The sequence below is a fragment of the Pseudoalteromonas sp. T1lg48 genome, assembly GCF_002964785.1.
In the GTDB taxonomy this organism is placed as follows: domain Bacteria; phylum Pseudomonadota; class Gammaproteobacteria; order Enterobacterales; family Alteromonadaceae; genus Pseudoalteromonas.
Genome location: NZ_PQCC01000002.1, coordinates 355846 through 471188 on the forward strand (window position 1 = coordinate 355846; position 115343 = coordinate 471188).

Sequence of the window (115343 nt, forward strand, 5' to 3'; positions counted from 1 at the left end):
GCAAAACATTTATTTACTTCTGAGTCAGTATCTGAGGGGCACCCGGATAAAATCGCTGACCAAATTTCAGATGCGGTATTAGATGCTATTTTGGAGCAAGACCCGCACGCCCGTGTCGCTTGTGAAACCTATGTAAAGACCGGCATGGTTATGGTTGGCGGTGAAATCACTACCAGCGCATGGGTTGACATCGAAGAGCTTACTCGTAAAACAGTACGTGAGATTGGCTACACCCACTCAGACATGGGTTTTGATGCGGATTCATGTGCGATCCTTAACACCATTGGTAAACAGTCTCCTGACATCAACCAGGGTGTTGACCGTGCACGCCCTGAAGATCAAGGCGCCGGTGACCAGGGTCTGATGTTCGGTTACGCCTGTAACGAAACAGACGTATTGATGCCTGCTCCTATCACCTATTCACACCGTCTGGTACAGCGTCAAGCGCACGTTCGTAAAAACGGTGAGCTACCTTGGCTTCGCCCTGATGCAAAGTCTCAGGTAACCTTTGCTTATGAAAATGGTAAAGCGGTTGGTATCGACGCGGTTGTTCTTTCGACACAGCACTGTGACACCATTTCGCAAGACGCCCTGGTTGAAGCCGTGATGGAAACCATCATCAAGCCGACACTTCCGGCCGAGCTAATCACTTCAGCCACTAAGTTCTTTATCAACCCAACCGGCCGTTTTGTTATCGGTGGCCCTATGGGTGACTGTGGTCTGACTGGTCGTAAAATCATCGTTGATACTTACGGTGGTATGGCCCGTCACGGTGGTGGTGCCTTCTCTGGTAAGGATCCATCAAAAGTTGACCGTTCAGCAGCCTACGCAGCCCGTTATGTAGCTAAGAACATCGTTGCCGCCGGTCTTGCAGATCGTTGTGAAATTCAAGTGTCTTACGCTATCGGTGTTGCCGAGCCAACATCTATCAGCGTAGAAACCTTCGGCACCGGCAAGCTAGACGAAGAGCACCTAATTGCACTTATCCGCAAGCACTTCGACCTACGTCCTTATGGCCTGATCCAGATGCTTGACCTTGAGCGTCCTATTTATCAACCTACCGCTGCCTACGGTCACTTCGGTCGCGATGAGTTCCCATGGGAAGCGACGGACAAAGTAGAAGCATTAAAAGCAGACGCGGGCTTCTAAGGCAACCGCATAGAAAAAAAGCGCTCAATGAGCGCTTTTTTTATTTCTGCTTAAAGCCGGAGCAATCACCTTCTTGCAAAGGCAGGGGTGACATGACCTGGGTCTTGGGCAGCACCCGGCGTAAATTCATCAGCGTCTTGTAGACACTGTTTAGCGACACCCTGTTACTCAGCCAGGTGGGAATGGTACCGCCCGGGTCGGCCACAACCTCATATTCCAACACCAAACCATCCGTTCGCGGCGTCAGCGTCCACAGCGCTTCTAACTCTTTGATGCGTACTCGCCCTTTCCCCACCTCTTGGTCGGGATCCAGACTCTGGATTAACAAGCGTGAGCTTTGCCCCTCCAGGGCTTGGTAACAGGATTCGGTATAGAGCTCCCGGTCGGCCACCGGCCAGGGCGAATTAAGGTGGGTAAAGACCAGGGTTTGATTGGCACTGGGGCTGTCGAGCAAGGTGACTCGCTTTACACCCTCTAGCCAATCAGGTGCATGCTCGGTATCGTGCAACAGGCTAATAAACTGCGCCTTGGTGGCCTTGGCAATAAACAACTTTGCCTTTATGGCATAGTGTCCTTCCGCGGTTTTGTAATAGTGCACCTGGTATTGCTGCGAGTGCTTCCAGGTGCGCCAATTTGCTTGCTCCGCAAAGGCGTAGCTTTGCGCGCTCAGTAGACTAATCGCGCCAATAAGGCTGAATATTACGCGTTGCTTCACGACTTTGCTCCATGGCGCCAAGTAGACTTTCCGTTTTCTGTGTTAGCCAGGCCTGAATTTTGGCCAGCTCTTCACTGTCTTTGCCTTGGCATAGCTGGCCAAGATAATTCAGAGTAAACAGCTCAAAGGTGCCGTGGATAATATCCAGCCACGGGGCTCGGAAATTCATCCGCGCATTTTCATCGAACAAGGCCCCCAGGCAGCAGCCACTCAATAAATTGCGCTCAAGACGCTGCTTTAAGCTCAAGTATTCACTGCTTGAAAGCGACTCATCATTGTCGACCAGGGCACGCATTTCATGCCAATCAAACTCCAGCAGATGAGCTGCGATATCATGGATATTTTTCTCCGCCGCCTGAAATTGTGACTGCCCCCAGGACTGTCGCCAACCCCGCTCGGTTAGCCAAATGGTGAGATCTAACAGCAGCAAGTTATAGCGCTTACTGGTAAAGACTTTTTGTACCTCTTCAATGCTCGGCTGGATGGCCTTTAAATCGTCGATCACCTGGGCCAACTCGGGGGCGGCATTGATCTTTTTATAGTAGGCGTGTTTTTTTGAGGTAAAGGTTTTCAGTTGGATGGCGGTTTCCACCCAGCTTAATTCACTTAACAGCCATTTCAGCTCTGAGCGTAAGCGCTCGGTGTCCTGCTTTTCAACGATGTCGCTAAACAACCACAGGCTATGGCGAATAAGGCTGACTCCGTCGGTAATGCGTTTCAGGGTTTTTAAAGTAGGCTTTTGGAAATAGCATTCCTCATGTTTTTGCACAAAGGTGATGCCATGGTTTAAACACTTCTCCAGTGCCCGCTCCTGCGAGTCGGCATTGCTCAGCGCTACCATGTCGATTTCCTTACTCGCCACCAACGGCTGATCGTCGGCCAAACGATAGCCACGCGCCGCCTTGGAGTAGAGGCCCATACGCAGCGGCAGGTTTTCAATTAACTTTTCAGCCAAAGAAAAGAGCTCGCTGCGCTCGCCTTTAATCAGTTCGATTTCCAGCTCACAGATAGCTTCAACATTGGCATTGGCGGCCACCTCGCCCTTGTCCAACACCACTTCAATCAAGGTGCCGGCCTGGGTTTCTATTAACCAGGTACGGCGAATAAAGTTGGTGCTAAAGAGCGGATATAAGTTTTCGGCGATGGCCTCAACCTGCACCCCGTGCGGCCAAATGCCGGCATCAAACTTGCTCAGCTCTGGACGGTTGCCTTCAATGGGCAAATTAAACTCTGGACGCTGGTGCAACCCCCCGACATTATCGCCGGCTAGCTTAATGGTTTGTTCGCATTGACCATCGCAGCAGCGTGTACGCAGACCTATATCCAGGGCCCGCAGTTCACGACTGGGAGTATCAAAGTAGGCGTTTTGCAGATTACGTGAAGGCTTATTGGTTACGGTTTTTGCAAACTGTGTGATAAGTGCTGGAATTGACGGAATGACCGCCTCAGAAACTAAAAATTTCAGCTCTATTTCAGTGTCCATGCGCTATAGAAGACCAATGAAATTGACAAGAAGACAACATAAACAAAGCCGCTAATGAATGCAAACTTTTTGCTTTCATTTCCCAGTAATTTAGGCCCTTAGCTGCTGGGTTGGGTTACAAAATCGGTCTTGCCATTCGCCACGCCAGCCAATACTATGCCTCAATCAACATCTTATTTACGTAAACAAGGTTTAGTTGCATGCTAAAACACCTGTGTGTTGCGCTACTTTTTATTTCCAGCGCACTAATCACCAAGGCGGCCAACGCCGCTCCAAGTACCGCTTATATCAGTGATGATCTCTACATTTTTATGCACTCTGGTGCGGGTAAAAACTACCGAATTATCGGCTCTGTTAACGCCGGTACCGAAATCAAGCTGGTTACCGGCACGGAAACTAACGGCTTTTTCGAAATTGTCGATGATAAAGAGCGCCAAGGCTGGGTAGAGAGCAAGTATATTAATCAAGAGCAAAGCCTTAAGGTCAAACACCAAAACCTTGCCGAAGAGTTGGCCAGCACCCAGCAAAAGTTACGTGATGTGCAGGCACAGGTACCGCAATTGCAAAGCTTGAACAGTGATTTAACCACCCAAACCGAACAGCTACAGGCACAACTCGAGCAAGCCATTGCCGAGCGTGATGCCATTCAAACCAAGCAGCAGAATTTGCGTTCTAAAGAAAAACGCCAATTACTGACCTATGGCGGCGCCATTGCCTTTATCGGTTTATTCTTAGGGATTATCTTGACCATCTTCCTATCGCGCAGAAAGCGCTACGATGGTTGGGCGTAAACACCCCTTTACATGAATTATTATAAAAAAGAGCGCCCTGGCGCTCTTTTTTATAACTCGATACGCAAGCCGGTATCTTCTTTGACCTTTTCAATCACCATATAGGTATGGTGCGTGCCCACCCCTGGAATATCCACTAGATCGCCCAGCACCTGACGATACTCATTCATATCGCTCACCCGCACTTTCAGCAAATAATCATACCCACCGGCGACCATGTCACACTCTACGACCTGCGGGGTATTCATTATGTGCTCCTTAAAGGTTTTAAACACAGAAGTATTTGAGGTTACCAAGGATACCTGCACATGGGCGAGCAAACTTTGATTGAGCTTCTGCTCACTCAACTTGGCAAAATAACCTTCGTAAAACCTTCCGCCTCGAGACGCTTGACCCGATCCAGGCAAGGGCTCGGACTTAGGTTTACCTGTTTAGCCAGGTTTACATTAGAGATACGACCATTCTTTTGCAGTGCATCAAGGATGGCTAAATCGATTCTATCTAGGACTCGAGACTTGGCTATAAAGGACATAACAGAATTTTATACGGGCAAGGTACAAATATACCCTGTAAATTATCGTAAATGCCAAAATTAAACCAGCATATTCTGCGGTATTTTCTTTAGAATGCCCGCGAATGTGTATTCATAAGAGCGCAATCTTAACCGCACACACTGAATATCCACGTAGGTAAAAAACTACACTCTCGCAGTTAGAACCTACAATGTAGTAATTGTCGTAACCGAGGCCCCACCATCTCACCTTGTGGTGTAGGGTACAGTTGCTATGTTTAGACTCCGTTATTTTGAGGGTTGCTTATGTTATTTGAAGGCAATTTGATTACTGAATGCCCTATTCGCCAAAAGATCCGTGATTTTTATCGCATTGATGAGAATGAAGTCATTGATCACATTCTTCCTTTGGCTGAAGTAGGCGTTACGGCACGAAGCCGCGCTTGGGAGCGCGCACGTCAAATGGTATTGAACATCCGTAAAGACCAAGACGGTCAAAGTGGTGTTGATGCCCTATTGAACGAGTTCTCCCTGTCTAGTGAAGAAGGCGTGGTGTTAATGTGTTTGGCAGAGGCGCTGCTGCGCGTGCCAGATAAAGCAACACAAGAGCAATTAATTCGCGATAAGCTTGCCAAGGGTGACTGGAGTTCACACCTTGGAAGCAGTGACTCACTGTTTGTAAATGCATCATCTTGGGGCTTACTCGTAACCGGTAAAATGGTTAACTACAGTGACAAAAACAAAGAAGATCAATTTGGCCTACTTAAGCGAACAGTAGGTCGCCTCGGTGAACCAGTAATTCGTAAGTCAGTAAACTTTGCCATGAAAATCATGGGTAAGCAGTTCGTTATGGGTCAAACCATTGATGAAGCAATCGAACGCGCTGCTGAAACTGAAAGCAAAGGCTACGTATACTCATACGACATGCTGGGCGAAGGCGCACGTACCATGCGTGATGCTGAGCGTTACTACAAAAGCTACGAAATGGCGATTCACGCCATCGGTAAGGCAGCAAATGGCCGTGGCCCGGTAAAGAGCCCGGGTATCTCGGTTAAGCTATCGGCTATCCACCCTCGTTATGAGTTCACTCACCGTGAACGCGTGATGGAAGAGATAGTTCCAAAACTAAAAGAGCTTGCGCTACTTGCTAAGCAATACGATATCGGCCTGACAGTTGATGCCGAAGAGGCGGATCGCCTTGATATTTCGTTAGACATCATCGAAGCAGTATTTAGCGACGCCGAGCTTGGCGACTGGCAAGGCTTTGGTCTTGCCGTTCAGGCATACCAAAAACGCGCTATTTTCGTTATTGAATGGCTAACTAACCTTGCCCGCCGCGTTGGCCGCAAGCTAATGGTGCGTTTGGTTAAAGGTGCCTACTGGGATACCGAGATTAAAACCACACAACAAGATGGTTTAGATCACTTCCCGGTATTTACTCGTAAAGCGACTACCGACGTATCTTACAAAGCCTGTGCTATTAAATTGATGGAAGCGCGTGATGCAATTTATCCGCAATTCGCAACGCACAACGCGTACACCGCTGCAACCATCCTTGAAGTTGCCAAAGGTGACAACGAAGGCTTTGAATTCCAACGCCTGCACGGCATGGGTGAATCACTCTTCGACCAAGTAGTAACGCAAGAAAAAATTCAATGTCGTGTGTATGCACCAGTTGGTCAGCACGAAGACCTACTTGCTTATCTGGTACGTCGTCTACTTGAAAATGGTGCGAACTCATCGTTCGTAAACGCCATTGTAGATACCACTAAACCGGTTGAAGAGCTACTGCCAGATCCGGTAGAGACACTGCAAGGTTTACGTAACAAGTACAACAAACAAATCAAGCTGCCAATTGAGCTCTACGGTGATGAACGTCCTAACTCAAAAGGCATGGACCTAACCGACATCAATGCCATTACGCCGCTAAAAGCAAACCTGGATGCCTGGTTTAAAGAGCACCTAATTAGCGAAGATCAGGTTGCAGAGGGTAATCTTGCGGTTCGCAACCCAGCGAACCATAAGGAAATCATTGGTCAGCATCGCCTGCACAGCGGCGATGAGATGCAGTCCTTGCTTGAAAACGCCGAGAAAGAGTTTATTTCTTGGTCTGCCACGCCAGTTACAGAGCGCGCCAACCTATTGCGCCGCATTGGTGACATTCTAGAGCGTCACCACGATGAGCTAGTTGCGCTATGTATCAAAGAGGCCGGTAAAGTTACCCAGGATGGCATCGATGAAGTACGTGAAGCCGTTGACTTCTGCCGTTACTACGCCGCTCGCGCCGAAGAGCTGGCAGAAGATGAACGCTTTGAAGCCCGTGGTGTGGTGTTATGTATCAGCCCATGGAACTTCCCATTGGCCATCTTCCTCGGTCAGGTTGTGGCAGCAATCGTAACCGGTAACACGGTTATCGCGAAACCAGCAGAACAAACCAGCCTAATCGCGCTACGCGCCATTGAACTAATGCAATCTGTGGGTCTCCCTGAGCACGTAGTTCAGCCGGTTATCGCCCGCGGCAGCGAAGTAGGCAAGTACATTGTTCCTGATGAGCGTATTCAAGCAGTGATGTTCACCGGTTCAACCGAAACCGGAACACTGATCTCGCAAACTCTGGCAGCCCGTAATGACATCCAGGTACCGCTTATCGCCGAAACCGGTGGCCAAAACTGTATGATCGTTGACTCTACCGCTCTCCCTGAGCAGGTAGTAGACGATGTGATTAGCTCTGGCTTCCAAAGTGCCGGTCAACGTTGTTCTGCGTTACGCGTATTGTTCTTACAAGACGATGTAGCCGATGGCATTATCGAAATGCTTAAAGGTGCGATGGCCGAACTGCATGTTGGCGATCCTGCTTACCTGTCTACGGATATCGGTCCGGTAATTGATGAAAAAGCACTGAAAGCGCTAACGGCTCACGTAGAATACCTAAAAGGCAATGCAACACTGCACTATCAGTGTGAGATCCCTGATAACACCGAAAACGGTGCCTACTTCTTCGCTCCTCGCTTGTACGAAATCAAGGACTTGTCGGTTCTTAAGCGCGAAGTATTCGGCCCTGTCGTACACATTATACGCTTTAAAGCCAACGAACTTGATAACGTGATTGATCAAATCAATGGGACGGGTTACGGCCTGACCATGGGTGTTCACTCGCGTATCGAAGAGCGCTGTGAATATGTAGCCCGTCAATCTCGTGCCGGTAACGTCTACGTTAACCGCAATATGATCGGTGCTATCGTAGGTGTGCAGCCATTTGGTGGCCGCGGCCTTTCTGGTACCGGTCCTAAAGCCGGTGGTCCTAACTACCTGCTACGCCTGGTTAAAGAGAAGGCATCTCCAGAGAACGTGCAGATGACGGATCTACCAGCGGATGAAGCGGATCTGCACCATTACTCTGGCGCCAATGAAAAAGTAGAGGCGCTTATGGCTACCTCTATGCGCGACGAGAAAATCTGGCGTGCAACGGCGTTAAACGACCGAGTATCGGCGTTGCGTCAGCTGTTGGCAAAAGTTGCAACGGTAGAGATCATCGATGAGCTAGCCGATGACCTGGCAAAAACCCTGAGCGATGCTCGTGCGCAGCTTAACCGCATTGAAAAGCGCATGAAGCGTCCTAAGGTATTGCCTGGACCAACGGGTGAATCGAATATTCTTTATCTAGAGCCGCGTGGCTGCGTGGTGTGCTACGCAGATAAGAGTACCTCGTTCAACTTCTGGGCGATTTCGATTATCACTGCGCTGGCCGCAGGTAACACGGTTATCACCGTTGCTTCTGAGCTGTTCTATGACGAAGCCATGGCGTTCCGCGATAAGTTCATCGCTACCGGTGTAGCCGAGGGCGTACTGCAAGTGGCCAAACCGAACCAGCTACAAGCCATTTTGGCTCACCCTCACCTAGCCGGTGCGGTTGTAGCGGCACGTTCATCGCGTTTGGGCTACTTCGCACAGCAGCTGGCTAACCGTAAGGGTGCTATCCTGCCGGTGATCAGCGCTGAGTACTACGATACCCTGATCAACCGTCTATTGACGGAAAAGACCATCAGTATCGATACCACGGCATCCGGTGGTAACACCTCGCTGATGACCCTAGTAGAAGACGAAGAATAAGTCGTAAGCTACTGAAAAAGGCGCCAATTGGCGCCTTTTTTATTGTTCTCTCGACGCCTGAACGCCGATAAGCCGGTGCCTTTATTAAGGCCAATCCTGCATCGCTTCGAGCGAGAACTCATAGTTATCAATACTCAAAATTGTCTGCTCCGGGGTGATCTCCACAACCCGAATGCGGCCTACATTGTCACCCTCATACAACTCATAGCCATTGAGTTTAATCCAACGCCTGTCCTGATCGGTGGCATAAATATGGGCTTGGTAGACCAAAGATGGAATACGGCTCTGAATCGCCTCCGGCAACAATTCGATGGGCTCTACCATGGCACTGCTGCGCGATGCAGTAGTGACGGTATCATCATTCTGCATGCCTTCAGTGGCAGCAACGGCGTCGGCAAACTTACGCTTTAGCTCATTTGACACCCCTTGTAGCTCGGCATCGTTATAGCTCGGTGTCGAAGAGTAGCTTTGCTGGGGTTGCTGATAGGCATTGTCGCCCTGCTCCAGCGGCTTACCTACCACCTTATATTGACTGGTATCGACCGGTTGCGCCGCAGGGTTAAATGTCTGCGGATATTGCCCGGCATTGGCCATCATTGGATTGCCGTAAGCTGGAACCCATTGCATATAGGTGCCGGGACCATAGGCCTGTGGCATTTGTCCCATCACATAGACGGGTACCATTTGCTGATAAGGCTGAGCAAATTGCACCGGTACCTGCAAGGCATTCACGTTAACCTGGCCCTGCGGATGCCCCTGTGAATGCACTTGCGGTTGTCCTTGCATCTGTGCAACCGATTGGTTATTCGCTTGGTTAACCGGCTGGAACTGAGCCGCAGCCAACTCGGCATTAACCTGCTCTGGTGAGGCCGTTTGCGCCGCACCTGCATTCGCGTCCAATGTCTGCTGCACCTGCGCTTTTGTCTGCACCATTAACTCGGTGCTATGCTCCTGCCACCACTTGCCAGCGAAATAGCCAACCACAAGAACAAGGGCGACCACCACAAGGCCGACTAATCCCCAACTTAAACGCCGATAAAAGTCTAACGCTTCTTGTTGCGATGAATCAGCCTCTTGCTCTAGGGCACTCGATTGATTTTGTGATTGTTTTAATGCGTCTAATAACAGCGACATAGTACAGCCCTAAATAAAGTAAGATAAGCCGATTCCCACGGCGAACAGCATCATAACCCCACCCAGGGTAAAAACAAAACGTTTGCCGCGGCGCTCGGTCCCGTTATTTTTCTGGCTTGGTAAGGTCTCCGGCAAGGCTTCCTGGGCCGCTTGAGTAACTAGTTTTTTGCTGACCTGATTAACCTGGGCCGAATAGGCACCGAGCAAGGCGCGTTCGCATAGCAGGTTGATTAACCGCGGAATGCCACCGGTCAGTTGGTGAATTTGTTTCACCGCAGCACGATCGAAAAGGATCTGCCTGCCACCGGCAATTTTTAAGCGGTGTTTCACATAGGCGTCAACCTGAGCTAAAGTCAGTGGCAACAGGTGATAACGGGCGGTAATACGCTGAGCAAGCTGACGCAACTCATTGCGTCGCAACAGGGTCTGTAATTCCGGCTGGCCAACCAGAATAATCTGCAGCAGCTTTTTATGGTTGGTTTCTAAGTTGGTAAGTAGGCGCAGTTGCTCTAACACCTGCGGCGCCAAATGCTGTGCCTCGTCGATGATCAGCATGGTATGACGACCATTAACATGGTTACTCAGCAAACGACCCTTAATGCGATCCGTCAACGTCTTCAAGGTGGCATTTTGGTGATCATACTCGATTTCGAGTTCATCACAGATACTCGCCAGCAATTCCAGTTCAGACAAGGTGGGATTAAGAATAAAGGCCACCTGGGTCGAGTCTGGCACCTGCTCGAGCATGCATCGAGTTACCGTGGTTTTGCCAGTGCCCACCTCGCCGGTTAGCAACACAAAGCCGCCGGACTCACCCAGACCATGTGTCAGATGCGCCAGCGCCTCATTATGACGCTCGCTAAGATAGAGGTACTCGGGGTTCGGGGCGATGGAAAAGGGTTTTTCGGTTAAGCCAAAGTAATCTAGATACACAAATAGGTCCTTAGTTTTTGCCACAGGCCATACCCGGAAAACCTCCATGGTAGGCACTAAGCGCTGCGGTTTAATTAAATTATCACTCGCACTTCTTATAATGGCAAAAAAACCGCCATGATAAAACTCTGTTACAATCATCTTTTTAGCCGCTCGGGAAAACGGATGCAAACATATTTAGTCGGTGGTGCGGTACGCGACCAATTATTAGGGCGAGTCGTCAAAGAGCGCGACTATGTGGTTGTCGGCGCCACCATAGAACAAATGAAACGCCTGGGTTTCACTCAAGTCGGGAAGGATTTCCCGGTATTTTTGCACCCACAAAGCAAAGAAGAGTACGCCCTAGCGCGCACCGAGCGTAAACAAGGCCAAGGCTATACCGGCTTTATTTGCGACTTTAACCCGGATATTACCTTAGAGCAGGATTTAGAGCGCCGCGATCTGACCGTCAATGCCATCGCCGAGGATGAGAAGGGCGAACTAGTCGACCCCTTCGGTGGCCAGGCCGATATTGAAAAACGCCTGCTTCGCCATGTCAGCCCAGCTTTTAGCGAAGACCCGTTACGGGTATTGCGAGTGGCTCGTTTTCGTGCGCGCTATCACTACCTGGGGTTTAATATTGCCGAGGAAACCATGGCCTTGATGCGCCACATCGCCCACAGCGGTGAACTCCAAGCCCTGACCCCTGAGCGCGTCTGGATGGAATGGCAAAAAGCCCTGGACGACGGTTATATCCATGTTTTTATCGACACCCTGGCCGAATGTGAAGCCCTGCATGTACTGTGTCCTGAATTAGCCACCCGCTGGCTCACAGAGCAACAGCGCCTGCAAGCGCGAATCGACTATGGCCGCACTCACAACTGCGCTCCCCCCTGTCAGTTTGCACAAATCATGCTGCCTCTGGATGTAAAGGCACGCCAGGCGTTTTATGACCATTATCGGGTGCCAAAACAATATAGTGAGCTTGCCGAAGCGCTGGCGAGTCATGGTGCCCTGCTCGGCCAACCAAATTGGAGCGCGAAAGAGTTAGCTACACTGTTTAATCAGCTGGATATTTGGCGTCGCCCACAACGCCTAGACGCTCTGGTTCAGGCCTATTGCTGCGCCCGGCTTGGTGATTTTAGCCGCCAATCACTGCTCCTTGAGGCCGCCGCGGCAGCGCAACAGGTGAATGCGCAGACCTATATTCGCCAAGGCATAGAAGGTGCAGCCATAAAAACGGCGCTCGTCCAGGGTCGAATTGAAGCAATTGAAAACATTTTGGCCCCATAAACAGGGGCCAAGTGTTATTCCTTGCTATCCAAGGAGGTAAAAGAAAAGCCGAGGCTATTGATAAAGCAAAAACGCCAGTAAACCAAAGCCTAGGAGCAAGCGGTAGACCACAAAGGGAAACATACCCATACGTTCGATAAACTTAAGGAACAAGAATATGCAGGTATAGGCGGCCATAAAGGACAAGCCGGCGCCAAGCGTAAGGGCTTGCCAGTCTACGGCCTGCTCACCGGTGGCCAATTGAATGGTTTTAATTAACCCCATCCCGCCTATCACAGGCACCGACAGTAAAAACGAAAATCGCGCCGCACTTTCCTTGGTTAAACCTAAAAATAAACCCGCGGTCATGGTGATACCCGAACGTGAGGTGCCGGGAATAAGTGCAACAGCCTGGGCACAGCCAATAAGCAACGCCGATTTCCAATTTAGTTGATAAATATTCTTTGTTTGCTTGGCCTTAATATCCGCCAGCCAAAGCACCAAACCAAAAAAGATGGTGGTAATGGCGATCACTATGGCCGCGCGCAGGTGCTGTTCAATCAAATCCTCAAAGAATTTCCCGGCCAATCCTGCGGGAATGGTGGCCAATAAAATATACCAGCCCAGCTTGCTATCGTCGGTGGTCCCTTGGGCGCCAAACGATTTAAACCAGGCAACCAGAATGTCGCCTATCTCTTTGCGGAAATAAATCATCACCGCCATCAAGGAGCCAACATGCACGGCCACGTCAAAGGCCAGTCCCTGGTCCTGCCAGCCCAACAGTTGCGAAGGTAAAATAAGGTGTGCGGAGCTCGAAATGGGGAGAAATTCTGTCAGTCCTTGAATCACAGCCAGTACAACAATAGCTAGAATACTCATTCGATAGTGACCTTCCATAGGTTTTGTTTTGATTTATCATAATCTTGCCAAAGTTTGGCAATGGTAGTTTGAGTAACGGGATGCACCAGTTCCGGGGCGATCTCAAACAAGGGCCAGAGCACAAAGGCATTCTTGGTGATCTCATCACGAGGCAACTGCGCTGGGGAGTCACAGATCATCTCGTCATAAAACAACAGATCTAAATCCAGGGTACGCGGGCTAAACTTTTTATCGTCAGGGGTGCGACCGTTATCACGCTCAATCTGCTTGAGCAGGCTACATACCTGATCCAGACTCAGATCGGTGTCGGCTGCGGCCACCGAGTTATAAAAGTTACTGCCGTTAAAGCCCACCGCTTCGCTTTCATAAACATTGGAGTGTTGTAAAACTCCAAAGTGTTGGCGCAATGCGCTTAAGCCATTAAGGAGGTTTTCGCGCTTATTGATATTTGAGCCGAGGCTAATATAAATACGGGCCATAACTAACTTTTACTACGTACTATTTTAACCCCGACGGTTTGCGCCGCCGGCACCGCTGCGGGTTTACTTACGGTAATAGCCACCCGAGGGGTATTGAATTCATTGAGGATAAGGTCTGCCAACTGCTCCACCAGGGTCTCCAACAATTCCACCGGTTTAGCCAAACAATGCTCGGTAACGCGCTGGCTGACCTGGGCATAGTCTATGGTAAACGAGAGATCGTCACTTTGGGCAGCCTGGCGTAAGTCGCAGTCCATTTCGATATCGAAATAAAGGCTTTGTTTACTTTCTTTCTCAAAGTCGTACACTCCTATAATGGTGTCCACTTTAAGTTGTGAGATATAGACTTTATCCATATGTGCAACTCCAATGCCAGCTGGTCGGATACCCAAAAAGGATTAGAATCAGTACCCTGACCTTGCGTAACCGCGTTTACCTGGATGCGCTCGGCATGAAATAGCTCGGCGCACACTCATAATGAGCGGCGATAATAGCTCAAAACGTACAATTAAAAAATAAGGATGACAGTGTTAGCGGCGTTAATGTGCATTTTTGCCTACCTTCTTGGTTCGGTCTCTTCTGCAGTCCTGATCTGCCACCTTTTTGCGCTGCCCGATCCTCGCCAAGCCGGTTCGAAAAACCCCGGTGCCACCAACGTCTTGCGTATTGGCGGCAAACTCCCCGCAGTCTTGGTATTAGTCTTCGATATTCTCAAAGGAACCATCCCGGTCTGGAGTGCCTATTTTATGGGGATCGATCCCATTCACTTAGGGCTCGTTGCCGTGGCCGCCTGTCTGGGGCATATCTACCCACTATTTTTCGGTTTTAAGGGCGGCAAGGCCGTGGCCACCGCCTTTGGCGCCTTGTTACCCATAGGTTTATCGCTCGGGGGTTTGCTGATCCTTACCTGGGCCTGCGTAGTCGCCCTGACCCGCTATTCATCCCTGGCCGCCTTGGTAACCGTATCTTTGGCTCCCTTGTATACCTGGTGGATTAAACCCTTGTACACAGAGCCAGTGCTGTTCTTAACCGTGCTGATAATCTTTCGTCATCGCACTAATATAGTGCGTTTGCTTAAGGGCAAAGAGTCCAAGGTAGGAAAAAAGAAAGAGAGTGTGGCGCCAGAGAAATAATCACTGGCGCTTAGGCTGCTGCTAGCGAATGCTAGGAAGCGTGTCTATCGGCCAACGTGGCTGAACCCGGGTATCCAAGGTGGCAGTTTGCCCCGCCTTAAGACGCTGCATGCCCGCATAGGCGATCATCGCGCCATTATCCGTACAAAAAGCCGGACGCGGATAAAAGACTTCCCCTTGCATCCCCAGCATCACCTGCTCCAATTGCTCACGCAAATAGGTATTGGCACTTACACCACCGGCAATGACCAGACGCTTGATGCCGGTTTCCTTGAGCGCGCGCTTACACTTTGATCGCCAGGGTATCAATAACCGCGGTTTGGAACGCATGGGCAATATCCGCTTTGGTTTGCTGATCGTCGCCTTCGCTACGAATGGTATTGGCGGCAAAGGTTTTCAAACCACTGAAGCTAAAATCCAGACCCGGTCTGTCGGTCATCGGACGTGGAAACTTAAAACGATCCGGGGTGCCCTGCTCGGCCAATTTCGCCAACAAGGGGCCGCCTGGGTAATCTAAGCCCAGCAACTTAGCGGTTTTATCAAAGGCCTCACCAGCAGCGTCATCCACCGATTCGCCTAATACTTCATATTCACCAATGGCACTGACCTTCACCAGCAGGGTGTGACCACCGGATACCAACAAGGCAACAAATGGAAACTCGGGAACCTTTTCCTCCAACATGGGCGCAAGCAGGTGACCTTCCATATGATGCACAGCCACAGTAGGTAACTTCCAACCGTAGGCCAGCGATCGCGCGATCGACGATCCTACCAGTAGTGCACCAACCAGGCCAGGCCCCGCGGTGTAGGCCACGCCATCGAGATCCTCTGGGCCACAGTTCGCCTCGGCAAAGGCTGCTTCAATCAAGGGCAGAGTCTTGCGCACATGATCTCGCGACGCCAGCTCAGGCACGACACCACCGTAGTCGGCGTGCATTTTTACTTGGCTATAGAGTTGGTGGGCCAACAAACCTTGTTCGTCATCATAGATGGCGATCCCGGTCTCGTCACAGGATGATTCAATCCCCAAAATGCGCAATGTCTGTCTCCTCGCAGGGCGATGTGGCTGATAAGGCCGCATATTCTACTCCCTTGCTGCAATTTTACCAGTATTGTGATATTTATTCTTTACACACCGGGGTAACTCGGATTACAATGCCGCACCATTTTTGAACCACATGATCATTATTTGATCGAATGAGTGCAGCTCATTAAGTTAGGTAGGTGAAATTTTAATGCCAGTAATTAAAGTAAGAGAAAACGAGCCGTTTGACGTAGCCCTACGCCGCTTCAAGCGTTCATGTGAAAAAGCAGGTATCCTTTCAGAAGTTCGTCGTCGCGAGCACTATGAAAAGCCAACCGCTGCGCGTAAGCGTAAGAAAGCGGCTGCTGTTAAGCGTCACATGAAAAAGCTTTCTCGCGAAAACGCACGTCGCGTTAAATTATACTAATCACTGTCCGGTCTTGTTGTCATGAGTCTACTAGATTCGTTAAAAGATGCACAAAAAGACGCGATGCGTGCCAAGGACAAAATGCGCCTTGGTGCTATTCGTTCAGTACTCGCTGCAGTTAAACAGCGTGAGATCGACGAGCAAATCACCTTAGACGAAGCCGCCATCACGTCGGTTGTCGTTAAATTAGTGAAGCAACGCCGCGATTCTTATACCCAGTATAAGGATGCCGGTCGTGACGATCTTGCCGATGTTGAAGCGGCTGAAATGAGTGTTTTGGAAGAGTTTCTACCAAAGCAGCTGAGCGAAGATGAAATCAATCAATTGATTGATAAAGCCATCGCCGATACCGGTGCACAAGGCATGCAGGACATGGGTAAAGTGATGGGCGTGATCAAGAGTCAAGCTGAAGGCCGTGCCGACATGGGCAAATTATCAGGTCTTATTAAACAGCGTCTTAGCGCCTAATTCGCGAAAGCAAATTCAAGCAAACCGAGCCTAGTGCTCGGTTTCTTCGTTTCTAGGGTCTTTGAACTTTGTCGTTTGTTTCTGCAGCAGTTTGTGGCGAATTTCTATAAGGCGGCACATGTGTGGTGTAGTTATCCTACATCAACATGTAACAACACCGTAGAAATAAACAGACCCTAGGCCAGTCAAAATCTAGGCGTAAATTTATAGCCCCTTTTCTTATCGCCCTTGATATACTAGTGTGATTCTCTCTTCTTCTTAGGTGTTGCTAATGGCAGGTAAGATCCCCCGACAGTTTATCGACGATCTTTTAGCGCGTACCGACATAGTCGAGTTGATCGACTCGCGCGTAAACCTGAAAAAAGCAGGCAAGGATTACCAGGCTTGCTGTCCATTTCACAACGAAAAGAGTCCATCCTTTACCGTTTCTCAGGATAAACAGTTTTATCACTGCTTCGGTTGCGGTGCCAACGGCAACGCCATCAGCTTTGTCATGGAGTATGACAAACTCGATTTTGTTGATGCCATTGAAGAGCTGGCCAGCCTGTTGCACCTGGAAGTGCCCAGGGAGCAAGGCAATACCCATCAAAGCGATCGGCCACCTGTCAGTCAGGAGCAAAAACGCTCCGACTATGACTTAATGGAGCAAACCGCACGCTACTATCAGCAGCAATTACGTCATCATGCCAATGCTCAGCTCGTTATCGATTATCTCAAAGGGCGTGGCTTAAGCGGGCAAACAGTGAAGGATTACGGCATAGGCTATGCCCCCAGTGAGTGGGAAGCGTTGTGCCAAACATTAGGTAAAAATCCCAAGCAGAAGCAGCAGCTGATCGAATTAAAGTTGGCGACACAAAAAGACAATGGTCGCACTTTTGATTTCTTTCGCGATCGGCTCATGTTTCCTATTCGCGATCGTCGCGGTCGCGTTATTGCCTTTGGCGGGCGCATCATGGGCCAGGAGGATAATGGTCCCAAATACCTGAACTCGCCAGAAACCCGTATTTTTCATAAGGGCTTTGAATTATACGGTTTTTATGAGGCCAAACAGGCCCATAAAAAGCTTGAACAGTTACTTATTGTTGAAGGCTATATGGACGTAGTGGCGCTGGCCGAACACGATATTAAATATGCGGTGGCGGCCCTGGGTACCGCAACCACCAACGAGCATATGCAAATGCTGCTGCGGGCAACCGATAAAGTCGTATGTTGCTACGATGGCGACCGCGCCGGTCGCGATGCCGCTTGGCGAGCCTTAGAAAATGCCCTGCCCCATTTAAAAGACGGCAAGGCACTCAAATTCGTATTCCTGCCCGATGGTGAAGATCCCGACTCCTTGGTACAACAAGAAGGCAAGGTCGCGTTTGAACAACGCCTGGTCGATGCAAAAGATTTTAGCGAGGTGTTTTTCAGCCGTTTAAGCGACGAGATAGACCTGACTCAGGACGCCGGCAAAGCCAAACTGTTAAGCCTGGCTCTGCCCTTGATTGAGAAAATCCCCAGCGACTTCTATCAGGAAAACCTGTTGGAGCGCCTGGCCCGCTTTATCGGCCGCACCCGGGAGCAGCTTAATGCCAAGCTAAAAACCCCGCGTCAGCAACACCGGGTGGAGAGCCAATTTAAAATGACGCCGATGCGTACCGCCATTGCCTTGATGCTGCAGCATCCGCAACTGGCGGCCAAGGTCGACTACATGCCGGAGCTGGCCAGCCTAGGCCTGCCCGGGCTGGAATTGTTTATCACCATACAAAAGCAATGTCTCGATAACCCCAATGCGCACACCGCGCAACTGTTAGAACACTACCGTGAACGCCCCGAGTATGGTGCTTTAACCAAGCTCGCTGCCTGGCCTCACCAAATAAACGATGAGGTATTGGAACCTCATTTCCAACAAACGGTCAAATTCATTGAAGATCAGTGTTTAAATCACCGTTTAGAGTCCTTATTAATAAAGGACAAGACTCAAGGTTTAAGCGTGGCGGAAAGGCGTGAATACGCCCTGCTGACTCAAGCACTTAAAGGCAGTGAAGTGCTCGAAAGCTAGCCAGAAATTTCTCGGTCTGTTATACTACGCTATTCACTGCGTCAAACCGGCTTGGGGCACCCAGCTTAGGTTCTTAAGCTGACGCCTGTTGTATTAATTTATCAGGGTGGAAGAGCAAATCTCTATGGATCCAACTCCTCAGTCACAACTAAAACTTCTGATTCAGAAAGGTAAAGAGCAAGGTTATCTGACATTCGCTGAAGTGAATGATCACCTTCCACAAGACATCATAGATTCGGATCAGGTCGAAGATATCATCAGTATGATCAATGACATGGGTATCAAGGTTTGCGAAAGCGCGCCCGATGCCGATGAATTGATGATGGCGGAGACCACCACCGATGAGGATGCGGCAGAAGCTGCCGCTGCAGCGCTTGCCACCGTAGAAAAAGAAATCGGCCGTACCACGGATCCGGTACGCATGTATATGCGCGAAATGGGCACCGTGGAGCTATTGACTCGTGAAGGCGAGATCGATATTGCCAAGCGTATCGAAGAAGGCATTAACCAGGTCCAAATTTCCGTTGCCGAATACCCGGAAGCCATTTCTCACCTGCTAGAGCAGTGGGATATGTTCGAAGCGGAAGAAATCCGCCTCAGCGATATTATTACCGGCTTTTTCGATCCTAACGAAGATGAGACGCAAATCTCGGCCACCCATATCGGTTCGGAACTAAGTGACGAAGACTTAGATGACGAAGACGATGATGGCGATGACAGCGACGACGATAGCGCGGAAGAAGAAACGGATAATGGTCCAGATCCGGAAGAAGCGCGCGAGCACTTCGAAAACCTGCGCACCTTGTACAGCAATGCCCGTGTAATTTTTGAGGAAAAGGGTCGTTCACACCCTGACGCAAAAGCCGCGATCATTGAGATCGGTGAGCTATTCCGTACCTTTAAGCTAGTACCAAAGCAATTCGACCGCATGGTTAATAACATGCGTGACATGATGGACAAAGTGCGCGTACAAGAGCGCATCATCATGAAGCAAGCGGTACAAGTGGCCAAGCTGCCTAAGAAAACCTTCGTTAAGCACTTTGCAAACAACGAAACCGATAGCGCCTGGCTGGATCTGGAAATTGCCGCAGGTGAAAGCCACTCGGCGAAATTAGCCGAACTTAAGCCTGAAATTGAGCGTTGTATCAACAAGCTTAAAGTGATCGAGCAAAGTACCGGCTTAACAATTGAACGTATTAAAGATATCAACCGTCGTATGAGCATTGGTGAAGCAAAAGCTCGCCGTGCGAAAAAGGAAATGGTTGAAGCGAACTTGCGTCTTGTTATCTCAATCGCGAAGAAATACACCAACCGTGGCTTACAATTCCTGGATCTGATCCAAGAAGGTAACATTGGTCTGATGAAAGCGGTTGATAAGTTTGAATACCGTCGTGGTTATAAGTTCTCAACTTATGCAACATGGTGGATCCGTCAGGCTATCACCCGTTCAATCGCCGACCAAGCGCGTACTATTCGTATTCCGGTGCACATGATTGAGACCATCAACAAGCTCAACCGCATCTCACGTCAAATGCTGCAAGAGATGGGTCGTGAACCGAACCCAGAAGAACTGGCAGAGCGTATGATGATGCCGGAAGATAAGATCCGCAAGGTACTTAAAATCGCTAAAGAGCCAATCTCAATGGAGACACCAATCGGTGATGACGAAGATTCGCATCTTGGTGATTTTATTGAGGATACCACCATTGAGTCACCGATAGATTCGGCGACCATGGAAAGCCTCAAAGGCGCTACTCACGAAGTACTTGCCGGCCTTACAGCACGTGAAGCCAAGGTATTACGCATGCGTTTCGGTATCGACATGAACACCGACCACACTCTAGAAGAGGTAGGTAAACAGTTCGATGTAACCCGTGAGCGTATCCGTCAGATTGAAGCGAAAGCATTGCGTAAACTACGCCACCCTTCACGCTCAGATCTGCTGAAAAGCTTCTTAGATGCCAATAAATAATTAGCGTCTAATTAAATAATTACAAAGGCCGCTTATTTAGCGGCCTTTGCGTATCATCTATCTTATTTCACTCATCCAACATGGGGATTATCATGGCCTGGATTCAAATCCGCATTCGTGCCACAGAAGCAACGGCAGATGCAATTAGTGACCACCTTATGGATGTAGGTTGTCCGTCAGTCACCTTTGTGGACACCAAAGACACACCCATCTTTGAACCACAACCTGGTGAAGTTAAATATTGGGCTGAAACCACTGTGATTGGCCTGTTTGAAGCCACGCACGATATGCAGGCGGTGGTCGATTACCTCAAAGTTCAACCTGAACTACAAGAGCAATTCCATTACAAAATCGAACAGTTAGAAGACAAGGACTGGGAACGGGAATGGATGAAAAACTTCCAACCGATACAGTTTGGTGAGCGCCTGTGGATTTGCCCGAGCTGGTTAGATGTTCCGGATCCATCAGCGGTTAACGTGATGCTCGACCCGGGTCTGGCCTTCGGTACCGGCACCCATGCCACCACCGCATTATGTTTGCGTTGGCTTGAGAGCCTGGATTTAGCTGGCAAAACCGTGGTCGACTTTGGCTGTGGTTCCGGCATCTTGGGCATTGCCGCCATTAAACTTGGTGCCGAGCGAGTCATAGGTATCGATATCGACCAGCAGGCACTCGATGCCAGCATTGATAATGCCGAGCGCAATGGGGTGGCCGATAAGCTAGAGGTTTACCTGCCAGAGAATCAGCCAAGCTTCGAAGCCGACGTGGTGGTGGCGAATATTCTCGCCCAGCCACTGCGCGAACTAAATGAAGTGATTCTTGGCCTGCTGAAGTCAGGAGGCGAACTGGCCCTCTCAGGGGTCCTTGAGGAACAAGCGGAATCGGTAGCCAGCTTCTACGAGCATAAAGTGACCCTAGATCCAATTGCCATTGAAGGTGAATGGGTGCGGATCAGTGGGATTAAAAAGTAACCGCTTTTGATCTTCACCTGCGCAGCGGACAAAAGTCCCTGCGCAGGCCCTTTCCCACTCTTTTTACACTGTTTACGCCCCATCAACACCCCGCCACATCAGCCCTGTCAAGCCAGTGTTCATAAAACAGGCAAAAAAATCCTTCCTCTCCTTCGTTATAAAATGTCAATACAAAAAGTTTAAAAAAAAAGCACTTTTGTTCAATTTATAGCCTTTGATTTTGCCGCAAAAAACCGTAAACTTAGCGCCCCTTGAAACGAGGTAAATTGTAACGCTGTGCAAATTGGTCCTTACCAGTTAGAAAACAATTTGATGGTTGCACCGATGGCGGGGATCACCGATCGCCCCTTTCGGCAATTGTGTCGTCGCTTAGGCGCCGGACTGGCGGTATCAGAAATGTTGTCTTCCAATCCCAAGGTGTGGCAAACCGCCAAATCTTTGGGCCGTATGGATCATAGCGGCGAATCGGGTATTCGCTCCGTGCAAATTGCGGGGGCTGACCCAGAGCTAATGGCGCAAGCGGCACAATTTAACGTTTCCAATGGCGCGCAGATCATAGATATCAATATGGGCTGCCCTGCCAAAAAAGTGAATAAGAAGTTAGCAGGCTCTGCCCTGTTGCAGTACCCCGACTTGGTCGAGGCCATTGTTAAAGCAGTGGTAGAAGCGGTAGATGTGCCCGTCACATTAAAAATCCGTACCGGCTGGGATGTGGACAACCGCAACGGCGTCGAGATTGCAGCAATTGCTGAACACAATGGTATTCAGTCATTGGCCGTACATGGGCGCACCCGCGCCTGTATGTATAAAGGCTATGCCGAGTACGACACGATCAAAGCGATCAAGAGTTCAGTGTCAATTCCTGTGGTTGCGAACGGTGATATCACCTCACCGCAAAAAGCGAAACAGGTATTAGAATATACGGGCGCAGATGCCATCATGATTGGACGAGCCGCTCAAGGTCGCCCCTGGATTTTCCGGGAAATTGACCATTATTTAAAAACCGGAGAAATACTCCCGCCCCCGGCCATTGCCGAGGTGCGCAGTATTCTGATGGAGCACCTAGTGAACCTCCATCAATTCTACGGTGAGGCCATGGGGCCGCGGATTGCTCGAAAGCATGTTGGATGGTATTTGCAAGTCCACGACGAAGACCGTCAGTTTAGGCGAGTATTTAATGCGCTAGAAACACCTGAAGATCAGGTGGATGCACTCAATGAATACTTTGAAACTTATTGCTAATCCAGAAAGAAAGAGACAATACAACGATGTTTGAACAAAATGTGACTTCTCCTTTTATTACTAACGCTCACGTTCAGTCACAAGAGAAACCACAGCCTCTTCGCGACGCTGTTAAAAAAGCTGTTCACCACTATCTAAAACAGCTTAACGGCCAGGACGTACAAGACGTTTATGAACTTGTTCTTTCTGAGCTAGAAGCGCCACTTCTAGAAGAAGTAATGACCTATACACGCGGTAACCAAACCCGTGCCGCCATCTTACTAGGTATCAACCGTGGTACTTTACGTAAGAAGCTGAAAAAATACGGCATGAACTAATTTATTCGCAGCCTTGAGCTGCACTGAAAAGCACCCTAGGGTGCTTTTTTATTTTCGCCCATACGCGAAAAACGACCACAGCTACAACTCGGTCGTGGTGTTATACAAAAACATCATCATTGTTTAAAATAGGGTTCTAAATAACCCCTTGCCTAACCCCAAGGCGAAAGCCTTTGGCAAGATTATCTACTCAACTGAGGTAACAAAAACTACCATGGATACACATCGTCCAATTCGTCGCGCGCTCCTGAGCGTATCTGATAAAACGGGTATCGTTGACTTCGCTCGTGAGCTAGCCGCTCAAGGCGTCGAAATTCTTTCTACCGGTGGCACCTGCAAGCTACTTGCAGACAACGGCATCAAGGTAACTGAAGTATCTGATCACACCGGTCACCCTGAGATCATGGATGGCCGCGTTAAAACATTGCATCCAAAAATCCACGGCGGCATCTTAGCCCGTCGCGGCCAAGACGAAGGCGTCATGGCTGAGAACAACATTGATGCAATCGACATGGTAGTTGTAAACCTATACCCATTCGCGCAAACGGTCGCAAAAGAAGACTGCTCGCTAGAAGATGCGATTGAGAACATCGATATCGGTGGCCCAACCATGGTCCGTGCCGCAGCGAAGAACCACAAAGACGTGACCATTATCGTTAATGCCGCCGACTACGGCCGCGTTATCGAAGAAATGAAGGCCAATGAAGGTTCAACCTCGCATGCAACGCGTTTTGACCTAGCCATTGCCGCATTTGAGCACACGGCTCAATACGACGGCATGATCGCCAACTACTTTGGTAAAATGGTGCCTGACTACACAGAAGAAGCTGCGGCAGAGACAAAGTTCCCACGTACCATCAATATGCAGTTCACCAAGAAGCAAGACATGCGCTACGGTGAAAACTCGCACCAGGATGCGGCCTTCTATGTTGAAAACGACATTGAAGAAGCTTCAGTAGCCACGGCTAAGCAAATCCAAGGTAAGGCGCTTTCTTACAACAATATCGCCGACACCGACGCGGCGCTTGAGTGCGTAAAAGAGTTCGATGCCCCAGCCTGTGTTATCGTTAAGCACGCTAACCCATGTGGTGTGTCTGTGGGTGAAAACATCCTTGAAGCCTACGACCGTGCCTTTAAAACCGACCCAACGTCGGCATTCGGTGGCATTATCGCCTTCAACCGCGAGCTGGATGCGGATACGGCCGAAGCCATCATCGCCCGTCAGTTCGTGGAAGTGATCATCGCTCCAAGCATCAGCGAAGAAGCGGCGCAAATCGTTTCTGCGAAACAAAACGTGCGCCTACTTGAATGTGGTCAATGGCAAGCGAAAACCACCGGCGTTGATATCAAGCGCGTAAACGGCGGTATCCTGGTACAAGACCGTGACCAGGGTATGGTCACCATGGGCGACCTTAAGGTAGTGTCTAAGCGTCAGCCGACCGAGCAAGAACTGAAAGATCTGATGTTCTGCTGGAAAGTAGCCAAGTTTGTTAAATCAAACGCCATCGTATACGCAAAAGATGGCATGACAATCGGTGTGGGCGCCGGCCAAATGAGCCGCGTATATTCGGCGAAAATCGCCGGTATTAAAGCCGCCGACGAGAACCTTGAAGTTAAAGGTTCGGTCATGGCCTCCGATGCATTCTTCCCATTCCGTGATGGTATCGATGCAGCGGCCGAAGCTGGTATTACTGCGGTAATCCAGCCGGGTGGTTCAATGCGTGATGAAGAAGTTATTGCCGCGGCCGATGAAGCCGGCATGGCAATGGTCTTCACTGGCATGCGTCACTTCCGCCATTAAGAACTAAGCCGCCAGAGCCTAGGCTCTGGCGCGTTTTCGTAGACTATTCAAATCAATCTGCTATTTTGTGTTAACGCATAAAAAATCATACAAGGATTCGATTATGAAATTTGGCTTAAAAACGACCCTCGCAGCGGCCGTCGCGCTCTCGCTAAGCGCCTGTGTAAGCACCACCACCAGTGAACAACTGAGTGAGGCCACCCAAGGTGAACTGAGAAGTGCACAAGCACAAGCCAGAGATCAATATCGTCACCCCATAGAAACTCTGACCTTTTTCGGTATTGAACCGGATATGACAGTGGTTGAAGTCTCTCCTGGCGGTGGTTGGTACACGGATATTCTTGCCCCTTTACTTAAAGACAAAGGCACCTTGTATGCCGCTCACTTCCCTGCCGATTCGGACGTGAAGTATTACCAGCGCTCTTTAGCTGGCTTTAAGGAAAAAATGGCCAACACCCGTGCCTATTCCGAAATCCGACTCACCGAGTTTTACCCCGGCACGCACCACAATATCGCCCCGGAAGGCAGTGCCGATATGGTGCTGACATTCCGCAACCTGCATAACTGGTATATGAATGCCGACGAGCAAGGGGTCAAGGAAGCCATGCGTGCCTTCCACACTGCCCTTAAACCAGGTGGCGTGCTAGGTATAGTGGATCATCGCCTGCCGGAAACACGCGATAGCGGTAAGGCAAAGCGCTCGGGTTATGTAAAAGAAAGCTGGGTAATTGCGCTGGCACAAGAAGCCGGATTTGAACTGGTTGCGAAAAGTGAAATCAATGCCAATCCGAAAGACTTCGCCAACCACCCCAAAGGCGTGTGGACCCTTCCACCGAGCCTCAGTCTGGGTGAGGAAGATCGCGCCAAATATGAAGCGATCGGCGAAAGCGACCGGATGACGCTGAAATTCATCAAACCCCAATAGGATTTAAAAGCCCATGAATGTATTAGTCATTGGCAGTGGCGGCCGCGAACACGCACTTGCGTTTAAGGCCGCGCAATCAAGCAAAGTAGAAAAAGTATTTGTAGCCCCGGGCAACGCCGGCACCGCACTTGAGCCAAAGTTGGAAAACGTGGCCATTGGTGTTGAAGACATTGATGCACTTATCAAGTTCGCGAAAGAAAACAAGGTTGAACTCACCATTGTTGGCCCCGAAGCGCCATTAGTAATTGGTGTGGTTGATGCCTTCCGCGAGCAAGGCCTTGCTATCTTCGGGCCAACACAAGGTGCAGCCCAGCTTGAAGGCTCGAAATCGTTCACTAAGGACTTTTTAGCACGCCACAATATTCCAACCGCCTTCTATAAAACCTTTGAACAAATCGAGCCTGCGCTTGAGTACATCAAAGAGCAAGGCGCTCCTATCGTGGTTAAGGCCGATGGCCTAGCGGCGGGTAAAGGCGTTATCGTCGCCATGACCGAAGCGGAAGCGGAAGAAGCGGTACGCGATATGCTAGCGGGTAACGCCTTTGGCGAAGCCGGTAGCCGCGTGGTTATCGAAGAGTTCCTAGAGGGCGAAGAAGCCTCTTTCATCGTTATGGTAGACGGTAAGAATGTATTGCCATTTGCGACCAGTCAGGACCACAAGCGCGCGTACAATGGCGACCAGGGTCCAAATACCGGTGGCATGGGTGCCTACTCTCCGGCGCCTGTGGTGACCGCGGAAATTCATGAGCGCATCATGAATGAAGTGATCAACCCGACCGTTGCCGGCATGGCCGCCGAAGGTCACCCGTACACGGGTTTCCTGTATGCAGGCCTTATGATTGCCGCCGACGGCACGCCTAAGGTAATCGAGTACAACTGCCGCTTTGGCGACCCTGAAACTCAGCCGATTATGTTGCGTTTACAGTCGGATCTGGTTGAGCTTATCGAAGCCGCAAACCGTGAAGAGCTGGATAAAACAGACATCCAGTTCGACCCGCGCGCTGCGGTAGGTGTGGTACTGGCAGCCAAAGGTTACCCAGGTTCATACCCTAAAGGCGACGCCATCTCGGGTCTACTTGTTGAATACCCGGAAGGTGAGAAAGTCTTCCACGCCGGTACCAAACAAGAGGGCGACAAGGTAGTGACCGCCGGTGGCCGTGTACTCTGTGCAACCGCCTTAGGTGAAACCGTGACCGCGGCACAACAGCGTGCCTACGAGCTGGTCAAAGCCATCGATTGGGACGGCGTTGAATACCGTACCGATATCGCTTATCGCGCCATTGCTCGCGAAAGCTAATCTGGCGCTAAAGATCTCTTGAAAAAGCGAAGCCCCGGCTTCGCTTTTTTATTGCTTAAGGCTTCACCATTTACCCTCTCAATCGAGCCCCGGGCACAGACAGTTCAGAACCAGTTTGTTACCATAAGCCCATACTTTTGCCATTGGGGCGTAACATGCAAGGCACTTTAAAGAAAATGAAAACCCAGCTGGGCGATGAGCAGAACCCGGCGGTGCAATACCAACTTCCAGTTGGCGACGAACTATTACCACTGAATGAGCTGATAGGTAAAACCCTGACCTTAACCTATAGCGGTAATATTTTCTGTTCCAGCTGCGGTAAAAAAACCAAAAAGAGCTACTCTCAGGGGCATTGTTTTGTGTGTATGCGCAAGCTTGCCAGCTGCGATATGTGCATTATGAAGCCTGAAACCTGTCACTACGACCAAGGTACCTGCCGCGAGCCGCAATGGGGCGAAGAAAACTGCATGATCCCCCACTATGTGTATCTGGCGAATACCTCGGGACTCAAGGTGGGTATTACCCGTCATACCCAGATCCCTACCCGCTGGATAGATCAGGGCGCAACCGCGGCCTTGCCTATTATCAGGGTGCAAACACGTTTGCAATCCGGTTTAGTGGAAGTTGCCCTGGCAGAGTTTATCGCCGATAAAACCAATTGGCGTAATATGCTCAAAGGCACCCAGGTTGAGGTTGACCTACTCGCCGCGCGGGACGAACTCTTACCACAGATCCAAGCTAAATTGGATGAATTGGCCGAGTTGTTCGGTGCCACCGCCGTGGAAGTGTTGGATGAAGAAGTGGTTAACATCACCTACCCAGTGGAAACCTACCCAAGCAAAATCAGCTCCTTTAATTTCGATAAAGAGCCTCAGGTAAGTGGTGTTCTACTGGGGATTAAGGGTCAATACCTTATCTTTGATACCGGCGTCATCAACATTCGCAAATTTGGGGCGTATGAGGTTGAAGTAGACTATAGCGCCTAGCAAATTCCTCGCTACTGCAAGGCTTACCCAGTAAAAAGCCTTGCAGATAGTCGCAATGCAACTGCTGTAAAAATTGATGCTGGCAGGGCTTTTCCACCCCTTCGGCTACCAGGGTTAAATTCAAGTTTTTCGCCATAGCCACTATGGCACTGACAATCTCACTATTGCCATATTCATCGGGCACCTTGGCGACAAAGCTGGCGTCTATTTTCAGTTTATCTATGGGTAACTTGGTTAAATAACTGAGCGCCGAATAGCCGGTACCAAAATCATCTAAAGCAATCTTCACCCCCAATAATTTCAGCTCCAACAACACCTGTTTGGCTCGCGTAAAAGACTGAATAAAGCTGCTTTCGGTGATCTCCAACTCCAACTGCGTGGCATCGATTTGATAACGGGCAATGGCTTCGCGCAGAGCTTTTACCAGGCCATCCTGACAAAAGTGCGCCGCCGAGATATTAATGGCCAGGCGCCCCTGCCAGCCTTTATCTTGCTGCCACTGCGCCAGTAAGGCACAGCTCTGATTTATCACCCAACGGTCAATATGAGTGATAAGACCCAGCTCTTCGGCCAGGGGGATAAATTGACTCGGGGGGATCATACCCAGTTGCGGGTCCTGCCAGCGTATCAACGCTTCTGCACCGGCCAAGACACCATCTTCTGCGCGAAGTATCGGCTGTAAGTGCAAGGCAAATTCATTCTTCTCCAATGCCTGCTTAATACGACTGGTCATGGTAAGACGCTCTAATGAGCGGGCATTCATGGTGGCCTTATAGAGCTGGTAGGAGTTACGCCCAAGATCCTTACTGCGGTACATGGCCACATCTGCATGCTTGAGCAGGGTTTCCATTGAGCCGCCATCATCCGGGTAGAGGGAAATGCCGATGGAGGTGGTGATTGTAATGCTCTTTTGCGCCAATGAGAAACTGGCATTAAATTGCGCCAACACCGCCTCGGCGCAGCGGATCACCTCGTCGACGCTGTCCACCTCATTAAGCAACAGGGTAAATTCATCGCCGCCCAAACGCGCCAGGGTATCGCCGCTGCGCACACAGTGTTGCAGACGTTGCGCCACCTGTTTTAACAGCTCATCGCCTATGCTGTGCCCGAGGCTGTCGTTGACCCCTTTAAAATGATCCAGGTCGATAAACATCACCGCTAAGCGCTGTTGCTGTCGCTGGCTATGCGCCAGAGCCACGCTAAGGCGGTCCTTAAAGAGTCGGCGATTGGGCAGCCCGGTTAAATCATCAAAATAGGCCAACTTGGCAATCTTTCGCTCCGCCGCCTTGCGCTCGGTGATATCGGTAAAAATACCCGCATAAACCAGGTTTTCATCGTCCTGCTCTTGAATGGCGATAATGGTCAGCCATTCCACATAGGTATCGCCGTCCTTACGACGATTATGTATCTCTCCCTGCCAGACACCATCACGAGCCAGGGTCTGCCACATGGCGTGGTAAAAGGATTCACCATGGTGGCCCGAACTCAAGAGTTTGGGGGTCTTGCCCACCACTTCCTCGGCACTATACCCGGTCAAGCGGCTAAAGGCCGGGTTGACCTGCAAAATAACGCCGCAGTGATCGGTGATCATGATGCCATCCAAGGAAGCGGCAATGATTTTGTTGGCCAGATAGAGGTCCTTTTTTGACGCCTGCAGCGCCGAGTCGCGTTCGGCCAACACCGCCCTCAGCTCGGTTAAATACGTCGATTCAATTTCCGTGTTGATATGTTTTAGCGTCAGTACTCCCAGTTCGCAGCGGCTTTGATTGTCGACCACCACCAGATGGCGAATACGGTGCTGATGCAGTTTATGATAAGCACACAGCAAGGTGTCTTTGGGGGTCACCGTCACCAGCTCGGTACTGGCATATTGCCAGCAAGGCTGCTGCTTATCGCTGCACAGCAGCATATCGAGCACATCGGCGGCGGTGATAATGCCTAGCTCCCCCTGGTGCTTAACCAACACCGCATGGGTGTTGGATTTAGCCATTTGCTGGGCCACCCGGGTCAGGGTACTGTCCCCCTGCACACAAGGCACATGGCGGTCAAAATGCGTGCCGATGATTTTCAAATGAAGGTAATGCTCAAGGCCCTGGCTGTCGACGATATTCCCCAGGGACAACAAGCCACTCGGCTGCCCATTTGGGTCGACTACCAGCAGATGACGAATGCCAAGGTTGGCGCACTTTAGCGCCGCATCACTGAGTTTATCTTCGCTGTCGATGCAATGGACCGGTGTAGACATCAGCTCACTGATCGGCTGGCAGATATCCCCCTGGTTTTGGGACTGCATACGCACACAATCAGACTCGGTCCAAATGCCCACCACCTTATCGTGCTCACGCACGGCTATGGCGCTGACATTGTATTGACGCATCAAGGCAACTACGGTTAATACATCCTGTGTTGGCGCACAAAAATAAAGCGGTGAGGTTCGTGCGTCCTTGACCCTGTAATCCCTTGTACTCAGTTGCATTGTTTATCCTGCTGATTGTAACATCACGATACTAATGAATACTGTTCTTACAGAGCTTGACCTAGGACAAAAAATGCCCAGTTTAGATTTCCCGGTGCTGGCCGTTGAATCAGACTTTATTACCCTGTGCCAGAATGCCGAGGAGCTTAAGGCCGCGGATAACGGCCACCTGCTCTTTGTCCTCGATAGCCGTCATCACTACTTTGATGCAAAGGGCCAGCCCATCGACCGCCAATGGCCTCGGCTGTGTATGGCCGTACAGGATTATTTAAGCGCCGAGGGACATTGCTGCGTGGCTAAGTTACAGCTTCAGGATGAGAGTCAGATCTGGCCTTTGCTCGACGACTAAATGGGTAGCGGGCTGTTAAAGCCCTTCATAGGCCGCCAGTTGCCCACGCAGATAATGCTCCACACCGCGGGCCAGGGCCGATAAATGGTAACCCCCTTCCAAGAATGACACTATGCCCAGCACGCCATGAGCCTTGGCAAACTCGCCGATACGCTGACTGAACCAGGCGTAATCCTGCTCGACAAATTTGAGTGCCGCCATATCGTCTTCAAGGTGACCGTCAAAGCCGGCGGAGACAAAGATCAGTTGCGGGGCAAAATGAGTTAAGGCCGGTAGCCACTGACTTTCGACCAGGCGGCGCAAGTCATCACCGTCGCTGGCCGGCGGCAGGGGCGATTGGATCAGGTTGGCTCTCTCGACCGGCTCGGGATTAGGATAGAGAGGGTTTTGGAACAAGGAGCACAGCAATACATTGCGCTCATCTGCAAAGATGCTTTGGGTGCCATCACCATGATGCACGTCTATGTCCAAGATAGCGATGCGTTGTATTCCCTGTTGCTGCGCGTAACGCACGGCGATAGCCAGGTTGTTGTAAACGCAAAAACCGGCGCTGTGCTCTCGGCTGGCATGATGGCCGGGCGGACGAACCGCACAAAAGCCGGCATCGATATTCCCCGCCAAAACCTCATCAACCGCCGTTAAGCCAGCCCCAACGGCCCGCTCTATGGCCTGCATGGACTCGGGACACAAGCGCGTATCGCCATCGAGGTCGGCATAACCAATATCCGGTATGCGTTGCTCCACCAAGGACACTAACTGCTCGGAGTGAACACTGAGAAAGTCCTGACGCTCGGCCTTACGCGCCTGTAATTGCGCTATTTCCAAGTCCAGGCCACTGGCGAGTAGGCGGTCTTGAATAACATCAAGGCGAGCGGGTGAGTCGGGATGATCGCTGCCCATTTGGTGGCGACGACAGGCAGGATGAGTGATAACGGCGATACGGGACATAGGCTGGCTACATTAAACACTTTTATCAACAGCTTAACAAAGTCGCAGGGCCATGACCCTGCGACTTTGGTGTTAGCTCGCTAGTAGCTTGCGAGTAGCTCGCTATTAGCAGCGTTCCATAACTATCGAGGCTACTTTTTCGGGCGTAAATCCAGGTTGCGAAAATCAAAGCTGAAATCGGTGATCTCGGTAGACACCGCGTGCATCTTCGCGCTGCTGACCTTATTCTGCTCATCCAGGGTAAAGTGGATAAAGGCATCGGCCTCAAGCAATGGCTCATCCCACTTGACGACAAAAGTATTGCCGCTGTGATGCTGCAATTCACCCTTTAAGCGCTTAGTGTGGGTAAAGTCAATGCGCAGCTTACCATCGAGTTGCTCGATCACCACATCGCCATACCAGGCATCCTGTAGGGTACCGGTATAGTAGATAGGCGGTAAAGCGCTTTGATAGTCCTCGACTAATGCTGGCTTAGCACTGCCATAGGCCTGCTCCTTGCCTTTGAAGTGACGCTCGGCAAAACGCTCCACATAGTCTTTATCTTCAAGCTCCAGGGCTTGTTCAAAGATCTCTTCGGTCACCGCCGAGAGCGCCGCAAAGGCCTGCTGATTTGACAGCACCACGACACCTAGCTTTTTCTCTGGCAACAGCGAAACCTGCGATACCATACCAAGAATGCCGCCGCCGTGACCGACGCGTTTATAACCATGGTAATCGACGATCGACCAACCTAAGCCATAGCCACTAAACTGTTGTCGCGAGGCCGCAAAAGCCGCCTTACTAACGGGACGATTAATATGCGGCAGCCACATTTGCTGTTGTTGTTTGGCGCTAAACAGGCTTTCACCATTGGCCATGACCCCAGCGTTAAGCTGAGTATTTAACCACAGGCTCATTTCTTTCACGTTAGAGGCGATGGCGCCGGCACCGCGAAAATCTTCCAAATAATTAACGAAGAAGGGATGGAGCTTGCCGTTTAAAGGAATATGGCCGGTGGCATAGTTGTCATTATCTTCATCGATACGGGAAAAGCCGGCGCGCGACTGCTTCATACCCAGCGGTGTTAGCATCTTTTGCTCGATAAAGTCCTGCCAGCTCATGCCGCTGACCCGCGCCACCACCTCCCCGGCGGTCACAAACATCAGGTTGTTGTAGGCATAGGCGCTACGAAAACTGGATTGCGGTTTAAGGTACTGCAGACCTGCAATGATATCGTCCACCGATTTATCCGTGTCTGGCCAAATCATCAGATCGCCCTGCCCCAATCCCAGGCCACTGCGATGACTGAGCAAATCACGAATGGTCATCTCACGGGTGGCATAGGCGTCATAAAGACGAAACTCGGGAAGATGGTCGATGACCTTGTCATCCCAGCTTAACTTGCCTTGATCCACCAGCATGGCCAAGGCCGCACTGGTAAAAGCCTTGGTATTTGAAGCTATGCCAAACAGGGTGTCGGCAGTCACCGGCTCTTTACTATCAAGGTGTCGTACACCAAAACCCCTGGCATAGACGAGTTCACCCTCTGCCACCACGGCCACGGCCATGCCTGGCACATCGAAGCGGGCCATGGATTGCTCAATGGCGGCGGTAATTTTTTGTTCTTCGAGCTTGGCTTGCGCCGGATTATTAAACCCCAGCAGCACTGCACTACATAGCAGCAGAGTTTTAAATTTCATTATTATTCCTTGTTGAGTTACTTCTAAATCCCGATATGGCGGCGGCTACTTAACGCCCTAATTGTTGCCCTTATCCGCCTGGTCGGCGTGGATCTGCATCTCCCGCAGGTGCCGCTCGCGATTAAGATCTTCAATACTGGCTTGGCGGGCGATTTCAGCAATATAGTGCTGTGGCAAACTCGCCTCTTGGGCACCCCGATACACATGCTGAACATACCAATCAAAAGGCAAGGCCACCCGATCCAGGGTGTTGGCGATATAACAATAGGCCCTGATTTGTTGCTGCTGCTCGACTAGGGTCACCTCAATGTACTCTACGTCATAGCGCGGCCCTTCAATGCGATGCAACGACTCCTGCTGCTCAGCGTCGAGCAGCCAAAGTACACCATAAACGCTGGCTCCGCTTTCGCGGTGAATGGTACATTTTCCCGAGCCATCAAGACTCAGCATATCGAAACCTAGGCGATAATCGCGCAAGTGCGCCACCCCGACGCGCTCTGCTTCTGGCAAACGCTCGCCAAGACGTTGTGCCGACATATTGGAACCGAATGCAAAATAATATTGTGTCATAACAACACCACCTGAATCGCTAACACTATCAATACCACACCAATGGCGCGGTCAAACCAAAACCCCTTGGCATTAAAAAATCCCCGAACCTGTTGCTTCGAGAGCAACAGAGAGAGCAAAGAAAACCAGGCCCAGGTTGCCAAGGCCATATACAGACCATAGCCCAATTGCACCATTTTTGGTGTTTGTACCGATACCACCAGGGTGAAGAGCGAGAGAAAAAACAAAGTCGCCTTGGGATTAAGGGCATTGGTTAAAAAGCCACGTCGAAAGGCCACCAGCAAGTTCTGGTGCAATAACGGTTGCGGTTGAGTCTGCTCAGAATCGGTCTTCGCCGGCTTGCTACGCAGCGCCTGGATGCCTAAGTAACCAAGATACATGGCGGCCAGGTACTTCAACACCATAAACAAGGTCGGCGCCTGAGAGATCAGTAAGGCAACGCCGAGCAAGCAGTAAAGGATATGAACCAGAATACCGGCGCCCACCCCGGCACTGGTTGCCAGGCCATTGGCGCGACCATAACTGACGCTGTGTTTTAGCACCACAGCAAAGTCAGGGCCCGGGCTGGCAACGGCAAAAAAATGAGCAATGGCTATGGCTGCAAACTCGGGCCAATAACTCATGCCTGATCCTTGGTGAGCAGAGATAGTAACAAGGGATCGGGGCTGTTTTGCGCCAACGCACGCAAGGTTTTCGTCGCCTTTTTAAAGTAGCTGCGCAGGTGCCCTTTTAGATGCGCCGCCCCTTTATCGATGCCCTTAATATGACAAAACAGCGCCAATAAAAACACCTGCTGTTGCTCGGACAGCTCACTGGAGCGATTGGCATAGGGGTTGTAACACTTACCGCAACCACCGCGAAATTGATATACGGTGTTGCTCAACATAACGCCAAAGCCAAAGAAGCTGGCGACCACCTCGGTGGCCGCATCCACATATTGTTCGCCGCCCGGAGGTAACTGTCCGCCCTGATAAATCATGACCCGCGCCATGCCTTGCGCAAAGCTGGCAATCAGGTCCTGAGGCTGGTTGATTTGTTGCGGGTTGTAAGACACCTGCACCTGTCCATCGCTACTGACTAAATGGGCCTGAGGGCCGCGTAAACAGTTGGCAAACTCCATACGTGGGAAGCGTTGCGGCTGACTTAGCTCGGGGGCGACCAACACCAGGGGCCATTTTTCGAGACCAGCGTACTGCTTTACCTGGGTAAAAACCTGTTCCGCCATTTGTGCCACACTATGGCTCTGACCAGAAAAAAATTCGTTGGTAGGTAGGACCAACTGCGTATGCTGGCGAAAATACTCACCATCAAAATGCTCAAAGGCCCACAAAAAGGTATCCAAGAGCCATTGCTGCTCTTGCTCTGCCAATAAAGGCGAGGGTTTTAACCAGCTCAACATAATCATTTTTATTGCAACTTAAGTTCTTACCTGCAAGCATACCAACTAAGTTTAAAAATAACAGCCGGGTGCGACAACACACGCTCGGTAAAACGGCGCTAACGCTTGGCAAGTCGAGTCAATGCGGGCTTTACTGGGAGAAACTGGCATTTTATTAAAAATGTGCTAAACCAGTTTAGTACTCACTGGCGCTACCTATGTAATGTTAACGAGTTTTACCATGCCCCATATCATCATAGAACACTCCGAAGATCTGCCGGTGCTACCACAAGTATTAGTGGACAAGATACATCAAGCCACCTATGCCAGCGGCCTTTTCGAACTCGCCACTATTAAGACTCGTGCCATTGCCTACCAGCATTATGAATTGGGTGAGGGTAAGGACGGCTTTATCCATATATGTGCCTACATTATGGCTGGGCGCACTCGCGAGCAAAAGCAGCAACTCAGTAGTCAATTATTAGAATGTTTGCGCACCTACTGCCGCCGTTCAGATTGTTTAAGCGTGGATGTACGTGATTTAGATCCAGAGATCTACATGAAGTGCTAGACGCCGGGGTGTTGCACCTCGGTGGTATAGAGACGGTGCGCATTGCTGTACGCCAGGGCACTGAAATAAGGTAAATCCATGTCCCGGTAGTCCTGCCAAAGCCGTTGATAGCTGCGACTGAATAAACACAGAGGAAAATTGCTGGCGAGCATAATGCGCCGCTCCCCCAATTGCGATATGGCCGTACGGATCACCTTTTGCTGCCAATTTATATCACCATCCGGGTAAGTAATTTCCCAGCCGCAACATTTAAGATGGATGTTGTTGCATGTGGCACACAGGCTTAGGCCTTCCAACCAGGCATCCCAGGTGTCTGGCGTCACCAAACCGGCATGATTGATCACTATCTCCAATTCAGGGTTGGCCTTAGCATGGGCCACCACAGCCGCCGCTAAGTCGGCTTCGTGAAGGCTAAACTGGGCCTCAAAAAGTAAGCCCAGTGTGGCAAGATGAACAAGGTTGCGGCCGACAGAGGGGCTTAACAGCCGTTTGCCCTCGGACTCTTCGGTAATGTCACGAATGCCACGCAATAAGGGCGATTTCAGCCGCGCCAGGGCTAGGTAAAATTCCTCAGGTGCTTGGTCTATGGCCGCATAACTGATTGCCGGCCCCTGGAAGTCTTGCTCTTGCAACCAGCTTAACTCCCTGTCGGGATGCTGGTTATCGAAACCAGCTTCGATATGGGCAACGCCTTTTAACTCCAGGCCGTGCCCGAGTATCAGGTCGGCCATGGAAAAGTCACGTTGAATGCACCGCTTTTGTGGCCAAAACGGCGGGCCCTGTTGTTTAAGCCAATGATAATCCCCACGGCCATAAGCAAAAAAATGCACATGGGGATCAAAGACGGGCGTTGCCAAGGGCTGTGCCGAAAGCGCTGCCAGAGAGGCCGTCATAGACTCGTTACTGCGCCGTATAACCACCGTCGATCACTTGCAATGAGCCGGTGATAAAGCTGGCGTCCTCACTGACTAAAAACGCCACCAGATTGGCCACATCTTCCGGCTGTCCTAAACGACCCAAAGGTTGTAAGGCCGATTCCTCAGCTACCACTTCATCCTTATTGGCACCGGTATTGGCACAGTAGTTATCAATGGCACTGTGGAATAATGGCGTTTCTATGGTACCTGGACACACGGCATTGGCACGAATGCCAAATTCGGCGTAATCCAGCGCCGTGGTTTTCGCCATCGAAGCGAGCGCCGCTTTCGACAGGTTATATGCGAAGGAGTTACGTTTACCCACCAAGGCCTATCGGAAGAAATATACACAATCGCCCCGCGCTTGGCGTCACGCATCAAAGGCAACACGGATTGGGTCGCGGCAAAGGCGCCTTTAATATTCAGAGCAATCACCTCATCAAGCATGGCTTCAGACGTTTGCTCTATGTTGGCACTGCGGTGAATACCGGCGTTGCAGACCAAGACATCTACTCGCTCTTCGCGCTCACAGATATCGGCAATGACGCGCTGTACACTGGCCACATCGCGAACATCACAGTGACGATACTCGCCGAGATCGGAAGTGACAATGTCGAGGTTATAAACACGATACCCTTGATTTACCAGCTTTTCTACAATGGCCAGACCAATTCCCTTGCTGCCACCCGTTACAATAGCGACTTCACTCATATTCATTTACGCCTTGATGTACATATCAGCTAATACTAGCATCAGCGCTAAATAAAAATATAGGATTAAAAATAATGACTTTTCGTCTCGATATGAAAGTGCGTGACTACGAATGCGATTTGCAAGGGATAGTTAATAACAGCGTGTACTTCAACTACTTAGAACACGCCCGCCATGAGTACCTGCTAGCACAAGATGTTGATTTTGTGGCTCTGGCCAAAGAAGGCATTAATTTGGTGGTGGTGCGCAGCGAAATGGATTACAAGGCTTCCTTGGTGCCGGGCGATAAGTTCTATGTCAGCGTCGAAATGGTGCGCGAAAGCCGCCTCAAGTTTGCTTTTATCCAGCATGTGTATCGCGCCAGCGATGACAAACTGGCGTTAAAAGCCAAGGTTATCGGCACTTCGGTCAATGCCGAGGGACGCCCCTTCTTACCCGAGCAATTAGAGCGTTTATTTGCGGCTTAGAGCCTACTGATTAGGCGCAGCGCCCAGGGTAAAGGTAAGGGTATGAGCCCCTGTTAAGATCAGGGTCTCATTCTCCACCTGCAGTAAGGGCGATGACTTTAAAGTGCTGAGTAAAGCACGCTCGTTACGCTGAGCCTCTCCCTCACAGACCCGATAGGTCATTCCCAAACCACTCACCTGCAATCTTTGCTCTTCCACCCTGGTGCTGGCGAAAAAGTTATTACAACCGGTGTGGCCATTTAACTGCAGCGCATCAATAAAGCCAACATAGGTGTTGTTGGTAGCGACCACTTGACCATCTACGCTGGTTAAATACCAATGTTGAAATTTCAATGCATCGGCCGTGCGTTGATCGTTTGCGGCACACGCCGTCAATCCGGTTAGTAACGCTGCCGCCAATATTAATTTTTTTCTCACCTTTGCGACCTTAGACTCGCAGCTGCTTATGGGCTCCAATGCTAAAGGAAAGGCCGTCAATTTGCACCGATAAGACCGCAAGAAAGTGCTAGAAATCACAACTTTTAACTTCCTTTTTACACCCACATACGCTTTAGTATAGAGTTAGTAACAGAGCACCTAAAAAATGGATTTCACTATGACGACCCAGCTTATTAAACCTTTACTTATTAGCGCCTTGAGCGCCTCACTGCTCGCCTGCGGTGGCGACGGTAGTTTTGACGGCGGCGACGGCGGCACTTCTTCCGGTTGGACTCAAGGCGTTTTTGCCCCGTCGAGTCAGTTTAAAGGACAATGTAACGCCCTCGACGAAAAAAACTGGTTGCGCTCTTGGAGCAATGAAACCTATTTGTGGTATGACGAAATTACCGATCGCGATCCCGCTTCCATTGTTGGTGTTATCGATTACTTTAATACCTTAAAGACCAATGCCACTACCGCCTCCGGAGCGGCTAAGGATAACTTCCACTTTAGCTTGCCCACCGACGAATACCAGAAAATGCAGGAAAGCGGTGCCGTGATGGGCTATGGCTTTAACTTCAAGCTGCTCCGCAGTGCTCCACCGCGCGAAGTGGTGGTTAGTTACACCGAGCCTGATACCCCGGCAAGTGCAGCAGGAGTTAGACGCGGCTGGGAAATCGTTGCCGTTAATGGTGTCGATATGATCAACAGCAATGATGTTGATGCCCTGAACAGCGCCCTGTTCCCAAGCACTAAAGGCGTACAAACCGACTTCACCTTTAAATTGGTCGGTTCAAATGAGGAGCGCAATATCACCCTGACAACCGGCGAATTTATCCAAGATCCGGTGATGAATGTGAGCACCATAGCCACCAACACTGGTAACGTCGGTTATGTCCAGTTTAACGACCACAATGCCCCGGCGGAACGCCAGCTGTATGATGCCTTTAATCAATTGGCAGGTAGCAACATCAGCGACCTGGTAATCGACATGCGTTACAACGGCGGAGGCTATTTGGCCATGGCGGCACAGCTGGGTTATATGGTTGCGGGCGCAGAAAACACCAGTGGCCTTATTTTTGAAAAAACCATTTTCAACGACAAATACCCAACCACCAACCCGGTGACCGGCAGCCCGCTGACGCCCTATCCCTTTATTGATGAGTATATTGCTTTCGATCCGGACTCGGGGATCAGCGAGGGCACCAAGTTGCCAAGCTTAAACCTTGAACGTGTCTTTGTGCTTTCTTCGAGCAACACCTGTTCGGCCAGTGAAGCGCTGATCAATGGCTTGCGCGGCATCCCTGCAGCGCGTGGTTTTGAAGTTATCCTCATCGGCGGTAATACCTGTGGTAAGCCTTACGGTTTCTATCCCACAGATAACTGCGACACCACCTTCTTCACCATTCAGTTTACCGGCGTAAACCATGCTGGCTTTGGTGAATACTCCGATGGTTTTGCACCACAAAACACGCCGAATGCCGAGCTAGCCCCCGTCTATGTACAAGGGTGTGCGGTAGCCGATGACTTCACCCACCTGCTGGGAGACAAAAACGAAGCCATGCTGGCGGCGGCGCTGAGCTATCGAACCTCTGGCGTCTGCCCGGCCCCCACCACGGCGGCGGGCTTAAAAGGCTATGCGGTGCAAAGCTCAGCCTCTGAGATGGGTGTCAGCCTCAGTGACAACCGCTGGCAGACCCAGTTGAAAAATAATCGCGTAGTGACTCCCCTACCTAAGGAGCTAAACTAATGCGTAAGTTTTGGCCTCACAGCCTGCTGGCGGCGCTCACACTGGCCACCAGCAGTGGCTGTAACAGCACAGTCAATCAAGACGAGTTGCGCCCGGCATTACTGACCGAGCCCAGCCAGCAAGAGGTTGCAGCCCTGGTCGCGAAGGCCTTGAACACCGAGGAAGTGAATGTCGGTGAAGAGGTGTTTATGCAAAAAAGCTCCTTGGTACTCGATTCGCCGCCCTTTACCGATGCGCAGGGTAACCCCCTGATGGGTAAGCAACTTGAGATGCCACAGCGCTTTATGCTGCTCACCGATGGCGAGCTATGTTATTTGCAGCACCTTAATAGTGAGCAACTCCTGCCCGCACCGACTCTTTCTTGTCGTTAATAAAAAAAGCGCCGGCTAAGACCGGCGCTTTTTTCTTACCCATTTTTGAATATCTATTTTATCTCTACCCGAGCCGAGCGCATCACCACCTCATCGTTAAGCTCGATACCAATACCCGGCTCCTCGCTTACCTTAAACTTACCCTTAACCGGTTGTGGGTCTTGAATACACAACTCACGGTTCCATTTTTTAATGGCGTAGGTGTGGTGTTCATGGATTAAGAAGTTAGGGATCGCCGTCTCCAAGTGCAGTGACGCCGCGGTCGCCACCGGCCCACCACAAACATGAGCCTGAATACGTACATCGAAAATATCGGCGTAGTCGCACACCTTTTTGGTTTCGGTAAAACCACCACACAGACCGATATCCGGCTGTAACACGTCGATGCTCTGATCTTCCAGATAAGGGCGTACCCCCCAACGGTTATACAAACGCTCACCACCGGCAATAGGCACGGCCACCTTATCGGCCACCTTGGCATGCAAGGAATGATTCAGGTAATTTACCGGCTCCTCGTAGTACATACAGTCAAATTCCTCGGCGATTTCACCAATTTGAATCGCCGATGTGGCGCCGGGCAGGCTGTGGCATTCAAAGATAATATCCACTTCATCACCCACCGCTTCACGGATAGCTTGCATACGGGCGCGATAAAGCTTCATCTCCGCACGGGAAATAATCTTGGTGCGATCATAATAGGTGTTGCCGTGCTTGTCGTATTGAATGGGATCGACCTTCACGGCATCATAACCCTCGGCCACGGCTTTGAGTGCCGCCTCGGCATATTCCTGCGGCTGCACCAGGGCTTTAAACTCGCTGTCCCAGTCAAATTGCAGCTGTGACGCATAGGTGCGCAACTCCTCGTTAACCTTGCCGCCGAGCAATTGATACACAGGCAGGCCTAGCGCCTTGCCCTTGATATCCCAAAGTGCCGTATCTATCGCGCTCATGGCGGCATAAACTACGGGACCACCGCCCAATCCCCAGAAGCTTTCACGCAACATGCGCGACCACAGCAGCTCGGTTTGAAACGGGTCATGGCCGATCAAAAAGGCCTCGGCCATTTCCTTGATCATCGCCGCCGCGGCACTGTGGCCGAGATCATAAGCCAACCCTGCCTCGCCAACACCGCTAATGCCCTCATCGGTGTGAATACGAACAAACACGGGCGTCCACGCCGGGCGGTCTGGGCAGTGAATGTCGAAAACTTCAACGCGATTAACTTTCATATTCTTTCCTTCTTATTCGGCAAAGCCAGGGTCCAGGCGATAGGCCTTACGCAGCATGGCCGGCCAGGCCTTTTGCCCACCGGTGCTGCCACTGTGTACCACGTTGGCCTGATGATAAATATTGTCGATAATGGCTTGAGGAACCCTTACCGGGTTCTGCTTCATGCTTTGTATGGCCACCTGAATCTCACAAGCGCGTTGCAAATCATAAAAGCGCATAAAGGCATCGCCCACGGTCGGCCCCACTGTTAATCCCCCATGATTTACCAGCAGCATATGATTGGTATTACCTAGGTCGCGTTGCAAACGGGCTTTTTCATCCTCGTTAACCGCTAACCCCTCATACTCGTGATACGACAAGGATGGCAGGGAAAACATCGAGTGCTGTGAATAGGGTTGTAGTCCGCCTTCGACGCTGGCCACGGCGATGGTTTCCTTGGTGTGCAGGTGGATCACGCAGTGGGCATCGTCACGTACTTCATGAATGGCGCTGTGGATGGTAAAACCGGCGGGATTAATCTCATGTGGCGTCTCATCTAAAACCTCCCCTTTGAGATTTACCTTCACCAGATTCGAGGCCGTCACTTCGTCAAAGCTTAGACCAAAGGCATTGACCAGATACTCATCGGTACCGGGGATGCGTGCCGACATATGGGTGTAAATTAAATCGCCCCAACGCATATGCTCGACCAGCCTGTAACAAGCGGCCAGATCAACGCGCAAGCGCCACTCTTGTTCACTGACCTTATCTTTGAGGTTTAATTTGGGTAACTGGGGGATCAGGGTCATGCACCACTCCACACGTTTAATAGATGTATAGAAGTCTAAACACTTATAGACCGCCATTCAACAAAAAACCACCGCAGAGTAAACTCATACGGTGGTTTTTTTGATACGGATAGCGAGCGTTATTTAACGCTGGCTAGGTACTCGGCAATAGCTGCAAATTCTTCGTCAGAAACATTGGCTACCATGGCTTTCATCGCCATTGACATACCATTTGAGCGAGCACCAGACTTGATGTCTTTCATTTGCGCCACTAGGTATTCTTTGTTTTGGCCAGCAAGCTTAGGATAAAGCGGCATAATTGGCGCATTGCCATCGGCACCGTGACAGGTGTGGCAGTTTTTCTCTGTGTATAACGCCTTGCCGTCTGCTGCTTGTGCATTCATCGCCATCGCAGACATTGCAATCGCACCGGCTCCCATAAGTACTTTAGTGATCTTTTTCATAATATTTACTCTTATAATTGACGGTAAAACAAGAGGGGATCCCCCCTCATTAGCAATGAGTGTAGACCCTTGTTCTTTACTGTAGCAACTAAGAATTAACAGACACTGAGCATCCGGCAATCAAAAATGGCGTCTTACCACATCAGATCATCAGGAACTTCATAGCCTGCGTAAGGATCGTCCTCATCGACATCTTTATCATCGTTTTCTACATGGAAAACAATATACTTTTCATCTACTTCTGCAATCTTACGCGCGGGCTCATCCTGCAATACGTAAAATTTCCCTTCAAGCACACAAATAGCTAAGCGGCCATTGGCCAGGGCTTTTTGCGTTTGCGCATTGACCTCAATCTCCTTCACCTTATTTTCATAAGTGAAGTTAAAGGTAAGTGGGCCGCGAATTTCGTCCTGGTTGTGATGCTCTAAAATCTGCTTCACACGGGCAACCTGTTCACGCTCTTTAATCTCTTCCTGGCGCTGTTCATTAAGCTGCGCCGCCTTTTCCTGCTGCGCCTTTTTGGTTTGCTCGATATGCTTTTGCAAATCACTTTGCTCTCTCGTTGCACCTTTTTTCTTCTTTTTCTTTTGTGCTTTGCGTTTTTCTGTTTTTGCCACCTTTGCCTTATGCTCGGTGGTTAAGCCTGCTTTAAGCAGCTGATCTTGTAAAGAACCCATAATTGTCACTTATTACCAACAAACCGAATTAAGGTTATTCTATACCAATTACATGAATATTTTGACCACCGGGGAAGAATATTGCGCTATGTTGTGGCCGAGTGACGGTATCATGGCCTAATCGCGCAAGCTTTGATTAATCGCAAGCTTTTCCCTCTGCCCTTGGCGCTATGATACACTCCTTCGTGCCTAGTCTTTGACGTCTCCTATTATGTCTTATTGGTTATTGCTGTGCTGCTCAGTGGTGATATTTTTTGTGCTTTATGCCGTGCAGCCCCTGCTCGCGCTCTTTGCCCAGCAATACCAGGTCAGTCCGGCCAGCGCTGGCTCACTGATGACCTTGACCATGCTGCCTTTGGCCATAGCCCCCTTGTTTTATGGGGTGTTGCTCAATCGTCGTAACCTCTATCGAGTGCTGCAACTGGTTATGCTGGTATTAGCCTTTAGCAATGCCCTCGTCCCCCTATGCACCGAATTTTGGCAGTTACAGTCGCTGCGTTTATTGCAAGGCCTGGCGCTGCCTGCTGCACTCACAGCCATGACCGCCAGCATCGTCCTGCGCTTTCAGGGGGAAGACATCAACGCCAAAATGAGCGGCTACATTGGCAGCACCATTGCCGGTGGTTTTTTAGGTCGGGCTCTGGCGGCAGGGTTTGCCGAATATCTCAACTGGCAGAGTTTCTTCTGGTTAAACTCCTTGCTCTTACTGTTATTAGCACTGCTTATTCGCGCCAAGGCCGACCCTGTCTATCAGGCTCACACGCCGTGGCGTGGAAATGTAAAGGCATTGGCCTCAATGCGTATTATCAGTCTTTATGGGGCGGTGTTTTGCATGTTCTTTTGCTTTGCGGCACTGCTGAACTACCTGCCCTTTATTTTACGCAGCACCTATGCCATGAGCAGCACGAAAAACATTGGCTTGGTGTATAGCGGCTATTTGCTCGGTGCCTTAGCGACCCTGGTCACACCCTATCTACAAAAGCGATGTCGCAATGTCTTTGCCTTACTCGGCGGCGTGTTTTTATTTTATTGCGCTACCATAGCGCTGATGTTTTACCAGCATTTACCCGTGTTTTTAATCGCCTTTACCTGTTTCTGCGCCGCCATGTTTATTATTCACGCCACTGCCGCGCCCCTGGTAAATCGTCTCAGCAATGCCAGCGCCAGCCTCACCAATGGTGGATATGTGTCGTTTTACTACAGCGGCGGAGCCCTCGGCTCCTTTCTACCCGGGTTGCTTTACCAGGAATATGGCGAATATGCGTTTCTAACTTGTCTCTTATTGGTGTGTTTGGCGGGCTATGGCTTGATTGTGCTGCCGCAACGTTTGGCCACAGGTAACACCAAGGGCTGACGTTGCCAGTGCCCAAACAGGGTGTTTAGTCCGGTTTTAGGTAACAGCCAGGTCTGTTCGTTATCGAAAGGGTGACAATGGTAGAGGGTGTCGTCTTGGGTATCGGCCCAAATAGCCTCATCCAGCCACAACTCCACCTGCTGCTGCGGATCGTTCATCAGCGCCAGCATGGACACGCAGCCGGGGCGCACTCCCAGGTAGCGCAACAAGCGCTCGTCGGAGGCAAAACCCAAACGGGAAACCCGCTGCGCCTTTGACAATGCTTTAAGATCCACCTGCGCATTATGCGCGGTGATCAGTAAAAAATGGCGACGACCGTAATTGTCACGTAAAAACAGGTTCTTCAAACGCATACCGGGTCTGTGCAGGGCGATTTCATCGGCGGCGCTGGCGGTGGCCAGCGGCGGATGGGTGACCTTTTCACAATCGATATTCAGCTGAGACAGCAGCGCTGCGAGCGCTTCTATGCTGGCGGCCATTACAAGCAGATCCCACGTAGTTGCACGCTAAAGTCGCGCCATAACACTTCATTGATTTCGTAGGCATCGGGGCAATACTTGCGCTCTTTGAGCTCTTTTTTCAGTGCCGCCGCCGCGTCATCCTCAAGTTGTAATTTAAGCACCCTGGACTCATCGAAATGTTCACGCTCGATATACCGCTTTAATTGCTGGCGACTAATGGGCTTGCTGGGATCCAACGCGGCGCGCCTGTTTGCTTTAACGGTCATCACATAGGCAAATATTTTTCGCCCTTGGTCGTCGGTTTTAGCGTAAAAATCCTGGCTATGTATTTCATATTGACGCTCATCCACAGCGGAAGAGCACCCTAGTAGCAAGGCTGTGAATAATAAAAGGGACAGAGCGCTTTTCATAACTTCGACTGTTTTTCTTATACTTACCCGCTACTGTAACAAAGCACGCATATTTTTGGTCAATTTATCACGATTTTTTCTGGCCCACGCTTGACCGGGACCCAATAATTTATAAAATAATCTCTATTCCTTCGGGAACTCACCTAAGAAGTGGGGCTATAGCTCAGCTGGGAGAGCGCCTGCCTTGCACGCAGGAGGTCAGCAGTTCGATCCTGCTTAGCTCCACCACTTTCTTTCTAAATAGACTTTTGTGTTAACCTGGCATCCAAGCCCATCCCCCGGCTCGATATCCTTATCTCGCGTTCAAAACTAAAAAAGCAGTGCTTTTTTCGGGCGTTTTTTACCCTGCTTAGCTCCACCACTTTCTTTCTAAATAGACTTTTGTGTTAACCTGGCATCCAAGCCCATCCCAATCACATTCACTCTGTAGATTAGCCCTTGGTCGCATTTACACGAAAATGCCTGGCTTCTTAATATCTCTGCCTTAAATGCCATGATATGCTTAAAAAAAAGCTAGCCGTGCCGTTATGAATCCGCATAAACAAAGCCTTATTTATCTGCATATTGCCGTGCTCTTATTTGGCGGCACCGCCCTGTTTGCCAAACTGATCAATCTCTCGGCCTTAGATATTACCGTTTATCGCACTGCGGTGGCTGCCGCGGCACTCGCCTTACTGCTTGGCTTTCAGGGTCAGCGCTTGCGTTTAAATAGTCGTAAAGATTATGCCATTGCCCTGGCCCTTGGCATGATTGTCGGCATACATTGGGTTACCTACTTTGCCGGTATGCAGCTGGCGGGGATCACCATAGGTATTATCGCGTTTTTTAGTTACCCGGTGCTCACCGTCTTGATTGAGCCTCTGATTCATCGCCAGCTCCCCAAAGCTAAGGACATACTCGGCGCTCTGGTGGTCAGTCTGGGGATCTATCTTTTGGTGCCGGAAGCAAATTTAGGCAATGATGTGACCCTGGGGATTGTTACCGGGGTATTTTCGGCCTTATGTTTTGCGCTGCGTAATATTTTTCAAAAGCGCTATTTCACCCATTACAGCGGCCCACAGACCATGTTCTACCAAACTTTGGTCGCGGCGCTTATGCTATGCGCCTTTGTAGAGGTTCCCGTGGCGGATATACCCGAGCGCGACATTGCTCTGTTGTTATTAGTGGCGGTGGTTTTTACCGCCGCTCCCCATGCCCTTTTTGCGGCCTCGTTAAGAGGCCTTAGCGCCACTACAGCCGGGCTTATCTCTTGCTTACAACCCTTGTATGCAACGATTTTGGCGTTTATGCTGCTGCAGGAGCGTCCCGACACGGCAACGCTATTAGGTGGCGTATTGGTGGTCTGTGCCGCCCTCTTTGAAACATGGTCAGTATCGAGGCAATCGAAATGAAAGTTTTTGCACACCGCGGGGCCAGCGGCAACTACCCGGAAAACACCCAGCTCGCCATTAGCTCGGCGTTAGATGTTGGCGTTGATGGTATTGAGGTAGACTTACAAAGTTGTTTGGATGATTACGTTATTATTCACGACTCCTGGTTGGATAGAACCACCTCTGGGCAGGGCAAGGTCAATGCCATCCCCTTTGCCGATATTCAAAAAGTGGATGCCGGGCTAGGACAAAAGGTGCCGGGCCTGCAAGACGTGATCAACTGGGTGGGCAATAAAACCGTCTTGAACTTAGAATTAAAGCATACCTTTTCGCTCGATAAGCTGGTCAGCACCTTGGAGCACAATGTCGCTCAGGGCCGGCTCAACCGCGACCAACTTATTGTCTCTTCTTTTGATCACCATCAACTGCAATGGTTGAAGCAGAATCTGCCCTGGGTCAAAATTGGCGCATTAACATCGTCCATTCCTTTGGGTTACGCCGAATTTGCACAGCGCCTCAATGCCTATAGTCTGCACCTGGATAAAAACTTTGTTAATCATCAGTTTGTCGCCGATGCCAAGGCGCGGGGGTTGGAAGTCTATGCCTACACGGTAGATAAGGATGAAGACATCTTAACCATGCAGGCACTAGGGATAGATGGTGTCTTTACCAACTTCCCTTTTAATACCAAGCAGTTATTGGCACAGCATAGGGATGCTTCAAAAGGCGTCGCTTAGGAATAACTTTACACCACTGCGCCCTATAGTTTTTCTGGCCGTGGCCGATAAGGTTTTAAGCGATTGTTTTCGCCAATCATGGCTGAAAATACCCGCTCTACTGGCAGATGGAGCAAGCATTTAATGAGTCGGTTTATGCGCATTTACAACTATATTGAACAAACGTTTTTTTACACGCTGACGCGCAAGATTGTTGGTAACCTCAGCTTTTTGCTGCTGTTGCAACTGCTCAGTCTATTTTGGCTTTATAAGGAGCTGGCGGCGAGCGGCCAAGGATTAGGGCTGTTCTTCGTGCTCACCACTGTGATTCTCGGCGGCTTTATCTTCACCATATTCTATATGCGCCATCTGATGGTGCGCCCGGTGCAGGCAATGCGCGACACCCTGATCCAAATAAACAGCCAGGATGCCACCCTCAATGCCCGGCTGCCGCAATTTACCTTTGATGAGTTCCACGAGCTCAGTGAACAATATAACCAGTTTGTACATCACCTCGGCGAGTTATTGACGAGCACTTATCATGGTGCAGCCCAGGCCGCCAACAGTAACCAACAGGTTAACTTGTCGATGCAAAATACCGCCGAGCTCGGTGCGCAACAGCTGCAATTTAGCAATGAGATTGCCGCAGGGACCGCACAGGTTACGCAAAGCCTGGAGCAAATTGTCGCCAGCACAGATGCGGTTTTTAACGCTAACAGCGATAACCTGATCTTTGTGCAGGGTTCCTCCCAAGAGCTTGCTCAACTGGTGGCGAAAATCCAGCAAATCACCCAGCTATTGGCGCGCTTTTCCGATACCGTTAGCGGGTTAAAAGAAAACTCGGAAAACATTCGCAATATTTTGAAAATGGTCGAAGGGTTTGCCGATCAAACCAATTTACTGGCCCTCAATGCCGCCATTGAGGCCGCTCGGGCCGGAGAAGCCGGTCGCGGCTTTGCCGTGGTCGCCGACGAGGTCAGAAGCCTGTCGCTTAAAGTCAGCAATGCGACCGGACAGATCAGTGATTTTATCAATCAAATGAACAGCCTGGTGGCCGACACCAGCGAAGAGTCACTCTTGTTGATAGACCATTCGTCGGAGGCGGAGCAAGCCATCAATAGCACCGCCAATGGTTTTAGCCAGTTGGTCAGCGACTTCGAGCAAAACCAGCGCCAGCTTCAGGAAATCGTCGCCGCGGTGCATGAGCTGGAGCAAAGCCAGGCGCATACGCATAAATCGGTGGAGCACATCAGTTTGCTGGGACAAGATGCCAAAACACAAATAGATCAGGCGGCCCAGCAATGCGCCCACTCCGAGCATTTAACCCGCAGTACACAAAGCGATTTGCAGCGCTTTGTCAGTTAAGTAACTACCCGCATAAAAAAAGCCGCTTGATAGCGGCTTTTTTATTACTGATCCTGCTTAATCGCGCACCTGACCGATGCCATTCACCAGGTATTTTTCCGTGGTGAGTGATTCCAGCCCCATGGGACCGTAGGCATGCAGCTTGGTAGTGGCAATGCCAATTTCGGCGCCTAACCCCAACTGCGAACCATCGGAGAAGCGTGATGACGCGTTCACCATGACTACGGAAGCATCGACACTGCGCTGGAACAGCGCCGCCGTTTGCTCGTTTTGGGTGCAGATCACCTCGGTATGAAAACTACCGAAACGATCTATATGCGCCACGGCGGCGTTAAAGTCTTCTACCATGCGCACGGCGATTTCTAAATCCAGGTATTCTTCACCGAATTCGTCTTCATTGATGACCTTGGCACCGTCAAAATACTGTGCGGCCTGGCTATCGGCGTTAATACGAACACCTTTTTCGGCCAACGCCTTGGCGGCCATAGGCAAGAATTTCGGGGCAATATCCTGATGCACCACCAGCCCTTCCAAGGCATTACATACACCGGTACGTTGCGTTTTACCGTTTAACAGCAGATTTAACGCGATATCCAGGTCGGCGTCTTTATCCACATACAGGTGGCACACGCCTTTAAAGTGCTGGATCACCGGAATAGTGCTGTTTTCGGTGACAAAATTAATCAGACCTTCGCCGCCGCGAGGGATGATAAGGTCGATTGTCTCGCGCTGGCGCATCAGCTCCATCAGCAGGCCACGGTCCGGATCCGGGATCACCGAGATCAACGCCGTTGGCAAATTATGCTGCTGCAGAACCTGATGCAGTACCTCGGCAATGGCCATGCTTGAGGCCAGTGCCTCTTTACCACCGCGTAAAATAACCGCATTACCGGATTTAAAACACAGGGCACCGGCATCGGCGGTGACATTAGGGCGCGCTTCGTAAATCATGCAGATCACCCCAAGCGGCACGCGCATTTTATTAATTTTAATGCCATTGGGGCGCTCGCCCAACGAACGTAACTGGCCGACCGGGTCGTCCAATTCGGCAATGGTTTCTATGCCGACGGCCATATCTTCGATGCGCTCATCGGTCAGGGTTAGGCGGTCTACCATGGCTGGGGCCAGGTTATTGTCCCGGGCCTGGGCAAGATCTTGCTCGTTACGTGTTTTGATCTGCTCTTTATTGTCACGCAGTGCCTTGGCCATATTTCGTAATACGGCGTTTTTACTTTCGGTATCAAGCAATGCCAATACCTTGGCGGCCTTGGCTGCTTGGGTAGAAATATCCTTAACTAAACTCATGATCTCTCCAATACTGCGATGTCTTCATCTGAAATAATCGGGCCGATTGAATCTTGCACCTCATCGCTGAATTCTGTGCTTTCGTTCTCGGCTATAAAGTTCAACAAACAACTACTGTAGTTGGCCTTGGCCTTGGCGAGCCTAGTCCCATCATTACTACGGACTAATATGGTGTCGCCTACCGCAAACTCGCCCCGCACCTCGACTATCTCATGGGGATTAAGCTGCTCGCAATTTGTATCCAAAGGCTCAGAAAAACTCCCTTCAATCACCACCTCACCCTGCTCGCTAGCGGTATGGGTACGCCAGTGAATTGCTTCCTGCATCGGCTTTTCATAGGGTTTAAAGATAGTGCCCGGGTTTTCCCCCTCAAGTAAACGATTAAAAGTTTGTTCCTTAAAACCATTTAGAATAAAGGTGGTGATCCCGTGCGACGTTGCCTTCTCTGCCGCTTCGATTTTGGTTTTCATGCCACCTGTCCCAACGGCACTGGTGGCACATCCGGCCATGGCATAAATCGACTCGTCGATCTTGCTTATCTCGGGCAGCAACACCGCATCGCTGTGCAAATTCGGGTTTTTATCGAATAAGCCATCAACATCGGAGCAAATCATCAAGGCATCGGCATCTGCAGCACCCGCCACCATGGCGGAAAGGTTGTCATTATCGCCAACCTTGAGATCATCGGTAGTCACCGTATCGTTCTCATTAATAATAGGCAGCACACCGTGATCAAGCAGAGTAAAGATGGTTTCACGAATACTTTTATAACGCTCACGGTCACGCAAGTCACCATGGGTTAGTAATATTTGCGCCGAGGGAAAGTCAAAAAACCTGTCCCAAGTGGCCATCATCTCGGTTTGTCCGGCCGCAGCCATGGCTTTTTTCATGGCCACCGAACGGGCTTTTTCGGCTGGAAAAAGGTGCGAGCCAGCAGCCACCGAACCAGATGAGACTAAGATCACCTCAATACCTTGCGCACGACAACGAACAATAAACTGCGCGATGCTAAGCAGGTAGCGCGAGCTACAACCATTTTGCTCTGGCGCAATCAAGGCGCTGCCTACTTTGAGTACGATACGTTGCCATTTAAAGTTTTGCATGTGCTTTATATTCCTTACCGAATGGGTTACTCAGGTTATAAGCCAGCTCATTGCATCGGCTATCGCCAGTGCGATAACGCGTGTTGATAAGGGCCTAATTTACATAATAAAAAAGCCGCCATAGAGCGAGCCGAGATTAACCAAGGCATGCCTGTGCTACCGCATTAACACTTTAGACCAGGCGAATACCCAAGGGAGTTAAGAAAAAGCACTAACAGTTATGGTTTGTCAGCTCAAAATGAGTCAAAACCACAATTAATTAGCACTCTAATGTTTTGTCTACGAACGTTATTATGCGGGTTTGAAATTAATTATCAAGCAATAACGGGCTATAGAGAACATAAAAACCATTTATAATAGGGTATTTCGCCGCATAAAGAATGGGGGGAATAAGTTTAAAAACGAACAAAAAGATTAGAGGTGATATTAATCATCCCACCTAAAACGAGGACACCCATATAGAAAAAGACAACACAGTGATTTTACCGGACCGACATTGTCATCGGCGCTCACTTACCTCATACTTAAGTTTCATGGATAGACTAAAAGGGTCTTTATGTCAGCAATTTATATTGCAGGAATTGCGCTTTGCAGTGTGATTGCGCAGTGGCTCGCCTGGGCCTTTCGCGTTCCCGCTATTTTATTTCTCCTCTTGATTGGCCTCCTACTCGGGCCTGCCACTTCCCTACTCAAACCAGATGAACTGTTAGGCGAACTGCTTTTTCCCGTGGTCTCCCTATCGGTGGCAGTGATCCTGTTCGAAGGCGCTTTAACACTGCACTTTCGAGAGCTTAAAGGCATAGGCAAGGTGGTGCGAAATCTGTGCTCGGTGGGTATGCTGCTGACCTTTTCGGTGATCGGTGTCAGTGCCTACTGGATACTCGAGCTGGACTGGCGGGTTGCTGCGGTACTGGGTGCTGTTTTAGTGGTGACCGGGCCCACGGTGATAGCCCCTCTGCTCAATGCCATGCGGCCGAATCAAGACATTGACCGGGTGCTGCGCTGGGAGGGCATAGTGATCGATCCTATCGGCGCCTTATTTGCGGTGTTAGTGTTTGAAGCCGTGATGCTGGTTGGCCAAAGCGATGTATTTAGCCACACCCTGGGCGCCTTGGTGACCACCTTAAGTGTCGGCTTTTCCCTCGGCGCCGCCGCGGGCTGGATCACTACCCTGCTTATTCGTCGTGAGTGGCTGCCTTATGAGTTGCATAAATTCTTCACTCTGGCTCTGGTGCTGCTCAGCTTTACCGTCTCCAATCATTTAAGTCATGAGTCGGGCCTGTTAGCCGTGACCGTATTTGGTATCTGGTTAGCAAATCAGGATGATTTGGAAATCGACTCGGTGCTGGAGTTTAAAGAAGACTTGTCGATGATCCTGATCTCCACCTTATTTATCCTCTTGGCCGCTCGCCTGCAATTGTCGGATTTAATGGCCTTGGATGCCCAGGTCTTTATCTTTCTCGCCATCGTGTTGTTTGTGGCCCGCCCCTTGAATATCCTGCTCTCCACCTATGGCAGCGATCTGCCGTTTAAGTCGCGCTTAGTACTGGCCTGGATAGCACCGCGAGGCATAGTCGCAGCGGCGGTGGGGTCGGTATTCGCACTCAGTATGGCCGAGGCCGGAATCCTCGATGCCAATAAAATGGTGCCGCTGATCTTTACCGTAATTATCGTCACCGTAATCCTTAACAGCCTCAGTGCCGTGCCCTTAGCTAAACTGTTGGGAGTACGTCAACCGGCACCCTCTACCCTGCTAATCATTGGTGCCAACCACGTTTCTCGCGCCATTGCTCGCGGCTTAAAGGATCAGGAGATCGACGTCCACCTATCCGATCCAGCCTGGGAAAACTGCAAAATGGCACGCATGGATGGCCTTCCCTGCTACTACGGGAACCCACAATCCGAGCATGCCGAACGTTACCTCCCGTTGACCAGCCTTAGCAAGGTATTAGCCCTCTCACCAAACCGTCATCACAATGCTCTGGGTATTCAGTACTTCAGTCATTTGTTGGGAGAGAATAAGGTGTTTTCTTTAAAGTCGTCGCAAAGTCATGCCAAGGCCAACAAGGACAGCGCCACCTTTTTGTCGCGACAGATCCTCTTTGGCGAAAACGGCTCCTACGCCAAACTCAGTAGCCTGATAGCCAAGGGCGGTAAGGTAAGCGCTACGCGCTTAAGTGAAGAGTTTGACTGGCAGCAATACCAGGAAGTAAACGCCGAGGCCATTCCACTGTTTATTATCGATGCAGATAAATCAGTGCGCATCATCACCGAGCAGATGGAGCGACCTCCGGAGGAAGGAGAGAAAATCGTGGCACTGCAGCCGCCGAAAATGTCGATGCTCAAAGGAAGCCAACAAAACGCGCCAACGAAGAACCCGCAGTTACAGGCGACGAAAAACCCGGGTTAATGCCCGGGTTTTCTGTTCGCCAAATATCGACTTACGCGTGTAATCGCTTCTTCAGGCAACAAAAAACCCGACATTAAGTCGGGTTTTTTAGCATATGCTGTTAAAGCTTAGAATCAAATTACTTGATTTTCGCTTCTTTGAAGATCACGTGTTTACGAGCCTTAGGGTCGTATTTTTTGATCTCCATTTTTTCAGGCATGTTACGCTTGTTTTTGTCGGTAGTGTAGAAGTAACCAGTACCGGCAGTTGAAACTAGACGAATCTTATCGCGCATGACTTAGGTTCCTTAAACTTTTTCGCCGCGACCACGGATTTCTGCTAGAACCGCGTCGATGCCTTTCTTGTCGATAATACGCATACCTTTAGTAGTAGTACGTAGTGATACAAAGCGTTTTTCGCTTTCAACCCAAAAACGGTGAGTTTGTAGGTTAGGTAGGAAACGACGCTTAGTCGCGTTGCGCGCGTGTGAGCGGTGGTTACCTACCACTGGGCGCTTACCTGTAACTTGACAGACTTTAGACATGTCTATTTATCTCCAATAACTTCGCTCGAGCTTAATTTTCCCTTATGGCCTTTTTGTATATTGCCCCGGGATAAATCGAAGGGCGCTCTTTATACAGCATAGACAGGCAAAGATCAAGAAACCTGATCTCAGAATCAGCTCATGTATGAATTTTGATAGCGGCCAATTATAGAGATCTAGGCGGCAAAGGGAAAGCAAAAACTGCATTTAAATTGCACTAAAGCCGTTTATTTTTGCGCTTTGCTCTGCGTGTCATCTAAACGCTTTCTGCTCGCAGTGTGAACTAAGGAACGAACAACAAATAACGGGAAGCATTTAGAGCAGCCCCTGCTCGGCAAAAGACACACATTGGCTGCCCCCTACGACCAGATGATCCAACACCCGAATATCCACCAGCGCCAAGCCCTGAGTCAGTTTATGGGTGATCAACTTATCCGCCTGGCTGGGCTCTGCCACGCCGCTGGGGTGGTTGTGAGCGAGGATCACCGCAGCGGCATTGTGCTTAAGCGCCGCCTTTACCACCTCGCGCGGGTAGACAGATGCCGCATCTATGGTGCCCTGAAACAAGACTTCCCTGGAGATTAAACGGTGTTGCGCATCTAAAAACAGCACCAAAAACTGCTCCCGCTGCTGAGTTTTGAGCTCAAGCAGTAAAAAGTCACGCACCGCTTGCGGTGAATCAAACAGGGTGTCGCGCTCTAAGGCGCTGAGCAAATGCCGTCGTGCCAGCTCGATGGCCGCCTGTAATTGCACATACTTGGCGGTGCCCATACCGCGCCAGCTGCAAAACTCATCATGACCGGCGCTCAACAAGGGCGTAAGCCCCTGGCTATGGCCCAGCACCTGTTGTGCCAGCTCCACGGCATTGGCGCCGGGTACGCCGGTGCGAAAGAAAATGGCCAGTAATTCGGCATCGGATAGACTGGCGGCGCCTTGTGCAAGCAGCTTCTCGCGCGGCCTTTGAGCATGGGGGATATCGGTGATACGCATAAGCACTCCTTGCTTCGCTAATTGCTAAACTATAGTGCAAGGGCCCGACATCTGGTATCTTTTACCCCAGTTTAGGGCGTTAACCCTTTTAAATATCAACTGAATTATTGTTCGCTATGCAAAACAAAAAAGTGGTCCTTGGGATCAGCGGCGGCATCGCCGCCTACAAATGTGCCGAGTTAACACGACGCCTCAAAGAGCGCGGTTGCGAGGTTAAAGTGGTGATGACCGACAGTGCCAAACACTTTATCACCCCACTGACCATGCAGGCAGTATCCGGTGAAATGGTGTCGGACTCCCTGCTAGACCCTCAGGCCGAAGCAGCCATGGGCCATATCGAATTCGCCAAATGGGCGGATCTGATTTTAGTCGCCCCGGCAACGGCGAACATTATTGCCAAAATGGCCGCCGGCATTGCCGATGATCTCCTCACCACCTTGTTGCTGGCCACCGATGCCGAGGTCGCCATCGCCCCGGCGATGAATCAACAAATGTATGCCCATCCGGCAACCAAAGCGAATTTAGCCACCCTGGCCCAACGCGGCGTCGCCATTTGGGGCCCGGGCAGCGGTGAGCAAGCCTGTGGCGATGTGGGTGCAGGACGTATGCTTGAGCCGATGGAATTGGTTGAGCTGATCTGTGCTCCTATACACGAGCCGGTGTTGGCGGGCAAAACCGTCACCATCACAGCTGGGCCGACCCGCGAGCCGCTCGATCCGGTACGTTATATTTCCAATCACAGCTCGGGGAAGATGGGTTATGCCCTGGCCGAAGCGGCACTGGCCCTGGGTGCTAAGGTGAATTTGATCTCCGGTCCTGTAAGTCTGACTCCACCGGCGCAATGCCAGGTGTATAGCGTGCAAAGTGCCTTAGAGATGCACCAGCAAGCGCTGGCCTTGGCGCCGCAATCCGATATTTTTATTGGTTGTGCCGCGGTGGCGGATTATCGCGCCGCCGATATCGCCGCGCAAAAAATGAAGAAGCAAGGGGATGAGCTTACCCTGACGCTGGTAAAAAACCCGGACATCATTGCCGACGTAGCCGCCTTAACAAAACAGCGCCCATTTACCGTTGGCTTTGCCGCTGAAACTCAGGACGTGGCCAACTATGCCAAGGGCAAATTGCGCAATAAAAACCTGGATATGATCTGCGCCAACGACGTGGCAAAACAGGGACAAGGGTTTAATAGCGACAGCAATGCCCTGACCTTGTTTAGCGCCGACAGCGAACTAAGCCTGCCATTAACCGACAAGCGTAAGTTAGCGCTCACTGTCATGGAAAATATTGCAGCAAAGTTGATTTAAAGCATGCAAAAGACTGGAAAGGGATTTCAGAAAGCATTAATATGGCGTTCATAATAAAGGTCGAAGACCACTAAAGAGCTTTAAAAAGGAACGCCATGGCTGCCACACGCCGTACCAATCGCAAAGAGCAAATTCTCCAATCACTTGCGCAAATGTTAGAGACCAGCCCGGGTCAACGTATTACCACCGCCAAACTGGCAGCTGAGGTGGGCGTATCGGAAGCGGCGCTGTATCGTCACTTTCCGAGCAAGGCACGCATGTTCGAGGGCTTGATCGAGTTTATCGAAGACACCTTGCTATCGCGCATCAACATCATCCTGGAAAACGAAAAAGAAACGCAAAGCCGCGTGTATAACATGCTGATACTGGTGTTGGCCTTTGCCGAGAAAAATCCGGGTATTACCCGCATCCTTACCGGCGACGCCCTGCAAGGTGAAAACGAGCGTCTGCGCGAACGCATTCAAAGCCTGTTTGAAAAGCTGGAAACCCAGTTTAAACAGGTGCTGCGCGAACGTAAGCTTCGTGAAGGAAAGGCTTTTGCCAGCGATGAAGGCACGCTAGCCAACCTGTTTCTCGCCTATGTAGAAGGTAAGATGAACCAGTTTGTGCGCTCTAACTTCACCGCCAAGCCCAGCGCCCAATTTGAGAAGCAGTGGCAAGAACTGCAAAAAATCTGGCTTTAACTCGTTTTTCCAGCGCTGACCGTGGTCAAAGGCCAGCGCTGCATTTCGATTAAGCGCGACTGGGTACGCGCAAATTCAAACGCTAAGCGCTCGCCCTGGTATAAGCTAGTCAGCTCTCCTTGAGCGGCAATGACAATCAACTTACCCGTGTCGTAGAACTCATCCACCAGCGCGATAAACCTTCTTGCCTCATCATCAAGTCGAGCCAGGCTAACCCGTTCGCGCTCGCGTATGTATCCTTCTTCTATCCCTTGGGCGGTTAAGTGCTGCAGTTTTTCTAATCCCATCATGGGCACATTATCCACATAGAGCACATCAAAACGCTGAGCTAATACCATATAATCGGCACTCGAACGCCCAAGCCCACACAGTTCAAAGAAGTCGATACAAGCGGCGTACTCACCTATGGCTTGAAAACGAACGGCACGATTGTGGATCAATAAAGACTGGCTTTGGGCTGGCTGATTTTGCTCTGTGCTAAAGCGGTTTAAAAGGCGCTCCGGCTGATACTCAATAAAATGCCGAAAACCTTTAAACCCGTGCAAGCGATAATCTTGCTCGCCGCTGACATCACACAGCTGGCAGTGTGATTCAAGCAGCGCTATGGTAGGCTCAAAGCGCGCGCGCTGCAGACCATTTCGATACAACTGCTGTGGATGACAATTACTGGTTGCCACCAGGACCACCCCCTCAGCAAACAAGGCTTCAAAGAGGCGCGCCATGATCATGGCATCGCCAATATCGCTGACAAAGAATTCATCAAAGCAGAGTAAACGCGTGTTTTTCGCGTAGTCCTTCGCCAGTTGTCGCATTGGATTTTTAGTCCCTTGCAGTGCCCGCAAACGCTCATGCACCCAGGCCATAAAGTGATGAAAATGCAGACGTTGTTTATTTACTATCGCTACATGCTTATAAAATAAATCCATCAGCATAGACTTGCCGCGCCCCACCGGGCCATACAAGTACAGGCCATGGACTGAGCGCTTTTTCTGCCAAAAAAAGCGATGTCTTGCCTTCTCGCTCTCCAACTCAGCAGCCAACTTAGCCAGCGCCTCGATAGCACGTAACTGCACAGGATCGGCAAGGATCTGTTTATTGCCAATAAGCTGGTTGTATTGGTCGAGGATTTTACTCAAGGTGGCTGTTTTCACCGTGTTGCATGGGCTATACTCGCGCCATTGTAACCAAGTTTAAGCCCGTCCCCAATGAAGTTTCCCTGCCGATTAGACAAGTTTATTAGCAACCTAGCGGAAATCCCGCGCACTCACGCCAAAGCCGCCATTAAGAAAAAGCGTGTCACCGTCAACGGAGAAGTCACAAGGCAGCTTGATCAATCAGTGACTGAACAAGATGAAATTATGCTCGATGGTGAGATTCTCACCTATCAAGGGATACGCTACTTTATGCTCAATAAGCCGGAAGGTTATGTGTGCGCCAACAGCGATGAGCTCCATGCCACCGTGTTTGAGCTGCTTGATGAGCCCAACCTGAATGAATTGCATATCGCCGGACGCTTAGACATAGATACCACGGGTCTGGTTTTGATCAGCAATGATGGCCAGTGGAGCCACCAGATCACCAGCCCGAAAAAGCAAAAATTCAAAACCTATCTGGTTGAGCTGGCCGAGCCACTTTCAGAGCAAGCGGTTAGTGAACTTGAGCAAGGAGTGCAGCTTCATGGTGAGCGCGACCTTACCCTACCCGCCAAGGTGGAAGTGCTGGCGCCGTACCAAATTCGCCTGCATATAGTTGAAGGCAAATACCATCAGGTTAAACGCATGCTGGCCGCGGTTGGTAACAAGGTGGTGACCTTGCACCGCGAAGCCATTGCCGGCATTGAGCTTGACCCGGCTCTCGCCCCGGGTGAGTATCGTCCCCTGAGCGAAGAGGAAATCGCGCTCTAGCGCCTATTCTCCGGTAGATAAGTCCATTGCACTGGTGTGCGGTTCACCTATAGTAAGAGGTATGTACCGATTAAGCCTATGAGTAGCAATGGAAATCATTCACCACGGAGCGGTCAATGGCGTTACCGGCTCTTGTCACCAGCTTAAGATAAGCGAGAGCGAGTCCTTATTGATCGACTGCGGCCTGTTTCAAGGACTTGAAGCACGCCAGGATCTTGGCATTGAGTTTGATATCAGCGCGGTACGGGCTCTGTTGGTAACCCACTGCCATATAGACCATGTGGGTCGCATTCCCTATTTGCTTGCCGCTGGATTCACCGGGCCTATTTACGCCTCCGAAGCCACCGCCGCCCTGCTCCCTTTGGTCATCGAAGATGCCCTAAAACTAGGCGTTACCGAGGACGAGCAGCTGGTTGCTACCTGCTTACGATTAATTCGCCAGCAATTGGTGCCTCTGCCCTTTAAGCATTGGCAAACGCTGGATAAATTTAGCACGGCAGTACGTTTTCGCCTGCAACGGGCCGGGCATATTCTTGGCTCCGCCTATATCGAAATCGATGTAGGCCAAGGAAAGCAGGCGCAACGTGTGGTTTTTTCGGGAGACTTGGGCGCACCCTATACGCCCTTACTTCCGGCGCCTAAACCGCCCTATAAGGCCGATACTCTGGTGATTGAATCCACCTACGGCGATACCCTTCATCAAGGGCGTAAAACCCGCAGTAAACGACTTAAGGAAGTAATTGAAAAGGCGGTGCGCGATAACGGCGTAGTGCTTATTCCCGCCTTTAGCATAGGCCGTACTCAGGAGCTACTCTACGAGCTGGAGCAGATCATCCACAGTGCTCCTAAAAGGTCGTTTTGGCAGGACATTGAGGTGATCATCGACTCCCCCATGGCCGCTAATTTCACCAGCGAATACCGACGCTTTAAATCGCTGTGGGATCAAGAAGCCAAGGCGCGTGGCTAAGGGTCGTCACCCCCTGAACTTTGACCACCTGTATACCCTGGATAGCCACCAGGAACACGTACAAACCATTAACTACCTGAAGCAGAGGCAAAAACCGGCAATTGTGATTGCCGCCAGTGGCATGTGCAGCGGCGGGCGCATAGTAAATTATCTAGAAGCTTTTTTAGGGGATCCCCGCACCGACGTGATCTTTGTCGGCTATCAGGGCCTGGGAACGCCCGGACGAGATATTCAAAACTACGGTCCTCGGGGTGGTTATGTGGTGTTAAATAAGCAAAAGATTGATATTAAGGCGCAGATACACACCATTAGCGGTTACAGTGCCCATGCGGATCAGGCCAATTTAGTGCGCTTTGTCACTGGCATGACGAAGAAGCCAAGACATATCAAAATAGTGCATGGCGATACAGAGGCAAAGCAAGCGCTTGCGGATAAACTTAAAGAAAGCCTCAAAGGCGAAGTGAAGATAGAAATCGCGACCTAAGGCGTTGTAGGTCGGCCTTTAGGCCGACAAATATGCACATAGTTAGCTTTGTCGGCGCAGAGCACCGACCTACAAAGGGGGCGCAAATGCACGTTGTAGGTCGGCCTTCAGGCCGATAAATATGCACATAGTTAGCTTTGTCGGCGCAGAGCACCGACCTACAAAGGGGGCGCAAATGCACGTTGTACGTCGGCCCTCAGGCCGACAAATATGCACATAGTTAGCTTTGTCGGCGCAGAGCACCGACCTACAGGTTATTACTCATAACCATTGGGGTTTTGGCTTTGCCAGCGCCAGGCGTCTTGCATCATTTGCATTAAGCCTCGCTCTGCCTGCCATCCCAGCTCATTCAAAGCTTTTTGCGCACTGGCATAACAGGTGGCGATATCGCCATCGCGACGAGGGGCAATATAATAGGGCACGGGTTGATCCGCCGCCTGTTCAAAAGCCTGCACCATTTCCAATACCGAGTAGCCGTTACCGGTACCCAGGTTATAGATATGCACACCGCTGTGATCAAGAAGCCAGTCCAGGGCTTTAAGGTGACCCAAGGCCAGGTCGACAACATGAATGTAATCGCGCACTCCGGTGCCGTCTTTGGTAGGGTAATCATCCCCAAATACCGCCAGTTTCTCCAGCTTACCTACGGCTACCTGAGAGATATAAGGCAAGAGGTTATTGGGAATGCCGTTAGGGTCTTCACCTATTTGCCCACTGTGGTGGGCGCCAACCGGGTTAAAGTAGCGCAAGATAGCAAAACGCCAACGAGGGTCGGACTTGGCTACATCTTCTAAAATCTGCTCCACCATCAATTTAGAGGTGCCATAAGGGTTGGTAGTGCCGCCTACCGGAGCGTTTTCATCTATGGGTAAGGTTTGCGGGTCGCCATAAACCGTAGCGGATGAGCTAAATACCAAAGAGAACACTTCGGCTTCGCGCATCGCTTCAATCAGGGTAAGCGACCCTTGGACATTATTTTGATAGTACATCACCGGCTTGCTCACCGACTCGCCCACAGCCTTAAGGCCTGCAAAATGGACCACGGCGGTGATATGATGATCGCTAAACACCTTATCCAAGGCCGATTTATCGCGAATATCACCCTGAATAAAGGTCACCGCCTTACCAGTAAGTGCCTCGACGCGACGCAGCGACTCCTGCGAGCTGTTGCTCAGATTATCAAAGACCAGCACTTCGCTGCCCTGTTCGAGCAATTCAAGCACCGTGTGCGAACCAATATAACCGGCTCCGCCGGTCACTAAAATTGTCATAATCTATCCCTGTCAAAAATTAGGCGTAAAAGCCTTTGTACCATTTAACCAACTGCTTCACACCGGAGGTAACATCAACCTGAGGACGATAGCCGGTTGCAGCAAAAAGGTCTTCGGTATCGGCATAGGTTTTATACACATCGCCTGGCTGCATTTCGCGGAAGTTTTTCACCGCTTCAATACCCAGCTCATCTTCAATGGCCTTAATAAAGTCCATTAAGTTAATCGGGCTGCCGTGGCCGATATTGTAAACCTTGTAAGGAGCCGAGCTAGTGGCCGGCGAGCCAGACTCAAGCTTCCAATCCGGGTTCGGCTCGGGCACCACATCGGCAATACGCACCACGCCTTCGACAATATCGTCGATATAGGTAAAATCGCGCCACATGTCACCATGGTTATTCACGTCTATGGTTTCGCCGTTAAGGATTTTCTTGGTGAAAATGTAGGGAGCCATATCCGGGCGACCCCAGGGGCCATACACGGTAAAGAGACGCAGCCCGGTAGTTGGCAACGCATATAAATGAGAATAGCTATGAGCCATTACTTCGTTGGACTTCTTGGTCGCCGCATAGAGGGAAACAGGATGATCAACCGAGTCTCTGGTAGAGAAAGGCGTGGTTTCATTTAAGCCATATACCGAGCTGGATGACGCATATACTAAGTGCCCAATCCGGTTATGACGACAGGCTTCCAAGATATTGAGATGACCAACCAGGTTACTCTCGGCATAAGCGTGCGGATTATCAATGGAATAACGCACACCGGCCTGGGCCGCTAAGTGAATAACGCGGTCAAACTTTTCCTGCTCGAAAAGGTGTACCAGCGCTTGTTGCTGAACAAGATCCAACTCAACAAAGTTAAAACGTTCATGCTTTATGTGTTCAAGGCGCGCCGTTTTTAGGGCAACATCATAATAATCATTGAGGTTATCTATACCAACAACCTCATGGCCCTGTGCCAATAGCTTGCCACTTACTGCGGCACCGATAAAACCCGCGGCGCCCGTTACTAAATATTTCATAGAAAACCTTTAGTCACTGCCAAACAAGTCGCGAGTATACACCCTGTCCGCGACATCGCTCAATTCATCTGTCATACGATTGGAGATTATGACATCAGAGCACTGCTTGAGTTCCTCTAGCGAGGTGGTGACCTTATGACCTGTCCCCCAAAATTAACACCATGACTTTGTGGAGATTTCCAATAAACTGGAGACAATGGAGATCTCAAAATGAAAAAACGTTACGCAGAAGAACAAATTATCGAGCAATCAAACATCGTGAAGCTGGCGCTAAAGTTGATGATATTTGCCGAGAGATGGATATATCGGCAGGCACTTTTTATAACTTGCGCAGTAAATATGAGGGCCTGGAAGTAAATGAAGCGAAGCGCTTAAAATAGCTTGAATCAGAGAACAATAAGCTCAAACGCTTGTGGGCTGAGAAGATGCTTGAAGTTGAAGCTATGAAGGATGTGCTCTCAAAAAAGTGGTGAAGCCTTCGGATAAGAAACGGATCGCTCGCCACCTCATCGAGCTATTTAACCTCAGTGAACGAGCAGCATGCCAACTATCAGGGGTTAGCCGAACCGCATTTCGATATAGCCCAAGAGCGATGGCTGATAACACACTAAGAGAGCAACTAAAGCGCTTAGCTACTGAATACCCTTGTTATGGTTATTTGATGCTTCACGGCCTGTTAAAAGCAAAAGGCTTAATGAGGAATAAAAAGCAGACATATCGAATTTATACTGAAGAAGGACTTCAAGTTCGCACCAAAAAGCGAAAGAAAATACAGCGGCCAAGACTACCTTTGGAAGTACCATCAAAGCCGAATCAACGCTATTCTATAGATTTTTTGTTTCAGATCAGCTAGCCAATGGTCGACGCTTAAGAACGCTTAATGTGGTTGGTGATTATTCACGAGAAATGATCGGGCAACTCGTGTGTGTGTCAATTGGTGGCAGACAGGTCGCTCGATTTTTATCTGAGATGATAGTGTAACCCCCCCTAATTAGTTGCATCCGTAATTAGAGTTTTCAACCAGTTCATTCTTCGCTAAAAAGCACACTTGAACAAGCTGCATAGCTAAAACCTGCCGACCATTTCGTTTTTTCAATGGGTTATAGCTATTTGTAGTAAACCGAGTCGGTATAAAGAAAATTTGAACAACCGTGTTAACTCCACTTAAGAGCAATCTACACGCATCCCGCTCTTTGTTACTTGCCACATAACATAGAATAACTATGCTGCACATCTCATATCAAGAACAGAATGCATGTGGATTGAATATATAGCAAACGGCAACGTAGAAATTTTAACGTTGTGCACTATCTGCAAGATCTGCTTTTAAAGAGCCTCTATACGATGTTCGTTCTTTCGATAAAACACCAAAGTGTCGACCTGCTTCTCTTGCACCGCTTTCAAGATAGGCACTGCCCCCTCTTCTACACTCATAATATTTGGGTTTTGAATGAGTAAGCCATTACGAATTTTGGTCTCAATGGCTCCAGGGCACATTACAGTTACGGAATAACCGTCTTTGTGCATGCCCCTTGAAAGCGTCACCACGCCAGCCTTTGCTGCACAATACGAGGTCCAGTCTTTGTAACTATTAAATGCCGCTGTAGACGCCACATTGACCAAGTGAACGTCTTTGTTAGCGCGCACAGCTTCACGACTCACCAAATAAGTGCCAATGAGGTTGGCTTCAATATCACGAATCCACAAAATAGGATCCGATTCAGCAACCACACTTGAGTACAAGGTCCCAGCGTTGTTGATCACCGCATCATATCGTTTGCCTGTAAAGAAAGTATTGACTTGCTGGATTGAGGCAACATCAAGTTCTTGACGCGTTGGCGCATCCACCAAATGCCCTAGCTCACGCAGCTTCACCGCTACATATTTAGCTAAGTCACCACCGCCCCCTGTGATTAAAATATTCATGACTTGGGCTCTGGGATAGGGTGATCGTCGCTTGGCTTAATCAACTTCTTATACTGGTTGTAAATTTTCTTCTTAAGGTTTGTTGAGCTAACACCTTTACCATAAGGGAAATAGAAAACCTTTACACCTTGATCTTTTAAATAATCATACTTACCTTTCCAATCATCACCGATAACGAACACATCAATGTTTAAGTTTTTAACGGTTTCTTTATGGTCAAGTGTATGTTGGGGAATTACAACATCAGGTGCACGCAAACCTTCAATAATAGCAATGCGCTCCTCAAACGGAACTGCTGGCGGGTTTTTGTATGAGCACACTAGTTCATCGGTACTCACACCAACGATCAGAGTGTCACCTAAGCCTAGACCGTATTCAATCATTTTTAAATGGTTACTATGGAACAAATCAAATGTTCCTGATACATAAACTACTGTATTACTCATTACAATATCCTTTTATATTACACAGCCCTGCATGCTGCCATCAAAAGATCGAAGTACTCTGTACCCAAGGACAAAAAGCAAGAACCGATTATCACAGCTGGAAACTAACGTTTAGTGAAAGTTACTAAGCCACACGGCGCCATTACTTTGGCAGGGTGTAAAGCACGGATAATACACCAAACAGTTTGACTCGCCCACCGCGAATAAAGCTAACGATGGCAAATATCAAGCTGGTAAAGAATCGAATTTGCCCATTTGAAATTTCAACGACTATAATTATCAAGGCGAGGAACTTTCAAAATATTGAAGTGCCCAACCCGGTTACTTGCGGCGTAAGCATTAAGTTCTCTATGGAATATCGGACGCCCACTTGCTCCGCCAGATGAATAACGCGGTCAAACTTTTCCTGCTCGAATAGTTGCGCCAGCGCCTGCTGCTGAGCAAGATCCAACTCAATAAAGGTAAACGTTCGTGCTTTATGTTCTCAAGGCGCGCCGTTTTTAGAGCCACATCATAATAATCATTGAGGTTATCTAAACCAACAACCTCATGGCCCTGTGCCAATAGCTTGCCACTTACTGCGGCACCGATAAAACCCGCAGCGCCCGTTACTAAATATTTCATAGAAAACCTTTAGTCGCTGCCAAACAAGTCGCGAGTATACACCCTGTCCGCGACATCGCTCAATTCATCTGTCATACGATTGGAGATTATGACATCAGAGCACTGTTTGAGTTCCTCAAGCGAGGTAGTGACCTTAGAATGGAAAAAGGTATCCGACTCGAGCGTAGGCTCATATATTAGCACTTCGATACCCTTGGCCTTAATACGCTTCATTACGCCCTGAATCGCCGACGCCCTAAAATTATCCGAGCCGGCCTTCATCACTAGGCGATACACACCTACAACCTTAGGTGCACGCTTAATGATTGAGTCGGCAATAAAATCCTTACGGGTAGTGTTGGCATCAACTATGGCGCGGATCATATTGTTAGGCACATCCTTATAGTTGGCCAACAACTGCTTGGTATCTTTTGGCAGGCAGTAACCACCGTAACCAAATGAAGGGTTATTGTAATGACTGCCGATACGCGGGTCTAAACCCACCCCTTCAATTACCTGACGGGCATCCAAACCGTGCGACTCGGCATAGCTGTCCAGCTCATTAAAATAGGCCACACGCATAGCAAGGTAAGTGTTGGAGAACAGCTTAATGGCTTCGGCTTCGGTGGAATTAGTCAACAACACATCCACATCGGGTTTTTCAGCACCTTGCTGTAACAAGGCCGCAAACTTAGCTGCGCGCTCACTTTGCTCACCAACAATAATACGCGATGGATATAGGTTATCGTGAAGCGCCTTGCCCTCACGCAGAAACTCAGGCGAGAAGAGGATATTATCAACGCCAAACCTTTCCTTGATGCTTTTGGTGTAACCCACGGGCACAGTTGATTTGATAACAATCAGCGCCGCTGGGTTGATATGTAGCACATCCTCAATCACCTTTTCCACGGTTTGAGTGTTAAAGTAATTGGTCTCTGGGTCATAGTCGGTGGGGGTTGCTATCACCACATACTCAGCTCCCTGCAGCGCCATTTCTTTATCCGTTGTGGCGACCAGGTTAAGCGGTTTTTTTTGCAAGAAATGACTGATTTCAGTGTCGACTATGGGCGATTCTTGATTATTCAGTAAAGCAACCTTGTTACTGTCTATATCCAGAGCTACCACTTCGTTGTGCTGCGCTAAAAGCACCGCATTAGACAGACCGACGTAGCCGGTACCAACAATAGTAATTTTCATAAAACCTATAAATCCTTCTCAAGGGCTGTCAACAAGAGGAACTGACAGCAACCTTGTTTACTTTAAAAACAAGAGACTTGTGTATTCTGGCTTAAAACTAAACAAAAACACCCAGCGCGGCAAAAAGCGCCAGAACAGGATGTAAGTCGTACCTACAGCCCATACCTTAAAGGCTTTTTAGATGCGCCGTAAACGCCTCACCCAATTCCGGGTGTTGTTGGGCATAACGCACAAACGCCTTGAGATAGCCCAGCTTATCGCCACAATCGTGTGACTCGCCGCTCATACGAAACGCCTCTACAGGCTCTTGCTCAATCAGCATATCGATGGCGTCGGTGAGTTGAATCTCTCCACCCGCACCTATGGGCGTTCTTTTCAGTAAAGGCCAGATATTATGAGAAAGCACATAGCGGCCTACCACGGCCAGGTTTGAAGGCGCATCTTCCACCTTGGGTTTTTCCACCATGTGTTTGATAACAGAGCTTTCGCCTGGTTCAATTTGCGCGCCATTAATATCAGCAATACCGTACTTACTCACATCCTGCTTAGCTACCGCTTCAAGCATAATTTGACTGATTTGAGTCTCTTTAAAGCGCTTGATCATCGCGGCTAGGTTTTCACTGCTTTGATCGGCGCTGAATTCATCGAGGATTACATCCGGTAAAATCACCACGAAGGGGTTGTCCCCAACGATTGGTCTGGCACACATAATGGCATGACCCAATCCTTTTGCTTCGCCTTGGCGCACATGCATCACGGTTACATCTTCCGGGCAAATGGAACGCACCTCATCAAGCAACTGACGCTTAACCCGCTTTTCTAACGTTGCCTCTAATTCAAAACTGGTATCGAAATGGTTTTCAATGGCATTTTTTGAGGAATGCGTTACTAGCACTATCTCTTTAATGCCAGCTCGAACGCATTCATTAACGATATATTGAATAAGGGGCTTATCTACCAAAGGGAGCATTTCTTTAGGAATGGCTTTAGTTGCCGGCAACATACGAGTACCAAGCCCTGCTACTGGAATTACTGCTTTCATGGTCAATCCTTGAAGCTAAAAGTTGAATGGCCAGCATACGCTGGCCATTGAGATGACTAATAATAAATACAATGCACTTGTTTAATCTAGTCTGTACCAAAAATATCTCGGGTATAAACCTTATCTTTTACGTCTGTAAGAGAGTCAAACATACGATTGGCGACAATTACATCGACTTCGGCTTTAAACTTAGCTTCATCGGAGTACACCTCGGAATTAAAAAAGCTATCACCCTCGAAGGTAGGTTCATAGATGACAACACGAATGCCCTTTGCCTTGAGGCGCTTCATAACACCTTGGATCGCTGAAGCTCTAAAGTTATCTGAACCAGATTTCATAATTAAGCGATAGATTCCCACCACTTCAGGCTTTTTTGCTAAAATTGCATCGGCAATAAAGTCCTTACGAGTTCGATTGGCATCAACGATTGCTGAGATAATGTTATTGGGCACATCTTGGTAATTTGCCAACAATTGTTTAGTGTCTTTAGGCAAACAGTAACCACCGTAACCAAAAGATGGATTATTGTAGTGCTTTCCAATACGTGGGTCTAAGCCTACACCTTCTATAATTTGCTTAGTATCTAAGTTATGAGACTCAGCATAACTATCCAGCTCATTAAAATAGGCGACGCGCATAGCAAGGTAAGTATTAGAAAAAAGCTTAATAGCCTCGGCTTCAGTGGAGTCGGTAAAAAGTACCGGTATATCTTCCTTAATGGCGCCTTGCGCTAACAAACCAGCGAACTGCCGCGCTCTCGCTGAGCGCTCACCTGCTATAATCCGCGATGGGTGAAGATTGTCGTAAAGCGCTCTACCCTCTCTTAGAAATTCAGGAGAGAAAATAACATTTTCGGTACAGAATTGCTTTTTTACCATCTCAGTGAAACCAACAGGTACTGTAGACTTAATCACCATTACTGCGGTGGGATTATACTTTAAAACATCTTGAATTACGCATTCAACAGAAGAAGTATCGAAAAAGTTTGTTTCTGAATCATAGTCTGTCGGTGTTGCGATAACGACAAAATCAGCATTTTTATACGCTTCCTCTTTTGAAGTTGTAGCACGTAAATTCAAAGATTCATTTGCTAAAAAATGCTCAACTTCTGCGTCTGAAATAGGCGATTGTTTATCATTAATAAGTGATACTTTTTCTTCTATTATGTCTAACGCTACCACTTCATTGTGCTGCGCTAATAATACTGAGTTTGACAGGCCAACATAGCCCGTCCCAACAACTGTTATTTTCATACTCAGTTCATTCTTTCGCTTAGAGCTCACTTTCAAAGTCTTTCAATTTTTTTCCTTTGATTCGTACTGAATCAACAAAATAATATTGACATTGGATAGCCTGTTCAAAATAGTTTTCAAACTCTTGATTAACGCCTTAATTAGTGATGAGTCTTCCAGCGCTTCAATAGACACCTCTAACAAACCTTCTTTTTTTTGCACACATCTATAAGAAAGCTTTAAACCATGCCCTAACGCCATATTTTTAAAAACATAGTATAAAGTTAGAGAAGGAAATAACTCTCCATTTTTACCTACAATATTTTTACCAACTCGCCCCGCTACTTCTTCAAGTACTCGATGGGCTCTACCACAAGCACATGGCTTATCAGATATTTTAATATAATCGCCTAAATCATAACGGATAGTTGGAAAAGAATAAGCAACCAAATTTGTTATAACAGCTCGGCCTTCTATTTCTTCTACAATACATGTTTCTTCATTCAAATGCATTTGGCCATGTGGGCATTCAAATGCAATTATGCCAGACTCAGCAGAACCATACTCACTTATAATTTTTTGACCAAAAGCTTTTTTTGTTTCTTCGTGGTAATGGTCGTAAATTTTCTCTGATGTCCCTTTCACAAGCTTAATATTATCTAGCTTTATTCCAAGCTGATTTGCTTTTTTTGCTACCTCGTAGATCATGGAACTATAACCCTCAAGGTAACAAGCAGATTTAGACTTATGTAAAAAATTTTCTATTTCATCATTTGTGTACGAAAATAAACGAAACCTATTCACCAGTAGATCCATTACCTTCACTTTTAGAGCTCTTAATCCCTGATTACTGAACCCCCAAAAGTAGCCGTTCTTATTCCAAGGTTTAACACCAAACCAAGATAATCCCCGGTTTATAGAAGCCCTATTGTATGAGTCCCACAATTCATCTTTGTGGAAAGTTAACGCTTCACCTGTTGAGCCAGATGTTTCAGAGAAAAAGGTTTTCTTGAATGTATAATTAGCATGAATATCAGAGTTGAATTTTATTAAATCCCCCTTACTCAGTAGTGGAATCTGACTCAAAATACCTTTGTCATACACGTCACTTTCTGGATTAAAACTAATTTCATTGAACTTTTTTCTATAGTAAGGTGAATACCGATAGCAAAAGCAAAGCAAACATCTCAGCTTATCTTCCTGAATTTTTTTCAGGGTATCACTATCAGCAAACTCCGTCTCTTTAAGCTCGCGATAAACTTTATTTAAACTTGGGTTACGAAATCTAGAACCCAAAATGTATAATAAATAATAAAACATATTTTTACGTGTAAGAAAATTTTAGGAATTTCAAAAATGCTTTACTTCTAATTAAAGCGGGAGCTTTCTTAATTACAAAGGCAATAAACATTAATTCTCCAACATGACCATAAACTCTACGCATAATTTTTCGCTTTGCTCGTATCTTTTCGGGTGTCGAGAAGAAATCATCCCCTGATGCGATATCAGGGTGATGTGACAAGCAAACCTTTACTTTATTTACTTTACTTTTTTCCTTGAGCAAGTCTGACGTGAAAATAAATTCTTCACCGGAAGGAAGTTTTGTTCCTAAACCAAAATTTTCATCAAAAAGCACCTTATTCTTTACCGTTTCTGCTTTCAAGCACATATCGATTGATGAAACCCCCGCCGCAGAAAGCCTTGTTATATCTTTAACTAACGTGCGTTCAAACTTAGTTCTATCTATTTTTTTATGTGAAAAAACTAATAAATCTGAATTACATGATTCAAATGCCGTGCAAATAGCTTCATAAGCTGTAGGTAAGATATGCACATCATCATCCATAATCCATAAAATATCCCCGATAGAGTGCTTTATAGCAAAGTTCCTACTTTTGCTAAGTCCCGGCTCTTTCATTTGTATGTAACGTACGTTCGCCGCAGACAAATTCGCCATGAAGTAAGATTTGTACTCATCAAACTTATGGTCCGTTACCTGATGAATTATTAAGTAGGAGAAGCGACTTTCACTTATCTTGATATTCTCCAACCCATTATTCAAAGTTGAGATTAGGACTTCAACATTCATTCCTACCCCTTATATAAAGTGAGAAAGTAACAACTAGAAAAAAAAGAAATATGGAGTTTATATAAAGAGACAAAGTCCCGGCCATAAGACCAAGCGAGACAACGGAAAAAATCAAGAATGGATATACCTTTCTCAATTTAAAAGCCATAATAGTCATGAAAAGTAAAAGACTCAAAAAGAAAGCCAACCCCACAACCCCAACTTCCACCAACAACTCCATATAAGTATTATGAGCATACTTATGACTAGAAAAGTACTGCATATTTAAGTCTCTGAAGTTAAATATCCCATGACCTAAAATTGGCTTTTCTAAAAACAAAGTATAAGCATTCGCTATCAATTCAAATCTACCAGCCCCACTAGAGGCTCCCTCCACCCGCTTTTCAATTAAGTTAGAAACATCTACAGCAAAAAAAAGTTCTAAGGAAACATAAACGAACATTGAAAACAAAATGAAAGATAAGAAAATACGAAAAACCTGAATAGGTTTAATAACAAAAAAAGAAACAAAAAAGAAAGATAAAAAAAGCGACAACAACCCTGAACGAGATAACGTCGCCAAAAGAAGAATTATTGATAGAATCGAAAAAACTTTCCGGTAGGATACTTTTGAAAAGTGGAAATAGTAGAAACATACGATAAATGTTAACGATGCAAAATTTGGATCTATAGTTAATCCTACCAACCTAGGCAATGATTTCTCAACAAATAGGCCGTAAAAATATTGATGCTCCTGCAGTGGGGAAAAAACCATCAAACCAGCCAGATAGTATAAAAGCGTCAAAACTAAGTATACCTTTAAAGAAACCCCTAGCAATAAGTAAATATCTTTATTTGCACTAACAAGATAAGATGAAAAAGAAAAAAAGAAAAAAAGAAACGCCAGAGCACCAAAAAAAAACCTAAATGAAGAATCGAAATTGTAACTATAAAATGATGATAAGAAAAAGCAAAAATAAACGAAAAACACAAAAACAAAAGATAAAAATAAAAACTTACTCAATCTCATTCCATTTAAAAAAATAAAAAAAATAACTATTGGCAAAACAAAATATGCTAATGTAACAGAAAAACCAACATCATAATAAATACCATTGGAAAGCATTGACATAAAAAGGACGACAATCAAAAAACTAGATGTTTTTCCATTAATATTAATAACCATTTTTTCTTCTTATATAAATCAAAATCATTAAGCAAATTATTTTTGACCATCTCAGATTATAAAAAACAAACTGAACTTTACTTATGTTTTTCTTCAGTTTCCAAGATTTAGATATTAACTCACTAAATTCATTGTAATAGTCATTTAAAAGCATAGAGATTGATATCTGAAGATACTCATTAGCTAATGCATACTTTCTAAACCTGCTATCCATTTCAATCGCATTCAATGAAAAATTATGTCTTTCAACTTCAACAAGTAAATCATTTAGATTTTTCTTTTTCCTATGACTACTCCAAGATCCAACCGCCTGAACTCGATAACTAGCAGTAACTTCTGGTAAATATATAGCCCCATTTTTCGAGCCAAGAATTTGTAAATAATAATCACCAACAGGTGCCTGTTCAAACCAATCAGGTAGACAATCGATGACTCTTTTCTTAACCATGATGGTAGCGGTGGGCATAAAACCACCACCACTTTTGATCACATCTTCATAACTAAATATTTTTTGAGAGTCACCATAATCAGCGATATCACCTATCTTCTTCTCATCAGATACTCTATGTGCAGTTGTGAAACACAACTCATAGTCACTACCTTTAAGGGCAGTTAATTGTTTCTGAATCTTACAAGTATCTACCCAATAGTCATCACCATCACATATAGCAATAAACTCACCTTGCGCAGCCTTTAATACTCGAGTGAAATTAGCTTGCGCTCCCACATTATTCTGTGAAGTGACAATTTTTACCACATTGGGGTGCTGACGTTGATACTCCTCAACTATTTTCGCCGTGCTATCAGGGCTACAATCTTCACCTATAATAATTTCTAGTCGCCCTTCAAACTCCTGAGACAAGATGCTCTCTATTGTTTGAGCTATATACATTTCTTGGTTATATGTAACTACACACACTGAAACCAAAGGTGAATATTCATTAGTCATATTATTTTATCTATGTGTCTACGTGGGCTAAGATTTCACTCTCAGGAGACATTCGACCATATCTACTGAAAACGTTGGAATACCTAGCTTACTTCTGACATCAGCCCGCTCACTGAAAGCATCATCAATAAAAATAGCCCCAGAGGCGTCAATGTAATCTGACTTTGGGCTCTTATCTTGTATGTGAATTATTTCATCAAAAATACCGGATAAGCGATATTCACACAGTGTTTGCTCTATATCGCGCTCATGACGAGTAATCAAACTCACTTTGCCCCCGTTATTTATGCATTCATAAATTAACTTAAGCAGTGATGTATTGACTTTATCATTCACGATCAAGCAGTCATCAAAATCTGTATAAAGGTGAGTAAAATTCAGATCACTGTGAAATTGGTAAGATAGATTTCGGTACAACTTTACCTTCTGGTTATTAGGCAGTGCCTTTACCGATACACCTTCAGCCACTAACAATGACAACTCTGTAAAATTAATGCCATTGAAACGATTCGTAATCATAGAGCCAGCAATACGCGTGGCAACCTCTAACAGACACAACTCGCCATTTTCATCTTCTTTAACCTGAAAAAACCAGGCTCCACGGAGCTCTAAGCGCTGAGAAATCTTTAATGCAATATCGTAAAAGCGATCGTCGTTAGTTACTAGTTCAGTTTCAACGGCGATGCCATTTCGCATTGAGCAGCGACGGCGAGGCCCTGCATACAATAGCTCGCCACCAGCATCACTTACACAATCCACTGTATATTCTGAGCCAGGCAAAAGCTCACAAAGTAAATCGTTGTCATTTAAGGCTTCTAAATCTGCACGGCTGTCAATTCGCTTGGTTCCAACGCTCCCTTGGCCGACATCGGGCTTAGCAAAAAGAGGAAACGTTAAATTTTCGTCCCAGTGATTAAATAGAGTAGGAACGCGCACCACGTCTTCTAGACAAGCATAGGTTTTTTTCTTTGAGCGGCAAATATCGTTTGTCTCAAAGCTTGAGGAGACTACCTTTGCCTCTAATTGCTTTGCGTACTCAGTTAACTTAAGTGCGGCAGAGTCGTGCGCAGGAAACACGTGAGTAATTCCATGTTTTCCTATAAGCGCATTTAAAGAATCAACAAAATCAGCTTCATGTATAAAAGGAATGCCCACAAATACATTTGCGTTTGAAATTTCAGTGTAGCAGTTTACGCTGTTAGCCCCGAAGACCTCGACACCTTTGACACCATACAATGAACGTACAATTTCATGCGCTATTTCTGTACCACATGGAACAACTAAAACTTTCATCATCGCCAATAAACATCCTCATAGTGAACCGCTTGCTGTATTTCTTCTTTAGTCGGGATTTTTTCCCAATCACCATATCTTTTAACCAAAAAATCTTCCGGATTATTTGGGATTTTAAAATTAAAACCGTCGAAGTTACACGTCTTTAAATCATCAAAAAGTTGCTTCCCATAGTATATTTCCCCGGCATTTGTGTAGTAACTTCCTTGAAAATTCACAGCTCTCAATCTCTCTAAATTACACGCTATACTTTTTATAAATTTAGATTTCAAAACAAAAGAAAGCTTATGAAGGTAAGCGGAAGACTTGGTGAAAAAAGAATGCAAAAGCCTAGCCAACCTGTTCTGTGGTCTAATATAAAAAGGGTATATATCAATACACAACCCCAAGTCATTATTAATCATAGTATGGTTATACAACTCCCATTCAGTTTCCTTAGCATCAACCTTTGTTTTTTGATCAGAAACCCTCATAACCCAATCATAATAGTTATGATTTTTTTGCGAATAGAAATTGCAACCAGATAATGAAGTAAATATTTTATTTAACTTATATTGATACCTTGCAGGAATGGCGATATCAAAGTCATCATCCCATGGAATAAAACCTTTGTGTCGAACAGCACCAAGCAATGTGCCATAAACAAGAATATATGGAATGTCATTCTCATCCAACAAATCAGTTATTAAAACAGCCATATCCAATAGCTTTTTTCTTGTCTCTTCTTTTGTTAATTTAATAGCCACTCTTAATCACCGTAATTTACTTTCTTTTGTACCTATCTTATTCTTGATAAATATCTTTAAATCCCATCTAAATCAAATTTTTCAAGTCATAAAAAAGAGATTCACTCTCAGCTTCGAAGATAGACTCCATTTTAGGTGAATAGACTACTTCAAAAATTTTTTCAAATCATCCTTCTCAATCACCAGCAATAGCGAAAAAATCTATATTATGCTTGTTAAACGTATCCCTACATACTTCCATAACCACACGCTAATTTTACAACCTCAACAACTTTCTCTACTTCCTCTTTAGCTAAACAGGTGTGAATAGGTAAACAAATAACGCTGTCAGAAATCTGTTTAGCAGAATTGAAGATTTCATTGTTGTTTTTATAAGCATCAAAATCAGTGATTAATGGGTAAAAGTATTTCCTTGCCAAAATATTATTACCTTTTAAATATTCAAAAAGCTCATCACGAGAACAACCAAACTCAGATTCATCTACTAATATTGGAAAATACGAATAATTTGGCTGTACATTATCAGCTGGTGTGAACAATTTAAGGCCTTTCACCGACCCCAAATGTTTGTGATAATAGTCAGATACTTCTTTGCGTTTCAAAATGGCTTGATCGATATGGTTCAAGGTAACAAGACCAAACGCTGCCTGTACCTCATTTAACTTGGCATTCATACCGCATTGAGAAATAGCTGTTTCAGATTCGAATCCAAAGTTTTTCAATTGATCGAGCTTTTCTTTCATCTCTAAGCTATGACAAACAACAGCACCGCCTTCGATGGTTGAGTAGGTTTTCGTTGCGTGAAAGCTCAATATTGCCACATCACCATAATTTAAAATGGAAATATTATTTTCTTTAACCCCGAAGGCATGTGCCGCATCATAAACAATTTTTAAGTCATGCTTATCGGCAATTTTTTCAAGCGCCTGATGATCGCATGGATTACCATAAACATGGACAGGTAAGATAGCACTGGTTTTATCAGTAATGGCCTGTTCTACTTTTTCAGGATCAAGGTTAAAAGTTTTAGGATCAACATCGACAAAAACAGGTGTTAGTTTATTCCAGATAAGCGCATGGCTGGTTGCAATAAAAGTATAGGGTGTGGTTATTACCTCACCTTCTAAATCCAAAGCTTGTAGGGCCGTGATCAATGCCAAGGTGCCATTAGAGAACAAGCTAATATATGGCACATCCAAATAGTCACACAGGGCTTGCTCTAACTTTTGATGATACTGACCACTGTTAGTTAACCATTTGCTGTCCCAAATATCTTTCAGTAAGGGGGTCAGCTCTTCCAAAGGAGGTAAGAGCGGTGATGTTACGGTAATTTTATTCATAACTTGTTATGCCTTGATCGGCTTAAGAAGCCGGGTAAACTGTTTTATAAGATCTCGCTCAAACAATACGAGCATAAAGAAATACAATGAAATAGCGACAATAATAGTACCCAGCAACTGCTGTGAATAACTTTGTGTTATTTTGTTTATAGACCAATAAGCAAGAGCATTTGAAAGTAATGCAAAGCACCATATAGGAAAGATGTTTATCAATTGTTTTATTGGCGATAGAGTCGTTAATTTTCCGGTGTAGTATGTATTAATTAACAATGCGATATAGGACTGAACAACTATACCTATACAGATAGCTTTAACACCCAAGGGAACCGCGATAATCAACATCACTGTAGTGACACTTTTTTTAATGATTTCAAGCTTCAAGAATAAATCAGAGCGCCCTTTCACCTGCAAAATATTTAAATTAATTGCATGAATAGGCATTAGCATAAAGCCAGTACAAAGCAGCATAACAAATGGAATAGAGTCTACCCATTGCTCTCCTAACACTAGATGAATAAAGGGAGTTGCAATAGCTCCTATCCCCACAATAAGCGGGAAAATAACAAGCGCGGCTAAACGTAGTGTCAGTAAATAGGCTTGATCCAATCGCTTAGTATCGTGTTGAATATGACTTAACAGTGGGTAAGTAACACGCTGAATAACAGTTGTGAGCGTTGCTGCTGGGACCATAGTGATTTGATTCGCTTGAGTAAAATAACCTACATCTTTTGCACTAAAAACCTTACCAATAATCAGCTGGTAAATATTTTTATAAAGGCTATCAATTACCCCCGAAAGTAAAAGCTTAGAACCAAAACCAAACATATAATTAAACGATTTTTTTGAAAAACTTTCATTTGGCCACCAGGGATGTAAAAACATCAAAAAAAGGCTATTACAAGCGCTCATAATCAGCATTTGCGCAATCAAAGCCCATACACCAAAACCATTATATGCCATGGTAATAGCCGCTGAACTACTTAAAAGCACACTTAGCAGAGATGCTTTCGCCTGTGTTTTGAAGTCCATTTTTATGGTTAATTTCGCACGCTGCACAACCGAAAAAGCACCAAAAACAACATTTAAGCCTAATACGCGTAGTAACCCAGTCAGTTCCTCAAGCTGATAAAAACCTGCAATTAAAGGGGCTGTTAGATACAAAAAAACGTAACAAGTAACAGCAACCAATACATTAAAATAAAATGCAGTGGCAAAGTCAGCTTCTGTGCAATCAACTTTGCGAATCAATGCCGCACTAAAGCCGGCATCAACAAAAACTTGTGAGAGGGCAATAAAAACAGCAAGCATGCCCACTAAACCAAAAGCTTTTGGCCCTATCATATTGGCTAAGGCCAACATCACAATCAGTTGCATGGCTTGAGTGGTTAAACGTTCTATAGCACTCCATTTTAAGCCACTTGTCGCTTTAGCCTTTAAGTCCATTTACTTTAATAGTCCAGCCAAATACTCGCCGTAATTATTCTTACGTAATAGCTGGGCTTGCCCTTGTAGCTGCTCAGCAGTCAACCAGCCGTTATGAAAGGCTATTTCTTCTAAGCAAGCAATTTTAAAGCCTTGGCGCTTTTCTACCGTTTCTACAAACTGTGCGGCTTCCAATAAACTTTCATGCGTGCCTGTATCTAGCCAGGCAAAACCACGTCCTAGCATTTCAACGTTTAACTTGTCTTGTTGTAAATACATTTCGTTTAAGCAGGTAATTTCCAACTCACCACGGTCTGATGGTTTAACCTGTTTTGCCATTTCAATAACCGAATTATCATAGAAATAAAGACCTGTTACCGCGTAATTCGATTTGGGTTGTGCAGGTTTTTCTTCGATAGAAATAGCTTTTAGTTGACTGTTAAACTCCACGACACCAAAACGTTCAGGGTCTTTCACTTGGTAGCCAAAAACAGTAGCTCCTTGACCTTGCTTGGCTTGTTCAACAGCATGTTTTAGTTTGGGTGAAAAACCCTGGCCATAGAAGATGTTATCGCCTAACACCAAACAGACATCGTCTTTACCAATAAAGTCTTCACCAATAATAAAGGCTTGAGCTAAACCATCTGGGCTTGGTTGAATTGCATATTCAAGTTCAACCCCGAATTGAGAGCCATCTCCTAGTAAGCGTCTAAAAGAGTCGCTATCTTCTGGAGTAGTTATAATTAATATTTCTCTAATCCCCGCAAGCATCAATACTGATAGCGGGTAATAAATCATTGGCTTATCGTATATGGGTAACAGCTGCTTCGATACACCCATGGTGATTGGGTACAATCTCGTTCCTGAACCGCCTGCTAAAATTATTCCTTTCATTACTACCTCTATACTTCCTTACGCACCAATACGCTCTAGGCGATATGAACCATCCAGCACTCGTTGCCACCAGTTTGGGTTATCTAAATACCAAGTTACTGTTTTACGAATGCCAGATTCAAATGTTTCTTCCGGTTTCCAGCCCAGCTCTTTTTCTATTTTGCTCGCATCAATGGCATAACGAACATCATGCCCTGGACGATCAGTAACATAAGTAATTAAGTCTTCGTAATTAGTTACACCTATTGGCTTATTTGGAACTAGCTCTTCCAATAACCTACAGATCGTTTTCACCACATCTATATTGGCTTTTTCGTTATGCCCGCCAATATTATATGTTTCACCAATTTCACCTTGTGTGACAACGGTATATAAAGCCTTTGCATGATCTTTAACGTAGAGCCAATCTCTAATTTGCAAGCCATTGCCATACACAGGTAAAGGCTTCCCTTCTAATGCATTTAAAATCATGTGAGGGATTAGCTTTTCAGGAAAATGGTATGGACCATAATTGTTTGAACAATTGGTTATTATTGTGGGTAGCCCAAAGGTTCTGAGCCATGCACGTACTAGGTGATCACTTGATGCTTTACTTGCAGAATAAGGGGAGCTTGGCGCATAAGGCGTGGTTTCTGTAAATAAATCATTAGTACCTTCTAGGTCACCATATACTTCATCTGTAGAAATATGATGAAAACGAAACGCCGCTTTTTTATCCGCACTTAAGGTATCCCAATAATTTTTCGCTGCTTCAAGCAATGTAAATGTGCCAATAATATTGGTTTGTATAAAGTCGCTTGGACCATCAATAGAGCGGTCAACATGAGACTCAGCGGCAAGATGCATCACAGCATCAGGTTGATGTGATTTAAAAACCCGATTTACCTCAGTAGCATTACATATATCCACTTGTTCAAACGCATAACGCGAGCTTGATGATACAGCTAGTACAGATTCTAAATTACCGGCATATGTCAGTTTATCAAGGTTAACGACTTCATCATTAGTACTTTCAATAATATGACGAACGACTGCAGAACCGATAAAGCCTGCCCCACCTGTTACTAAAATTTTCATAGTTACCTAAGATACTTAATTAATCCATGGGTTGCATAACTAAACAGCAATGACAAAGAGGTCAGATAGCCTAGCTTTAAATGCTCGCGATAAAAGAGCCATTGATGTTTAATAATTTTGGCTTTGTTTTGAGTCATACCTGTGTCAGTTGAGTAATAAGCCAACACCTCAGGCAACCCACGAGCAACGACACCTGTCTTTAGAATAGCAAGCCATAAGGCATAATCTTGCCGTTTTCGAATTGTAGGCATATAGCACTTGCCTAACTGTTGACTATCGTACATTGCGGTTAAACAACCGATATAATTAGTTTGTAATAATTGCTTATAAGAAGCACTTGAAGGTGGAGAAAAAACCCCCTTCATCCCCTTTTCGTTAAACTTTTGATAAGCATGATATGTCAAAGCATATCCATTATTTAGCATAAAGTTCACTTGTGTTAATAGCTTATCTTTGTGCCAATAATCATCTGTATCTAAAAAGGCTATAAATCTACCTGTCGCTTCAGATATTGCTTTATTGCGGCTAACTCCCGCTCCAGAGTTTTCCACGTTGGAAAAGACGCGAATTCGTTTATCACCATGGCTCTGAGCTAATTCCATGGAATCATCAGTTGAGCAGTCATCAACAATCAACAACTCCCATTCGGAGTAAGTTTGATTTAATACGCTGTCTATAGCACGGTTAAGGGAACGACTCGCATTATAGCAAGGCATTACAATAGAAACTTTTTCCATTACCTTCCCATACCAAATAAAACTACCTTGATTGTTTTTAAGAATATTTTTAAATCAAGTAAGCTACTGTGATGCTTAATATAGTAAATATCAAATTTATGTTTCCAAACGGCATCTTCTAACGATGCTCCGTATTGATACGAAACTTGTGCCAACCCTGTCACACCTGGTTTTACTGCATGGCGAAAACGGTAATATGGAATTTCCTTTTCCAGGTTTTCAATAAAAACCTCCCGCTCTGGCCGTGGACCCACCATCGACATTTCGCCTTTTAATACATTAAAGAGCTGCGGTAATTCGTCGATACGAGTTTTGCGGATAAACTTCCCCACACGGGTTACCCGCGTGTCATTTTTTACCGCCCACTGCGCACCATCTTTTTCCGCATCCGTGCTCATTGAACGGAATTTTATAACCTTAAACTCTTTATTGAACTGCCCTGTTCTCTTTTGCATGTAAAAGATTGGGCCCTTAGATTCCAGCTTAATAGCTATAACCGTGAGTAGAAAAACTGGAAAGGTTAGAACGAGTAATAGTAAAGCTGAACCAACGTCAACCACTCGTTTGGCTACCTGAGTTCTTTTTTTAGATAGAATAGAAAATGCTTTTTGGTGTAAAAAGTAACTTGTTCTCAAAAAAGACACTTCTGTATAACCTAAACGGCTATCCAAATAGCTAACTAAAGGCTCAACCCAAGCACCAAACTCGGTTGCTTGTATTAGAAATTTTTTCGCTGGCAACTCCAGCTCACTTGCCTCATAGTGACAAATTACTTTATCTGAGTAATCTGTAACCGAATAATCATTAAAGATTAATGTGAAGTCATAATTACCAATACAATCTCTAATTTTTTCTATGTAGTCTTCAGGGCAATAAATATATATTTTCTGTACGGACTTAGCCTGTCTAGTTGACATAAAAGCCGTCACTGGTTCGCACTCAGAATTTACAATTCGATTTTCAAAATTGCCGGACATGACTTAATCCTTCACTAAGAAACGAGTAATTACAAATAGAGTAGAAAGAAATAAGCCCAACATTACTCCAAGAATGCAAATAAGCGCTCTTTTAGGCTCAGACTTTAGCTCGGCTACTACCGCAGGGTCTATTGTTTTTAAAGCATATTCAGCTCGAACACTGGCTAACATTTTTGTTTGCTGCTGTTGTTCGATTAGTTGATAAAATACCTTCTGCATATCAGCTACCGAGGTTTCTTGCAGGGCTCTAGTTAAGTACTCAATGCTATTCTCAGCATCTGCAATGTCATTGGCTCGCATTGTATTGTTGAGCTGCTCAATTAGCTTGTCTGTAAGCTCTTTGGCTACTACTGGGGAGTAATGTCTAACAGATACTTTCACTAACCCTGTTTCTTTGTCTTGTGAAACATTTAAGAGCTGTTTAGTGAACTTATCATGCACTTCCAACTGACTGGGTTCTGGCTGCTTGGGCTCTTTAACCTCTCGTAACCACTTATTTGTATCAGGATTATAGATTTCTCGATTGTAAAGCACTTGGTGGTTGTCGCGATCCCAGCCATTTGCCGCCATAATCACAGGCTTCAAATTATGCTCTTGAACAAACTCACCGATAAAAGAGCGGCTTTTTAACAACTCCAACGCAATAGTGGTCTTATCTGCGCTGCCGCTTCCAAGATTTACACCCGCGAGTGACGCTAAACCTCCAAACTGGCCTGCGAGTGCTGAGAGACCACCGCTTTTACTATCTTCAGCAGGGGCTAATAGCGCCTCACTTTTATAAATATTTGGCAGATTTAATGCGTATACTACTGAGATGATCGCTGCGACAACCGTTGTGCCTATGATAATCCACTTTCCTTGCCACAAGGCTAGAAACAGATCTTTTAGATCGATTTCATCATCTGCAATAGTAGTATGTTGTATATGGGTAACTTGATTATTCATGAATGCTATTCCTTAAATACCGCTAATAGCAGCTATACCCACACCAAGCTGATAGAAAATCTGCGTTGCCGAGCTCCAAAGGGTAAGGCTATCCATATGCGCGGTATCCATGGGCACGACTATAGTGTCGCCCGGTTCAAGTTGATGACTAGTGTTTACAGCAAACCAGCCTTTATTTTCTGGGATGTAAACAGAGCCATTAGCCTTAATCACATAAATGCGCTCTTCATCCGCACGTGCCTTGGTACCACCACTAAGACGAATATAGGCATCTACACCTGTATCCGGATTGTAAAGGTGGGAGGTCGCATAATTAACTTCACCAATCACGCTTATTGAATCACGCTTTGAAGGTATATAGAGCGCATCGCCATCTTGCAGCACAAGCTGTTGTTTATCAGCTAAAATATCATCTAAGTTAATAACTAGGCGTCCCAAGGTTGGCATTTGTGATAAATCAGAAATCAACATAGCCATCTCATCGTAAGAAAGTTTGACGCTATTTTGTGAGTACTCGAAACTTTTTGAAGCAAGGTCGCGACGCAATTCGTTTGTTAAACGTTCAATTTGAGCCCGTTCTTGTTCTTGGATCGTTTTGCGCGTAAAAACAGCTGCGTCTAACGCAGCGAAATCTGAAAAGCCCCCGGCACGTTCAATCACGTCTTTTATAGTTTCACCACGACGAATGGTGTACTGACCCGGGAAGGTAACCTCTCCTTCCACCTTGACCTTAATATTTTCCTGCCAATTGGGGATGGTAAGAATATTAAGGCTGTCTTTACTTAGTAAAAGTGGATTTTCCTCTAAAGAACCGTCCAACGCCCCTTGGAGATTGAAAGTTATATGCTCGATATCATCATTGGTGCCGGTTTTAGAACGAGTAATTTCGGCCTTATCTAAGAATGCTGACTCGGTTAAACCGCCACCAGCAGTAATGAGTTCCCTAACAGCCATGTTTTTAGCAAGCGGATATACACCAGGGAAACGAACATTACCATTAACTTCCACTAACTTGATGCGTTCTCCAGCACCTGCCTGTAGTTGTAATTTTTTAATCACCTTATCAAGCAGTTGATTACGGCTAAAGGTTGCGTATTCAATTTCCTCTTCTTCATCTTTTGAGCGCGCTGCAATAATATCTGTAAGCTTTTGTTTACTTTTTAGCTCGGCCTCTTCTTCTTCACTAAAGAGTGGTTTTCTCGTACCCACAAATTCTTCAAACTGGCGCTGCTCAAACAGATGCCACAGTTTTACTTTTTTCTGTAGTTCCTGCTCTTCTTCCGTTAACGCGAGTTGCTTTAATGCATCTTGCTCTTCTGCTTTTGACTCAAAGCGGCTAAATACGATCAGCTTGTCTCGGGCATTTAGTAACAGATTATGATTACTATCTCCGGCTACGGCCTTGGCTAAGCTAAATTGATATACCTCGATATTTCCATACACATCCACTTCTCGGAGCAAAATGGCGTAATCCAAATCTGCTTGAGGTAACAGAGCACCACGGAGTGAACCTATGATATCGCCAATACGCTTACCCTGATGCCAAGAATATTCCCCCGGACGCGTCACGGCGCCAATCAAGGTTACCGCATTGTTGTAAGCGCTACTGGTTTCACTCACTCGCACTACATCGCCATCTTGTGGAGTGTAGCCAGAGTTAGTCTTAGTAAAATCAAAGGATAGAATTTGCTTATAATCACCATTGCCGGCGCGTTCTACCGTCACTTTTTCGCTGTAGGCATTGGCCTTTAATCCGCCCGCCATTGCTAGCAAGTCGGCTGTACTCTCGCCTTTTTTTAATTCGAAAATAGCAGGGCGCTTTACCGCTCCGGTTACACTCACCTGTGCACCCACAGGTGGAATAAATACCACATCGCCTGGCTTTAAGATGATGTCGTTGCTACTGTCGCCTTTGATCAGTAGGTCATACAAGTCAAAATGATTAACAATCTTACCACCGCGCTTAATTTCGATATTACGTAAAGAAGCGATATCACTCACTCCACCGCTGGCAAACAGCGCGTGAGTAACAGTACTGAGAGACGACAGTGTATAACTACCTGGCTTGTAAGCTTCACCCACCACCAACACGCGAATACTGCGTAGCTGCCCTAAGGAAACAAAAGCTTTTACGCCGATCATCTCGTTGCTGACTTTTTCGCTAACCAGGGACTTTAATTCTTTAAAGCTCATACCAGCTACATGCACGGGAGCTAGCTTGGGAATGCTTAAGCGGCCTGAACGGTCAATGCTTACATCCACCGTTGCCGATTCTTTACCATACAGGGAAATTTGTACTTGGTCGCCAGGGCGTACTATGTAATCATCAGGAACAGGTGCACTTTCACTGGGCATAAAGCTGGTTGGTTCACCGGCAAAAATATCATAGCCAAATGGTTTTAGCTCTTCTTGCTTTGGCTTAAATTTCTCTTCTTGTGTTTGCAGCTCTTCTTCAGCTAAGACCTTACGTTCACCAATTGTACTTTCAACTTCTTGGTCATTGGTATTTGTTTTAGACGAATTGCCCATAATAGTTTCAAGGTCAACACCATATTGCCTCGCTAGGGCTTCTTGCTGAGCGCGAGGTAGCTTTTTAAACTGCTCGATTTGCGCGGGTGAGGGGTTAACCGCCTGAGCGATAGTTGCATAAAACAAGATAAAAATGGCGGATAAAACGCCGAGGTAGGTCTTAAACATTTTTCCCTGCATGTTTGACTCCAAAAAGATGACATATCATACACGACAAAACCCACGAAAAAAATGCGCTAAAAGCAATTTTAACGTGGGTTTTAAGTGCACTTAGAAGTTATAAACTAAGGTCAATGCCGTTTCTGTATCGGTATTGTCTTTGTCATCAGCGACATCAGAGTTGTGAACGACATTGAAACCAACCTTCATTTGTAACGAACCATTGATTTTGGTTAACAATGCTGTTTCAGAGCGGGTTTTGGTGTTGGTATCACCATATTCCACCGCCAGCAGTTGCGTAAACTTAGCACCTTCGGAAATCTGCCAGGTATAATCGGCTTTAGCTAGCGCGATCACTTCGCCTTCCCATTCATCGGCAAGCGACTGACCGTTGTCATCAACCTCGGTGCTGTCGTCTGGATATCTAAAATACTTATAACCAGGACCAAATTCAGCATTAAGCACCATGGTTTCATCATCAATTAGGCGTAAACCATAACCGCCCGATACCACGGCTTCCTCACGATAGGCGCCAAAGTAATCGCTCAGGTATGAGCCATAAATGAATAAGTGGGCATTCTTTTCGTTTAATTTGTAATTACCCTGCGCCGAGCCAAAGTACTTTTCATTGGTGCGCTCGGTAATTTTAGTGCCATCGTCCTGTTCAACTTCATCTTCTTTAAACAGGCCACTTAATTTGTACTCGTTATTCCACTTTTCGAGATTGTGTTTAACGGTAAGCGCCCCTTTAAAGGTCGTTGTTTCGGTGTTACCACTGGTGATAATGGCGCCAAGTTCGGCGTTGGCTTCCCAGGTTTTTTTCTCTTCTTCTGCTACAACAGTAGTTGCAGCAAAAGCTGCAACTAATAAAGATAGGTACTTCAATTTCATGTTAGCGATATTCCCCTAATTATTCGCCTGTTTTGTGTAAGTGCACATCCATTTGTGGGTATGGAATACCAACGTCATTAGCGTCTAGTTCAATCTTGATGTTTTCCATTAGATCGAAGTAAGTTGGCCAGTAATCTGCGGTGTTAACCCATGGACGAACAACAAAGTTAACGCTTGAGTCGGCCAGCTCGCTCACAGCAACCGTGTAGGCTGGGTCTTTCAAAATGCGGCTTTCGGCGTCTAGCACTGACTTCAATACACTTTTGGCTTTTTTCAGATCCGCGTCATAGCTTACACCAATCACTAGATCGATTCGACGGGTCTGTTCACGAGAATAGTTAACAATGGCGCCTGACATAATGGCCGAGTTAGGCATGACGATAATTTTATTGTCTGGTGTATTTAACTCGGTTGAGAAGATTTCAATTTTGCGTACCGAACCGGCTTTACCACCGGCTTCAATGTAGTCGCCCGATTTGAAAGGACGAAGGATGATAATTAGTACACCTGAAGCGAAGTTTGATAGTGAGCCCTGTAGCGCTAAGCCAACCGCTAAGCCCGCGGCACCAAGGATGGCAATGAAAGAGGTAGTTTCGACACCAATTTGAGACAACGCCATCAAAATAGTACCGATAAAAACAAGTGCGTAAATAATATTACCGCAGAACGAGCCAACGGCTTTATCTACTTTACGCTTTGCAAACGCCTTTTCAGTTAAGTTGCTACACCATTTAGCAATACGTAAACCAACAATAAAGACAACGAGGGCAAGTACAAATTGTACCGTATAGTGAAGTATTAGATCCGAGTTTTCCGAGATCCAGTTAGTTACAGTTTCCATTAGCGCTCCTATCATCCGCTTTTTGTTTGATACAACGACGAAATTAAACGGCTTCGTTGTACCCAATCCGTAATTATCTCAACTTTCTTATAAACCGCAACTAAACATTGTCGCGGTTCACCTAATAATAAAAGTAGGTCGTGCTTTTTGCCTATTTTTTATCAAGTTACGTGCCTTTGGCGATTAAAATTACAGCAAACGAAAAAAACTCGCTAATTTACTCTTCACAACATCAATTAAACTATGTATTATGCGCGCCACACATCGAGAGGTGTGTAACTTCTTTATGGCGGCTGTAGCTCAGTTGGTAGAGCCCTGGATTGTGATTCCGGTTGTCGCGAGTTCAAGTCTCGTCAGTCGCCCCATCTCCCCCTCTGTTTTTAAATATCCATTTTTTCCTAATTAGATACCTTCTAAGTCGATGCTCTATTCGAAGCAAAAATGCATCTAAAAAATGCCAACCACCAGGCTGACCCGCATACTCTATAGCGACTAAGCTCGATCAACATCGAAACTTAAGACTTCTTTAATATGCTGTTTTTGACATGCCAGCATCACCAAGCGATCTATTCCCAATGCTACACCGGCGCAAGCGGGTAACCCGGCCTGCAAAGCGCCAAGCAGATTTTCATCTATCGCCACCGGCTTTAATCCGCGATCAATGCGTTTTTGGTTATCTTTTTCAAAACGCTGTCGCTGCTCTTTGGCGTCGGTCAACTCATTGAAACCATTGGCCAGCTCTAAGCCCTGATAATACAGCTCAAAGCGTCCGGCAACGCGAGGGTCTTGCTCGTTTAGTCTAGCAAGGGCGGCCTGCGAGGCGGGAAAGTGATAAACAAAACAGGGGCGCTGTTGCCCAATTTGCGGCTCAATTACCATGCAGAAAAGCAGTTGTAGCAAGGTATCGGCATCGCGCTCGGTTGCAGCAATGTCACCAAACCCCTGTGCGGTGGCGACCTGTTTTAATTCGTCCAGGGTGATGGTTAAGGGATCTATGGCCAGCACCTTAGCAAACGCCTGCTGATAACTGATACGCTCGGCGCTCTCGGTCCCGAGCACCAACTGCATCAGCTCATCTATTTCGTCCATCAGGGCAAACTCATCGAACCCAGGGCGATACCACTCAAGCATGGTAAATTCGGGATTATGATGACGGCCGTTTTCTTCATTCCGAAATGCCTTACAAATTTGATAAATAGCGCCGCTACCCGCCGCCAATAAACGTTTCATGGCATATTCCGGCGAAGTTTGTAGGTACATGGGTAAGCCTTGAGCATAACCCTGACCAACAAATTCGGTGGCAAAGCTTTGCAGATGCTCATCGGTCACGCTCGCCTGTGATAAGGTCGGCGTATCCACCTCCATGACCTGACGCGAAAAAAAGAACTCACGAATTTGCCGCAAAATAGTTGCACGCTGTTTTAACGTATCAATCTGGGCACTGGGTTGCCATAAAACATCTTGCTGACTCATTGGTTCTTTCCTCACTTTGCAAAGCTGAGACATAAAAAATCCCAGCGCGGCTTGCCGGGCTGGGCTTATCCCGAAGGGATTGTAACGCCAATAGCGCTTATTTTACACGGCTTACATATTCGCCAGAGCGCGTATCAACCTTGATCACTTCACCGATTTGAATGAACAAAGGAACACGAACTACCGCACCCGTGCTAAGGGTTGCTGGCTTACCACCAGTACCGGCTGTGTCACCTTTTAGACCCGGATCTGTATCCGTTACTTCCAGCTCAACAAAGTTAGGCGGAGTTACGGCAATCGGGTTACCGTTCCACAGAGTGATGGTACATGAATCGTTTTCAACCAACCATTTCACGTTGTCGCCAACCGCTTTTTCGTCTGCAGCGATCTGCTCAAAGGTGTCGTTGTTCATGAAGTGCCAGAACTCACCATCGGTGTAAAGATACGCCAGATCGGTATCCATTACGTCGGCCCCTTCCACCGTCTCGCCAGATTTAAAGGTTTTTTCTAAAACCTTACCAGAGATCAGCTTACGTACTTTTACACGGTTAAACGCTTGACCTTTACCAGGCTTAACAACCTCATTTTCAAGGATGCTACAAGGCTCGCCGTCCATCATAAATTTAAGGCCACCCTTGAACTCGTTGGTGCTATAATTCGCCATCTTGTCCTCTAATAAACAATTTCTCGAGTAATTAACCTGTCAATGATACAAAGAATCGAAGTAAATTTGCATAAAAACTGGCAAAAAGAATTGGCCGAGGTGGTTACTCGCCCTGAAGAGTTACTCTCACTACTCGAATTACCCGAAGCAGACTTCCTCCCAGACAACGAGGCGAGAAGCCTGTTTAACCTGCGCGTGCCACGCCCCTTTATTGCCAAAATGAAAAAGGGCGATCCCCGTGATCCCTTGTTATTACAGGTTTTACCGCGCCGCCAGGAGTTTAATCAGGTCCCCGGCTACAGCACGGATCCACTGTCCGAGCAAGACAATACGCAACCCGGCTTGCTGCATAAATATCGCTCCCGGGTACTCTTGGTATTTAAATCGGCGTGCGCCATTAATTGCCGCTATTGCTTTCGTCGCCACTTTCCCTACGCCGATAATCAGCTCAATCGCGCTGCCTTAGAAGAAAAGCTGGCGTATATCGCCGCACATAATGAGGTAAACGAGGTGATCCTAAGCGGCGGCGATCCGTTAATGGCCAAGGACGAGCATATCGCCTGGTTTATAGCGCAACTTGAGGCTCTGCCTAACATCAAGCGTCTACGCATTCATTCCCGCCTGCCGGTGACGATTCCCGTTCGTATCACAGAGACACTGTGCGATACCCTCGCAAACACCCGATTGCAGGTGGTGTTTGTGCACCATATTAATCACGGAAATGAGATAGACGAGCATTTTGCCAACGCCTGCGCCAGGCTCAAAGCAGCTGGCGTGACTCAGTTGAATCAGGCGGTGCTGCTCAAAGAGGTAAATGACAACACCGATGCACAGGTAGCGTTAAGCGAGCGCTTATTCGAAATAGGGATCCTCCCTTACTATTTACATCAGCTCGACAAGGTACAAGGTGCCGCTCATTTTGAGGTCAGTGATGCAGAAGCTAAGGCGCTTATGGCGCAAATGCTGAGCGCCCTGCCCGGCTTTCTAGTACCCAAGCTGGTAAGAGAAATTGGTGGCGAGCACAGCAAAACGCCCATTGACCTGCACCTAGAGCCATAAAAAAGCCCGCATAATGCGGGATCCACCGGCTAGTCAGTCAGCCTAAACCCGGATATTGATATGATTACCCAGGGTAGACGTAACGCCGGTATTTTCACTTTGCGCGCTTGGGGTGACATTCGTGGCCGACTCAATGAGCGCCAATGCCGCCTGACCTTGAAGTTCTTGATGCCCTTTCGCCAGCGCCGCACTATAGACCTCAGCACCATCGCCGCGGCTTGCCATAGCCGGAAGTGTACTAGCCGATATATTCATCACCCTTACCTGACTTTTTAACTGAATCAACGTACCATATCGGCCTAATCTGCTAAAGCTTTAGCTAATGCGTTTAGATTGACCATAAAGTAACCCGCAAAGATAAACAGACCCTGGATATGAATTCGATTATTGAAAAACTGAACGACAACCTCAAACTCGCCTATCGTCAGGCGCTCGACGCCGATCAAAAGTTAGATCAGTTACAAAAAGACGGCCATGGAAAATTCCAGGCCTTATTTAATGAAGATGCAGGTTTTACCTTTGCCGCCAAGCGTTTTAAGCCCTATGTACTTGATGTTGCAGCCGATATTGAGGCATTAAGCAATGCAGAGGAGCTTGATGAAGCCCTCTTGAAAAAAGCCGTACTCAAGCTGCAAAACCTGCTTGCCTTGTTGGCAACCTTTAAAACTCAATAACGCCAGACCTTGGTCGGCGCCAAGCGCCGACCAGTACACTGTAAAGACACCCAAGCTGCTTCAACGTCAGCCGAGATGATTGGATTAGCGATAGACTTTCTGAGGCTCAATCCCTAGCTCTGGATAGAGTGAGTCTTGGAACCAAGAGCTGATCAAGCGAAAGTCGTAATAGAACTCTTTATCAGAATGAATGGAACGTATTCGGTCCATGTAACTCATATCTTTAATGTCGACATCGCCGCTACTAAGCACCTTGCCGTCTTTATCCACCAGCTTATAGCTAAACTCGATACGCGGAATATAAATAGGCTTCATCACTCGAAAATCATTCATACCAAAATTCACCTCACCGGCCAGATCTAAGTCGGTTATTTCGGCATTAAACACGCTTCCTTCTGGCAAGTTCTGTGCTTCAAAATTGAAGTGTTTGTCGAATTTTTTCTTCAAGCGCTCGTGATAAGGCTTTTTCACTTCTTTACTTGGACGCGTATCGGCGTAGTCATTTAAGTCCTGCCACTTAATTTTAGCCTCACCGGCGTAGCTCGCAGCAGATGCCGCCATGGCCAGTAAGGCCACTAATACTGTACTTACTTTCATAATTTTCTCCGTTTAAGTCTGCTTAAATATAGACCCGCTTGCATACATTTAGATCACAAATCAACCTACAAGTTCGTTACCAAGCGTAATCATTCATTGTCTTTTGTAGCTTCCGCAACTAGTTAAGTCAATGCACAAAAAAACCCAGCCGAAGCTGGGTTTTTTTTATAAGCTAGATAGCTGGGGGATGATTACATCATGCCGCCCATGCCGCCCATTCCGCCCATGCCGCCCATATCTGGAGCTGCTTCATCTTTAGGAATTTCAGCAACCATGGCTTCAGTGGTGATCATTAGACCGGCAACTGACGCTGCGAACTGCAGTGCAGAACGCGTTACCTTAGTTGGATCCAGGATACCCATTTCGATCATGTCGTTGTATTCGCCGTTTGCAGCGTTGTAACCATAGTTACCGTCGCCCGCTTTAACTGCATTAACAACTACTGACGCTTCGTCACCAGCGTTTGAAACGATTTGACGTAGAGGTGCTTCCATCGCACGAAGTGCAACGTTAATACCATGGTTTTGGTCTTCGTTATCAGCTGTTAGTGAAGCAATCTTAGAAGCAACACGTACTAGCGCAACACCACCACCCGGTACTACACCTTCTTCAACCGCGGCGCGAGTTGCGTGTAGTGCATCTTCAACGCGGTCTTTCTTCTCTTTCATTTCAACTTCGGTAGCAGCACCTACTTTGATTACTGCAACACCGCCGGCTAGTTTAGCCATGCGCTCTTGTAGTTTCTCTTTGTCGTAGTCTGATGTTGCTTCTTCGATTTGCGCCTTGATCTGACCTACGCGGCCATCGATAGCAGCTTGCTCGCCCGCACCGTCGATGATGGTAGTATCATCTTTAGTGATCACAACGCGCTTCGCAGTACCTAGGTCTTCTAGCGTGGCTTTTTCAAGTTCTAGACCGATTTCTTCAGAAATCACGGTACCATTAGTAAGGATTGCGATGTCTTGTAGCATGGCTTTACGACGGTCACCAAAACCAGGCGCCTTAACGGCGGCCACTTTCACGATGCCACGCATATTGTTCACTACTAGAGTTGCTAGTGCTTCGCCTTCAAGGTCTTCAGCAACGATTAGAAGTGGCTTGCTTGTTTTAGCAACCGCTTCAAGAGTAGGAAGTAGTTCACGGATGTTAGATACTTTCTTATCAACCAGAAGGATGTGCGGGTTATCCAGCTCAACCTGGCCTTTCTCTGGATTGTTGATGAAATAAGGAGATAGGTAACCGCGGTCGAACTGCATACCTTCAACAACGTCTAATTCGTTTTGCAGTGATTGACCTTCTTCAACCGTGATAACGCCTGACTCACGGCCTACTTTTTCCATTGCTTCGGCAATGATGTCACCGATTTCTGAATCAGAGTTTGCTGAAATAGTACCAACCTGAGCGATTGCTTTAGTGTCTGAACATGGTACCGACAGTGCTTTTAGTTCTTCAACAGCAGCGATTACCGCTTTGTCGATACCACGCTTAAGATCCATTGGGTTCATGCCCGCGGCAACGGCTTTAAGGCCTTCGTTTACGATTGCTTGCGCAAGAACGGTTGCAGTAGTGGTACCGTCACCGGCTGCATCATTGGCTTTAGAAGCAACTTCTTTCACCATTTGTGCGCCCATGTTCTCGAACTTGTCTTCCAGCTCGATTTCTTTCGCTACCGATACACCGTCTTTAGTGATGGTAGGTGCGCCGAATGACTTGTCTAAAACAACGTTACGGCCTTTAGGACCTAAAGTTACTTTTACTGCATCTGCTAGTACGTTAACGCCTTTTAGCATTTTAGTGCGAGCATCATTTGCAAAACGAACTTCTTTTGCTGCCATTATTTTTTCCTCTAAATTCTGTTTAATTCGGTTCTAAGTTCAACATTAGGGAGGCGTGTTAGCCTACGATACCTAGGATGTTGTCTTCGCGCATAATTAGGTATTCCTGGCCTTCGATTTTCTCAGTTTTTTCAACATAAGAGCCGAATAGCACCGTGTCACCTGCTTTTACTTCTAACGCGCGTACTTCGCCGTTATCCAATACACGGCCATTGCCCACTGCAACTACTTCACCACGTGAAGATTTTTCTGCCGCAGAGCCGGTAAGCACGATACCGCCAGCAGACTTGGTTTCTTCTTCTAGACGCTTAACGATCACGCGATCATGTAAAGGACGAATGTTCATTTGTTTAGTTCTCCTAACAGTTTCTGAACAACTACAGAAAAGTCTTTAAATTTGGTTGTCTTCTCTTATGGGGGTGAGCAAATTAAAACCCAAGAGTAAATGGTAAAAATTTTTTACTCTTTACGCTCAAATTCACCTTCGATTGTGGTGTTTGATTGGCCTTGTTCAGAGTGCACTGAATGCTGTTCTGCACTGTGATGACGTGTATGCGAGCTGTGATAATGAGCACTGAAGCCACCACCTTGGGTCATGTGCACCTGCGCTTGTGAAGCAAATGCTGCCGACATGCGTTTGCGCACCGCCGGAGTGAGTAATAAGAAGCCGAATACGTCGGTCACGATTCCCGGCGTCAGTAACAGAACACCGGCAATAATGACACAGATACCGGTAAACATTTGCTCAGCCGGCATTTGCCCTTGTGCCATTTGCAATTGGGCATCGCGCATTGCACTCACGCCCTGCTGCTTAACTAATTTTGCGCCAATAATTGCGGTGATAACGATTAAGGCAATCGTAGCGAAGCCGCCAATGACTTCACTCACTTGTATTAATAAAGCGATTTCAATGATAGGAACGATGATGAAAAGTAGAAATAATGCTCTAAACATAGGGGGTCTCGTTTAAGTCGATGAAATAAATGTGCGGCTGACAAGGTCACTTTTCAAGTCTTCTGTCGACACTCTATGGGCTTTAACTTTGCTATCCGCTAGTATGGGGGTTAGAAAAAGGACTCACTAAAAGGTTCAGTATGACTACTCACTATCGGTTGATATTTACAACCTGCGCAAATAAAGAAGAAGCAAGAGCAATGGCAGAACAACTGGTGCAGCTTAAACTGGCTGCGTGTGTGAACATCCTTCCCGAGGTAGAGTCTATCTACATGTGGCAGGGGAACGTGACCACCGCAACTGAAACCAAGCTGCTGATCAAAACAAAATCCGAAAAGATGAACCAAGTGATTCAAACCATTAAAAAATTACACAGCTACGAAGTGCCTGAGATTCAGGTTATTGATGTGGCAACAGGAAACTTGGCCTATTTCAATTGGATGGATGAGGTACTTAATTAATGCAATTGCTAATGCGCGTGTGGCTACTCATACTCACCTTTGCCTTTAGTGCGGGCTCTTGGGCCAATAACTCGGTGCTGGATAGTTTGCTCAATACCCAGGCAACCACCTTTTTACCCGTTGATCAGGCCTTTAAGCTGGACTTTGATCAACAAGGTGAAACCCTGTTTATTGGCTGGGATATCGAACCCGGCTACTACCTCTATAAGCACAAGTTAGAGTTTGCAGGTAAAGGCGCCACGGTGACTCCTCCCGCCCAGTTGCCTGACGGGGAAATGATTGAAGACGAGTTTTTCGGTCGCACCGAGGTGTATTTTAATGCCGTGAGCTTTACCATTAAGGTCAGTGATATTACCGACGGGGCCTTGGTTAAGGTACGCTATCAAGGCTGTGCCGAAGCCGGACTTTGTTATCCTCCCGAGGTAGTTGAAATCCCCCTTTCTGTGATCGGTGGTGCTGCAAGTACAACAACGACCGGTGCTGTGACCGATGCGCTCATGGTACAAGACGCACCTGAAGAGAAAGAAGATAAGGTCGTCCAAAGCAATAATGAAGGTGAGCAATCACTAACGGAACGTCTTGCCAGTCAAAGCCTGGTAACTAATCTGGTGTTCTTTTTCGTGGTTGGTATTGGCCTGGCCTTTACCCCTTGCGTCTTCCCCATGTTCCCTATTCTTTCCAGCCTGATCGCAGGACAAAAACACCTGTCGACCAGTAAGGCCTTTAGCCTTTCCTTTGTCTATGTGCAGGGTATGGCTATTACCTATGCGCTCTTAGGATTAGTAGTGGCTTATTTTGGTGGCCATATTCAGGGTTATCTGCAACACCCTTATGTGCTGATCAGCTTTAGCCTGCTGTTTGTGTTGTTAGCGCTCTCTATGTTCGGTTTTTATGAGATCCGTCTGCCGCAAGGCATGATGGAGCGTCTCACCAAGGTCAGCAACAAGCAAAAAGGCGGTAATTATGCCGGAGTATTCCTTATGGGTGTGCTCTCGGGCCTGATCGCCTCGCCCTGCACCACTGCGCCATTATCGGCGGCGTTATTATATGTCGCGCAAAGCGGTGATTATATGATTGGTGCACTGACTCTGTATGCCCTAAGCCTGGGTATGGGTCTGCCACTGTTACTGCTGGGTACCTCCGGAGGCAAGTTACTGCCTAAAGCCGGTGGCTGGATGGAGCAGGTAAAAACCCTGTTCGGCTTCTTGATGTTATTCGTGCCTTTAATTCTGCTTGAGCGCATTTTGCCGTTCGAGGTGATTTTACTTATGGCCGGTATATTAAGTATAGCTACCGCCATCTACCTGCATTATTGGCAAAGTGGCCAAACTCAGGGCAGAGGAAAAACGATTCTTTGGGCCATGGCCATGACTCTGTTCGTTAGTGGTTTGATGCTGGTTAAAAACTATGTATGGCCTCCCACGGTCATTAAACAGGTGCAAGTTCAGCAACAAACCGCAAGCGGCGAGTTTGTTCAGGTTGCCGACCTAACAGAGTTAAATGAACTGCTGGCAGACACAGATGGCCTGGTGATGGTCGACCTTTATGCCGACTGGTGTGTTGCCTGTAAAGAGTTTGAACACTACACCTTTCCCAAGGAGCAGGTGCAACAACAGTTTAAACACTTTACCCTGGTGCAAATTGATTTAACCGACACCAATGACAGCTCCATCGAGTTGATGGAACAGTTTACCGTGTTCGGCTTACCCAGCATCTTGTTCTTTGACAAAGAAGGCAATGAGCTTCCCGAATTACGGGTAACCGGTTTTATGGGTGCCGACGACTTTGCCACGCACCTGCAAAAAGTGCGTGATCATACCGGCAGCTAACCAAGCCCCAATATAGCGAGGTGCCAACAAGAGCACTTCGCTCCTTTCTTTTGCTAATCCCACAGATTTCGCTCACCAAGGTGATTAGACCAGTATTTTGCTGCTATTTTCCTCGAACTCACTATAATAGTTCGCTAAAGTGAGAAAAATTTGCTATTTGCAATTTTTACCCTTAAGTTTACTACTAATATTTGTATAAACGCTTATAACTCACAAGTTAAAGGATTTTAGTCGCATTATGACTGCAAAGTTTAAGATTTTAGTTATCAACGGTCCAAACTTGAACATGTTGGGTCGTCGTGAGCCAGACAAGTATGGTTCCAAGACATTGGTGCAAATCACCGATGAACTAAATGATGCAGCCGCGGCACTTAATGTTGAGCTAGAGCACTTTCAAAGTAATAGCGAAGCGGCCCTGATTGAGCGTATACACCATGCCTGGCAGCAAGTTGATAGCATTATTATTAACCCTGCCGCATTTACGCACACCAGTGTCGCCCTGCGTGACGCCTTATTAAGCGTTGCCATCCCCTTCTTTGAAGTACACCTGAGCAACATTCATCAACGGGAAGCCTTTCGTCACCACTCTTATTTTTCCGATGTGGCGCAAGGGGTTATCTGTGGTTTTGGTGCAATGGGCTATCACTTCGCGCTGCAAGCAGCGGTTAGCCGGTTGCAAGATTCGAATTAAAAACTAACTAATAGGCGGGTTTTTCATGGACATTCGCAAAATTAAAAAATTAATCGAGCTTGTTGAAGAAACAGGTATTGCTGAACTAGAGATCACCGAAGGTGAAGAGTCGGTACGTATTAACCGTCACAGTTCGGCTCCTATGGCTATGCCACAGCAGTACACAGTTGCTGCACCTGCGGCCGCTCCGGCTCCTGCAGCGGCTCCTGCTGCTGAAGCGCCAGCAGCTCCAGCTCAGCCAACTGGCCATCAGGTTAAATCACCTATGGTAGGTACTTTCTACTCGGCTTCTTCACCTGAAGCGGCTGCATACGTAGAAGTAGGCACAAAAGTGAACGTAGGCGACACCCTGTGTATCGTTGAAGCGATGAAGATGATGAACCAGATCGAAGCGGACAAAGCCGGTACGGTTAAAGCTATCCTGGTTGAAAACGGCGAGCCAGTTGAGTTCGATCAACCACTTTTCATCATCGAATAATCGCGCAACCCAAACAAGGCATCAACTATGTTAGATAAAGTTGTTATCGCAAACCGAGGTGAAATTGCACTTCGCGTGTTGCGCGCCTGTAAAGAGCTAGGTATTAAAACGGTAGCGGTTCACTCAACCGCAGACCGCGACTTAAAACACGTGCTCCTTGCAGATGAGACTATTTGTATCGGTAAACCGGCCGCCAGCGAAAGCTACCTGGATATTCCTCGTATTATCGCCGCCGCTGAAGTAACCGACGCGGTAGCCATTCACCCTGGCTACGGTTTCCTTTCTGAAAACGCAGATTTTGCCGACCAAGTCGAGCAAAGTGGCTTTATCTTTATCGGTCCTAAGGGCGACACCATTCGTCTGATGGGTGATAAGGTATCGGCTATCGAAGCCATGCGTAAAGCCGGCGTACCTTGCGTACCTGGTTCAGACGGCCCACTAACGGAAGACAACGAGCGCAACATGCAAATCGCTAAGCGCATCGGTTACCCGGTGATCATCAAGGCCGCCGGTGGCGGTGGTGGTCGTGGTATGCGTGTGGTTCGCAGCGAGAAAGAGCTTGTAAACTCAATCGCCCTGACTCAGCAAGAAGCTAAGCAGTTCTTTGGTAACGGTATGGTTTACATGGAAAAATTCCTTGAAAACCCTCGTCATATCGAAGTTCAGGTACTGGCCGATGGTCAAGGCAATGCTATCCACCTAGGTGAGCGTGACTGTTCAATGCAGCGCCGCCACCAGAAAGTAGTGGAAGAAGCGCCAGCTCCGGGTATCACAGCGGAAATGCGTAAGTACATCGGTGATCGCTGTACGCGTGCATGTATCGAAATCGGCTACCGTGGTGCCGGTACATTCGAATTCCTATATGAAAACGGCGAGTTCTATTTCATCGAAATGAACACCCGTATTCAGGTAGAGCACCCAGTAACCGAAATGGTAACCGGTATTGACCTGATCAAAGAGCAGCTAAAAATTGCTGCCGGTCAGCCGCTGTCTATCACGCAAGACGACGTTGTGATCCGTGGCCATGCCATCGAGTGTCGTATCAATGCTGAAGACCCGAAAACCTTTATTCCTTCGCCGGGTAAAATCACCCGCTTCCACCCTGCCGGTGGCCTAGGAATTCGTTGGGACAGTCACATTTATGCGGACTACACCGTACCGCCGCATTACGACTCAATGATTGGTAAGCTGATCTGTTACGGTGAAAACCGTGATGTTGCTATTGCTCGCTCGCGCAACGCGCTTAACGAGCTGGTGATCGACGGCATCAAGACCAACACCGAACTGCACAAGATTATTTTAGCGGACGAAAACTTCCAAAATGGTGGCACTAACATCCACTATCTAGAGAAGAAACTAGGTCTGTAAATTAAATTGTTAAGCAAAGCCAAAGCCGACATTTTGTCGGCTTTTTTTGTATTGAGCCTTTGAAAACAATGGTGAGTGGCTGATAGGACAATAAGTAAGCAGTTGATTTCTACAAACTTAAATAAACCCCCTTCAGCTAGTGACAAGGCCTGGAAAAGTTTTTATACTGCTCGGCGCTTACTTAAGGATATCTCCTATCCGATAAAACAAGGTAAGCATCGAGAATACAAAATGGCCCTATAGCTCAGTTGGTTAGAGCGCACGACTCATAATCGTTAGGTCCCTGGTTCGAGTCCAGGTGGGGCCACCATTTTTTCTTATCAAGAATTATCAACAATGTTGATAAATTAGCTACAAAGCTGATTTTTATACATATTTTCTTACATTTTAGTTATCAAAAGCTCTCATTTCATATTGAGAAATCTCACTCTCTATGTAACATTTTTTGTAACACGCCCACTTCAGCTCAGCGTCTGGTGTTACAATGCCAAAGATTACCGTTCCCCTTAGTGATACAAAAATACGTAACGCTAAGCCTAAAAGTAAAGAGTACAACCTTGCCGATGGCGGCGGGCTCTTTGTGCGCGTTAAACCCAGTGGCGCTAAGCATTGGTTGTTCAATTACATAAAGCCTTACACTAAAGCCAGAACCAACATCAGCTTTGGTAAATACCCTGAATTGTCGCTAGCCTTAGCACGAGCTAAACGTGATGAGGCCCGTGCCTTACTCGCCGAAGATATCGATCCCAAAACTTACTATCTCGACCAAGAAAAGCAACGTGCGAGTGAAATTGAAAATACTTTCTGTAAGTTTGCCAATACCTGGTATCAACTAAAAAAGCAGAAAGTCAAAGAAGAAACTGCAAACAAAGCTTTCCGTAGAGTCGAAAAACACTTATTTCCCAGCTTGGGCAGTTGTCCAATCCATAATCTGACCCCCAAACTGCTAATCCAAGCATTAGAGCCTGTAAAAGCCAGAGGCAATTTAGAAACAGTTAAAAGACTCTGCCGCTATGTAAACGAGATCATGAGACTAGCTATTGCGGAAGGTACAATTTCGACCAACTATTTAGTAGAAACGACAAAGCTGTTTCCTGCCCCACAAAGTAAAAATATGGCGTGTATCAAGCCAGAGCGACTTCCTGAATTTATGAAGGCTTTGGCCAACTCAAACACTTCCATAACAACTAGGTTACTCATCGAGTTTCAGCTACACACAATGACCCGGCCTATCGAAGCAGCTTCAGCAGAGTGGGCAGATATTGATTTGCAAAAACGGCTTTGGGTTATTCCAGCTGAGCGCATGAAAATGAAAAAGCCCCATGCTATCCCCCTTTCACCCCACGTTTTAAAAATACTCGACACAATGCGAACTATTAGCGGAGCTGGACGTTTTGTTTTCCCCGGTCATTTAGATCCTAAAAAGCACGCCAATAGCTCAAGCGCTAATGTAGCAATTAAAAGAATGGGCTTTAAAGGGGAGTTAGTAGCCCACGGGTTGCGCTCGCTTGCCAGCACAGTGCTAAACGAGCATGGCTTCCTCTCTGAGATTATCGAAGCCTGTCTTGCTCATAGCGATAGAAATGACGTCAGAAGAGCCTATAACCGCGCAGAATACCTAAGCCAGCGCCAAGAAATAATGTGCTGGTGGTCTGAATACATCCTTAAAGCATCCCAAGGCACGCTGAGTGCCGCCTAACCAATCTGTAGTAGAAAAACATGTCAAAATCATTATTAAAAAAGCTATGGTATAGCCTAGATGAGGCTAGCAATATTCTCGATTGTTCCCGTGACTTTTTAATCCACCTAGGGATTACTGGGCAAATACAAATTGGCTTTGACTGGGTAATCCAAGATCAGATTATGCGAAAGTTTGACTTGGAAAGCGGATATCGCTTCTCAATTGATTCAGAACCATATCACACATGCGATAAACCAAATTATGTTGAAGAGCCCCACAAGAGGATCGCATTTCTATCCGGTAATAATATTGCGCACCTAGCCAGAAATGGTTCAATAAAAGCCCCTCTCGCACAACTGGAAGGCTACTCACTCTCCCTATCCGCACGTGAATACTGTTCCGATACATCACCCGCGGTGCTAGAAATGAAAGACTTAGTGATACTTGGCACAACACTCAAAACCCTTAAATTAGAGCTATCCAAATCAAGCGTAGATACAGGTACACAGGCTGGAATAGTAATGGGGGTAGAAGAGGATATTGCTCCCCCGACGCCAACCAAGATCCCTCATCAGCATAAGAAAGAAATGCGAACCGTTCTGAAGCTTCTTGGTGCAGCAATAAAGTATATCGCAGCAGGTCAACCGTCGACTTTTTATCATGGTCAAAATATTAATTACTCTAAAGTAGAGGAATCCCTACAACCCTACTATCCAGATGATCAAACGGGATTAGGCGACACAAATGCAAGAAAAAAAATATCAGAAGCATTGCGATTACATGACGAATAACTGGCAATTGCCAACTAAGTTTGGCAGTTGCCACACCTGTCAGCATTAACACCATAAATTCCATATCGAATACACATAACCAATGAGGTAATTCAATATGGAACCATGCAATACAAACAACAACCCCTTATTCATAAAGATCAATGAAACCGCAGGACTGGCGACTGTTTCCGTGCCAACTTTTTACCGAAAAGTTGCGCAAGGGCTAATGCCAAAACCAGTAAAATTAGGCCCTAGAGCCGTTGCCTGGCTTAAAGATGAGATTATCGCAGTCAATCAAGCATTAGTACTTGGATACTCTAAAATGAAATTAAAGCTTTAGTCCGGGAGCTACATGAAGCAAGAGCTGAAAAGTTCGGAGGTAAACATGATGTTCAATAATACCTCTATGTTAGACGCCGCCCTTTTTTATGCTTCGAAAGGCCTAGCCGTTTTCCCTCTGCATCATAAAATTGCTGACGGTATGTGTTCATGCAATGACCCTGACTGTAAAAGCATAGGGAAGCACCCGCGAATCAAAAACGGGCTGACAGCCGCCACCACCGATGAAAACATAATCCAGTATTGGCTAAAAGCTTTTCCCAATTGCAACCTTGGCCTAGTCACTGGCGCTAGGTCAGGCATTTTTGCCATTGATGTAGACACCAAACAGGATGGCTTGAGGGCATGGGAAACGTTCAAAGACGATCACATGCTTGACGATTACAACACCCCGGTACAGCGCACCCAAAACGGCGGGATGCACATTTTCTACAAGATGCCCGAGGGCCAGAAAGTGACCACCCGCACCAACGTACTAGCCAAGGGGATCGACGTTCGCGGCGATGGCGGCTATGTGGTGATCGCGCCCTCAGTCGGCTATGCGTTTGTGGCCGATCAAGGCATTGGTGACATCGACTTTGAGGAAGCCGACCAAGCCATTCTCGACTTGGTGGTTAAGCCAGAGTTTGAGGAAAAGGCCGAATTTAAAGCCCCAATTGAGGGGCTACTTAACCTTGATACCGGGCTAATCGAGAAGATCGAAAGCGCCTTAGCTGTTTTAGATACTGATGATCATGATACCTGGCGCAATGTGGGGTTTGCCCTTCACGACAGCAACGGGAAACAGGCATTCCAACTATGGTGCAACTGGTCACAGCAAAGCGAAAAATACGACCACCAGCGTCAGGTTCAATTCTGGAATGATTGCGATAGCCGCCGCGGCCAGACAGCCAATAACATTGAGCTTGAGTATATATTTAAGCTGGCAACTGATACTAAGAATTGGTCATATGAGGAAGACCTCAGTGATGTTGATTTTGCTTCTTTCAACACCTGCAACCTTAAAAGTGTGACCCAGGTATCGTCAAATCAGCCTTTCCAATTACCTAAAGAGTTCATTGAAAGGCGACCGTTACCAATAAAGACAAAGCTTCTGCCAGTTAAACCATTTGATTGTGAAATGCTCCCGGCCCCTTATATTGATTTCGCCAAAGATGTAGCTGAGCGTATGGATAACACAAGCCCCGACTACGTGGGAGTTGCACTTATGACTTTAACCGCGGGTTTAGTTGGCGCAAGAGTTGCGGTACAACCAAAAGAGTTTGACAGTGGGTGGACAGAAACTCCTACTTTATGGGCTGCTGCTGTGGGTAAGCCTTCTGCAAAAAAAACGCCTGCCATGTCCGCAGTGCTCGCCTTACTAAACCCCATACAAAAGAAATTTCACGATGAATACGCAGCAGAAGTGAGAGTTTATGATGCGGAAATAAAGCTTAACAAGCTTGAAGAGAAAGCTGCTGAAGCTAAAGCTAAAAAGGTAATCTTTGACATTAACTCTAAGCTTAGTAGAAATGAAAAGCTTGAACTATTAGCCGAGCCGGAAACAAAAGAAGCCCTTATTAAGCCCCAGTTCCGCAATGTAGTTATAAACGATTGTACCGCAGAAGCACTTGCTCTCAGGCTTGAGAACAACCCTTACGGTGTATTGCAATACAGAGATGAATTAACTGCTTGGCTCTCATCAATGACCGCTCAAGACAGAGCGCATGAAAGAGCATTTTTTCTAGAATGCTTCAGCGCAAAAAATATTCCTTACTCTCAAGAGCGCATTACACGAGACAATGTCAAACTAGAGCGAACGGTATTGTCTGTTATGGGCTCTATCCAACCGAGCAAACTTTTACCGCATCTCAATAGCAGACGCAAAGGCTCTACCGATGATGGTCTCCTAGAGCGAATTCAGTTAGCAGTCTATCCCGATAACCTAGGTACGAAACGTGTAGATAAGTCGCCCGATAAAGTTGCAAAATCACAAGCGCAAGAAGCCCTAAACAAGATTGCCGAGATCCCAGATCCAGAGGATGGTAAGCAATTAGTTTTTAAGTTCTCACCTGAGGCGCAACAGGCTTATAACCATCAATATGAGTTATTGCATAGTGAAGCTGAATCAGCAGATGAATCATGGCAAGCTGTAATCGGCAAACATGCTACCTTGCTTGCTAAGCTGGCCCTATTAACCAACCTGATTGAAGCACCTGAATCACGTGAAATTAGTGTTAGCTCACTCAAAAAAGCCATATGGTGGCTAGGGTATTTACAGAGTCATGCTCAACGTATTTACGCCTTAACTGACGACAATATTGAGAGTGCCACATCGTTGTTAGGAAAAATTGATAACCTATCCAACCCGTTTCAAATGTCTGACTTTACAAGGAATGGTTGGAAAGGTTTAAAAAGTAGTGAAGATAGGCGGTTAGCTTTAGAGCTTTTAGTAAGGCACGGATATCTACATGAAATAACTGTAACTCCCAAGGGGTTGAAACCCTACAAGGCTTATTACAAGCACCCGTCGTTAATTGACGAGTTTTAATTGTCACGGTCCAACCTACATAACCGACTTTAGGGTAAGATTACACCTTAGGTAGGTTATGTAGGTCTCTCCTAGGCCTGCATTATTTTTTGGAATTGAGTTAACTATTGCCTCCTCGCTGCAACTCCCCCTGACGGATTTCAATGTGCCAAAAGCGGACAAAGAGAGACTTAGTCAATTAAGAATACCTGCTTCAAGAAAACCGTGTAGTAGTGAACCTTAAATATTTACAGCAAAAGAGTAAGTCTTCATGAGGCACGCAAGCCCACAAAAAAGTACCGTTCAATAAAACATCATAAAAATCAAAAAACTGGACTTTCCAACGCATACACGTCACATTTGACCAGCGCTTTTTACAATAAGGATATGTTTTATGGAAAAAGTAACAGCTTCTAACTTGGCTATGGCTATTAACTCACTAGACAAGAATGTCATTTATGACTACCCGAACCCAAAAACAAAAACCAAGATCAAAATTTTACATGTGAAAATTCCTGAAGGACCGATCAGTATAAAAAGGTGCGATCCCAACAAAGGGGAATCATTTGATACTCAAAAAGAGGAAACGATTTCGTCTCAGATGTTATGGAGATTGGCAAACGCCATTAAGCCAAACTACCCCATTAATATTGACCGCGTATTTGGTGCGAGTTACAACACTAGGTCAGCCTTAGAAGCACTTCTATTACATACAGAAAAATATTATTTATGTTATCCAGGACGATTAGAACGAACTGGTGAAATAACTGAAGTAAAAAATGGTCACAAGCATATTATTTACAGTCCTGACGACCCACATCCCAAAGGTCAGATTGGCATAAAAGAAGTCAATAATATGGTTATTAGTGACATCGAGCGAGAGTTTCTGATTGATTCCTTGCTGTTGAATCATCAAGAGAACGCGAAGAACAAAGCCGAGCTAAATATTCAGCGCAGACATGCTCATATCCAAGTTCTGCTAATTAAGTGCGCCGAAGCAATGGGATTAAAATCTTGGGTTGCTAAGAATGATCACAGTATTGAATACAATGGTCAGAAACTTATCGAACTAGATTCTGTGATCAAAGACCTATCTAACGCCAGTGCGTTACGAGGCTATGATCGGGCAGCGCCCTCAGGTGAACTCATTGATATTATCTGGTTTGATGAGGAGGGTAAGAAAATACCTGCAATTATTGAAATTGAACACAGTACTGGGATCACATCAGGGTTAACTAGGATGAAAGGCTTCCAAGAAGAAGCCCCAGAGCTTGCACATATGACATACATAATCGTTGCGCCAGATGAAATGCGTTCTCAAGTAATGCAAAAAGCAAGTAAGCCTCAATTTGAAGGTATGAATGTAAAGTTTCTTCCTTATTCAGCAGTAGAAGACCTTTACCTACTATGCCAACGCAAACTAAAAGGAATAGACAATATCAAGTTCTTGCATACCTTCCTTGAGGATGTGAACTAGCCAGCATACAATTTTAGAAACTTGGCGACCGTTTTTGCTAACCCCGACGACACCAAGAACGGGACGCCATTACCAATTGTTTTAAACATATCACTTAACGTCATGGTGGCAGGGAAATGAAATTCAGCTGGCAGAGACTGGATTGCCAAAGCTTCTGCCGCATTTAGCCTTCTTGCTTTGTATGGATGAAGGTGGACTTCATTATTCCCATAAGCCGCCGTAGGTGAGTAGCGCCAACGGTGTAGCCTTTTGAATGACTTCTTGGAGTCATCACCTTCTTTAATAACACCAAACTTGTCTGACTTGGGTTGAAAGAACTTATCTGCATTGGGGTGCGAATCAACATTATTTTTCTCGAACCAATGTTGCACTGTGAATGGTTTGAGGTCTTTTGAGATATAAGCCGAAAAGTCCGTTACAGATCCCTCCTCAAAAGGCTCCTCACGTGGCCATAACTCTTTTTTGAGAACATCGTTTCTATCAACAGAAATATTCGAGTCCCAATCAAAGCATTCAGTCAAGCTATTGCCGTTCAACTTGGATGCTACTTTATTTACTTTAATTCCAAACATCAAAATGCGATCACGATCTTGAGGTGCACCATACTCAATAGCATTCGTTAACCTATCAGTGATAACGTATCCGTCGGCCGTTAACCTTTCTTTCATCTCTTCATAAAACTCACGGTGCCTCTTGGTACGCCATAAGCCCTTAACATTTTCAAATATGAAGTAATCAGGTTGGTCCTTTAAGATAAGATCGATATAAGTTTTGGTTAGCTTACCATTCTCACCATCCTTCCCTTTATTTTTTCCTCCAACTGAAAAGTCTGGACATGGCGGTCCACCAATAAATCCTACAAGTGATCCAGATTGTTTAGCTGTCTCAACCATCTTTGAGAACTCGCCTCCCTGGGTGCCTGATAAAAACTCTTCGATACTCGAGTTACTATACCCAAACTGTGGAGCTGGAATGCCCATATGGGCACGAGAATACTTGTAGGCCTCAAGGAATGGGGTGTGGTATTCATTCACAAATGCCACATTAAACCCACTAGTTTCAAAACCTAAATCTAGAAAGCCCGAGCCAGAGAAGAATGAAAACAATATTGGGTTAGACATAAAATGTAGCTACTGCAACTTATCTGAATTTTAATGCACTGATGTTATCACGAAGTCTTAGCTTTGATTAGTGGTAAAGTCCCCCTAAATCTAAGGCGTCTTTTAATGTACTCAAAATAACCGCTCAATCTAGTGCATGTAAACGTCCTTTATTAATCTTTTCTAGGCGTTAAGCAACCTATCAAGGTAATAATCTTCGGCTTGAAAGTAGCAAGAACAAAAATGGCAAGCGATGGCAGGTTTACCTAGAGCATTTTCAATGTTTGAATTGCTATCGCTCTCTCAGTCTATTAGATTTATTTTACTATCTATTCTAATGAGCTTGTTGCAAGTAACTTATCTACATAACCTACCCCTTAGTAGGTTCTTTTTTACAAGTGACTAGCTTGGGGGGTACGCTGATTGCGGGGAGAAGCAACAGAGAGTAAATTATGAAATCTGTCTACTTGCTTCGCCGAATAGCTAGATTGGCTACGTTCTATTGTAAGACTGGGCGAGTAAAACAAGCGCTTTAAACCCAATTTTTTAGTAACACCACAAGTAACATCCTTCTTTTAATTTGATTACCTTTCATAATAAAATCAAAATACTAAGGCAGCAATTCGAGTCCAGGTGGGGCCACCATTTTTCCTACTCTTTCTTGTGAATTACGCCCCGAAATAAGCGTGCTTAGTGTCTTTCGTATACAAAAAAGCTGAGTCAGCTAATAACCCAACTAAGTCTTAGAGCTTAAAACCACTTCGATAAACTAATTAAAATCAGTGAGCGCCTCGGCCAGTGAGCCCTCGGGCTTTTCAACCACACGCAATACTTCTGTCTCACCATCGAGGACGATAAAGGTGGGGGTGTATTTAAGTGCAAATTGCTCGGCCAGGCCCTTGTCGTCTTTTTTGCTGTAGTCAACGGCCACCAGCTCAAGCTTGGCTAACTCGACCTTGTTCAGTGCCAGCAGCTTTAACAGTCGCGGTACTTCGCGCTCGCTGTCATGACACCAGGTGCCGAATAATACCAACACGGACTTGCCCGTGAGCTTATGCATCTGCGCCAGCTCGTCATCGCTTGGGGTAAAATCGGCGTAGGCCGTGGCAAAAGCTTCATATTCGCCCAGTAAACTGGTGCCATCAATTGCGCCTATATAGGGGCTATCGTCGGCGTAAGCCGCCGTCGCCGATAAGGCGATAATAAAAAAGCAGAGTTTTAGAAGAGTTCGCATGGTTATCAATTCTTGTGGTTATTATCTAGGGCCATTATGGCCTTGTTATTGAGTCTTGTCTTGCCTTATTGGCATCTGTGCCACGGAGCGCCGGTGCCAGTTGCGCTAGCGGCGTATGGGAAATCGGCTAAACTTATGATGCAGGCACGGGGGTAATATGCAGGGCATAGATGACAAGCTTCTTTCACAACTTGAGGTGGGTTTTAAGCTGCCAGTAAAGCCGGCGGCACTTAATCAGTTGCAGGCCGAATTGAACCGCAGCGATCCCAGCCTGGATAAGGTCAGTGAATTGATCACCGCCGATGTCGCTTTGGCGGCTACGGTTTTGCGCCTTATTAACTCGCCCGAGCTGATGTCCGAGCTAGAAATCACCGATGTGAGGCAGGCGGTTAAGTTGTTGGGCCTCAACACCATCAGCCACCTCACCTCCCGCTACTTGGTTAAACAAGTTTTTGATCAATCGAGTTGTTGTATCTCTCTGGCCCGCTTTTGGGATAGTGCCACCGAAATATCACGGTTATGTCTGTATCTGGCTCAGGGGCTAAGACACGATATCGCCCTCGACAATGTGCAAACCCTAGGTCTGTTTCATGATATCGGCATTCCGGTGATGGCCCTGAATTTTCCGGACTATGTACAGGTGCTCAATGCCGCCAATGATGACGGTAAGGCTTCGCTCACCGCTCTGGAAGACCAGCGCTACCCCTGTAACCACGCCATGCTGGGATTCTATATGGCCCATTCCTGGCATTTACCCAGCGCGCTGTGCAAGGTAATACTGCACCATCATGACGTACATTTCCTAGACGAGCCCCATGGCGAGGAGGAAAAACTGTACTACGCCATTTTAAAGATCGCCGAGAACATTGCCCATGTGCATAAGCGCTTTCGCAATATCAATCACTGGCATCTTCTTGAGCCAAAAGTGTTCGCGACCTTAGGCTGGCAACATCAAGATTACCAAACACACCTGGACGGTGGCCAAAACCTACTGGTATTCGCCGCAGACTAACCCGTTTCCTCCACATTAGCCTCAGGACTGTGGTCCCTCTTTTTGCCATGTTACAATGGCCAAAAAGCATTCCACAGGACAAGGATATGGCAGTAAGTTCCGCACCAAAACAACTTAAGCTGATCGTCGGCTCCAAAAACCCGGTTAAAATGAACGCCGCAAAAGCCACCCTGGCCACCTACTTTCCCGACCATCTGATCGAATGCCTGGGTGTCGACGCCCCTTCCGGGGTCGCCGACCAACCGATGGGTGAAGCGGACACCCTACTTGGTGCCGAAAACCGAGTGCGCTACTGCCAGGAGCATTACCAGGGGGATTTCTATATGGCCATGGAGGGAGGCGCTGCCCGCTTCGACTATGGTGCCGCCACCTTTGCTTATGTGGTGATCGCCGATAATCATCAATTGAGTGTTGGCCGAAGCTGCAATCTCCCCCTGCCCGAATCCTTATTTGAGCAGTTACAACAAGGCCACGAGCTTGGCGATGTCATGGATGCGGCCTTTAATACCACCAATATCAAGCAACAGGGTGGTGCCATTGGCCTACTCACCCGCGGCCATGCCACCCGCCAAAGCACCTATCAGCAAGCGCTTACCCTGGCCATGGCGCCCTTTAATCACCCCGAACTATTTTCGAGTTAAGTCATGCGTTATCCCTGGATATTATTTGATGCCGATGAAACCCTGTTTCATTTCGATGCTTTTGCCGGCTTGCAGGCCATGTTCGCCAAACTCAATGTCGCCTTCACCGAGCAGGACTACCACACCTTTGAGCAAGTAAATAAGCCGCTGTGGGTGCAATATCAAAACAATGAGATCAATGCGAAGCAATTGCAGGAGCAACGCTTTATGTCCTGGGCCGAGCGCCTGGATATCTCGCCCCAGCAGTTAAACCTGTGGTTTATGGAGGCCATGGCGCAAATTTGCCAGCCCCTGCCCGGTGCTATCGAGCTGTTAAACGCCCTGCAAGGCAAGGCCCGACTGGGGATCATTACCAATGGTTTTACCGAGCTACAAAGCGCCCGCCTAGAGCAAACGGGTTTAAAGGGTACATTCGAGTGGCTGGTGATCTCCGAGCAGGTAGGCTATGCCAAGCCGCATATGGCGGTGTTTGAGCACGCCTTTACGCTGATGGGTAACCCGCCGAAAAGCGAGATCCTTATGGTCGGCGATACCCTGGAGTCAGATATTCAAGGCGGCATCAATGCCGGTATCGACACCTGTTGGCTTAATCGCCGAGAAAAATTGGCGCCCGCACATTTAACCCCAACCTATGAGGTTAAGTCCTTGTGCCAGCTGCGCACCCTGTTGCTGAACGCCTAGCCATAAAAAATGCCAGCATACGCTGGCATTAACACGGGATGGTTGCCACTTATCTAGATTCCGATCACTTCCAGGAAGTCATCTTATGGCCTTTGATAGCATAGAAAAGAATGAACAGATAACAAGGCAACATGACCAAATAAGCACTCTGCTGTCCCTGAGCTCCGCCATCGCTACCGCTTGCCAAGCCCCAGAATAACGGCCCGAATGCACCACCGGCTATCCCCATGATCAACAGCCCTGATCCTACGCTGGTCAGTTTACCCAGGCCGGACAGCGCTAGCGGCCATACCGCGGGCCACACAATGGCATTGGCAAAGCCGAGTACGGCAATCAGCAACAAGGGATCGGGCAGCGCCACGCCGCCAAAAGGCACCAACAAAGCGTTGGCAATCATAGCCGATTGCGCATCGCCAAAGACAATGGCTAGGGTCAGCACAGAGCCCAATATCGCCGAGCTAGTCAGTGCCGTTTGTTGTGACAGCACCCGTGGGATCAACACAATGCCTAAGGCATAGCCCACGACCATACAGACCATGGTATAGGAGGTCATAACACTGTACTTTTCAACGCCCAACGCCAGCGCAAAGGTGCCTATGGTGTCGCCGGCAATCACTTCAACGGCTACATACACGAATAACGCCAGCACACCTAAAGCCAGATTAGGACGCGCCAAGGCAGCCTTCACCTGACCCTTCTCATGGGCTTGGGTGTCGTCATCGATTAACTCGGGCAAGGGTGAAAATTTAACGGCCAGCGCCAACACACCGATAAACAGCGCCATGCCAATGTACGGGAAGATCAGGCTATTGGCCATTTGGTCAATTTCTTCCTGGCTTAGATCTTTACCCACTAAGCCGGTAAAGTTACTTAAAATCAACGCAGTAAATACCATGGGTGCGAGCACTCCGGCACTCTTATTTAAGATACCCATAACACTGACTCGGGCCGCCGCCGACTCTTCCGGGCCAATACGCACCACATAAGGGTTAACCGCGGTTTGCAACAGGGTTTGCCCTATGCCCATCACCAACTGGGCAAACAAAAACAGCGCAAATACCTGGGTTTTGGCCGCCGGCACATATAAAAAGCCTGCCAGCATCATCACCGCCATACCTAATGCCATGCCATTCTTATAGCCAACCTTCTTGATGATGATCGCCGAAGGCACCGCGGTAAAGGTCACGGCGATATAGAAGGAGAATAAAATAAGTGAAGCCTGCAAAGGCGTTAAGTCCAGAATTTGCTTTAAATAAGGCATCAATGAACCATTGAGCCAGGTCGCAAACCCAAGGATAAAGAACAGGGTGGCAACAATAGCCATAGGCACAAAGTTGCTTTGTTTTTTGGTTGTAGACACTGTTGCTTCCATAACACTTTCTCGTTGTCGAAATATTTACCTTTAAGGCGTTTGCTCTGCTTGAACAAACGGCCATTAAAAGCGCCATTTATTATTATTTTTTAGTCGTAAAAATGAGCAGTTCAGAATACCAATTAATTGCCATTTTTGACAGCGCTGACATGCTCTCCGCCTTTACTGTACGGACACCGACGTGGTGCGGCTGACCTGCTCTTGTACTTGAGTACGCAGTAAAATTTCACCGGGCTCTGCAGGCTTAAATGGCTGCTCATACAGGTGCCAGCTAGCGCCCTGATCCAGGCTATATTCTATCTTCAAGCCGGCAAAAGCACTGTTGGCCACCACACGACCCTCACTGAACTTAGCACCAGGCACCGGCAGATGCAGGGCAATACCATCGCGGTCCAGCTTGGCCAGCTCCTTATGCGCCAAGGTGGCGGAAAATGCCTGCCAATCTTGCTCACGTAAGCGCGCATCCACCCGCTCTCCTTCCCAAGGGGCCTTGCTCCAGGCCCGCTCGGCCACGGCCAGCATACGGGGGAATACCATGGCCTGCAGTTGCTCCTCGGTACGTATGGTTTCCGACCAAACCTGACCCTGCATGCCGAGAATATTCTCCGGCTTTTGCAAAGCAGGCATGGGCCTTCCCACCAAGGCTTCAAGGTTGTCTATGGCGGCGCCGGTGCGAGTAAAATCGGCATTGGCGTAGACGTTATCCGGCATGTAAGCAAAGACCTTTTTGGTATCGGTATAGCGAGTCGCCCAGTAATAGCCGCGCTCTTCGGGATGCGGCTCATAGGGATGATCAAAATACAAATGCGTACCATGGGAGAGCACCACCTGATAGCCGTCATTGGCCAGGCGATAGGCCCTGTCGGCCACGCCCCACTCCCAAATATTATCCCAGGCATTGGTAAAGAAGGTTTTGTTCGCGTATTCATCGCGATTAAAAGAGTTCACCTTGTCGTACATAATGCCGTCTTCCCAGATCCCGGGGGCAATGCCGCGTTTGTGCAATAAGTCGGCGACGCGCTTGGTAAAGTAGGGCTTTAAATCTGCGACCCCGGCAACGCCATTATTGGGTTCGGCAAAAAGCGCCTGACAGGCGGGAGAGCCCACCCAGGAGCCCGCGCCGACCTCATCGCCACCGATATGCAAATAGTTCAGCTTGGTGCCGGCCTCGCGGTACATCTGCTGTAATTCATAGGTGACCTTGTCGATAAAGGCATAGGTGGAGTCCATGCACACATTCATCGAGTTATCCGTGTAATTCTGCACCGTAATATAGCTGGAGCTGTCCTTGGGATCGGTCAGCAGGTATTGGGTCGCCTTAGATAAATCCGCGCCTGAAAACTCCTGGCCCCCGTTTTTTGGAGTGAGCAGCGAGTTGCTGGCCACGGCTTCGGCCTGCGCTTTCAGTTTACGGTATCGCGCCTCCATGGCTTTAATGGACGCCCGCGCATGGCCTGGGCCCTCAATTTCCGGAATGATGTCGATATGGCGAGCCTTGGCAAAGCGCAATAACTCTATAAAGTCGGCGCGATTCAAATAGCCGTTACCCGAGCCTGATTTAAAGGGCCCGGTACCCAGCTGCGTCAGCAAGCAGCGGTCTTCAGCCAGATCGAAGCAGCGGTAGGCGCCCACCTCGGTCAGCTCTTCCAATCCGGGGATCTGCAGACGCCAGCCCTCATCTTCCGAGAAATGCCAGTGCAAGCGATTCATCTTGTATCGCGCCATTTGCTCGACCAGCTTAAACATGGCCTCTTTACCATGGAAGTTACGGCCATTGTCATAATGCATGCCCCGCCACGGATAGCGGGGCGCGTCGCTTATCTCCACATTGGCCAGGGTCGGACTGCCCGTTGCCGGCAACAAGGCCAACAGGCTTTGCATGCCATAAAAGGCGCCGGCATTGTCGGCTCCGATAATGCGAATATGCTCGCCGTCTATCTCCAGGCGATAGCCTTCTTTGTTACCGATTTTGCTATCAACGCCTATGCTGATAACCTTGCTTTTTGGAGCGCTGATATGATCGGCCTGCGCCTCGAGAGCCAGTTGATACTTTTTCTCTAAATCGCTCTGAAACAAGGCTACTTCCGCCTGCAATTGTCCGGCATAACGAATTTTCCAGGCATTGGAAAGAGTGGTTTTGCCGCGATTAACCTCAAACTCCTGGGGTTTGGGAATAATGCGCGTTTGCACCTGATCGGCATCCTCCTGCTGGGTACTGGCATTAAGTTCATAGCGCAGCTCGGCGGTCATTAAGGGGGTGAGATCTTGAGGCTGGTTATAGCGACGCAGCTGTTGCTCCTGGGTAAAAGGGGCAACAAAATCGCCAAAGTCTTCGCTGTCGGTATTGGCAAAAATGGCTGGCTCGGTATTGTGGCCCACCATAAAGGCCCGGGGCATAAAGTCGCTGTAGGCAACAATCCAGACCGCCGCCTCAAAAGGAATTTCTAATTGCTCACCGGCCGCTAGGCCGTTAAAGCTGGACGTCGGGCTAAGACGATGCAGATCGCCATTCACAT

Annotated in this window: 105 protein-coding genes, 3 tRNA genes and 6 pseudogenes (2 of these 114 only partly in view); 49 read left to right on the forward strand and 65 right to left on the reverse strand. The window is 47.4% G+C overall.

The window, feature by feature from the left end; genetic code table 11:
• Window positions 1-1149: the 3' portion of a methionine adenosyltransferase gene (metK, locus tag C2M29_RS03445; RefSeq protein WP_105188405.1), read on the forward strand. 3 nt of this gene lie to the left of the window's left edge; only the last 1149 of its 1152 coding nucleotides appear in the window; its start codon lies off the left edge, out of view; its stop codon occupies window positions 1147-1149.
• Window positions 1150-1189: 40 nt separating this feature from the next.
• On the opposite strand, the gene C2M29_RS03450 is transcribed toward metK, so the two are convergent.
• On the reverse strand, window positions 1190-1864 hold the full coding sequence (locus C2M29_RS03450; RefSeq protein WP_158684639.1) for an START domain-containing protein: 675 nt from the start codon (window positions 1862-1864) through the stop codon (window positions 1190-1192).
• Complete coding sequence (locus C2M29_RS03455; protein ID WP_105188407.1) at window positions 1824-3347, reverse strand: CYTH and CHAD domain-containing protein; 1524 nt, start codon at window positions 3345-3347, stop codon at window positions 1824-1826. Before C2M29_RS03455 ends, C2M29_RS03450 begins: the two co-directional genes overlap by 41 nt.
• A 200-nt stretch (window positions 3348-3547) precedes the next feature.
• Between C2M29_RS03455 and C2M29_RS03460 the strand changes: the two genes are divergently transcribed.
• Window positions 3548-4138 (forward strand): TIGR04211 family SH3 domain-containing protein, encoded by a 591-nt coding sequence (locus tag C2M29_RS03460; RefSeq protein WP_105188408.1) that lies wholly within the window; start codon window positions 3548-3550, stop codon window positions 4136-4138.
• Between the two features lie 50 nt (window positions 4139-4188).
• Here the strand turns inward: C2M29_RS03460 and C2M29_RS03465 are convergent.
• Window positions 4189-4670 (reverse strand): annotated as a pseudogene (locus tag C2M29_RS03465) (winged helix-turn-helix transcriptional regulator).
• A 285-nt stretch (window positions 4671-4955) separates the two neighbouring features.
• Between C2M29_RS03465 and putA the strand changes: the two are divergent.
• Window positions 4956-8759, forward strand: coding sequence for a bifunctional proline dehydrogenase/L-glutamate gamma-semialdehyde dehydrogenase PutA (putA, locus tag C2M29_RS03470; RefSeq protein WP_105188409.1), 3804 nt, complete (start codon window positions 4956-4958; stop codon window positions 8757-8759).
• An 84-nt stretch (window positions 8760-8843) separates the two neighbouring features.
• On the opposite strand, the gene C2M29_RS03475 is transcribed toward putA, so the two are convergent.
• Together C2M29_RS03475 and C2M29_RS03480 are read right to left on the reverse strand one after the other, a co-directional pair.
• Window positions 8844-9893 (reverse strand): general secretion pathway protein GspB, encoded by a 1050-nt coding sequence (locus C2M29_RS03475; protein ID WP_105188410.1) that lies wholly within the window; start codon window positions 9891-9893, stop codon window positions 8844-8846.
• A 9-nt stretch (window positions 9894-9902) separates the two neighbouring features.
• Window positions 9903-10826: an ExeA family protein gene (locus C2M29_RS03480; RefSeq protein ID WP_105188627.1), complete on the reverse strand. Its 924-nt coding sequence runs from the start codon at window positions 10824-10826 to the stop codon at window positions 9903-9905.
• Window positions 10827-10991: 165 nt separating this feature from the next.
• Here C2M29_RS03480 and C2M29_RS03485 point away from each other — a divergent pair, with 165 nt between their 5' ends.
• The gene (locus C2M29_RS03485) at window positions 10992-12098 is read left to right on the forward strand and encodes a tRNA nucleotidyltransferase (RefSeq protein WP_105188411.1); all 1107 of its coding nucleotides are present in this window, start codon (window positions 10992-10994) and stop codon (window positions 12096-12098) included.
• A 54-nt stretch (window positions 12099-12152) separates the two neighbouring features.
• Here the strand turns inward: C2M29_RS03485 and C2M29_RS03490 are convergent, their stop codons facing one another.
• Genes C2M29_RS03490 through folB form a run of 3 tightly spaced genes read right to left on the reverse strand, consistent with a single transcriptional unit; the run spans window position 12153 to window position 13791 of the window.
• Entirely contained in the window at window positions 12153-12956 is an 804-nt protein-coding gene (locus tag C2M29_RS03490; protein ID WP_105188412.1) for an undecaprenyl-diphosphate phosphatase, read from the reverse strand.
• Window positions 12953-13435: a 2-amino-4-hydroxy-6-hydroxymethyldihydropteridine diphosphokinase gene (gene folK, locus C2M29_RS03495; protein WP_105188413.1), complete on the reverse strand. Its 483-nt coding sequence runs from the start codon at window positions 13433-13435 to the stop codon at window positions 12953-12955. Before folK ends, C2M29_RS03490 begins: the two co-directional genes overlap by 4 nt.
• 2 nt (window positions 13436-13437) lie before the next feature.
• Window positions 13438-13791, reverse strand: coding sequence for a dihydroneopterin aldolase (gene folB / locus C2M29_RS03500; protein WP_105188414.1), 354 nt, complete (start codon window positions 13789-13791; stop codon window positions 13438-13440).
• Between the two features lie 171 nt (window positions 13792-13962).
• Here folB and plsY point away from each other — a divergent pair, with 171 nt between their 5' ends.
• Window positions 13963-14568 (forward strand): glycerol-3-phosphate 1-O-acyltransferase PlsY, encoded by a 606-nt coding sequence (gene plsY / locus C2M29_RS03505; protein WP_158684640.1) that lies wholly within the window; start codon window positions 13963-13965, stop codon window positions 14566-14568.
• 21 nt (window positions 14569-14589) lie between these two features.
• On the opposite strand, the pseudogene tsaD reads toward plsY, so the two are convergent.
• Window positions 14590-15607 (reverse strand): annotated as a pseudogene (gene tsaD / locus C2M29_RS03510) (tRNA (adenosine(37)-N6)-threonylcarbamoyltransferase complex transferase subunit TsaD).
• Between the two features lie 196 nt (window positions 15608-15803).
• Here tsaD and rpsU point away from each other — a divergent pair.
• The 11 genes from rpsU to C2M29_RS03565 all read left to right on the forward strand — a co-directional run bounded on the left by rpsU (window position 15804) and on the right by C2M29_RS03565 (window position 28042).
• Window positions 15804-16019, forward strand: coding sequence for a 30S ribosomal protein S21 (rpsU, locus tag C2M29_RS03515; RefSeq protein ID WP_105188416.1), 216 nt, complete (start codon window positions 15804-15806; stop codon window positions 16017-16019).
• Between the two features lie 21 nt (window positions 16020-16040).
• Window positions 16041-16487 carry a GatB/YqeY domain-containing protein gene (locus C2M29_RS03520; protein WP_105188417.1) on the forward strand — a complete coding sequence of 149 codons (447 nt, stop codon included), beginning with the start codon at window positions 16041-16043 and terminating at the stop codon, window positions 16485-16487.
• A 271-nt stretch (window positions 16488-16758) separates the two neighbouring features.
• Entirely contained in the window at window positions 16759-18531 is a 1773-nt protein-coding gene (gene dnaG, locus C2M29_RS03525; RefSeq protein WP_105188418.1) for a DNA primase, read from the forward strand.
• A 124-nt stretch (window positions 18532-18655) separates the two neighbouring features.
• Window positions 18656-20503, forward strand: coding sequence for an RNA polymerase sigma factor RpoD (rpoD, locus tag C2M29_RS03530; RefSeq protein WP_105188419.1), 1848 nt, complete (start codon window positions 18656-18658; stop codon window positions 20501-20503).
• Between the two features lie 92 nt (window positions 20504-20595).
• The gene (prmA, locus tag C2M29_RS03535; protein WP_105188420.1) at window positions 20596-21474 is read left to right on the forward strand and encodes a 50S ribosomal protein L11 methyltransferase; all 879 of its coding nucleotides are present in this window, start codon (window positions 20596-20598) and stop codon (window positions 21472-21474) included.
• Window positions 21475-21750: 276 nt separating this feature from the next.
• A complete protein-coding gene (dusB, locus tag C2M29_RS03540) occupies window positions 21751-22716 on the forward strand; it encodes a tRNA dihydrouridine synthase DusB (RefSeq protein ID WP_105188421.1) in 966 nt (321 codons plus the stop codon).
• A 26-nt stretch (window positions 22717-22742) separates the two neighbouring features.
• Window positions 22743-23033, forward strand: coding sequence for a DNA-binding transcriptional regulator Fis (gene fis / locus C2M29_RS03545; RefSeq protein WP_010374122.1), 291 nt, complete (start codon window positions 22743-22745; stop codon window positions 23031-23033).
• 214 nt (window positions 23034-23247) lie between these two features.
• Window positions 23248-24834, forward strand: a complete 1587-nt coding sequence (gene purH / locus C2M29_RS03550; protein ID WP_105188422.1) for a bifunctional phosphoribosylaminoimidazolecarboxamide formyltransferase/IMP cyclohydrolase — start codon at window positions 23248-23250, stop codon at window positions 24832-24834.
• A 103-nt stretch (window positions 24835-24937) separates the two neighbouring features.
• Complete coding sequence (locus C2M29_RS03555) at window positions 24938-25759, forward strand: class I SAM-dependent methyltransferase (RefSeq protein ID WP_105188423.1); 822 nt, start codon at window positions 24938-24940, stop codon at window positions 25757-25759.
• 13 nt (window positions 25760-25772) lie between these two features.
• Window positions 25773-27056, forward strand: coding sequence for a phosphoribosylamine--glycine ligase (gene purD / locus C2M29_RS03560; RefSeq protein ID WP_105188424.1), 1284 nt, complete (start codon window positions 25773-25775; stop codon window positions 27054-27056).
• Between the two features lie 155 nt (window positions 27057-27211).
• A complete protein-coding gene (locus tag C2M29_RS03565; protein WP_105188425.1) occupies window positions 27212-28042 on the forward strand; it encodes a DUF2797 domain-containing protein in 831 nt (276 codons plus the stop codon).
• Here C2M29_RS03565 and C2M29_RS03570 read toward each other — a convergent pair.
• Window positions 27990-30518, reverse strand: coding sequence for an EAL domain-containing protein (locus tag C2M29_RS03570; RefSeq protein WP_105188426.1), 2529 nt, complete (start codon window positions 30516-30518; stop codon window positions 27990-27992). The genes C2M29_RS03565 and C2M29_RS03570 overlap by 53 nt on opposite strands.
• Window positions 30519-30591: 73 nt before the next feature.
• On the opposite strand from C2M29_RS03570, the gene C2M29_RS03575 reads away from it, so the two are divergent.
• Window positions 30592-30867, forward strand: coding sequence for a hypothetical protein (locus C2M29_RS03575; protein ID WP_105188427.1), 276 nt, complete (start codon window positions 30592-30594; stop codon window positions 30865-30867).
• A gap of 15 nt (window positions 30868-30882) precedes the next feature.
• Here C2M29_RS03575 and C2M29_RS03580 read toward each other — a convergent pair whose 3' ends face one another.
• The 5 genes from C2M29_RS03580 to C2M29_RS03600 all read right to left on the reverse strand — a co-directional run bounded on the left by C2M29_RS03580 (window position 30883) and on the right by C2M29_RS03600 (window position 35463).
• Window positions 30883-31815 (reverse strand): histone deacetylase family protein, encoded by a 933-nt coding sequence (locus C2M29_RS03580; RefSeq protein ID WP_105188428.1) that lies wholly within the window; start codon window positions 31813-31815, stop codon window positions 30883-30885.
• A gap of 131 nt (window positions 31816-31946) precedes the next feature.
• Complete coding sequence (locus C2M29_RS03585) at window positions 31947-33494, reverse strand: serine hydrolase (RefSeq protein ID WP_105188429.1); 1548 nt, start codon at window positions 33492-33494, stop codon at window positions 31947-31949.
• 57 nt (window positions 33495-33551) lie between these two features.
• Window positions 33552-34064: a gamma-glutamylcyclotransferase family protein gene (locus tag C2M29_RS03590; RefSeq protein ID WP_105188430.1), complete on the reverse strand. Its 513-nt coding sequence runs from the start codon at window positions 34062-34064 to the stop codon at window positions 33552-33554.
• Window positions 34061-34687, reverse strand: coding sequence for a LysE family transporter (locus C2M29_RS03595; protein ID WP_105188431.1), 627 nt, complete (start codon window positions 34685-34687; stop codon window positions 34061-34063). The genes C2M29_RS03590 and C2M29_RS03595 overlap by 4 nt, the downstream gene beginning before the upstream one ends.
• Window positions 34684-35463, reverse strand: coding sequence for a hypothetical protein (locus C2M29_RS03600; protein WP_105188628.1), 780 nt, complete (start codon window positions 35461-35463; stop codon window positions 34684-34686). The genes C2M29_RS03595 and C2M29_RS03600 overlap by 4 nt, the downstream gene beginning before the upstream one ends.
• 220 nt (window positions 35464-35683) lie before the next feature.
• Between C2M29_RS03600 and C2M29_RS03605 the strand changes: the two genes are divergently transcribed.
• Window positions 35684-36013 (forward strand): 5-carboxymethyl-2-hydroxymuconate Delta-isomerase, encoded by a 330-nt coding sequence (locus C2M29_RS03605; protein WP_105188629.1) that lies wholly within the window; start codon window positions 35684-35686, stop codon window positions 36011-36013.
• On the opposite strand, the gene C2M29_RS03610 is transcribed toward C2M29_RS03605, so the two are convergent.
• Window positions 36010-36906: an amidohydrolase family protein gene (locus tag C2M29_RS03610; protein ID WP_105188432.1), complete on the reverse strand. Its 897-nt coding sequence runs from the start codon at window positions 36904-36906 to the stop codon at window positions 36010-36012. The two genes, C2M29_RS03605 and C2M29_RS03610, sit on opposite strands and share 4 nt — an antisense overlap.
• A gap of 7 nt (window positions 36907-36913) precedes the next feature.
• Window positions 36914-37641: pseudogene (locus C2M29_RS03615) on the reverse strand (SDR family NAD(P)-dependent oxidoreductase).
• Between the two features lie 74 nt (window positions 37642-37715).
• Between C2M29_RS03615 and C2M29_RS03620 the strand changes: the two are divergent.
• Window positions 37716-38108: an acyl-CoA thioesterase gene (locus C2M29_RS03620; RefSeq protein WP_105188433.1), complete on the forward strand. Its 393-nt coding sequence runs from the start codon at window positions 37716-37718 to the stop codon at window positions 38106-38108.
• Between the two features lie 3 nt (window positions 38109-38111).
• On the opposite strand, the gene C2M29_RS03625 is transcribed toward C2M29_RS03620, so the two are convergent.
• Entirely contained in the window at window positions 38112-38525 is a 414-nt protein-coding gene (locus C2M29_RS03625; RefSeq protein WP_158684641.1) for an META domain-containing protein, read from the reverse strand.
• Between the two features lie 166 nt (window positions 38526-38691).
• Here C2M29_RS03625 and C2M29_RS03630 point away from each other — a divergent pair, with 166 nt between their 5' ends.
• Together C2M29_RS03630 and C2M29_RS03635 are read left to right on the forward strand one after the other, a co-directional pair.
• Window positions 38692-40275, forward strand: a complete 1584-nt coding sequence (locus tag C2M29_RS03630; protein WP_105188435.1) for a S41 family peptidase — start codon at window positions 38692-38694, stop codon at window positions 40273-40275.
• On the forward strand, window positions 40275-40646 hold the full coding sequence (locus tag C2M29_RS03635; protein WP_105188436.1) for a hypothetical protein: 372 nt from the start codon (window positions 40275-40277) through the stop codon (window positions 40644-40646). Before C2M29_RS03630 ends, C2M29_RS03635 begins: the two co-directional genes overlap by 1 nt.
• A 53-nt stretch (window positions 40647-40699) precedes the next feature.
• Here the strand turns inward: C2M29_RS03635 and C2M29_RS03640 are convergent, their stop codons facing one another.
• From C2M29_RS03640 to C2M29_RS03655, 4 genes are all read right to left on the reverse strand, one after another.
• Complete coding sequence (locus tag C2M29_RS03640) at window positions 40700-41875, reverse strand: mandelate racemase/muconate lactonizing enzyme family protein (RefSeq protein ID WP_105188437.1); 1176 nt, start codon at window positions 41873-41875, stop codon at window positions 40700-40702.
• Window positions 41876-41887: 12 nt separating this feature from the next.
• Complete coding sequence (locus tag C2M29_RS03645) at window positions 41888-42655, reverse strand: class II aldolase/adducin family protein (RefSeq protein WP_105188630.1); 768 nt, start codon at window positions 42653-42655, stop codon at window positions 41888-41890.
• 128 nt (window positions 42656-42783) lie between these two features.
• Window positions 42784-43107, reverse strand: coding sequence for a c-type cytochrome (locus C2M29_RS03650; RefSeq protein WP_105188438.1), 324 nt, complete (start codon window positions 43105-43107; stop codon window positions 42784-42786).
• 134 nt (window positions 43108-43241) lie between these two features.
• Entirely contained in the window at window positions 43242-43784 is a 543-nt protein-coding gene (locus tag C2M29_RS03655) for a DUF2058 domain-containing protein (RefSeq protein WP_105188439.1), read from the reverse strand.
• A gap of 211 nt (window positions 43785-43995) precedes the next feature.
• Here C2M29_RS03655 and C2M29_RS03660 point away from each other — a divergent pair, with 211 nt between their 5' ends.
• A complete protein-coding gene (locus C2M29_RS03660) occupies window positions 43996-45138 on the forward strand; it encodes an MFS transporter (protein ID WP_105188440.1) in 1143 nt (380 codons plus the stop codon).
• Here the strand turns inward: C2M29_RS03660 and C2M29_RS03665 are convergent.
• Both C2M29_RS03665 and C2M29_RS03670 read right to left on the reverse strand, forming a co-directional pair.
• Complete coding sequence (locus tag C2M29_RS03665) at window positions 45084-45617, reverse strand: prolyl-tRNA synthetase associated domain-containing protein (RefSeq protein WP_105188441.1); 534 nt, start codon at window positions 45615-45617, stop codon at window positions 45084-45086. The genes C2M29_RS03660 and C2M29_RS03665 overlap by 55 nt on opposite strands.
• Window positions 45617-45949: a hypothetical protein gene (locus C2M29_RS03670; RefSeq protein ID WP_442792529.1), complete on the reverse strand. Its 333-nt coding sequence runs from the start codon at window positions 45947-45949 to the stop codon at window positions 45617-45619. Before C2M29_RS03670 ends, C2M29_RS03665 begins: the two co-directional genes overlap by 1 nt.
• Before the next feature lie 212 nt (window positions 45950-46161).
• On the opposite strand from C2M29_RS03670, the gene C2M29_RS03675 reads away from it, so the two are divergent.
• The 4 genes from C2M29_RS03675 (at window position 46162) to C2M29_RS03690 (ending at window position 49460) form a co-directional block, all read left to right on the forward strand.
• A tRNA-Ala gene (locus tag C2M29_RS03675) sits at window positions 46162-46237 on the forward strand.
• A 299-nt stretch (window positions 46238-46536) separates the two neighbouring features.
• Entirely contained in the window at window positions 46537-47400 is an 864-nt protein-coding gene (locus tag C2M29_RS03680) for a DMT family transporter (RefSeq protein WP_105188443.1), read from the forward strand.
• On the forward strand, window positions 47397-48116 hold the full coding sequence (locus tag C2M29_RS03685) for a glycerophosphodiester phosphodiesterase (protein WP_105188444.1): 720 nt from the start codon (window positions 47397-47399) through the stop codon (window positions 48114-48116). Before C2M29_RS03680 ends, C2M29_RS03685 begins: the two co-directional genes overlap by 4 nt.
• A 123-nt stretch (window positions 48117-48239) precedes the next feature.
• A complete protein-coding gene (locus C2M29_RS03690) occupies window positions 48240-49460 on the forward strand; it encodes a methyl-accepting chemotaxis protein (protein ID WP_233998342.1) in 1221 nt (406 codons plus the stop codon).
• A 57-nt stretch (window positions 49461-49517) separates the two neighbouring features.
• Here the strand turns inward: C2M29_RS03690 and C2M29_RS03695 are convergent, their stop codons facing one another.
• Together C2M29_RS03695 and proB are read right to left on the reverse strand one after the other, a co-directional pair.
• Entirely contained in the window at window positions 49518-50765 is a 1248-nt protein-coding gene (locus C2M29_RS03695; RefSeq protein WP_105188446.1) for a glutamate-5-semialdehyde dehydrogenase, read from the reverse strand.
• On the reverse strand, window positions 50762-51868 hold the full coding sequence (gene proB / locus C2M29_RS03700; RefSeq protein WP_105188447.1) for a glutamate 5-kinase: 1107 nt from the start codon (window positions 51866-51868) through the stop codon (window positions 50762-50764). The genes C2M29_RS03695 and proB overlap by 4 nt, the downstream gene beginning before the upstream one ends.
• Before the next feature lie 556 nt (window positions 51869-52424).
• Between proB and C2M29_RS03705 the strand changes: the two genes are divergently transcribed.
• Window positions 52425-54278 carry a cation:proton antiporter gene (locus C2M29_RS03705; RefSeq protein WP_105188448.1) on the forward strand — a complete coding sequence of 618 codons (1854 nt, stop codon included), beginning with the start codon at window positions 52425-52427 and terminating at the stop codon, window positions 54276-54278.
• Between the two features lie 118 nt (window positions 54279-54396).
• Here C2M29_RS03705 and rpmG read toward each other — a convergent pair whose 3' ends face one another.
• From rpmG to radC, 3 genes are all read right to left on the reverse strand, one after another.
• Complete coding sequence (gene rpmG, locus C2M29_RS03710) at window positions 54397-54552, reverse strand: 50S ribosomal protein L33 (protein ID WP_099643121.1); 156 nt, start codon at window positions 54550-54552, stop codon at window positions 54397-54399.
• Window positions 54553-54564: 12 nt separating this feature from the next.
• Window positions 54565-54801: a 50S ribosomal protein L28 gene (gene rpmB / locus C2M29_RS03715; protein WP_105188449.1), complete on the reverse strand. Its 237-nt coding sequence runs from the start codon at window positions 54799-54801 to the stop codon at window positions 54565-54567.
• Window positions 54802-55116: 315 nt separating this feature from the next.
• On the reverse strand, window positions 55117-55791 hold the full coding sequence (gene radC, locus C2M29_RS03720) for a RadC family protein (RefSeq protein WP_105188450.1): 675 nt from the start codon (window positions 55789-55791) through the stop codon (window positions 55117-55119).
• Window positions 55792-55907: 116 nt separating this feature from the next.
• On the opposite strand from radC, the gene coaBC reads away from it, so the two are divergent.
• Together coaBC and slmA are read left to right on the forward strand one after the other, a co-directional pair.
• Window positions 55908-57095 (forward strand): bifunctional phosphopantothenoylcysteine decarboxylase/phosphopantothenate--cysteine ligase CoaBC, encoded by a 1188-nt coding sequence (gene coaBC / locus C2M29_RS03725; RefSeq protein ID WP_442792530.1) that lies wholly within the window; start codon window positions 55908-55910, stop codon window positions 57093-57095.
• 95 nt (window positions 57096-57190) lie between these two features.
• Window positions 57191-57778, forward strand: coding sequence for a nucleoid occlusion factor SlmA (gene slmA, locus C2M29_RS03730; protein ID WP_105188452.1), 588 nt, complete (start codon window positions 57191-57193; stop codon window positions 57776-57778).
• On the opposite strand, the gene zapE is transcribed toward slmA, so the two are convergent.
• Complete coding sequence (zapE, locus tag C2M29_RS03735; protein ID WP_233998343.1) at window positions 57775-58929, reverse strand: cell division protein ZapE; 1155 nt, start codon at window positions 58927-58929, stop codon at window positions 57775-57777. The genes slmA and zapE overlap by 4 nt on opposite strands.
• Window positions 58930-58983: 54 nt before the next feature.
• Here zapE and rsuA point away from each other — a divergent pair, with 54 nt between their 5' ends.
• Window positions 58984-59682, forward strand: a complete 699-nt coding sequence (gene rsuA / locus C2M29_RS03740; protein WP_105188453.1) for a 16S rRNA pseudouridine(516) synthase RsuA — start codon at window positions 58984-58986, stop codon at window positions 59680-59682.
• A gap of 88 nt (window positions 59683-59770) precedes the next feature.
• Window positions 59771-61133, forward strand: a pseudogene (locus C2M29_RS03745) (MBL fold metallo-hydrolase RNA specificity domain-containing protein).
• 257 nt (window positions 61134-61390) lie between these two features.
• Here the strand turns inward: C2M29_RS03745 and galE are convergent.
• Window positions 61391-62404, reverse strand: a complete 1014-nt coding sequence (gene galE, locus C2M29_RS03750) for a UDP-glucose 4-epimerase GalE (protein WP_105188454.1) — start codon at window positions 62402-62404, stop codon at window positions 61391-61393.
• Between the two features lie 19 nt (window positions 62405-62423).
• Complete coding sequence (locus tag C2M29_RS03755) at window positions 62424-63425, reverse strand: NAD-dependent epimerase (protein WP_105188455.1); 1002 nt, start codon at window positions 63423-63425, stop codon at window positions 62424-62426.
• A gap of 210 nt (window positions 63426-63635) precedes the next feature.
• Here C2M29_RS03755 and C2M29_RS16675 point away from each other — a divergent pair.
• Window positions 63636-64400, forward strand: a pseudogene (locus tag C2M29_RS16675) (transposase); the annotation flags it as partial.
• A gap of 351 nt (window positions 64401-64751) precedes the next feature.
• Here the strand turns inward: C2M29_RS16675 and C2M29_RS03770 are convergent.
• From C2M29_RS03770 to C2M29_RS03875, 22 genes and pseudogenes are all read right to left on the reverse strand, one after another.
• Window positions 64752-65351 (reverse strand): SDR family NAD(P)-dependent oxidoreductase, encoded by a 600-nt coding sequence (locus C2M29_RS03770; protein WP_105188458.1) that lies wholly within the window; start codon window positions 65349-65351, stop codon window positions 64752-64754.
• A complete protein-coding gene (locus tag C2M29_RS03775) occupies window positions 65348-65797 on the reverse strand; it encodes an adenylyltransferase/cytidyltransferase family protein (protein ID WP_105188459.1) in 450 nt (149 codons plus the stop codon). The genes C2M29_RS03770 and C2M29_RS03775 overlap by 4 nt, the downstream gene beginning before the upstream one ends.
• Before the next feature lie 293 nt (window positions 65798-66090).
• Window positions 66091-66421 (reverse strand): annotated as a pseudogene (locus tag C2M29_RS03780) (SDR family NAD(P)-dependent oxidoreductase); the annotation flags it as partial.
• A 9-nt stretch (window positions 66422-66430) separates the two neighbouring features.
• Complete coding sequence (locus C2M29_RS03785; protein ID WP_105188460.1) at window positions 66431-67597, reverse strand: nucleotide sugar dehydrogenase; 1167 nt, start codon at window positions 67595-67597, stop codon at window positions 66431-66433.
• 166 nt (window positions 67598-67763) lie between these two features.
• Complete coding sequence (gene galU / locus C2M29_RS03790) at window positions 67764-68639, reverse strand: UTP--glucose-1-phosphate uridylyltransferase GalU (RefSeq protein WP_105188461.1); 876 nt, start codon at window positions 68637-68639, stop codon at window positions 67764-67766.
• Window positions 68640-68725: 86 nt separating this feature from the next.
• Window positions 68726-69892: a nucleotide sugar dehydrogenase gene (locus tag C2M29_RS03795; protein ID WP_105188462.1), complete on the reverse strand. Its 1167-nt coding sequence runs from the start codon at window positions 69890-69892 to the stop codon at window positions 68726-68728.
• A gap of 42 nt (window positions 69893-69934) precedes the next feature.
• Entirely contained in the window at window positions 69935-71191 is a 1257-nt protein-coding gene (locus C2M29_RS03800) for a phenylacetate--CoA ligase family protein (protein WP_105188463.1), read from the reverse strand.
• Between the two features lie 4 nt (window positions 71192-71195).
• Complete coding sequence (locus C2M29_RS03805; protein ID WP_105188464.1) at window positions 71196-71960, reverse strand: glycosyltransferase; 765 nt, start codon at window positions 71958-71960, stop codon at window positions 71196-71198.
• A complete protein-coding gene (locus tag C2M29_RS03810) occupies window positions 71950-73125 on the reverse strand; it encodes an O-antigen ligase family protein (RefSeq protein WP_105188465.1) in 1176 nt (391 codons plus the stop codon). Before C2M29_RS03810 ends, C2M29_RS03805 begins: the two co-directional genes overlap by 11 nt.
• Window positions 73115-74074, reverse strand: a complete 960-nt coding sequence (locus tag C2M29_RS03815; protein WP_105188466.1) for a glycosyltransferase family 2 protein — start codon at window positions 74072-74074, stop codon at window positions 73115-73117. The genes C2M29_RS03810 and C2M29_RS03815 overlap by 11 nt, the downstream gene beginning before the upstream one ends.
• Window positions 74075-74101: 27 nt before the next feature.
• Window positions 74102-75370: an ATP-grasp domain-containing protein gene (locus tag C2M29_RS03820; protein ID WP_105188467.1), complete on the reverse strand. Its 1269-nt coding sequence runs from the start codon at window positions 75368-75370 to the stop codon at window positions 74102-74104.
• On the reverse strand, window positions 75367-76113 hold the full coding sequence (locus C2M29_RS03825; protein WP_105188468.1) for a LicD family protein: 747 nt from the start codon (window positions 76111-76113) through the stop codon (window positions 75367-75369). The genes C2M29_RS03820 and C2M29_RS03825 overlap by 4 nt, the downstream gene beginning before the upstream one ends.
• Before the next feature lie 227 nt (window positions 76114-76340).
• Complete coding sequence (locus tag C2M29_RS03830; protein WP_105188469.1) at window positions 76341-77453, reverse strand: DegT/DnrJ/EryC1/StrS family aminotransferase; 1113 nt, start codon at window positions 77451-77453, stop codon at window positions 76341-76343.
• 6 nt (window positions 77454-77459) lie between these two features.
• Window positions 77460-78896 (reverse strand): lipopolysaccharide biosynthesis protein, encoded by a 1437-nt coding sequence (locus C2M29_RS03835; protein WP_105188470.1) that lies wholly within the window; start codon window positions 78894-78896, stop codon window positions 77460-77462.
• The gene (gene rfbA / locus C2M29_RS03840) at window positions 78897-79769 is read right to left on the reverse strand and encodes a glucose-1-phosphate thymidylyltransferase RfbA (protein ID WP_105188471.1); all 873 of its coding nucleotides are present in this window, start codon (window positions 79767-79769) and stop codon (window positions 78897-78899) included. It lies immediately after the preceding gene.
• 18 nt (window positions 79770-79787) lie between these two features.
• A complete protein-coding gene (rfbB, locus tag C2M29_RS03845; protein WP_105188472.1) occupies window positions 79788-80846 on the reverse strand; it encodes a dTDP-glucose 4,6-dehydratase in 1059 nt (352 codons plus the stop codon).
• 2 nt (window positions 80847-80848) lie between these two features.
• A complete protein-coding gene (locus tag C2M29_RS03850) occupies window positions 80849-81583 on the reverse strand; it encodes a glycosyltransferase family 2 protein (RefSeq protein WP_105188473.1) in 735 nt (244 codons plus the stop codon).
• Window positions 81583-82560, reverse strand: a complete 978-nt coding sequence (locus C2M29_RS03855; protein ID WP_442792531.1) for a sugar transferase — start codon at window positions 82558-82560, stop codon at window positions 81583-81585. Before C2M29_RS03855 ends, C2M29_RS03850 begins: the two co-directional genes overlap by 1 nt.
• 3 nt (window positions 82561-82563) lie before the next feature.
• Window positions 82564-83505: a Wzz/FepE/Etk N-terminal domain-containing protein gene (locus tag C2M29_RS03860; protein WP_105188474.1), complete on the reverse strand. Its 942-nt coding sequence runs from the start codon at window positions 83503-83505 to the stop codon at window positions 82564-82566.
• A 12-nt stretch (window positions 83506-83517) separates the two neighbouring features.
• Entirely contained in the window at window positions 83518-86214 is a 2697-nt protein-coding gene (locus C2M29_RS03865) for an SLBB domain-containing protein (protein WP_233998344.1), read from the reverse strand.
• A 90-nt stretch (window positions 86215-86304) separates the two neighbouring features.
• Complete coding sequence (locus C2M29_RS03870) at window positions 86305-87084, reverse strand: DUF481 domain-containing protein (protein ID WP_105188475.1); 780 nt, start codon at window positions 87082-87084, stop codon at window positions 86305-86307.
• Between the two features lie 19 nt (window positions 87085-87103).
• Entirely contained in the window at window positions 87104-87925 is an 822-nt protein-coding gene (locus C2M29_RS03875) for a mechanosensitive ion channel domain-containing protein (protein ID WP_105188476.1), read from the reverse strand.
• A gap of 289 nt (window positions 87926-88214) precedes the next feature.
• Here C2M29_RS03875 and C2M29_RS03880 point away from each other — a divergent pair.
• Window positions 88215-88290, forward strand: a tRNA-His gene (locus C2M29_RS03880).
• 127 nt (window positions 88291-88417) lie between these two features.
• Here C2M29_RS03880 and epmA read toward each other — a convergent pair.
• Both epmA and efp read right to left on the reverse strand, forming a co-directional pair.
• On the reverse strand, window positions 88418-89398 hold the full coding sequence (gene epmA, locus C2M29_RS03885) for an elongation factor P--(R)-beta-lysine ligase (protein WP_105188477.1): 981 nt from the start codon (window positions 89396-89398) through the stop codon (window positions 88418-88420).
• 97 nt (window positions 89399-89495) lie between these two features.
• Window positions 89496-90062, reverse strand: a complete 567-nt coding sequence (efp, locus tag C2M29_RS03890; protein ID WP_105188478.1) for an elongation factor P — start codon at window positions 90060-90062, stop codon at window positions 89496-89498.
• A gap of 42 nt (window positions 90063-90104) precedes the next feature.
• On the opposite strand from efp, the gene epmB reads away from it, so the two are divergent.
• Window positions 90105-91121: an EF-P beta-lysylation protein EpmB gene (gene epmB / locus C2M29_RS03895; protein WP_105188479.1), complete on the forward strand. Its 1017-nt coding sequence runs from the start codon at window positions 90105-90107 to the stop codon at window positions 91119-91121.
• Between the two features lie 42 nt (window positions 91122-91163).
• Here the strand turns inward: epmB and C2M29_RS03900 are convergent, their stop codons facing one another.
• Window positions 91164-91376, reverse strand: a complete 213-nt coding sequence (locus C2M29_RS03900; protein WP_105188480.1) for a hypothetical protein — start codon at window positions 91374-91376, stop codon at window positions 91164-91166.
• A gap of 119 nt (window positions 91377-91495) precedes the next feature.
• On the opposite strand from C2M29_RS03900, the gene C2M29_RS03905 reads away from it, so the two are divergent.
• A complete protein-coding gene (locus C2M29_RS03905) occupies window positions 91496-91795 on the forward strand; it encodes a prephenate dehydrogenase (protein ID WP_105188481.1) in 300 nt (99 codons plus the stop codon).
• An 84-nt stretch (window positions 91796-91879) separates the two neighbouring features.
• Here C2M29_RS03905 and C2M29_RS03910 read toward each other — a convergent pair whose 3' ends face one another.
• The 4 genes from C2M29_RS03910 to C2M29_RS03925 form a co-directional block, all read right to left on the reverse strand.
• Entirely contained in the window at window positions 91880-92392 is a 513-nt protein-coding gene (locus C2M29_RS03910) for a DUF3016 domain-containing protein (RefSeq protein WP_105188482.1), read from the reverse strand.
• A 191-nt stretch (window positions 92393-92583) separates the two neighbouring features.
• Entirely contained in the window at window positions 92584-94227 is a 1644-nt protein-coding gene (groL, locus tag C2M29_RS03915) for a chaperonin GroEL (protein ID WP_105188483.1), read from the reverse strand.
• Between the two features lie 58 nt (window positions 94228-94285).
• The gene (locus C2M29_RS03920) at window positions 94286-94573 is read right to left on the reverse strand and encodes a co-chaperone GroES (protein WP_105188484.1); all 288 of its coding nucleotides are present in this window, start codon (window positions 94571-94573) and stop codon (window positions 94286-94288) included.
• A 113-nt stretch (window positions 94574-94686) separates the two neighbouring features.
• On the reverse strand, window positions 94687-95181 hold the full coding sequence (locus C2M29_RS03925) for an FxsA family protein (protein WP_105188485.1): 495 nt from the start codon (window positions 95179-95181) through the stop codon (window positions 94687-94689).
• A 140-nt stretch (window positions 95182-95321) separates the two neighbouring features.
• Between C2M29_RS03925 and cutA the strand changes: the two genes are divergently transcribed.
• The 11 genes from cutA (at window position 95322) to C2M29_RS03980 (ending at window position 106787) form a co-directional block, all read left to right on the forward strand.
• On the forward strand, window positions 95322-95642 hold the full coding sequence (cutA, locus tag C2M29_RS03930) for a divalent-cation tolerance protein CutA (RefSeq protein WP_105188486.1): 321 nt from the start codon (window positions 95322-95324) through the stop codon (window positions 95640-95642).
• Window positions 95643-95653: 11 nt separating this feature from the next.
• Entirely contained in the window at window positions 95654-97471 is a 1818-nt protein-coding gene (locus C2M29_RS03935; RefSeq protein WP_199774855.1) for a protein-disulfide reductase DsbD, read from the forward strand.
• A 238-nt stretch (window positions 97472-97709) separates the two neighbouring features.
• Window positions 97710-98162, forward strand: coding sequence for a type II 3-dehydroquinate dehydratase (aroQ, locus tag C2M29_RS03940; RefSeq protein WP_105188488.1), 453 nt, complete (start codon window positions 97710-97712; stop codon window positions 98160-98162).
• A gap of 25 nt (window positions 98163-98187) precedes the next feature.
• Window positions 98188-98640, forward strand: coding sequence for an acetyl-CoA carboxylase biotin carboxyl carrier protein (gene accB / locus C2M29_RS03945; RefSeq protein ID WP_105188489.1), 453 nt, complete (start codon window positions 98188-98190; stop codon window positions 98638-98640).
• A 27-nt stretch (window positions 98641-98667) separates the two neighbouring features.
• Window positions 98668-100008, forward strand: coding sequence for an acetyl-CoA carboxylase biotin carboxylase subunit (gene accC, locus C2M29_RS03950; protein WP_105188490.1), 1341 nt, complete (start codon window positions 98668-98670; stop codon window positions 100006-100008).
• Window positions 100009-100241: 233 nt separating this feature from the next.
• Window positions 100242-100318: transfer RNA gene (locus C2M29_RS03955), tRNA-Ile, on the forward strand.
• 174 nt (window positions 100319-100492) lie between these two features.
• Window positions 100493-101707 (forward strand): integrase domain-containing protein, encoded by a 1215-nt coding sequence (locus tag C2M29_RS03960; RefSeq protein WP_105188491.1) that lies wholly within the window; start codon window positions 100493-100495, stop codon window positions 101705-101707.
• Between the two features lie 20 nt (window positions 101708-101727).
• Window positions 101728-102480, forward strand: a complete 753-nt coding sequence (locus C2M29_RS03965) for a hypothetical protein (protein WP_105188492.1) — start codon at window positions 101728-101730, stop codon at window positions 102478-102480.
• Window positions 102481-102577: 97 nt separating this feature from the next.
• Complete coding sequence (locus C2M29_RS03970; RefSeq protein WP_199774851.1) at window positions 102578-102802, forward strand: helix-turn-helix transcriptional regulator; 225 nt, start codon at window positions 102578-102580, stop codon at window positions 102800-102802.
• A 12-nt stretch (window positions 102803-102814) separates the two neighbouring features.
• Window positions 102815-105331, forward strand: a complete 2517-nt coding sequence (locus tag C2M29_RS03975) for a DUF3987 domain-containing protein (protein WP_105188493.1) — start codon at window positions 102815-102817, stop codon at window positions 105329-105331.
• Window positions 105332-105704: 373 nt separating this feature from the next.
• The gene (locus C2M29_RS03980) at window positions 105705-106787 is read left to right on the forward strand and encodes a restriction endonuclease (protein ID WP_105188494.1); all 1083 of its coding nucleotides are present in this window, start codon (window positions 105705-105707) and stop codon (window positions 106785-106787) included.
• On the opposite strand, the gene C2M29_RS03985 is transcribed toward C2M29_RS03980, so the two are convergent.
• Window positions 106784-107908, reverse strand: coding sequence for a DNA cytosine methyltransferase (locus tag C2M29_RS03985; protein WP_105188495.1), 1125 nt, complete (start codon window positions 107906-107908; stop codon window positions 106784-106786). The two genes, C2M29_RS03980 and C2M29_RS03985, sit on opposite strands and share 4 nt — an antisense overlap.
• Before the next feature lie 748 nt (window positions 107909-108656).
• Window positions 108657-109121, reverse strand: a complete 465-nt coding sequence (locus tag C2M29_RS03990; protein ID WP_105188496.1) for a TlpA family protein disulfide reductase — start codon at window positions 109119-109121, stop codon at window positions 108657-108659.
• A 157-nt stretch (window positions 109122-109278) separates the two neighbouring features.
• Here C2M29_RS03990 and C2M29_RS03995 point away from each other — a divergent pair, with 157 nt between their 5' ends.
• The 3 genes from C2M29_RS03995 to yjjG all read left to right on the forward strand — a co-directional run bounded on the left by C2M29_RS03995 (window position 109279) and on the right by yjjG (window position 111455).
• Window positions 109279-110133 carry an HDOD domain-containing protein gene (locus C2M29_RS03995; protein ID WP_105188497.1) on the forward strand — a complete coding sequence of 285 codons (855 nt, stop codon included), beginning with the start codon at window positions 109279-109281 and terminating at the stop codon, window positions 110131-110133.
• An 86-nt stretch (window positions 110134-110219) separates the two neighbouring features.
• Window positions 110220-110774 (forward strand): inosine/xanthosine triphosphatase, encoded by a 555-nt coding sequence (yjjX, locus tag C2M29_RS04000; RefSeq protein ID WP_105188634.1) that lies wholly within the window; start codon window positions 110220-110222, stop codon window positions 110772-110774.
• Window positions 110775-110777: 3 nt separating this feature from the next.
• Window positions 110778-111455, forward strand: a complete 678-nt coding sequence (gene yjjG / locus C2M29_RS04005) for a pyrimidine 5'-nucleotidase (RefSeq protein ID WP_105188498.1) — start codon at window positions 110778-110780, stop codon at window positions 111453-111455.
• 64 nt (window positions 111456-111519) lie between these two features.
• Here yjjG and nagP read toward each other — a convergent pair whose 3' ends face one another.
• Window positions 111520-112827, reverse strand: a complete 1308-nt coding sequence (gene nagP / locus C2M29_RS04010; RefSeq protein ID WP_105188499.1) for an N-acetylglucosamine MFS transporter NagP — start codon at window positions 112825-112827, stop codon at window positions 111520-111522.
• A gap of 162 nt (window positions 112828-112989) precedes the next feature.
• Window positions 112990-115343: the 3' portion of a family 20 glycosylhydrolase gene (locus tag C2M29_RS04015; protein ID WP_105188500.1), read on the reverse strand. It continues 274 nt past the right edge of the window; the window shows 2354 of its 2628 coding nt (coding positions 275-2628); its start codon lies off the right edge, out of view; it ends in the stop codon at window positions 112990-112992.

What these genes read in the sequence shown, in the direction of transcription:
- C2M29_RS03455 (WP_105188407.1), bottom strand. Translation starts at nt 3,347, where the DNA reads ATGGACACTGAAATAGAGCTGAAATTTTTAGTTTCTGAGGCGGTCATT.
- C2M29_RS03460 (WP_105188408.1), top strand. Translation starts at nt 3,548, where the DNA reads ATGCTAAAACACCTGTGTGTTGCGCTACTTTTTATTTCCAGCGCACTA.
- putA (WP_105188409.1), top strand. Translation starts at nt 4,956, where the DNA reads ATGTTATTTGAAGGCAATTTGATTACTGAATGCCCTATTCGCCAAAAG.
- C2M29_RS03475 (WP_105188410.1), bottom strand. Translation starts at nt 9,893, where the DNA reads ATGTCGCTGTTATTAGACGCATTAAAACAATCACAAAATCAATCGAGT.
- C2M29_RS03485 (WP_105188411.1), top strand. Translation starts at nt 10,992, where the DNA reads ATGCAAACATATTTAGTCGGTGGTGCGGTACGCGACCAATTATTAGGG.
- C2M29_RS03490 (WP_105188412.1), bottom strand. Translation starts at nt 12,956, where the DNA reads ATGAGTATTCTAGCTATTGTTGTACTGGCTGTGATTCAAGGACTGACA.
- folK (WP_105188413.1), bottom strand. Translation starts at nt 13,435, where the DNA reads ATGGCCCGTATTTATATTAGCCTCGGCTCAAATATCAATAAGCGCGAA.
- folB (WP_105188414.1), bottom strand. Translation starts at nt 13,791, where the DNA reads ATGGATAAAGTCTATATCTCACAACTTAAAGTGGACACCATTATAGGA.
- rpsU (WP_105188416.1), top strand. Translation starts at nt 15,804, where the DNA reads ATGCCAGTAATTAAAGTAAGAGAAAACGAGCCGTTTGACGTAGCCCTA.
- C2M29_RS03520 (WP_105188417.1), top strand. Translation starts at nt 16,041, where the DNA reads ATGAGTCTACTAGATTCGTTAAAAGATGCACAAAAAGACGCGATGCGT.
- dnaG (WP_105188418.1), top strand. Translation starts at nt 16,759, where the DNA reads ATGGCAGGTAAGATCCCCCGACAGTTTATCGACGATCTTTTAGCGCGT.
- rpoD (WP_105188419.1), top strand. Translation starts at nt 18,656, where the DNA reads ATGGATCCAACTCCTCAGTCACAACTAAAACTTCTGATTCAGAAAGGT.
- prmA (WP_105188420.1), top strand. Translation starts at nt 20,596, where the DNA reads ATGGCCTGGATTCAAATCCGCATTCGTGCCACAGAAGCAACGGCAGAT.
- fis (WP_010374122.1), top strand. Translation starts at nt 22,743, where the DNA reads ATGTTTGAACAAAATGTGACTTCTCCTTTTATTACTAACGCTCACGTT.
- purH (WP_105188422.1), top strand. Translation starts at nt 23,248, where the DNA reads ATGGATACACATCGTCCAATTCGTCGCGCGCTCCTGAGCGTATCTGAT.
- C2M29_RS03555 (WP_105188423.1), top strand. Translation starts at nt 24,938, where the DNA reads ATGAAATTTGGCTTAAAAACGACCCTCGCAGCGGCCGTCGCGCTCTCG.
- purD (WP_105188424.1), top strand. Translation starts at nt 25,773, where the DNA reads ATGAATGTATTAGTCATTGGCAGTGGCGGCCGCGAACACGCACTTGCG.
- C2M29_RS03565 (WP_105188425.1), top strand. Translation starts at nt 27,212, where the DNA reads ATGCAAGGCACTTTAAAGAAAATGAAAACCCAGCTGGGCGATGAGCAG.
- C2M29_RS03570 (WP_105188426.1), bottom strand. Translation starts at nt 30,518, where the DNA reads ATGCAACTGAGTACAAGGGATTACAGGGTCAAGGACGCACGAACCTCA.
- C2M29_RS03575 (WP_105188427.1), top strand. Translation starts at nt 30,592, where the DNA reads ATGCCCAGTTTAGATTTCCCGGTGCTGGCCGTTGAATCAGACTTTATT.
- C2M29_RS03580 (WP_105188428.1), bottom strand. Translation starts at nt 31,815, where the DNA reads ATGTCCCGTATCGCCGTTATCACTCATCCTGCCTGTCGTCGCCACCAA.
- C2M29_RS03585 (WP_105188429.1), bottom strand. Translation starts at nt 33,494, where the DNA reads ATGAAATTTAAAACTCTGCTGCTATGTAGTGCAGTGCTGCTGGGGTTT.
- C2M29_RS03590 (WP_105188430.1), bottom strand. Translation starts at nt 34,064, where the DNA reads ATGACACAATATTATTTTGCATTCGGTTCCAATATGTCGGCACAACGT.
- C2M29_RS03595 (WP_105188431.1), bottom strand. Translation starts at nt 34,687, where the DNA reads ATGAGTTATTGGCCCGAGTTTGCAGCCATAGCCATTGCTCATTTTTTT.
- C2M29_RS03600 (WP_105188628.1), bottom strand. Translation starts at nt 35,463, where the DNA reads ATGTTGAGCTGGTTAAAACCCTCGCCTTTATTGGCAGAGCAAGAGCAG.
- C2M29_RS03605 (WP_105188629.1), top strand. Translation starts at nt 35,684, where the DNA reads ATGCCCCATATCATCATAGAACACTCCGAAGATCTGCCGGTGCTACCA.
- C2M29_RS03610 (WP_105188432.1), bottom strand. Translation starts at nt 36,906, where the DNA reads ATGACGGCCTCTCTGGCAGCGCTTTCGGCACAGCCCTTGGCAACGCCC.
- C2M29_RS03620 (WP_105188433.1), top strand. Translation starts at nt 37,716, where the DNA reads ATGACTTTTCGTCTCGATATGAAAGTGCGTGACTACGAATGCGATTTG.
- C2M29_RS03630 (WP_105188435.1), top strand. Translation starts at nt 38,692, where the DNA reads ATGGATTTCACTATGACGACCCAGCTTATTAAACCTTTACTTATTAGC.
- C2M29_RS03635 (WP_105188436.1), top strand. Translation starts at nt 40,275, where the DNA reads ATGCGTAAGTTTTGGCCTCACAGCCTGCTGGCGGCGCTCACACTGGCC.
- C2M29_RS03640 (WP_105188437.1), bottom strand. Translation starts at nt 41,875, where the DNA reads ATGAAAGTTAATCGCGTTGAAGTTTTCGACATTCACTGCCCAGACCGC.
- C2M29_RS03650 (WP_105188438.1), bottom strand. Translation starts at nt 43,107, where the DNA reads ATGAAAAAGATCACTAAAGTACTTATGGGAGCCGGTGCGATTGCAATG.
- C2M29_RS03655 (WP_105188439.1), bottom strand. Translation starts at nt 43,784, where the DNA reads ATGGGTTCTTTACAAGATCAGCTGCTTAAAGCAGGCTTAACCACCGAG.
- C2M29_RS03660 (WP_105188440.1), top strand. Translation starts at nt 43,996, where the DNA reads ATGTCTTATTGGTTATTGCTGTGCTGCTCAGTGGTGATATTTTTTGTG.
- C2M29_RS03665 (WP_105188441.1), bottom strand. Translation starts at nt 45,617, where the DNA reads ATGGCCGCCAGCATAGAAGCGCTCGCAGCGCTGCTGTCTCAGCTGAAT.
- C2M29_RS03680 (WP_105188443.1), top strand. Translation starts at nt 46,537, where the DNA reads ATGAATCCGCATAAACAAAGCCTTATTTATCTGCATATTGCCGTGCTC.
- C2M29_RS03685 (WP_105188444.1), top strand. Translation starts at nt 47,397, where the DNA reads ATGAAAGTTTTTGCACACCGCGGGGCCAGCGGCAACTACCCGGAAAAC.
- C2M29_RS03690 (WP_233998342.1), top strand. Translation starts at nt 48,240, where the DNA reads ATGAGTCGGTTTATGCGCATTTACAACTATATTGAACAAACGTTTTTT.
- C2M29_RS03695 (WP_105188446.1), bottom strand. Translation starts at nt 50,765, where the DNA reads ATGAGTTTAGTTAAGGATATTTCTACCCAAGCAGCCAAGGCCGCCAAG.
- proB (WP_105188447.1), bottom strand. Translation starts at nt 51,868, where the DNA reads ATGCAAAACTTTAAATGGCAACGTATCGTACTCAAAGTAGGCAGCGCC.
- C2M29_RS03705 (WP_105188448.1), top strand. Translation starts at nt 52,425, where the DNA reads ATGTCAGCAATTTATATTGCAGGAATTGCGCTTTGCAGTGTGATTGCG.
- rpmG (WP_099643121.1), bottom strand. Translation starts at nt 54,552, where the DNA reads ATGCGCGATAAGATTCGTCTAGTTTCAACTGCCGGTACTGGTTACTTC.
- rpmB (WP_105188449.1), bottom strand. Translation starts at nt 54,801, where the DNA reads ATGTCTAAAGTCTGTCAAGTTACAGGTAAGCGCCCAGTGGTAGGTAAC.
- radC (WP_105188450.1), bottom strand. Translation starts at nt 55,791, where the DNA reads ATGCGTATCACCGATATCCCCCATGCTCAAAGGCCGCGCGAGAAGCTG.
- coaBC (WP_442792530.1), top strand. Translation starts at nt 55,908, where the DNA reads ATGCAAAACAAAAAAGTGGTCCTTGGGATCAGCGGCGGCATCGCCGCC.
- slmA (WP_105188452.1), top strand. Translation starts at nt 57,191, where the DNA reads ATGGCTGCCACACGCCGTACCAATCGCAAAGAGCAAATTCTCCAATCA.
- rsuA (WP_105188453.1), top strand. Translation starts at nt 58,984, where the DNA reads ATGAAGTTTCCCTGCCGATTAGACAAGTTTATTAGCAACCTAGCGGAA.
- galE (WP_105188454.1), bottom strand. Translation starts at nt 62,404, where the DNA reads ATGACAATTTTAGTGACCGGCGGAGCCGGTTATATTGGTTCGCACACG.
- C2M29_RS03755 (WP_105188455.1), bottom strand. Translation starts at nt 63,425, where the DNA reads ATGAAATATTTAGTAACGGGCGCCGCGGGTTTTATCGGTGCCGCAGTA.
- C2M29_RS03770 (WP_105188458.1), bottom strand. Translation starts at nt 65,351, where the DNA reads ATGAATATTTTAATCACAGGGGGCGGTGGTGACTTAGCTAAATATGTA.
- C2M29_RS03775 (WP_105188459.1), bottom strand. Translation starts at nt 65,797, where the DNA reads ATGAGTAATACAGTAGTTTATGTATCAGGAACATTTGATTTGTTCCAT.
- C2M29_RS03785 (WP_105188460.1), bottom strand. Translation starts at nt 67,597, where the DNA reads ATGAAAATTACTATTGTTGGTACCGGCTACGTCGGTCTGTCTAATGCG.
- galU (WP_105188461.1), bottom strand. Translation starts at nt 68,639, where the DNA reads ATGAAAGCAGTAATTCCAGTAGCAGGGCTTGGTACTCGTATGTTGCCG.
- C2M29_RS03795 (WP_105188462.1), bottom strand. Translation starts at nt 69,892, where the DNA reads ATGAAAATAACAGTTGTTGGGACGGGCTATGTTGGCCTGTCAAACTCA.
- C2M29_RS03800 (WP_105188463.1), bottom strand. Translation starts at nt 71,191, where the DNA reads ATGTTTTATTATTTATTATACATTTTGGGTTCTAGATTTCGTAACCCA.
- C2M29_RS03805 (WP_105188464.1), bottom strand. Translation starts at nt 71,960, where the DNA reads ATGAATGTTGAAGTCCTAATCTCAACTTTGAATAATGGGTTGGAGAAT.
- C2M29_RS03810 (WP_105188465.1), bottom strand. Translation starts at nt 73,125, where the DNA reads ATGGTTATTAATATTAATGGAAAAACATCTAGTTTTTTGATTGTCGTC.
- C2M29_RS03815 (WP_105188466.1), bottom strand. Translation starts at nt 74,074, where the DNA reads ATGACTAATGAATATTCACCTTTGGTTTCAGTGTGTGTAGTTACATAT.
- C2M29_RS03820 (WP_105188467.1), bottom strand. Translation starts at nt 75,370, where the DNA reads ATGATGAAAGTTTTAGTTGTTCCATGTGGTACAGAAATAGCGCATGAA.
- C2M29_RS03830 (WP_105188469.1), bottom strand. Translation starts at nt 77,453, where the DNA reads ATGAATAAAATTACCGTAACATCACCGCTCTTACCTCCTTTGGAAGAG.
- C2M29_RS03835 (WP_105188470.1), bottom strand. Translation starts at nt 78,896, where the DNA reads ATGGACTTAAAGGCTAAAGCGACAAGTGGCTTAAAATGGAGTGCTATA.
- rfbA (WP_105188471.1), bottom strand. Translation starts at nt 79,769, where the DNA reads ATGAAAGGAATAATTTTAGCAGGCGGTTCAGGAACGAGATTGTACCCA.
- rfbB (WP_105188472.1), bottom strand. Translation starts at nt 80,846, where the DNA reads ATGAAAATTTTAGTAACAGGTGGGGCAGGCTTTATCGGTTCTGCAGTC.
- C2M29_RS03850 (WP_105188473.1), bottom strand. Translation starts at nt 81,583, where the DNA reads ATGGAAAAAGTTTCTATTGTAATGCCTTGCTATAATGCGAGTCGTTCC.
- C2M29_RS03855 (WP_442792531.1), bottom strand. Translation starts at nt 82,560, where the DNA reads ATGTCCGGCAATTTTGAAAATCGAATTGTAAATTCTGAGTGCGAACCA.
- C2M29_RS03860 (WP_105188474.1), bottom strand. Translation starts at nt 83,505, where the DNA reads ATGAATAATCAAGTTACCCATATACAACATACTACTATTGCAGATGAT.
- C2M29_RS03865 (WP_233998344.1), bottom strand. Translation starts at nt 86,214, where the DNA reads ATGCAGGGAAAAATGTTTAAGACCTACCTCGGCGTTTTATCCGCCATT.
- C2M29_RS03870 (WP_105188475.1), bottom strand. Translation starts at nt 87,084, where the DNA reads ATGAAATTGAAGTACCTATCTTTATTAGTTGCAGCTTTTGCTGCAACT.
- C2M29_RS03875 (WP_105188476.1), bottom strand. Translation starts at nt 87,925, where the DNA reads ATGGAAACTGTAACTAACTGGATCTCGGAAAACTCGGATCTAATACTT.
- epmA (WP_105188477.1), bottom strand. Translation starts at nt 89,398, where the DNA reads ATGAGTCAGCAAGATGTTTTATGGCAACCCAGTGCCCAGATTGATACG.
- efp (WP_105188478.1), bottom strand. Translation starts at nt 90,062, where the DNA reads ATGGCGAATTATAGCACCAACGAGTTCAAGGGTGGCCTTAAATTTATG.
- epmB (WP_105188479.1), top strand. Translation starts at nt 90,105, where the DNA reads ATGATACAAAGAATCGAAGTAAATTTGCATAAAAACTGGCAAAAAGAA.
- C2M29_RS03900 (WP_105188480.1), bottom strand. Translation starts at nt 91,376, where the DNA reads ATGAATATATCGGCTAGTACACTTCCGGCTATGGCAAGCCGCGGCGAT.
- C2M29_RS03905 (WP_105188481.1), top strand. Translation starts at nt 91,496, where the DNA reads ATGAATTCGATTATTGAAAAACTGAACGACAACCTCAAACTCGCCTAT.
- C2M29_RS03910 (WP_105188482.1), bottom strand. Translation starts at nt 92,392, where the DNA reads ATGAAAGTAAGTACAGTATTAGTGGCCTTACTGGCCATGGCGGCATCT.
- groL (WP_105188483.1), bottom strand. Translation starts at nt 94,227, where the DNA reads ATGGCAGCAAAAGAAGTTCGTTTTGCAAATGATGCTCGCACTAAAATG.
- C2M29_RS03920 (WP_105188484.1), bottom strand. Translation starts at nt 94,573, where the DNA reads ATGAACATTCGTCCTTTACATGATCGCGTGATCGTTAAGCGTCTAGAA.
- C2M29_RS03925 (WP_105188485.1), bottom strand. Translation starts at nt 95,181, where the DNA reads ATGTTTAGAGCATTATTTCTACTTTTCATCATCGTTCCTATCATTGAA.
- cutA (WP_105188486.1), top strand. Translation starts at nt 95,322, where the DNA reads ATGACTACTCACTATCGGTTGATATTTACAACCTGCGCAAATAAAGAA.
- C2M29_RS03935 (WP_199774855.1), top strand. Translation starts at nt 95,654, where the DNA reads ATGCGCGTGTGGCTACTCATACTCACCTTTGCCTTTAGTGCGGGCTCT.
- aroQ (WP_105188488.1), top strand. Translation starts at nt 97,710, where the DNA reads ATGACTGCAAAGTTTAAGATTTTAGTTATCAACGGTCCAAACTTGAAC.
- accB (WP_105188489.1), top strand. Translation starts at nt 98,188, where the DNA reads ATGGACATTCGCAAAATTAAAAAATTAATCGAGCTTGTTGAAGAAACA.
- accC (WP_105188490.1), top strand. Translation starts at nt 98,668, where the DNA reads ATGTTAGATAAAGTTGTTATCGCAAACCGAGGTGAAATTGCACTTCGC.
- C2M29_RS03960 (WP_105188491.1), top strand. Translation starts at nt 100,493, where the DNA reads ATGCCAAAGATTACCGTTCCCCTTAGTGATACAAAAATACGTAACGCT.
- C2M29_RS03965 (WP_105188492.1), top strand. Translation starts at nt 101,728, where the DNA reads ATGTCAAAATCATTATTAAAAAAGCTATGGTATAGCCTAGATGAGGCT.
- C2M29_RS03970 (WP_199774851.1), top strand. Translation starts at nt 102,578, where the DNA reads ATGGAACCATGCAATACAAACAACAACCCCTTATTCATAAAGATCAAT.
- C2M29_RS03975 (WP_105188493.1), top strand. Translation starts at nt 102,815, where the DNA reads ATGAAGCAAGAGCTGAAAAGTTCGGAGGTAAACATGATGTTCAATAAT.
- C2M29_RS03980 (WP_105188494.1), top strand. Translation starts at nt 105,705, where the DNA reads ATGGAAAAAGTAACAGCTTCTAACTTGGCTATGGCTATTAACTCACTA.
- C2M29_RS03985 (WP_105188495.1), bottom strand. Translation starts at nt 107,908, where the DNA reads ATGTCTAACCCAATATTGTTTTCATTCTTCTCTGGCTCGGGCTTTCTA.
- C2M29_RS03990 (WP_105188496.1), bottom strand. Translation starts at nt 109,121, where the DNA reads ATGCGAACTCTTCTAAAACTCTGCTTTTTTATTATCGCCTTATCGGCG.
- C2M29_RS03995 (WP_105188497.1), top strand. Translation starts at nt 109,279, where the DNA reads ATGCAGGGCATAGATGACAAGCTTCTTTCACAACTTGAGGTGGGTTTT.
- yjjX (WP_105188634.1), top strand. Translation starts at nt 110,220, where the DNA reads ATGGCAGTAAGTTCCGCACCAAAACAACTTAAGCTGATCGTCGGCTCC.
- yjjG (WP_105188498.1), top strand. Translation starts at nt 110,778, where the DNA reads ATGCGTTATCCCTGGATATTATTTGATGCCGATGAAACCCTGTTTCAT.
- nagP (WP_105188499.1), bottom strand. Translation starts at nt 112,827, where the DNA reads ATGGAAGCAACAGTGTCTACAACCAAAAAACAAAGCAACTTTGTGCCT.